At 75.2% G+C, this 82,213-nt stretch carries 70 protein-coding genes, 1 tRNA gene, 2 pseudogenes and 2 riboswitches; of the genes and pseudogenes, 37 read left to right on the top strand and 36 right to left on the bottom strand.

What is annotated here, in order from left to right; translation table 11 throughout:
• Nucleotides 1-84: 84 nt before the first annotated feature.
• The 3 genes from AC0IVP_RS12500 to AC0IVP_RS12490 all read right to left on the bottom strand — a co-directional run bounded on the left by AC0IVP_RS12500 (nucleotide 85) and on the right by AC0IVP_RS12490 (nucleotide 1,153).
• The gene (locus tag AC0IVP_RS12500; RefSeq protein ID WP_471756875.1) at nucleotides 85-408 is read right to left on the bottom strand and encodes a hypothetical protein; all 324 of its coding nucleotides are present in this window, start codon (nucleotides 406-408) and stop codon (nucleotides 85-87) included.
• Between the two features lie 65 nt (nucleotides 409-473).
• The gene (locus AC0IVP_RS12495) at nucleotides 474-728 is read right to left on the bottom strand and encodes a DUF202 domain-containing protein (RefSeq protein ID WP_471756873.1); all 255 of its coding nucleotides are present in this window, start codon (nucleotides 726-728) and stop codon (nucleotides 474-476) included.
• 71 nt (nucleotides 729-799) lie between these two features.
• Entirely contained in the window at nucleotides 800-1,153 is a 354-nt protein-coding gene (locus tag AC0IVP_RS12490; RefSeq protein ID WP_471756871.1) for a YidH family protein, read from the bottom strand.
• Nucleotides 1,154-1,304: 151 nt separating this feature from the next.
• Here AC0IVP_RS12490 and AC0IVP_RS12485 point away from each other — a divergent pair, with 151 nt between their 5' ends.
• Nucleotides 1,305-1,700, top strand: coding sequence for a cold-shock protein (locus AC0IVP_RS12485; RefSeq protein WP_056293308.1), 396 nt, complete (start codon nucleotides 1,305-1,307; stop codon nucleotides 1,698-1,700).
• 25 nt (nucleotides 1,701-1,725) lie between these two features.
• On the opposite strand, the gene AC0IVP_RS12480 is transcribed toward AC0IVP_RS12485, so the two are convergent.
• A complete protein-coding gene (locus AC0IVP_RS12480; RefSeq protein WP_056294778.1) occupies nucleotides 1,726-2,241 on the bottom strand; it encodes a DUF2771 family protein in 516 nt (171 codons plus the stop codon).
• The gene (locus AC0IVP_RS12475; RefSeq protein ID WP_471756869.1) at nucleotides 2,238-3,962 is read right to left on the bottom strand and encodes an MFS transporter; all 1,725 of its coding nucleotides are present in this window, start codon (nucleotides 3,960-3,962) and stop codon (nucleotides 2,238-2,240) included. The genes AC0IVP_RS12480 and AC0IVP_RS12475 overlap by 4 nt, the downstream gene beginning before the upstream one ends.
• 81 nt (nucleotides 3,963-4,043) lie before the next feature.
• On the opposite strand from AC0IVP_RS12475, the gene AC0IVP_RS12470 reads away from it, so the two are divergent.
• Nucleotides 4,044-4,862, top strand: coding sequence for a DUF3027 domain-containing protein (locus AC0IVP_RS12470; protein ID WP_471756867.1), 819 nt, complete (start codon nucleotides 4,044-4,046; stop codon nucleotides 4,860-4,862).
• Nucleotides 4,863-4,869: 7 nt separating this feature from the next.
• Here AC0IVP_RS12470 and AC0IVP_RS12465 read toward each other — a convergent pair whose 3' ends face one another.
• The gene (locus AC0IVP_RS12465; RefSeq protein WP_056293301.1) at nucleotides 4,870-5,079 is read right to left on the bottom strand and encodes a DUF2530 domain-containing protein; all 210 of its coding nucleotides are present in this window, start codon (nucleotides 5,077-5,079) and stop codon (nucleotides 4,870-4,872) included.
• A 119-nt stretch (nucleotides 5,080-5,198) separates the two neighbouring features.
• On the opposite strand from AC0IVP_RS12465, the gene AC0IVP_RS12460 reads away from it, so the two are divergent.
• The 5 genes from AC0IVP_RS12460 (at nucleotide 5,199) to thpR (ending at nucleotide 9,676) form a co-directional block, all read left to right on the top strand.
• A complete protein-coding gene (locus AC0IVP_RS12460; protein ID WP_082556756.1) occupies nucleotides 5,199-6,710 on the top strand; it encodes an NCS2 family permease in 1,512 nt (503 codons plus the stop codon).
• Nucleotides 6,711-6,750: 40 nt separating this feature from the next.
• Nucleotides 6,751-7,185: a MarR family winged helix-turn-helix transcriptional regulator gene (locus tag AC0IVP_RS12455; RefSeq protein WP_082556755.1), complete on the top strand. Its 435-nt coding sequence runs from the start codon at nucleotides 6,751-6,753 to the stop codon at nucleotides 7,183-7,185.
• 69 nt (nucleotides 7,186-7,254) lie between these two features.
• Nucleotides 7,255-8,595: an MFS transporter gene (locus tag AC0IVP_RS12450; protein ID WP_056293299.1), complete on the top strand. Its 1,341-nt coding sequence runs from the start codon at nucleotides 7,255-7,257 to the stop codon at nucleotides 8,593-8,595.
• A gap of 38 nt (nucleotides 8,596-8,633) precedes the next feature.
• Nucleotides 8,634-9,122, top strand: a complete 489-nt coding sequence (locus tag AC0IVP_RS12445) for a hypothetical protein (protein ID WP_471756865.1) — start codon at nucleotides 8,634-8,636, stop codon at nucleotides 9,120-9,122.
• A gap of 17 nt (nucleotides 9,123-9,139) precedes the next feature.
• Nucleotides 9,140-9,676 (top strand): RNA 2',3'-cyclic phosphodiesterase, encoded by a 537-nt coding sequence (thpR, locus tag AC0IVP_RS12440; protein ID WP_162245547.1) that lies wholly within the window; start codon nucleotides 9,140-9,142, stop codon nucleotides 9,674-9,676.
• Here thpR and AC0IVP_RS12435 read toward each other — a convergent pair.
• Nucleotides 9,664-10,632 (bottom strand): aldo/keto reductase, encoded by a 969-nt coding sequence (locus AC0IVP_RS12435; protein WP_056293293.1) that lies wholly within the window; start codon nucleotides 10,630-10,632, stop codon nucleotides 9,664-9,666. The two genes, thpR and AC0IVP_RS12435, sit on opposite strands and share 13 nt — an antisense overlap.
• A 27-nt stretch (nucleotides 10,633-10,659) precedes the next feature.
• Here AC0IVP_RS12435 and AC0IVP_RS12430 point away from each other — a divergent pair, with 27 nt between their 5' ends.
• Entirely contained in the window at nucleotides 10,660-11,463 is an 804-nt protein-coding gene (locus tag AC0IVP_RS12430) for a thioesterase family protein (protein WP_471756863.1), read from the top strand.
• A gap of 9 nt (nucleotides 11,464-11,472) precedes the next feature.
• Here AC0IVP_RS12430 and AC0IVP_RS12425 read toward each other — a convergent pair whose 3' ends face one another.
• Genes AC0IVP_RS12425 through AC0IVP_RS12415 form a run of 3 tightly spaced genes read right to left on the bottom strand, consistent with a single transcriptional unit; the run spans nucleotide 11,473 to nucleotide 15,475 of the window.
• Entirely contained in the window at nucleotides 11,473-14,121 is a 2,649-nt protein-coding gene (locus AC0IVP_RS12425) for a hypothetical protein (protein ID WP_471756861.1), read from the bottom strand.
• On the bottom strand, nucleotides 14,118-14,777 hold the full coding sequence (locus tag AC0IVP_RS12420; protein ID WP_471756859.1) for an ABC transporter ATP-binding protein: 660 nt from the start codon (nucleotides 14,775-14,777) through the stop codon (nucleotides 14,118-14,120). Before AC0IVP_RS12420 ends, AC0IVP_RS12425 begins: the two co-directional genes overlap by 4 nt.
• Complete coding sequence (locus AC0IVP_RS12415) at nucleotides 14,774-15,475, bottom strand: ABC transporter ATP-binding protein (protein ID WP_471756857.1); 702 nt, start codon at nucleotides 15,473-15,475, stop codon at nucleotides 14,774-14,776. The genes AC0IVP_RS12420 and AC0IVP_RS12415 overlap by 4 nt, the downstream gene beginning before the upstream one ends.
• A gap of 146 nt (nucleotides 15,476-15,621) precedes the next feature.
• Between AC0IVP_RS12415 and AC0IVP_RS12410 the strand changes: the two genes are divergently transcribed.
• Nucleotides 15,622-18,264, top strand: coding sequence for a putative bifunctional diguanylate cyclase/phosphodiesterase (locus AC0IVP_RS12410; RefSeq protein ID WP_471756855.1), 2,643 nt, complete (start codon nucleotides 15,622-15,624; stop codon nucleotides 18,262-18,264).
• Between the two features lie 14 nt (nucleotides 18,265-18,278).
• On the opposite strand, the gene AC0IVP_RS12405 is transcribed toward AC0IVP_RS12410, so the two are convergent.
• On the bottom strand, nucleotides 18,279-19,241 hold the full coding sequence (locus AC0IVP_RS12405; RefSeq protein WP_471756853.1) for an NAD(P)/FAD-dependent oxidoreductase: 963 nt from the start codon (nucleotides 19,239-19,241) through the stop codon (nucleotides 18,279-18,281).
• A gap of 70 nt (nucleotides 19,242-19,311) precedes the next feature.
• Between AC0IVP_RS12405 and AC0IVP_RS12400 the strand changes: the two genes are divergently transcribed.
• Together AC0IVP_RS12400 and AC0IVP_RS12395 are read left to right on the top strand one after the other, a co-directional pair.
• The gene (locus tag AC0IVP_RS12400; RefSeq protein WP_471756851.1) at nucleotides 19,312-20,112 is read left to right on the top strand and encodes a TrmH family RNA methyltransferase; all 801 of its coding nucleotides are present in this window, start codon (nucleotides 19,312-19,314) and stop codon (nucleotides 20,110-20,112) included.
• 17 nt (nucleotides 20,113-20,129) lie between these two features.
• Complete coding sequence (locus AC0IVP_RS12395) at nucleotides 20,130-20,342, top strand: hypothetical protein (protein WP_471756849.1); 213 nt, start codon at nucleotides 20,130-20,132, stop codon at nucleotides 20,340-20,342.
• A gap of 50 nt (nucleotides 20,343-20,392) precedes the next feature.
• Here AC0IVP_RS12395 and AC0IVP_RS12390 read toward each other — a convergent pair whose 3' ends face one another.
• The gene (locus tag AC0IVP_RS12390) at nucleotides 20,393-20,869 is read right to left on the bottom strand and encodes a YflT domain-containing protein (protein WP_056294764.1); all 477 of its coding nucleotides are present in this window, start codon (nucleotides 20,867-20,869) and stop codon (nucleotides 20,393-20,395) included.
• A 134-nt stretch (nucleotides 20,870-21,003) separates the two neighbouring features.
• On the bottom strand, nucleotides 21,004-21,948 hold the full coding sequence (gene sepH / locus AC0IVP_RS12385) for a septation protein SepH (protein ID WP_056293268.1): 945 nt from the start codon (nucleotides 21,946-21,948) through the stop codon (nucleotides 21,004-21,006).
• A gap of 249 nt (nucleotides 21,949-22,197) precedes the next feature.
• Between sepH and AC0IVP_RS12380 the strand changes: the two genes are divergently transcribed.
• From AC0IVP_RS12380 to AC0IVP_RS12370, 3 genes are all read left to right on the top strand, one after another.
• Nucleotides 22,198-23,982 (top strand): N-acetylglutaminylglutamine amidotransferase, encoded by a 1,785-nt coding sequence (locus AC0IVP_RS12380; RefSeq protein ID WP_056293262.1) that lies wholly within the window; start codon nucleotides 22,198-22,200, stop codon nucleotides 23,980-23,982.
• A 114-nt stretch (nucleotides 23,983-24,096) separates the two neighbouring features.
• Nucleotides 24,097-25,968 carry a S9 family peptidase gene (locus AC0IVP_RS12375; RefSeq protein ID WP_471756847.1) on the top strand — a complete coding sequence of 624 codons (1,872 nt, stop codon included), beginning with the start codon at nucleotides 24,097-24,099 and terminating at the stop codon, nucleotides 25,966-25,968.
• A 7-nt stretch (nucleotides 25,969-25,975) separates the two neighbouring features.
• The gene (locus AC0IVP_RS12370; protein WP_056293256.1) at nucleotides 25,976-27,454 is read left to right on the top strand and encodes a circularly permuted type 2 ATP-grasp protein; all 1,479 of its coding nucleotides are present in this window, start codon (nucleotides 25,976-25,978) and stop codon (nucleotides 27,452-27,454) included.
• Nucleotides 27,455-27,490: 36 nt separating this feature from the next.
• On the opposite strand, the gene serC is transcribed toward AC0IVP_RS12370, so the two are convergent.
• Nucleotides 27,491-28,606 carry a phosphoserine transaminase gene (gene serC, locus AC0IVP_RS12365; protein WP_056293253.1) on the bottom strand — a complete coding sequence of 372 codons (1,116 nt, stop codon included), beginning with the start codon at nucleotides 28,604-28,606 and terminating at the stop codon, nucleotides 27,491-27,493.
• Between the two features lie 90 nt (nucleotides 28,607-28,696).
• On the bottom strand, nucleotides 28,697-29,821 hold the full coding sequence (locus AC0IVP_RS12360; protein ID WP_056293250.1) for a citrate synthase 2: 1,125 nt from the start codon (nucleotides 29,819-29,821) through the stop codon (nucleotides 28,697-28,699).
• Nucleotides 29,822-29,984: 163 nt separating this feature from the next.
• Here AC0IVP_RS12360 and pdxH point away from each other — a divergent pair, with 163 nt between their 5' ends.
• Genes pdxH through AC0IVP_RS12340 form a run of 4 tightly spaced genes read left to right on the top strand, consistent with a single transcriptional unit; the run spans nucleotide 29,985 to nucleotide 34,505 of the window.
• The gene (gene pdxH, locus AC0IVP_RS12355; RefSeq protein ID WP_471756845.1) at nucleotides 29,985-30,635 is read left to right on the top strand and encodes a pyridoxamine 5'-phosphate oxidase; all 651 of its coding nucleotides are present in this window, start codon (nucleotides 29,985-29,987) and stop codon (nucleotides 30,633-30,635) included.
• On the top strand, nucleotides 30,632-31,939 hold the full coding sequence (locus AC0IVP_RS12350) for an MFS transporter (RefSeq protein WP_471756843.1): 1,308 nt from the start codon (nucleotides 30,632-30,634) through the stop codon (nucleotides 31,937-31,939). Before pdxH ends, AC0IVP_RS12350 begins: the two co-directional genes overlap by 4 nt.
• A gap of 24 nt (nucleotides 31,940-31,963) precedes the next feature.
• Nucleotides 31,964-33,286 carry a UDP-glucose dehydrogenase family protein gene (locus AC0IVP_RS12345; RefSeq protein ID WP_471756841.1) on the top strand — a complete coding sequence of 441 codons (1,323 nt, stop codon included), beginning with the start codon at nucleotides 31,964-31,966 and terminating at the stop codon, nucleotides 33,284-33,286.
• A 40-nt stretch (nucleotides 33,287-33,326) separates the two neighbouring features.
• Nucleotides 33,327-34,505 carry a glucose-1-phosphate adenylyltransferase family protein gene (locus tag AC0IVP_RS12340; protein WP_471756839.1) on the top strand — a complete coding sequence of 393 codons (1,179 nt, stop codon included), beginning with the start codon at nucleotides 33,327-33,329 and terminating at the stop codon, nucleotides 34,503-34,505.
• Nucleotides 34,506-34,531: 26 nt separating this feature from the next.
• Here the strand turns inward: AC0IVP_RS12340 and AC0IVP_RS12335 are convergent, their stop codons facing one another.
• The gene (locus tag AC0IVP_RS12335) at nucleotides 34,532-35,188 is read right to left on the bottom strand and encodes a UdgX family uracil-DNA binding protein (protein WP_471756837.1); all 657 of its coding nucleotides are present in this window, start codon (nucleotides 35,186-35,188) and stop codon (nucleotides 34,532-34,534) included.
• Nucleotides 35,189-35,277: 89 nt separating this feature from the next.
• Between AC0IVP_RS12335 and AC0IVP_RS12330 the strand changes: the two genes are divergently transcribed.
• From AC0IVP_RS12330 to AC0IVP_RS12315, 4 genes are read left to right on the top strand one after another with little or no spacing between them, the layout of a single operon-like run.
• Complete coding sequence (locus AC0IVP_RS12330) at nucleotides 35,278-36,183, top strand: ABC transporter ATP-binding protein (RefSeq protein WP_471756835.1); 906 nt, start codon at nucleotides 35,278-35,280, stop codon at nucleotides 36,181-36,183.
• Nucleotides 36,180-37,352: an ABC transporter permease gene (locus AC0IVP_RS12325; protein WP_471756833.1), complete on the top strand. Its 1,173-nt coding sequence runs from the start codon at nucleotides 36,180-36,182 to the stop codon at nucleotides 37,350-37,352. The genes AC0IVP_RS12330 and AC0IVP_RS12325 overlap by 4 nt, the downstream gene beginning before the upstream one ends.
• A 31-nt stretch (nucleotides 37,353-37,383) precedes the next feature.
• A complete protein-coding gene (locus AC0IVP_RS12320; protein WP_082556754.1) occupies nucleotides 37,384-38,364 on the top strand; it encodes a TIGR03557 family F420-dependent LLM class oxidoreductase in 981 nt (326 codons plus the stop codon).
• Nucleotides 38,361-39,233 (top strand): SDR family oxidoreductase, encoded by an 873-nt coding sequence (locus AC0IVP_RS12315; protein WP_471756831.1) that lies wholly within the window; start codon nucleotides 38,361-38,363, stop codon nucleotides 39,231-39,233. The genes AC0IVP_RS12320 and AC0IVP_RS12315 overlap by 4 nt, the downstream gene beginning before the upstream one ends.
• Before the next feature lie 74 nt (nucleotides 39,234-39,307).
• Here AC0IVP_RS12315 and AC0IVP_RS12310 read toward each other — a convergent pair whose 3' ends face one another.
• On the bottom strand, nucleotides 39,308-40,231 hold the full coding sequence (locus AC0IVP_RS12310) for an endonuclease domain-containing protein (protein WP_471756829.1): 924 nt from the start codon (nucleotides 40,229-40,231) through the stop codon (nucleotides 39,308-39,310).
• A gap of 167 nt (nucleotides 40,232-40,398) precedes the next feature.
• Nucleotides 40,399-41,325 carry an SMP-30/gluconolactonase/LRE family protein gene (locus AC0IVP_RS12305; protein ID WP_471756827.1) on the bottom strand — a complete coding sequence of 309 codons (927 nt, stop codon included), beginning with the start codon at nucleotides 41,323-41,325 and terminating at the stop codon, nucleotides 40,399-40,401.
• Between the two features lie 55 nt (nucleotides 41,326-41,380).
• Here AC0IVP_RS12305 and ppc point away from each other — a divergent pair, with 55 nt between their 5' ends.
• Entirely contained in the window at nucleotides 41,381-44,170 is a 2,790-nt protein-coding gene (gene ppc / locus AC0IVP_RS12300; RefSeq protein ID WP_471756825.1) for a phosphoenolpyruvate carboxylase, read from the top strand.
• Nucleotides 44,171-44,414: 244 nt separating this feature from the next.
• Nucleotides 44,415-50,474: an IPT/TIG domain-containing protein gene (locus AC0IVP_RS12295; protein ID WP_471756823.1), complete on the top strand. Its 6,060-nt coding sequence runs from the start codon at nucleotides 44,415-44,417 to the stop codon at nucleotides 50,472-50,474.
• Between the two features lie 75 nt (nucleotides 50,475-50,549).
• On the opposite strand, the gene AC0IVP_RS12290 is transcribed toward AC0IVP_RS12295, so the two are convergent.
• On the bottom strand, nucleotides 50,550-51,887 hold the full coding sequence (locus AC0IVP_RS12290) for an FAD-dependent oxidoreductase (protein WP_471756821.1): 1,338 nt from the start codon (nucleotides 51,885-51,887) through the stop codon (nucleotides 50,550-50,552).
• 100 nt (nucleotides 51,888-51,987) lie between these two features.
• On the opposite strand from AC0IVP_RS12290, the gene AC0IVP_RS12285 reads away from it, so the two are divergent.
• Together AC0IVP_RS12285 and AC0IVP_RS12280 are read left to right on the top strand one after the other, a co-directional pair.
• Nucleotides 51,988-52,299: a DUF1905 domain-containing protein gene (locus AC0IVP_RS12285; RefSeq protein ID WP_200938811.1), complete on the top strand. Its 312-nt coding sequence runs from the start codon at nucleotides 51,988-51,990 to the stop codon at nucleotides 52,297-52,299.
• 77 nt (nucleotides 52,300-52,376) lie between these two features.
• On the top strand, nucleotides 52,377-52,688 hold the full coding sequence (locus AC0IVP_RS12280; RefSeq protein WP_056293212.1) for a putative quinol monooxygenase: 312 nt from the start codon (nucleotides 52,377-52,379) through the stop codon (nucleotides 52,686-52,688).
• A gap of 21 nt (nucleotides 52,689-52,709) precedes the next feature.
• Here AC0IVP_RS12280 and AC0IVP_RS12275 read toward each other — a convergent pair whose 3' ends face one another.
• Nucleotides 52,710-53,516, bottom strand: a complete 807-nt coding sequence (locus AC0IVP_RS12275) for an Fpg/Nei family DNA glycosylase (protein ID WP_471756819.1) — start codon at nucleotides 53,514-53,516, stop codon at nucleotides 52,710-52,712.
• A 74-nt stretch (nucleotides 53,517-53,590) separates the two neighbouring features.
• Here AC0IVP_RS12275 and AC0IVP_RS12270 point away from each other — a divergent pair, with 74 nt between their 5' ends.
• Nucleotides 53,591-54,427 (top strand): SCO6745 family protein, encoded by an 837-nt coding sequence (locus AC0IVP_RS12270; RefSeq protein WP_471756817.1) that lies wholly within the window; start codon nucleotides 53,591-53,593, stop codon nucleotides 54,425-54,427.
• 6 nt (nucleotides 54,428-54,433) lie between these two features.
• On the opposite strand, the gene AC0IVP_RS12265 is transcribed toward AC0IVP_RS12270, so the two are convergent.
• Together AC0IVP_RS12265 and AC0IVP_RS12260 are read right to left on the bottom strand one after the other, a co-directional pair.
• Complete coding sequence (locus tag AC0IVP_RS12265; RefSeq protein WP_471756815.1) at nucleotides 54,434-55,792, bottom strand: cryptochrome/photolyase family protein; 1,359 nt, start codon at nucleotides 55,790-55,792, stop codon at nucleotides 54,434-54,436.
• 37 nt (nucleotides 55,793-55,829) lie between these two features.
• Nucleotides 55,830-56,162, bottom strand: a complete 333-nt coding sequence (locus AC0IVP_RS12260; RefSeq protein ID WP_056293201.1) for a GNAT family N-acetyltransferase — start codon at nucleotides 56,160-56,162, stop codon at nucleotides 55,830-55,832.
• Nucleotides 56,163-56,375: 213 nt separating this feature from the next.
• Here AC0IVP_RS12260 and AC0IVP_RS12255 point away from each other — a divergent pair.
• Together AC0IVP_RS12255 and AC0IVP_RS12250 are read left to right on the top strand one after the other, a co-directional pair.
• Nucleotides 56,376-56,448: transfer RNA gene (locus AC0IVP_RS12255), tRNA-Arg, on the top strand.
• 78 nt (nucleotides 56,449-56,526) lie between these two features.
• Nucleotides 56,527-57,156: pseudogene (locus AC0IVP_RS12250) on the top strand (NAD(P)H-binding protein); the annotation flags it as partial.
• A gap of 676 nt (nucleotides 57,157-57,832) precedes the next feature.
• On the opposite strand, the gene AC0IVP_RS12245 reads toward AC0IVP_RS12250, so the two are convergent.
• Nucleotides 57,833-58,048 (bottom strand): hypothetical protein, encoded by a 216-nt coding sequence (locus AC0IVP_RS12245; RefSeq protein ID WP_471756813.1) that lies wholly within the window; start codon nucleotides 58,046-58,048, stop codon nucleotides 57,833-57,835.
• Nucleotides 58,049-58,202: 154 nt separating this feature from the next.
• Between AC0IVP_RS12245 and AC0IVP_RS12240 the strand changes: the two genes are divergently transcribed.
• The 3 genes from AC0IVP_RS12240 (at nucleotide 58,203) to AC0IVP_RS12230 (ending at nucleotide 62,201) form a co-directional block, all read left to right on the top strand.
• Nucleotides 58,203-58,826, top strand: a complete 624-nt coding sequence (locus AC0IVP_RS12240; protein ID WP_056293186.1) for a dihydrofolate reductase family protein — start codon at nucleotides 58,203-58,205, stop codon at nucleotides 58,824-58,826.
• 115 nt (nucleotides 58,827-58,941) lie between these two features.
• A complete protein-coding gene (pta, locus tag AC0IVP_RS12235) occupies nucleotides 58,942-61,035 on the top strand; it encodes a phosphate acetyltransferase (protein WP_471756811.1) in 2,094 nt (697 codons plus the stop codon).
• Nucleotides 61,032-62,201 (top strand): acetate/propionate family kinase, encoded by a 1,170-nt coding sequence (locus AC0IVP_RS12230; RefSeq protein WP_471756809.1) that lies wholly within the window; start codon nucleotides 61,032-61,034, stop codon nucleotides 62,199-62,201. Before pta ends, AC0IVP_RS12230 begins: the two co-directional genes overlap by 4 nt.
• Nucleotides 62,202-62,213: 12 nt before the next feature.
• Here the strand turns inward: AC0IVP_RS12230 and AC0IVP_RS12225 are convergent, their stop codons facing one another.
• The 7 genes from AC0IVP_RS12225 to AC0IVP_RS12195 form a co-directional block, all read right to left on the bottom strand.
• Nucleotides 62,214-63,434 carry a hypothetical protein gene (locus tag AC0IVP_RS12225; protein ID WP_471756807.1) on the bottom strand — a complete coding sequence of 407 codons (1,221 nt, stop codon included), beginning with the start codon at nucleotides 63,432-63,434 and terminating at the stop codon, nucleotides 62,214-62,216.
• A gap of 22 nt (nucleotides 63,435-63,456) precedes the next feature.
• Nucleotides 63,457-65,232 (bottom strand): IucA/IucC family protein, encoded by a 1,776-nt coding sequence (locus AC0IVP_RS12220; RefSeq protein WP_471756805.1) that lies wholly within the window; start codon nucleotides 65,230-65,232, stop codon nucleotides 63,457-63,459.
• Nucleotides 65,229-65,768 carry a GNAT family N-acetyltransferase gene (locus AC0IVP_RS12215; RefSeq protein ID WP_471756803.1) on the bottom strand — a complete coding sequence of 180 codons (540 nt, stop codon included), beginning with the start codon at nucleotides 65,766-65,768 and terminating at the stop codon, nucleotides 65,229-65,231. The genes AC0IVP_RS12220 and AC0IVP_RS12215 overlap by 4 nt, the downstream gene beginning before the upstream one ends.
• Complete coding sequence (locus AC0IVP_RS12210) at nucleotides 65,765-67,099, bottom strand: lysine N(6)-hydroxylase/L-ornithine N(5)-oxygenase family protein (RefSeq protein ID WP_056293166.1); 1,335 nt, start codon at nucleotides 67,097-67,099, stop codon at nucleotides 65,765-65,767. The genes AC0IVP_RS12215 and AC0IVP_RS12210 overlap by 4 nt, the downstream gene beginning before the upstream one ends.
• The gene (locus AC0IVP_RS12205; RefSeq protein WP_304438018.1) at nucleotides 67,096-68,625 is read right to left on the bottom strand and encodes a pyridoxal phosphate-dependent decarboxylase family protein; all 1,530 of its coding nucleotides are present in this window, start codon (nucleotides 68,623-68,625) and stop codon (nucleotides 67,096-67,098) included. The genes AC0IVP_RS12210 and AC0IVP_RS12205 overlap by 4 nt, the downstream gene beginning before the upstream one ends.
• Before the next feature lie 361 nt (nucleotides 68,626-68,986).
• The gene (locus AC0IVP_RS12200) at nucleotides 68,987-70,351 is read right to left on the bottom strand and encodes an NtaA/DmoA family FMN-dependent monooxygenase (RefSeq protein ID WP_471756801.1); all 1,365 of its coding nucleotides are present in this window, start codon (nucleotides 70,349-70,351) and stop codon (nucleotides 68,987-68,989) included.
• Between the two features lie 10 nt (nucleotides 70,352-70,361).
• Nucleotides 70,362-71,573: an LLM class flavin-dependent oxidoreductase gene (locus AC0IVP_RS12195; RefSeq protein ID WP_471756799.1), complete on the bottom strand. Its 1,212-nt coding sequence runs from the start codon at nucleotides 71,571-71,573 to the stop codon at nucleotides 70,362-70,364.
• Between the two features lie 16 nt (nucleotides 71,574-71,589).
• A riboswitch (SAM riboswitch) is annotated at nucleotides 71,590-71,700 on the bottom strand.
• A 373-nt stretch (nucleotides 71,701-72,073) separates the two neighbouring features.
• Between AC0IVP_RS12195 and AC0IVP_RS12190 the strand changes: the two genes are divergently transcribed.
• The 4 genes from AC0IVP_RS12190 (at nucleotide 72,074) to AC0IVP_RS12175 (ending at nucleotide 76,215) form a co-directional block, all read left to right on the top strand.
• Entirely contained in the window at nucleotides 72,074-73,081 is a 1,008-nt protein-coding gene (locus AC0IVP_RS12190) for a methionine ABC transporter ATP-binding protein (RefSeq protein ID WP_056293155.1), read from the top strand.
• Complete coding sequence (locus tag AC0IVP_RS12185) at nucleotides 73,078-73,737, top strand: methionine ABC transporter permease (RefSeq protein ID WP_056293152.1); 660 nt, start codon at nucleotides 73,078-73,080, stop codon at nucleotides 73,735-73,737. Before AC0IVP_RS12190 ends, AC0IVP_RS12185 begins: the two co-directional genes overlap by 4 nt.
• Before the next feature lie 19 nt (nucleotides 73,738-73,756).
• Nucleotides 73,757-74,572 (top strand): MetQ/NlpA family ABC transporter substrate-binding protein, encoded by an 816-nt coding sequence (locus tag AC0IVP_RS12180; RefSeq protein ID WP_471756797.1) that lies wholly within the window; start codon nucleotides 73,757-73,759, stop codon nucleotides 74,570-74,572.
• Nucleotides 74,573-74,688: 116 nt separating this feature from the next.
• Nucleotides 74,689-74,801: riboswitch (SAM riboswitch) on the top strand.
• 40 nt (nucleotides 74,802-74,841) lie between these two features.
• Entirely contained in the window at nucleotides 74,842-76,215 is a 1,374-nt protein-coding gene (locus tag AC0IVP_RS12175; protein WP_471756795.1) for an aminotransferase class V-fold PLP-dependent enzyme, read from the top strand.
• Nucleotides 76,216-76,328: 113 nt separating this feature from the next.
• Here the strand turns inward: AC0IVP_RS12175 and AC0IVP_RS12170 are convergent.
• A pseudogene (locus tag AC0IVP_RS12170) lies at nucleotides 76,329-77,144 on the bottom strand (DMT family transporter); the annotation flags it as partial.
• A gap of 39 nt (nucleotides 77,145-77,183) precedes the next feature.
• On the opposite strand from AC0IVP_RS12170, the gene AC0IVP_RS12165 reads away from it, so the two are divergent.
• Nucleotides 77,184-77,678: a MarR family winged helix-turn-helix transcriptional regulator gene (locus AC0IVP_RS12165; RefSeq protein ID WP_471756793.1), complete on the top strand. Its 495-nt coding sequence runs from the start codon at nucleotides 77,184-77,186 to the stop codon at nucleotides 77,676-77,678.
• A gap of 55 nt (nucleotides 77,679-77,733) precedes the next feature.
• Here AC0IVP_RS12165 and AC0IVP_RS12160 read toward each other — a convergent pair whose 3' ends face one another.
• The 5 genes from AC0IVP_RS12160 to AC0IVP_RS12140 all read right to left on the bottom strand — a co-directional run bounded on the left by AC0IVP_RS12160 (nucleotide 77,734) and on the right by AC0IVP_RS12140 (nucleotide 82,190).
• Nucleotides 77,734-78,702, bottom strand: coding sequence for an ABC transporter substrate-binding protein (locus AC0IVP_RS12160; protein ID WP_471756791.1), 969 nt, complete (start codon nucleotides 78,700-78,702; stop codon nucleotides 77,734-77,736).
• 50 nt (nucleotides 78,703-78,752) lie between these two features.
• Complete coding sequence (locus AC0IVP_RS12155) at nucleotides 78,753-79,736, bottom strand: transporter substrate-binding domain-containing protein (protein WP_471756789.1); 984 nt, start codon at nucleotides 79,734-79,736, stop codon at nucleotides 78,753-78,755.
• A 104-nt stretch (nucleotides 79,737-79,840) separates the two neighbouring features.
• Complete coding sequence (locus AC0IVP_RS12150) at nucleotides 79,841-80,575, bottom strand: amino acid ABC transporter ATP-binding protein (RefSeq protein WP_471756787.1); 735 nt, start codon at nucleotides 80,573-80,575, stop codon at nucleotides 79,841-79,843.
• Between the two features lie 89 nt (nucleotides 80,576-80,664).
• On the bottom strand, nucleotides 80,665-81,645 hold the full coding sequence (locus tag AC0IVP_RS12145; protein ID WP_471756785.1) for an amino acid ABC transporter permease: 981 nt from the start codon (nucleotides 81,643-81,645) through the stop codon (nucleotides 80,665-80,667).
• Nucleotides 81,642-82,190 (bottom strand): GNAT family N-acetyltransferase, encoded by a 549-nt coding sequence (locus AC0IVP_RS12140; protein WP_471756783.1) that lies wholly within the window; start codon nucleotides 82,188-82,190, stop codon nucleotides 81,642-81,644. The genes AC0IVP_RS12145 and AC0IVP_RS12140 overlap by 4 nt, the downstream gene beginning before the upstream one ends.
• Nucleotides 82,191-82,213 lie beyond the last annotated feature (23 nt).

Below are 82,213 nucleotides of genomic sequence, written 5' to 3'. Positions count from 1 at the left end.
ACCCGGAGGTCCCTCCTCACATCAAGATCAGCCTCGAACAGAGACCGTGCACCAACCTGTCCGGGCAGTACACCTAGGCCGCTCTCAGGCCTTCGACGTGGTCCGGGGTGCCAGGCGGGTGATGGCCTTGGACAGCAGGCTGCCCACCAGCACCCAGACGATCGCGGCGATCAGCGCGTTGACCGTCTCGGCGATCTTCGGGTCCTCCGGGGCGAAGAGGCCGACGGTGAACGCGCCCAGGTCGTTGCGCACGCCGGCGGTGAACTCCACCAGCGGGTTGGCCGGGTTCGCCTCGAAGAGCACGAAGACCGCGTACAGCACGATCAGCCCGCCGACCACGGAGGACACCAGGCGCACCGCGGCGGCGAGGGTGGTGACGACGCGGGATGCTGCGTTGCGGGCGGCCATGCCGGAGATGGTCGCACCTCGGTGACCCACGTCGCTACCCGCCGGTAACTTGCCGGCGGCCCCGGTCAGCGGACCAGGAGCCCGGTCGCCAGGCCCGCGCAGGCGGTGAGGACGACGACCGCGGTGACCGCCCGGGCCGCGGTGCGGGCACTGCCGGGGCCGCCCTGCTCTGCCGCCGCCCGGGCCGAGCCGGCCCGTCGCGGGGCCAGCACGCCCAGGACCGCCAGCCCCAGCAGGGCGACGGCGGCGGTCGGCACCACGGCGAGCGGTTCCCGGGCCACCGCGGCCGCCCGGGCCAGCAGGCCGGCGACGAGCAGCACGCCGAGCCCGGTGCGTTGCCAGGCCAGCGCCGTGCGCGCCGGCTGGGTCTCCCCGGCCCCACGGGCGGTGCTCAGCGCAGCGCCTCCACCACGACCAGGACCAGCACCACCGCGACCAGGACGGCCAGCCCGGCGGTGACCCGGCGGCCCAGCGGGCTGACCGGGAGCGGCAGGTCCGCGGCGATCGCCGCCTCGTTGCGCGACCACCGGCGGTAGCCGGCCAGCGCGGTCAGCAGCCCGCCCAGCAGCAGCCCGACCGACACCGCGACGCTCCCTCCGGGGATCCCCAGCTCGGGCACGAACTGGGCCACGGCGATGCCGCCGGCGACCATCGCCAGCGCCGTCCGCAACCAGGCCAGCAGGGTCCGCTCGTTGGCCAGGCTGAACCGGTAGTCCGGGTGCGGGGCGGGGTCCGGCGGGGGCACGGCGCCAGGGTAGGTGCGCCCTCCGCGAACTCGGGAGCCGTCGGGGGCCGGGCGCACTAGCCTGGTGGGTCCGGTGGGCCGAGCAGAGGCCCGCCGTCGTGCCCCGGCCACCGTCGGCCGGGGCGACCCCAGAGCAGAGCGAGGGACCGTCGTGCCCAGCGGCAAGGTGAAGTGGTTCAACCCGGAGAAGGGCTTCGGCTTCCTCTCCCAGGAGGACGGCCCGGACGTGTTCGTCCACCGGGACTCCCTCCCGGCGGGCACCACGGAGCTGACCCCCGGGCAGCGCGTGGAGTACGGGATCGTCCAGGGCCGCCGGGGGGACCAGGCGCTGCAGGTGCAGGTGCTCGACCCGCTGCCCTCGGCGGCGGCCGCCACCCGCACGGCGACCCGCAAGAAGCCCGAGGAGCTGGTCCCGATCATCGAGGACCTGATCACCCTGCTGGACTCCGTCGGCGAGGGCCTGCGGCACGGTCGCTACCCCGACCGGGAGTACGCCACCAAGGTCTCCTCGGTGCTGCGCGCGGTCGCCACCGACCTGGCGGGCTGAGCCCGCACGGACGACCCCGGTCGGCTCAGCCGGTCGGGGTCGGGGTGCTGCCGTCGGTCGGTGCGGTCTCCCCGGAGCGCACGAAGCCGACCGGCCACGCGCCGGACAACCCGTTGCAGTCGCCGTCGTCGGAGTCCTCGACCACGACCAGGTAGAAGGCCGCCGGGGCGACGTCGGAGCTGTTGATGCCGGTGAAGGTGCCGGTGCCGGAGTCCACGTCGACCTCGCCGATGAGCTCGTCGAGCTGGTCGTCGAAGACCTGCACGCTCCACCCCTGCTCGGCGACGTCGCCGGCCACGGTGAGCCCGATCGTGCTGTCGGGGGAGACCTCGATGATCGGCGGCGTGCTGGTGTAGCGCTGGCCGTCGCCGTCCAGGCAGTACTGGGTGGGGGAGACCCGGACGTCCTGGCCGCCGGTCTGCACCCGCAGCGTGGGGGCGGTGTCCGAGCTGCCCGATGCGCCGCTGGCGCCGCCGGCGTTGCAGCCGGCCAGCAGGGCCGCCGCGCCCAGCACGGCTCCTGCGGTGCGTACCCGGCTCATGCCCACCCCTGCTCCTGCTGCTGTGCCCGGTCGGTCCGGTCGGTCCGCCCGCCGCGGCGGCCCCGGCGGAGCAGGCCACGGCCCCCGGGGGCACGGTCCACCCGGGGGGCGGGCGCGTTCGGGCGGCCGCCCCAGAGAACCAGGCCGACCGCCAGCGTCAGCAGGGAGGCGGCCACGGTGAACCCCAGCCAGCCGATCGTGGGCAGCCCGATCCCCAGCGCGCCGCCGAAGACCCAGGTCAGCTGCAGCAGCGTCTCCGAGCGCGCGAACGCCGAGGCGCGCAGCTCCTCCCGCACCTCGCGCTGGATGATCGCGTCGAGGGCGACCTTGCCCAGCGCGTTCGCGATCGCGGACACCCCGGCGACGACGGCGGCCATCGCGAAGCTGTAGAACACCGCTGCCGCGACCGTGATGACCGCGGCCGACCCGGCGGCGGCGAGCACCAGCCTGTCCGGGCTGACCGCGTGCAGCCGGGAGCCGATCCCGGTGCCCACGACGCTGCCCACCCCGGCGGCCGCGGCGATCACGCCCAGCGACAGCGTCGCGTCCCAGGCGTCGGCGACGGTGGCCTGCACCAGGAACGCCGAGAAGATGGTGAGGAAGCCGGCCAGCCCGCGCAGTGCGGCCGTGGCCCGCAGCGCCGTCACCACGTGCGGGCCCAGGGCGCGCCTGGAGCGCCGTCCCTGGGCGTCGATCCCGTCGGTGAGGACGTCGGCCGGCAGCCCGGGCAACGGGGCGTCCACGTGTCCGGGCAGCCGGACGGCGAGCAGCCCGGACAGCACGAACACCGCAGCGGTGGCGTAGAGCAGCCAGTCGAACCCGGCGAACCGGGCGATCCCGGCGCCGATGCCACCGAGGACCCCGGCGGTGAGCAGGCCGAAGACCGACAGTCGGGCGTTGGCCGAGGTCAGCGACATCTGCGCCGGCAGCACCCGGGGGACGACGGCCGCGCGCAGCACGTTGAGCGCCTTGGACAGCACCAGCACGCCCAGCGCCGCCGGGTAGAGCGCGAGGTCGTCGTAGTGCGCTGCCATCACGACCGCCAGCACCGCGCGCCCGACCAGGGACCCGGCCAGCGCCCACCGGCGGCCGCGCTGCAGCCGGTCCAGCAGCGGCCCGATCACCGGCGCGACGACGGCGAAGGGCGCCATGGTGACCAGCAGGTAGAGCGCCACGTTGCCGCGCTGGGCGTCGGTGGAGGCGGCGAAGAAGAGGGTGCCGGCCAGCGAGACGGCGATCATCGCGTCCCCGGCCATGTGCAGGGCGTTGACCCACAGCAGCCCGGCCAGGCCGCTCTCCCCGGCTCCGTCGGCGCGGCTGGCGGCGTTCACCCGGCGGACCGCGGCGCCGGTGAGCTGGCGGGTGCGGTGCGCGGCGACCCGGGTGACGGTGAGCTTGGCCGGGCGGGCGCCGAGGCCGCGCACCGGTTCGGCGGGCGCCCCGGAGGGCGCCGCGGCGGGTGGCAGGACGGTGGTCGGCTGCGCGGGCTCGCGCGCGGCGGCGGGCACCGGCCGCCAGGTCTCGACCCGCGGGGAGGTGTCGCCGAGCGGGGCGACGACGGTGGGGGAGTCGTCCCCGGGCGGGGTGGTCGCTGCCGTCGGCAGCGGTCGGGTGTGCACCCGGGCGACCTGCAGCGGGCTCGTCGCAGCGCCTGCCGTGGACCCGGCGTCCCCGCGCCGTCCCCAGCGCCGCCGCGCACGGGGGGCGGGGTCGGCGGACACGGCGTCCATGGTGCCCCACCGTGGCGGTGCGACCGGTCACCCCGCGGGCGCTCCGGGCCCCCCGTGGGGGACGATGGTCACGTGTCCGACGCCGTGCCCGCCCCCGAACCCGACGCCCGCCCCGTCTCCGGGGAGTCGCTGGACGTGCTGACCGCCGCCGTGGAGACCGCCCGGGCCGCCGCCGTGGAGACCGCCGGTGCCGCTGCCGAGGTCGGCGCGCACCAGGGCACCCACCGCGAGCAGGTCACCGACCCCGGGGCGCTCGGTGAGGTGCTGACCCACTCCTTCGAGGCCGAGCTGCCCGGCTACGTCGGCTGGCACTGGGCCGTCACGCTGGCCCACGTCCCCGGCGACGCCGAGGTCACCGTCGACGAGGTCGTCCTGCTCCCGGGCGACGACGCGCTGCTGGCCCCGGCCTGGGTGCCGTGGCACGAGCGGCTGCGCCCGGGCGACCTGTCGGTCGGCGACGTGCTGCCCTCCACCGAGGACGACGTCCGCCTCGTCCCCTCCTACCTCGCCGACGACGACGCCGCGGACGACCCGGCCGGTCGCGTGGTCGCCGAGGAGATCGGCCTGGGCCGCGAGCGGGTGCTCTCCGTCGAGGGCCGCACGTCCGCGCTGGCCCGCTGGGCCGACGGCGACTTCGGGCCCCGCTCGGCGATGGCCCGGCACGCGCCGGGTCCGTGCGGCACCTGCGGGTTCTGGATGCCGCTGGCGGGCTCGCTGCGCTCCGAGCTCGGCGTCTGCGCCAACGCCTACGCCCCCGCCGACGGGCACGTCGTCACCGTCGACCACGGGTGCGGTGCGCACAGCCAGGCCTCCCTCGAGGTGCAGGACGGCCCGCCGGCCGAGGTGGTCACCTCCGCCCGCTACGACACCTCGGTGTACGACTCCATCTAGGCGTCGCTCAGCGCTGGTGCTGCCAGCGCATGATGCCCAGGCCGGCGACGGCGAGCACCACGCCGCAGACGCAGGTCCAGGTCCACACCCGGTCCAGCCGGTCGCCCAGCAGCAGCACGACGACCAGGGCCACCGCCCACAGGACCCCGCCGACCTGGACGACGCGGGCGGTGTCCACCCGCAGCGGGGGCGGTGAGGGGCGGGTCGGCGCGGGCACACCGGAGACTCTAGGAGGACCCGGGGGGCGCGGCGTGTGGCACGCTGTCGCCGCTCGCCGCTCGTCGTCCGACGTGCCGGGTCGCGGTCAGCGTCCGGCGCCGCATCCGGGGGTCCACCTTGCCCGACACGTCCCGTCCCACCCCGCGCGAGACCGAGGACGCCGTCGAGGTGCCCCGCCCGGCGGGCAGCACCCGGCGCAGCCCCGGCCCGAGGGTCAAGCCGAAGAACGGCCTGGACCGGTACTTCTCCATCACCGAGCGCCGGTCGACCGTGGCCCGCGAGCTGCGTGGCGGGCTGGTCACCTTCTTCACGATGGCCTACATCGTGGTGCTCAACCCGATCATCCTGTCCGGCGTCGACGTCGACGGGAACAGCCTGCCCTTCGCCTCGGTGGCCGCCGTCACCGCGCTGGTGGCCGGGGTGCTGACCATCCTGATGGGCGTCGTGGGGCGGTACCCGTTCGCGCTGGCCGCGGGCCTGGGCATCAACGCGATCGTCGCGGTCTACGCCGCCACCCAGCTGAGCTGGCCCGAGGTGATGGGCCTGGTCGTGCTGGAGGGCCTGCTGATCACCGTGCTGGTGCTCACCGGGTTCCGGCGCGCGGTCTTCGAGGCGATCCCCGGTCAGCTGAAGACCGCGATCGCCGTGGGCATCGGGTTCTTCCTGACCATCATCGGTCTGGTGGACGCCGGCTTCGTCCGGCGGGCGCAGTCGGGCAGCGTGCCGCTGTCCTTCGGCATCGACGGGTCACTGGCCGGGTGGCCGCTGCTGACCTTCGTCGTCGGTCTGGCCCTGACCAGCGTGCTCGTCGTCCGCAGGGTGCGCGGCGGGCTGCTCATCGGCATCGTCGTGACGACGGTCTTCGCGATCGTCGTCGAGGCGATCGCGCAGGTGGGCGGGAGCAACGGTGGCACCAACCCGCGGGGCTGGGCGCTGCAGGTGCCCGCGCTGCCCGAGGACGTCGTGGCGCTGCCGGACTTCTCGATCATCGGGCACGTCTCGCTCATCGGCGGGTTCTCCCGCATCGGCGTCGTGGCCGCCCTGCTCATCGTCTTCGCGATCATGATCGCGGACTTCTTCGACACCGTCGGCACGGTCACCGCCGTCGGGGCCGAGGGCGAGATGCTCGACGAGGACCGCAACCTGCCCCGGTCCCAGCCGGTGCTGCTGGTGGACTCCCTGGCCGCCGCGGCCGGCGGCGCGGCGAGCGTCTCCTCCAACACGACCTACGTGGAGAGCACCGCGGGGGTCGCCGACGGCGCCCGCACGGGGCTGGCCAGCGTGGCCACGGGCGTGCTGTTCCTGGTCGCGGTGTTCTTCACCCCGCTGGTCCAGGTGGTGCCCTCGGAGGCCGCCGCCCCCGTGCTGGTCATCGTGGGCGCGCTGCTGATCAGCCAGATCCGGGACCTGGAGTGGGGCGACATGTCCCTGGTCATCCCGGCGTTCCTCACGATCACCCTGATGCCGTTCACGTACTCGATCACCAACGGCATCGGCGCAGGCGTGCTCAGCTACGTGCTGCTGCGGGTGGCCACCGGGCGGCGCCGCGACGTGCACCTGCTGATGTGGGTCGTCGCCGCGTTGTTCCTGGTCTACTTCGCGCTGGAGCCGCTCCAGCAGCTCTTCTGACCTGCTTTCCTTACCTCCTCTAAGTAGATAGGTTGTGCCCGTGGCTCGGACGACGCTGGACACCGCAGCGCTGGCCCACGACCTGCGGCTGGCGGTCATGCGGTTCTCCCGCCGGCTGCGGAACCAGCGGGTGGACACCTCGGTGACGCTGACCCACCTGGCGGCGCTGTCCACCCTCAAGCGGCACGGTGCGATGAGCCCGGGTGAGCTGGCCGGCCACGAGCGGGTGCAGCCCCCGTCGATGACCCGGGTCGTCGTCGCGCTCGAGGGCAAGGGACTGGTCACCCGCACGCCGCACCCCACCGACGGCCGGCAGGTCGTCATCGACCTCACCCCCGCGGCCGAGGCCCTGCTGACCGAGGAGGCCCGGGCTCGGGAGGCGTGGCTGTCCGGCCGGCTCCACGAGCTCTCGCCCGAGGACCGGGCCACCCTGCGGGAGGCCGCCCGGATCATGGACGACCTCGCCAGCGGGTGAGCCCAGGAGGAGACCCCCACGTCTGACACCGACAGCGCCCGCCCGGCCGGTGCGTTCCGCGCCCTCCGGGTGCACAACTTCCGGCTCTTCGTCTCGGCCAACCTGGTCTCGCTGACCGGGACCTGGATGCAGCGCATCGGGCAGGACTGGCTGGTGCTGCAGCTCTCGGGCGGCAGCGGGGTCGCGCTGGGCGCGATCACCGCGCTGCAGTTCGGGCCGACCCTGGTGTTCAGCTTCTACGGCGGGGTGCTCGCCGACCGGTACGACAAGCGCCGGATGCTGCTGGCCACCCAGGCGGTGATGGGCGTGCTGGCCCTGGGCCTGGCGGTCCTGGTGGCCACCGGTGGCATCGCGCTGTGGCACGTCTTCGCCCTGGCCCTGGGGCTCGGGGTGGTCAGCGCGCTGGACACCCCGGCCCGGCAGGCGTTCGTCTCGGAGATGGTGGGCCCGGCGAACCTGGCCAACGCGGTGAGCCTGAACTCCACGGTGTTCAACGGCGCCCGGCTGATCGGGCCGGCGGCCGCCGGCGGGCTGATCGCCGTCTCCGGCGGGGACACCGCACCGGCGTTCTTCGTCAACGCGGCCAGCTTCGCGGCCACCATCGTCGCGCTGTCGCTGATGCGCGACGCCGAGCTGCAGCACAGCCCGCCCGTCGCCCGGTCCCGCGGCCAGCTCCGGGAGGCCCTGGCCTACACCCGGGCGCACCCGGACCTGCAGCTGGCGATGCTGCTGGCCTTCGTCGTCGGCACGTTCGGGTTCAACAGCCAGATCACCATCGCGCTGATGGCCCGCGAGGTGTTCGGCCTGGGCGCCGGGGCGTTCGGGCTGCTGTCGACGATGTACGCCGTCGGCTCGCTGAGCGGGGCGCTGCTGTCCACCCGGCGCAGCCGCCGCCCGCTGCAGCGCTTCCTGCTGCTGGCCGCGATCGCCTTCGGGGTGCTGCTGGTGGTCGCCGGGCTGATGCCCACCTACTGGTCGTTCGCGCTGCTGCTGGTGCCCACCGGTGCGGCCGCGCTGGTGTTCAGCGTGGCCTGCAACTCCTTCGTCCAGCTCGGCGTCGAACCGCAGTTCCGCGGCCGGATCCTGGCCCTGTACTTCATGTGCTTCATGGGCGGGACGCCGATCGGTGCGCCGGCCATCGGCTGGGTCTCCGAGCACCTGGGCGCCCCGTGGGGGCTGATCTCCGGGGGCGTGGTCGTCGTGGTGGCCGCGGTGGTCGCCGGGGCGGTGCTGTCCCGTGGCCGCCACGTCCGGCTCGAGGCGCACGTCGCACCGCCCAGCGTGCACCTGCACGTCGACCCGCTGCCGGCCGCCCCGGCGCAGGCCGTCGCGGCCCGCCCGGCTGTCGCCGGCGTGGTCTCCGAGGCCGATGCGGAGGCGCCGGGCGAGCAGGTCGGACGGTCCCGGTGACGCTTGTGGCCCCCGTCACCGGGGCCTACCGTCGGCGCGTGCCCCCGCTCGCCGACGTGGTCCGCTCCTGGCCCGTGCAGCTGGGCCTCGTCGTCGCCATGGTGCTGGTCGGCGCGGCCCTGATGGACCTCGCGCTGCGCGCCTTCACCGGTCAGCTGCGCCGGCCCGTGCTGCGTCCTCCCGTGCTGCGGCTGCGGGCGCCCCGGCGGCGGCCGACCCGGGCCCGGGCCGCCGTCGGGACCGCCGTCCCCGAGCCGCGGCGCCGTCCCCTGCAGGCGGTCGCGCTGGACCTGCGGCGGCTCGGCCGGGAGATCGCCCTGGTCTCCGCCGGCACCCCGGCCGCGCACCGGGCCGGCCTGCAGGCCGCCTACGACGACGTGCTCGTCGAGGCCGCCGCCGCCCTGGAGGTCGGCCACCGGCTGCGCGGGTGCGCGCCGGGCGAGGAGCGCGAGCTGGAGCGGCTGCGCCTGGTCACCGCCCTCGTCGACGCCGGCCTCGTCCTCAGCCCCCCGGGAGCGCGCGGCTGAGCACCGGCAAGCTCTTCGTGGCGGTCAGCCCGCCGCCCCCCGTCGTCACCGCGCTGCGCGCCGCGGTGGACGACGTCCGCGACCTGCCCGGGGCGCCGCGCTGGACCGCGCCGGAGAGCTGGCACGTCACGCTGGCCTTCCTCGGCGACGTCCCGGGGTCCCGGCTGGCCGGGCTGCTGTCCGCGCTGGGCCCGGTGGTGGCCGGTGCGCCGCCGGTGACGGTGCAGCTGACCGGTGCCGGCCGGTTCGGGCGCCGTCGGCCGCGGGTGCTGTGGGCCGGGGTGGGCGGCGACGTCGATGGGCTCTCGGTCGTCGCCGACCGGCTGGCCGCGGCCGCCCGGCACGCCGGGGTGCCGGTGGACGAGCGCCCCTACGCCCCGCACCTGACGCTGGGCCGCTGGGCAGGGACCGGCGAGGCCGACCCGCAGCTGGTCGACCGCCTGGGCGGTGACCACGGGCCGGCCTGGCCGGTGACCGAGGTGGTGCTCTGGCGCTCCCCGCCGGGCCGTCCCCACGAGCGCGTCACCGGCTGGCCCTCAGCTCACCAGGCGTAGTCCTCCGGGGCCGTCCGGTGGCCCGGGAACACCTCGTCGAGCGCGGCGAGCTGGGAGTCGTCCAGGGTGATCTCGACGGCGGACAGCGAGGACTCGAACTGCTCCATCGTCCGCGGCCCGATGATCGGCGCGGTCACCGCCGGCCGGCTGAGCAGCCAGGCGATGCCGACGTCGGCGGGGGACAGGCCCCACTCGCCGCACAGGTCCTCGTAGCGCTGCAGCTGCGGGCGGACCTCCTCGATGCGGGCCTGGTTGCGCTCGCTGGTCCGGCGGTTGCCCTCCTGCTTGGCCAGGACACCGGCGAGCAGACCGCCCTGCAGCGGGCTCCACGGGATGATCCCGATGCCGTAGTGCTCGGCGGCCGGGACCACCTCGCGCTCGATGTCGCGGACCAGCAGGTTGTAGATCGACTGCTCGCTGACCAGGCCGGTGAAGTGCCGGTTGCGGGCGGCCTCCTGGGCGGCGGCGAGCTGCCAGCCGGCGTGGTTGGAGGACCCGACGTAGAGCACCTTGCCCTGCGCGACGAGGGTCTCGCAGGCCTGCCAGATCTCCTCCCACGGCGTCCTCAGGTCCACGTGGTGGAACTGGTAGAGGTCGATCCAGTCGGTCTGCATGCGCCGCAGGGACGCGTCGCAGGCCCGGACGAGGTTGCGGGCGGACAGGAACGTGTCGTTGGGCCAGTCGGTCATCGAGCCGTAGACCTTGGTGGCCAGCACGGTCTTCTCCCGGCGCTGCCCGCCCTGGGCGAACCAGGTGCCCAGGATCTCCTCGGTGCGGCCCTTGCCGGCGGCGAAGCCGTAGACGTTGGCGGTGTCGAAGAAGTTGACGCCCTCCGCGTGGGCGCGGTCCATGATCGCGTGCGAGTCGTCCTCGGGGGTCTCGGGTCCGAAGTTCATCGTCCCCAGGCAGAGCCGGGAGACCGAGAGACCACTGCGGCCCAGGTGTGTCTGATCCATGACGACCAGCCTGGCACCCTGTGGCCCGTGTCGCAGAGCTTCGAGACCGCCACCGCGCTGACCCCCGCCGAGGGCGGCTTCACCGCCACGCTGGACGCCGGCTGGGACGTCGGGGGCGGGGTGCTCAACGGCGGCTACCTGCTCTCCGTCGTCGCCCGGGCTGCCGTCGAGTCCTCCCCGCACGAGCACCCGGTCGCGCTGTCGGCCAGCTACCTGCGGGCCGCTGCGGCCGGTCCGGCGCAGCTGTCGGTCACCCCGGGACCCGGCGGCAGGACGCTGCAGCACGCCACCGTCGTGCTGTCCGACGCCGGTGGCCCGGCCGTCTCGGTCCAGGCGACGACGGCGACGCTCGTGCCCGGCGACTCGTCGTACTCGGTGCCACCGCCCGCGGCGACCCCGGTCGAGGACTGCTCCTCCATCGCCGAGCACGCCCACCTGGCACCGCCCGGTGTCCAGGTGCCCGGGCTCTCGCAGCGGGTGGAGACCCGGCTGGACCCGGTGACGGCCGGGTGGGCGCTGGGGGAGCCGTCCGGGGAGCCGGTCATCCGCGCGTGGCTGCGCTTCGCCGACGGCCGCGAGCCCGACCCGCTGGGCCTGGTCGCGTTCGCCGACGCCCTGCCGCCCACCTCCTGGGCGACCGGCCGCTTCGGCTGGGCTCCCACGGTGCAGCTGCAGGTGCTGGTCCGCGCGCTGCCCGCGCCGGGCTGGTGCCTGGTCGAGGCCCGGGCCAGCGAGATCGCCGGCGGCTGGCTGGACGAGGACTACCGGATCTGGGACTCCACCGGCCGGCTGGTCGCCCAGTCCCGGCAGCTGGCCCGGGCCCCCCGCTAGACATCACAGCTAGGCGTCCTCGCGCAGGACGGTGGCGGGGTCGGCGCGGTCGGCGGCACGCTGGGCGTAGAGCGCGGCCAGCACCGCCGCGGCCGGCGTGAGGACGACGGTCGCGGCCAGCGCCGTCCACGGCACGTCCAGCAGCGGGGTGGGCGGCCGCAGCAGGTCGACGTCGAGCCGGCGGTACACCAGCGCCACGGCGCCGGCGGCCAGGACCCCGCCCACCACGGTGCCGGCCACGGCGACCCCGCCCAGCTCGACGACCAGCGAGGCCAGGTGCGTCCGCCGGGTGAGCCCGAGCCGGCGGGCCATCACGTAGCCCGACACGCGCACCCGGCTGCGGGCCTGCAGGTACAGCAGCAGCCCGCCCAGGGCGATGACGCCGACGAAGACGGCCAGTGCGGACAGGTAGCCGAACGTCCAGGTGATGCCCAGGAAGTCGGCCGTGGTCTGCACGTCGGCCGGCACGATCGTGCGGTTGCGCTGGCTGCCGGCGGCGGTGAGGGCCTCCTGCGCGGCGGCGGTCTCACCGTCGGTCCACAGCTCGGCGGTGCGGTCGGCCCCGGCGGTGCGGTCGACCTCGGGCAGCCGGTCGGCGTCCACGAGTACCACGGGGGCCGCGGTGCGCCGTCCGGGCAGCACGTCGGCGGTGCCGACCACCTGGGCGGGCACGGGCAGGCTGCCCAGTCGCAGGTCCGCGGGGCCGGCGGGCAGCCCGGCGGCGACCACGGGGAGCCGCCCGTCCACGTCGGGGCCCTCCAGCCGGGCCAGCAGGTCGGGCAGCGGCTCGTCGGCGAAGGAGTCCACCCAGGCGGCGGTGCCGGCGAGGTCGTCGGGGTCGACGGCGAGCACCTGGACGTCGGTGCGCCCGCCCTCGGGGTCGGTGACGCTCGCGCTGCCGTACCGCACGACGTACGCGCCGGCGGCGGTGACGGCCGGGGTGGGGTCGAACCGCGAGACGCTGAGCACCGCGGCGCCGGCGCCGATCTGGACGCCGACCTTCGCCTCCAGCGTGGCCCGCGAGCCGGCGGTCAGGGTCGCTGTGTACCCCAGCACGGCCACCGGCAGCGTGACGGCGACCAGCAGGGTCGCGGTGGCCGCGCGGGCGGCGGCCAGCCGGTTGACCGCCAGGAAGACCGTGGGGCGCCGGCGTGCGGCCCACCGCCTCAGCCGGGGGAGCAGGGCGGTGAGCAGCCGGGCCGTCAGCACGGCCGCGCCGGCGACGCCCAGCAGCGGGAACGCCACGAGCAGTCCGTCGACCTGGGCGACGCCGCGCTCGCTGACGACGGCGTCCCGGCCCTGCAGGAGCGCCCAGCACCAGCCCGCGGCCAGCAGCAGGCCCACCTCCCAGGGCACCCGGGCGGGCCGGTGGGGGGCGCTGCCCGGGGCCCGCTCCGCGGTGCCGCGGGCCCGCAGCCCGGCGACGGCGGCGGCCGCGGCGAGCCCGGCGACGAACGCCGCGGCCCCGGCCCCGAGCGCGGCGGTGGTGGCGGCGGGGTCGAGGTCGTCCGCGGGGCCGAGTGCGGCGACGAGCAGCCGGGCGGCGCCCCAGCCCAGCGCGGCACCGGCGAGCGCGGGCAGCCCCAGCTCGAGCGCGGCCTTGCCGGCCAGCGGTACCGGGCCGACCCCGCGCGCGGCCAGCAGCCGCACCTCGGTGGCCCGCCGGTCGGCCCAGGAGCTGCCCGCGGCGGCGACCAGGACCAGGGCGAGCAGCGCCCCCGCGACGGCGACCGGGACGACCGGCCCGCGGAGCCCGGACTCGACGAGCTCGGCCCGGGCGACCGCCTCGGCCAGCCGGGTGCCGGGGACGGCCAGGTCGGCCGGGGCACCGGTCGCTGCCAGGGCGGCGGCCTGGGCGCGGGCCTGGTCCCGGAGCAGGGCGGTGGCGTCGCTGACCGTGGTGTCGGCTGCGTCGACCGGCACCTGGCGGAGCAGCTCCGTGGCCGCGGTCCCGGGGGAGACGGCGTCCACCACGGCGGCGTCGGAGGCCAGGAGCAGGGCCGGCGGCGGGGTGTCCGCGCTGGCGTCGTTGGCGAACAGCGGGCGGTAGTCGCACCAGGTGGGGCCCGGGTCGTAGGCGAAGAGGTCGGTGTAGACGCCGACGACCGGCACGGTCGCGCCCCCCAGCCCGAGCGTGTCGCCCGGTGCGAGGCCGGCCGGCTCGGCCCAGCTGGCCGGGACGGCCACCCCTGCCGTCCCGGTCGCCGGGCCCTGCTCCCAGCGGACGTGGTCCAGGGCCCCGGTGCGGAAGAGGACCCGGGCCGGCAGCGACGTCCTCCCCCCGCCGGGGGTGGTGACCGGTCCCGGGGCCGTGATCGCGACGGCGACGGCCGCGTCCGCGCCCACGTCCGCCCAGCCGTCGGCCAGCGCCCGGTCGGTGCCGGCGCCGACCGGCTCGACACCGGTCGGGTCGCCGTTCTGGTCCAGCAGCCGGACGACGACGCCGGTCTGGCCCCAACCGGCCTCCGCGCAGCCGGCCGCCAGCTGCTGCTGCAGGGCCGCCGACCTCGCGGAGGACAGGAAGAGCGGCCACGAGGCGAGCGCGCACGCCAGCACGGCCGTCGTCACCAGCACGGCGAGGACGGCGGCCGGCTGCCGCAGCCCCAGCAGCGGCGCCCGGGTCCACGGGGCCAGCCGCCACAGCGCCGGTCGGCTCACGAGGGCAGCCCGCCGGTGAGGCGCCCGTCGCGCAGCGTCAGCACCCGGTCGGCGCGCGCCCACGCGGTCTCGTCGTGGGTCGCCAGCAGCACCGCTGAGCCCTCCCGGGCGGCGGCCTCGACGGCGTCCAGGAGCTGGTCGGCGTGCCCGCGGTCCTGGTGCGCGGTCGGCTCGTCGGCCAGCAGCACGGCGGGCCGGAGCAGCAGGGCCCGGGCGACGGCGGCCCGCTGCTGCTCGCCCAGCGAGCTCTGCTGCGGGTAGCGCCCGGCCAGGTGGGCCAGGCCGAAGTCGGCGAGCAGCAGCCCGGCCCGCGCGGTCTCGTCCTGGCCGCGCAACCGCGCGGGCAGCAGCACGTTGTCGGCGATGCTCAGGTCGGCGACGAGCCCGAGGGCCTGGGGCACGAGGGCCAGCTCGGGCCACCCCAGGTCGGCGGGACGGCGGCCGGCGAGCGGACCGCCCAGGGTCAGGCTGCCCTCGTCGGGGGTCTCCCATCCGCACAGCAGCGCCAGCAGGGTGGACTTCCCCGACCCCGACGGGCCGACCAGGGCGACGAGCTCCCCGGCGGCGACGGTGAGGTCCACCCCGGCCAGCGCGGTCACCGTCTCGACGCCGCGGTGGAACCGCTTGGTCAGCCCGCGGGCGGCGAACCCGCTCACACCAGCCGCCCGTGGTCCAGGGCCAGCACCCCGTCGGCCACCGCCCGCACCCGCGGGTCGTGGCTGGAGACGACGAAGCCCACCCCACCCGCGGCCAGGTCGGTCATCGCGGCCAGCACCCGCTCGGCCGCCGCGGTGTCCAGCTCCGCGGTCGGCTCGTCGGCGACGACGAGGGCGGGGGAGCCCACCACCCCGCAGGCGACGGCGAGGCGCTGCTGCTCCCCACCCGACAGCCGGCCCGGGGTGTGGTCTGCCCGGTCGGCCAGCCCCAGCCGGTCCAGCAGCGCGAGCACCTCCTCGTCGGTGGTCGCGGTGCCGCGCAGCCGGGCCGCCAGCCGGACCTGGCCGACCGCGTCCAGGTAGGGGAGCAGGTTCTCCCCGGGGCGCTGGAAGAGGTAGGACACCTGCTGGCGACGCAGCAGCCGGCGGCCGCGGGCGCCCCGGTCGTCGACCCGACGTCCGCCGACCTCGACGTGCCCGGAGTCGGGGGTGTCCAGGCAGGCCAGCAGGCGCAGCAGGGTGGACTTGCCCGACCCGGACGGCCCGACGACGACGGTCACCCGGCCCCGGGGGAGGGACACCGAGACCCCGTCCAGCGCGGTGATCGACCCGGTCGCCGTGTGGTGGGTCTTGACCACCTCGTGGCAGCTCGCGGCCGCCCCGGGGCGCCCAGGGCCGGCCGCGGGTGCCTCGTCCATCGTCGGCAGCCTAGGGCCGCCCGCCCTGGGGCAGGCCCACCCGCGCGGGTGAGGAGCCCGCCGCTGGACCACAGCCGGGCCGGGCGGCGGCCGATGGTCACCCGACTCCAGCCCGCGGGTCGCCGCCGCCGATCGCTGGAGCGACCGTGTCCCTCCCGTCCCGTCACACCGCCGTCCGGGCGGTGTTCGTGCTGCTCGCGGTCCTCGCGGTCGGCCGCGTGCTGCTGCCCGGCGGTCAGCTGGCCCCCCTCGGCTACCTGACCGTGGTCGTCGGGGCGGCCGTGCTGGCCTGGACGGCGGTGCTGCGTGGGTGGCGGGCCGGGGTGTGGACCGCCGCGGGGGTGACCCTGTCCGCGGTGGGCGACGTGGTCTGGCAGGTCCGCGCCTGGGCCGGGCTGCCCGAGGTCGACGTGTCGGTCGCCGACGCCGCCTACCTGGCCTCCTACGTGGCCGTGGGCATCGGCCTGCGCAAGCTGCTGGGCCGGGTGCCCGGGGGGTCGCCGTTCGACCGGTTCGTCGACACCGCCGCGGTCTTCCTGGTCGTGGTCTACCTGGAGTGGGTGCTGGTGCTCGCCGACACCCTGGGCGACGACAGCCTGCCCCCGCTGGTCCGCACCGTCTGGGCCGCCTACCCGGTGCTCGACGCCTGGCTGCTGGCCCTCGTCGTCCGGGCGTGGTTCGTGCGGGCGGCGCTGCGTGCGGAGGCCGTCTGGGTGGCGGCCGGGGCGGTGACCTGGTTCCTCGCCGACCTCGGCTACCTGGTGGTCGCCGGGCAGAGCCTGCTGCTGGACACCGGGTGGTCGCTGGGCTCCCTGGCGCTGGCGGCTTCGCTGTGGGCGGCGCTGGGCGCGCGGCCGGCCCCGGCCCGGCCGTCGGCCCGGCCCGAGCGCCCGGTCTCCCGTGCCCAGATCGCCCTGGCGCTCTTCCCGCTCGCCCTGCCCGGTCTGGTCGAGCTGGTCTCCTGGAGCCGGGGCGTCGACGTGAACCCCACCGCCGGTCTGGTCGTCACCGTGGCGGTGCTGGTGCTGGCCTTCGCCCGGGCCGCCCGGCTGGCCCACCAGCAGGGCGAGCTGCGCCAGGCCCTGGAGCGGCGCGCCCGGCGGGCCGCCGCCCTGGCCGCCGACTCGGCCGACGCCCTGGTCGTCGTCGACGCGCTGGGCGTGCCGCTGACCGGGGTCGACGAACGGCCCCCGTCGGTGTTGTGGGCCGGGGTCGGGTCCGCCGACCCGGTCGGGCGGCAGGAGCTGCTGGACCGGGCCCGGGCACACCCGGGGCGGGTCTGCCAGGCCGAGCTCCGCACCACCGAGGCCGACACCTGGGTGGAGGTCCGCGTCGTCGACCGCACCTCGGCCGCCGACGTCGGTGGCCTGGTGGTCACCCTGCAGGACGTCAGCACCCGGCGCCGCGCCCAGGATGAGCTGGCCCACCAGGCCTTCCACGACGGGCTCACCGGCCTGGCCAACCGGGCCCTGTTCGACGACCGGGTCGGGCACGCCCTGACCCGCACCGGGCGGACCGGTGCCGACCCGGCGGTCCTCTCCCTGGACCTGGACGGGTTCAAGAGCGTCAACGACACCCACGGCCACCCGGCGGGGGACGAGCTGCTGCGCCAGGTCGCCGGCCGGCTCACTGCGCACGTGCGCCCCGCGGACACGGTGGCCCGGCTCGGCGGGGACGAGTTCGCCGTCCTGCTGGAACAGCAGCCCGGTGGCGACCCGGAGGACCCCCACGCGGTCGCCGAGCGCATCCGGCGCGAGCTCTGCCGGCCCTACGAGATCGCCGGCCGGCGGGTCCGGGTCGGGGCCAGCGCGGGGCTCGTCGTGGCCGACCCGGACGCGGCCTGCACCGCGGCGACCCTGCTGCGCGACGCGGACACGGCGCTCTACCGGGCCAAGGCCGCCGGCAAGGGGCGGGTGGTCCGCTTCGAGGTGGGCATGCGCGCCGAGCTGCTGCAGCACACCCGGCTGGTCGCCGACCTGCCCGAGGCCCTCGCGGCGGGCCAGTTCCGGCTGGTCTACCAGCCCGTCGTCCACCTGGACAGCGGGACGCTGGAGGGCTTCGAGGCGCTGTTGCGCTGGGCGCACCCCGAGCTGGGCGAGGTGTCCCCGGCCACCTTCGTGCCCATCGCGGAGGAGAACGGGGCGATCGAGACCATCGGCCGGTGGGTGCTCCGGGAGGCCTGCGCGGCCGCCGCGGGGTGGCGGGGCGCCGGACCGGGACCGGCACCGACGGTGGCGGTCAACCTGTCGGTGCGCCAGCTGCGCTCCCCGCACCTGGTGGACGACGTCGCCGCCGCCCTGGCCGACAGCGGCCTGGACCCCGCCGCGCTGTGCCTGGAGCTGACCGAGACCGCCCTGGTCGACGACACCGAGCAGGCCGCCCTCGCCCTCGGGCGGCTGCGGCGGCTGGGCGTCCGGCTGGCCGTCGACGACTTCGGGACGGGCTACTCCTCGCTGACCCACCTCCGGCAGTTCCCGGTCGACGTGCTCAAGATCGACCGCTCGTTCGTCTCCGGCATCGGGCCCGACGGGCCGGCCCCGCGGATCGTCGAGGGCCTGCTCGGGCTGGCCCGGGTGATGGGTCTGGACGTCGTCGCCGAGGGGGTGGAGACCGTGCAGCAGCGCGACCACCTGCGCTCGGAGGGCTGCCGGTGGGCGCAGGGCTGGCTCTTCTCCGCCGCCCTCGAGCGCGCCGACGCCGACGCCCGGGTCGCCGGTGCGGCCGGGACCGTCGTCCCCGCAGCCCGCACGGCGCCACGGGCCCCCGTGGTCGCCGGCTGGACCCCGTAGCCGCGGGGTCCGGCTCAGCCCAGTCGGGCGGCCAGCTCCCGGCCCAGCTCGTGGCCCGACGTCCAGGCGCTCTCCACCTTGGAGGGCGCCGACCAGCCGTCCCCGCACAACCCGATGCCGTCGGCCAGCGAGAACGCCTGCTCCCGCGGCGACGTCGGCTTGGCGAAGGTCCAGCGGTGCACGTGGGTCCAGTCCGGCGGGGCGTCCAGTCCCAGCAGCCGGGTGACGGTCTCGGCGACCTCGGGCCCGGCCAGCGCCGGCTCCTCGAGGTGCCGGGCGGCGAACTCCGGGGTGGTGTGCGCGACGAGCACCGCGGCGCCGTCCCCGCGGCGGTCGCCGTCGTCGGCCAGCCACTCCACCGCCGGGTCGTCGTGCACGAAGGCGCCGTGCAGGTCGGCGTCCCAGCGGCGGGTGGACCAGCCCAAGGCGACGGCCAGCGTCGGCTGCCACCCCCGCGGGTCCAGCACGGTCTCCGGCGCCGAGCCGGGCTCCAGCAGCCGGCGGGCCTGCGGGTCGGGCAGGGCGAGGACGACGGCGTCGGCCCGCTCGCCGTCCACGGTCGGGCCGCCGTCCAGGCGCACCTGCTCGACGGTCCGCTGCTGCACCAGGTCCAGCCCCCGGGCCAGGTCGACGACCAGGGAACGGAGACCACCGGCCGCGCCGTAGCGCACCGGGCCGGTCTTGGTGTCGGTGACACCGTCCGGCCCGACCACGGAGAACGTGTCGGTCCACTCCCGGGCCAGGCCGCGGGCGACCCAGTCCTCGACGACGGGTGCGAAGGGGCTGTCCTGCCCGACGGTGAAGTACGAGGCGCCCAGGTCCACCACGCGCCCGTGCAGCGTGCGCCCGGCCATCCGTCCCCCGGGGGCACGTCCGCGGTCCAGGACCCGCACGGGCAGGCCGGCGTCGGACAGTGCTCGGGCGCAGGCGACCCCGGCGATGCCGGAGCCGATGACGGTGGTGCCGGAGGAGCTCACCGCCTGATCCTGCTGGGTGGGCGGCCCGCCCGCAGTGCGGCGGTGGGGGGACCGGGCATGATCGGTCGTCGTGCCCGAGCTGATCACCGACCCGCGGGACCCCCGGGTCGCCGACTTCCACGACCTGCACGCCGGTGACCGGCGCCCCGGGACCGAACGGGGCACCGGTCCGGTCGTCGTCGAGGGCGTCACCGCGGTCGAGCGGCTGCTGACCACCGGACTGCGCCTGCGGGCGGTCTACGGCGTGCCCGGACGGGTCGCCGCCCTCGACCTGCCGGCCGACGTGCCCGCCTACGAGGCGGACAAGTGGGTGGTGTCGGAGACCGTGGGCTTCCGGCTCACCCGCGGGGTGCTGGCCTCGGCCGAGCGTCCGGCGACCCCCGACCTGGACGAGCTGCTGGCCGGTCCGGACCCGACGGCGCCCCGGCGGATCGCCGTGCTGGAGGGTCTCAACGACCACGAGAACATCGGCTCGATCGGCCGGTCCGCGGTCGCGCTGGGCATCGACGCGCTGCTGCTGGACCCCACCTGCGCCGACCCGTACTACCGGCGGTCGGTGCGGGTCTCGATGGGCCACCTGCTGACCCTGCCGGTCCGGGTGCTGGGCGACTGGCCGGGGGACCTGGAGCGGGTGCGGTCCGCCGGGTACACCACCGTGGCCATGACGCCGGCCGCGGACGCCGTGGACCTGGCCTCGATCGACGTCACCGCGCACCCGCGGACGGCGCTGCTGCTGGGTGCCGAGGGGCCCGGTCTGAGCGCCGCGGCGCAGGCCGCGGTCGACGTGCGCGCGCGGATCCCGATGCGGTCGGGCGTCGACTCCCTCGGGGTGGCGGCCGCGGCCGCCGTCGCCTTCTCGACGCTGCGCTGACCGACTACCGTCCGGCCATGACGACCCTTTGGATCGTGGTGGGCGTGTTCGTGGTGGCCGCCCTGGTGGCGATGCTGGTGCACGACCGCCGGGCCGGGGCCCGTGGTGCGGCCCGGCACGGCGGGGCGTCCGACGGCGTCCGTGGCACCGCCGTCACGGGCGACCCGGAGGCCTACCGCAGCAGCCCGGGGTCGCACCCGAACGGCTGGGGCGGCGGCAGCGGGAACTGACCCACCCGACCACCGCCGGGCCCCGGGGGCCCCGCGGTGGTCGACGGGGGTCAGCCGCGCAGCGAGAGCCGGGCGAGGTGGGCGCGCGCCTGCTCGGCGAACTGCGGGTTGCACAGCACCTCGTAGCGGCCGGCGACGATCTGCCGGCCGCTGGTCGCGAAGTCGCGGCGACCCCGGGTGGCGGCGAAGCCGGCCAGGCCGAACAGCGCACCGAAGACCAGCCCGATCACGAGGCCGGTGAGCACCGAGCTGACCCAGGAGCTGCCGTCGGGGGCGAAGATGCCCAGCAGCAGCCCGACGAAGAGACCGAACCAGGCACCCGACGCGGCACCGGCCATCGCGGCGCGGGCGAAGGTCAGCCGCCCGACGACCTGCTCGACCGAGCGGAGGTCACTGCCGACGATCTGCACGTTCTCCACCGGGAACTGCTCGTCGGAGAGGAAGTCGACGGCCCGCTGGGCCTGGGTGTAGTCGTCGTAGACGCCGACCTGCACCCCGCCGATGGGCATCGAGACCGATGCGGACATGGGGTTCTCCGTTCCGTGTGCGGACGGAGCGGCGCCGGGGGAGGCACCGGGGACCCCGTCGGGCACGTGGGTACCCCCGTGCGCAGGTCGGACACGTCGTCCGCGTCACGGTGGGGGTCCGGGGAGAGGGGACCTCAGCGGTGCCGACGGACCCCGAAGACGATGTCCTCCCAGGCCGGGATGGCCGCGCGGGGGTCCTCGTTCTCGCCTTCCATCCGCTCGAAGACCACGGTGTCGTGCTCGGGACCGCCGTCGCCGGACAGCAGCACGTCGACCGGGCTGCCGTCGGTGGGGACGACGTTGCGGACCTCGTCGTCGATCTCCTGCGCGGTGCGGGTGTCGACGTCGTCGGCCCGGTCCCCGGCGAGGTCGTCGACGTCGTCCTCGTCGTCCAGGACGGCGGCCCGGACGACGTTGATCGACCGGCGCGGCGTCGGCGTCGGCACCGGTGCGGGCAGACCGGCCGGGACGTCGGGGACGACGCGCACCAGGCGGGTGCCCTCGGCGAAGTCCATCGTGGTCGCGTCGACCGGGGTGACGGTGCGGGTGACCGTGTCGTAGCTCCACTTGGTGGTGCCCGACTTGTGCCCGGCGCGCCAGGCGGCCCGGACCTGCCAGGTGCCGTCCTCGGTGCGGTGGGCGTCCCAGCGGACGGCGTCCAGGTCCGCGCCCAGCAGTCGCAGCCGGTCGGACATGAACTGCTCCAGCGCCACGCTGGGGGTGCCCTCGGAGAGCCGGACCCGGGCGTTCTGGGCCTGCTCGGCCACCCGCTCCCGCTCCTGCAGGACCGGGTGGGCGAAGCGCATGATCCGCTCGACCGACGTGCCGGAGGCGTGCGCGACCTGCTCGGGGGTCTCACCGGCCCGGATCCGGGCCTGGATGACCCGCGGCGGGAGGACGTTCCCGCGGTCGAGCTCGATCTGGCCCATCCGCTGGGCGTCGCCGCGGACGGCGGCCTTGAGCCGGTCGTCGATGGGGACGTGGAACCGCTCGCCGTTGTCGATGGAGTCCGGGACGTCGGCCGCGAGGACCAGGCTCCGGCCGTCGTCGGAGAGCGCCACGAGGCGCAGGGTGCGCATTCTGGCGACCTCCAGGGGAGCCGGTGGGAGCCCCGGACGTGGGACCTCGACCGAGGCTAACCGCGCCCGGGGACGGCCCGGGGCAGACACGCCCGGTCGGCCCTGTCCGGTCCGGCGTCACAGCGCACGGTCACCGGTCGACCGCCGGGAGCGACGACCAGGGCGGGGGCGTGACATGCCGTGGCAACACGGAGCGGGCAGGCTGACGGTTCGACGCCGCCGGCCCGGGCCGGCGGGGAGGAGGCGCTCGTGTGCGGCATCTCGGCCGAGGTCCGGTTCGACGGAGGCGTCGCCGACGTGGCGGCGGTGGCCGCCATGTGCGACCAGCTGGCGCCCCGTGGGCCCGACGGGTCCGGCGTCTGGCAGTCCGGTCCGGTCGCGCTGGGCCACCGGCGACTGAAGATCATCGACCTCACCGACGCCGGCGCGCAGCCGATGGTGGACATCGAGCTGGGCCTGACCGTCGTCTTCAACGGGATCGTCTACAACTACCGCGAGCTGCGCGAGGAGCTGCACGCCGCGGGCTACCGGTTCGCCTCGACCAGCGACACCGAGGTGGTGCTGAAGGCCTACCACCGGTGGGGCGCGGCCTGTGTCGAGCGGTTCCTCGGCATGTTCGCCTTCGTGGTGGTGGAGCGCGGCTCGGGGCGGGTCGTCGTGGCCCGGGACCGGCTGGGCATCAAGCCGGTCTACCTCAGCCGTGGGCCCGGCCGGGTGCGGATCGCCTCCAGCCTGCCGGCGCTGGTCCGCGCGGGCGGGGTGGACACCTCGATCGACCCGGTCGCGCTGCACCACTACATGTCCTTCCACTCCGTGGTGCCCGCCCCGCGGACGATCCTGGCCGGCGTCGGCAAGCTGCCCCCGGCCACCGTGCGCACCTACGAGGCCGACGGCCGGGAGTCCGACTGGACCTACTGGGCGCCCACCCACGAGCGACGCGCGGACCTCGCCGACCTGGACCCCGTGCAGTGGCAGGACCTGGTGCTGGAGCAGCTGCGGGTCGCCGTCCGCCGGCGGATGGTGTCCGACGTGCCGGTCGGGGTGCTGCTGTCCGGCGGGCTGGACTCCAGCCTGATCGTCGGGCTGCTGGCCGAGGAGGGCCAGCGCGACCTGGCCACCTTCTCCATCGGCTTCGAGGCCGTCGGTGGCCGCGAGGGTGACGAGTTCGCCTACTCCGACGTGGTCGCCGAGACCTTCGGCACCGACCACCACCGGCTGCTGGTGCCCTCCAGCGACGTGCACGCCGGGCTGGACGGCGCGATCGCGGCGATGAGCGAGCCGATGGTCAGCCACGACTGCGTCGCCTTCTACCTGCTCTCCCAGCAGGTCAGCCAGCACGTGAAGGTCGTGCAGAGCGGGCAGGGCGCCGACGAGGTGCTGGCCGGCTACGACTGGTACCCGCCGCTGGACGGCGTCCCCCGCGACCGCGCCGTCGACGCGTACGCCTCGGTGTTCGTCGACCGCCCGCACGCCGAGCTGGCCGGGATCCTGGCCGACCGCTGGCTGGTCACCGACGACGTCAGCCGGGCCTTCGTGGCCGACCACTTCGCCCGCCCGGGCGCGGACACCACCCTGGACCGCGCGCTGCGCCTGGACTCCACGGTCATGCTCGTCGACGACCCGGTCAAGCGGGTGGACAACATGACGATGGCCTGGGGGTTGGAGGCCCGGGTGCCGTTCCTGGACCACGAGTTCGTCGAGCTCGCCGCCGCCGTCCCGCCGGAGCTGAAGCTGGCCCACGGCGGCAAGGGCGTCCTCAAGGACGCCGCCCGCAAGGTCGTCCCCGCCCACGTCATCGACCGGCCCAAGGGCTACTTCCCGGTGCCGGCGATCATCCACCTGGAGGGCGAGTACCTGGCCTCGGTCCGGGACGCGCTGCACGCCCCCGAGGCCCGCGAGCGCGGCCTGTTCCGCACCGACCACACCGAGCGCCTGCTGGCCGACCCCAACGGCGCCCGCACGACGCTGGGCAGCAACCAGCTGTGGCAGGTGGGGTTGCTGGAGCTCTGGCTGCAGCGGCACGGCATCCGCTGAGCGTGTCGCCGGTGACCCGGGTCACCGGTACGGAGAAGGTGGCGGACCGCGGAACAGCGGGGCGCCCCACCGCGCTGCAACCGGACTGACGCCCACGACCCCCGAGGAGGTGGCATGACCCGCCCCGACACCGGCCTGCGCCCTGCCGGCTCCGACCCGCACGGCCTCACCACCGACGTCCGCCTCGCGGTCACCGAGATCGCCGCGGCCGCCGGCGCCTGGTGCCCCGCGCTGGCACCCGACGGCGACCGGGTCGCCTTCGTCAGCGACCGCTCCGGCCGGCCCCGCCTCGAGGTCGCCACGCTGGACCAGCAGACCCCGCCGCTGGTGCTGTCGGGCCCCGAGCAGGAGGTCGTCTCTGTCGCCTGGTCCCCGGACGGGGAGTGGCTGGCCTACCTGGTGAGCCCCGGCGGCTCGATCTGCGCCCAGCTGTGGGTGGTCCGCCCCAACGGCTCCGACGCCCGGCTGGTCGCCGGTGAGGACCCCCGCGTCACCGTGTTCGCCGGGGGCTGGACCGGCCGACCCGGCCACTACGTGTGCACGATCGCCGACGGGCCCGGTGCCGACGTCGTGCTGGTCGACGTCGTCTCCGGGGCGCACCGCACGCTGGCCACCGGCGGGTTCCTCGCCGTCACCGCGGTGTCCCCGGACGAGGGCACCGTGCTGGCCCGGCGCGGCCCGCGCGGGCACCGGCACGTCGTGGTCATCGACGTCGCCACCGGCGAGCAGCGCCGCGTCGTCCCGCTCCGGCACGCCGGCGGGCAGGCCAGCGAGGACGGCCGTTTCGGCCCGGAGGGCCGGTCGGTCTGGCTGCGCGCGGCGCTGCCCGGGCCGCCCGGGGAGGACCGCACGGCGTTGCTGCAGGTCGACCTGTCCGCGGACGCCGTGCCGGGGGAGGCGCGGGTGCTGGTCCGCCGTCCCGACGCCGACCTCGACGGCTACGCCGTGCGGGCCGACGGCACCGTGCTCTGCCTGTGGAACGCCGAGGGCTGCACCGAGCTGGAACTGCGCCGGGTCTCCGACGGGTCCCTGGTCCGGGCGGTGCCGCTGCCGCTGCCGGTCATGCCGGGCTGGTCGCTGGCCGCCGACGGCACCTCGCTGGTCGCCGAGCTGACCGGCCCGGGCGCCCCCCGCGCGCTGCACCTGGTCTCCCTGGACGAGCGGGCCACCGCCCCGAGGCCGCTCCCGTCCAGCCCGCGGCTGCCCAACCCGGACCTGCTGGTCACCCCGGTCCGGCACCGCTACCGCGCCACCGACGGCCTGGCGCTGGAGGGCTGGCTCTACACCCCGCCCGACGTGCACGGACCCAACCGCACGGTGGTCAGCTTCCACGGCGGCCCCGAGGGCCAGGAGCGCCCGGCCTGGTCCCCGGTGGCCCAGGCGCTGGTCGCCGCCGGGCTGACCGTCTTCGCCCCCAACGTGCGCGGGTCCGGGGGGCGGGGCGGGGCGTTCATGGCCGCCGACGACGTCGACGCCCGCGAGGCCTCCTTCGCCGACGTCCCCGCCACCGTCGAGCACCTGGTCCGGGCCGGCATCGCCGTCCCCGGGGCCGTGGGTGCGCACGGGTGGTCCTACGGGGGCTACCTGAGCCTGGTCGCGCTGACCCGGTGGCCGGAGCTCTTCGCCGCCGGGGTGTCCCTGGCCGGGATGAGCGACCTGCGCAGCTTCTTCGCCGGCACCGAGCCGTGGATGGCCGCGGCGTCGGTGACCGAGTACGGCGACCCGGTGGCCGACCGGGAGATGCTCGCCACGATCAGCCCGATGACCTCGCTGGAGCGCTTGCGTTCCCCGGTCCTGCTGGCGCACGGTGACCGGGACACCAACGTGCCCGTCGCGGAGTCCGTGCAGGCCCACCAGGCGCTGACGGCCCTCGGCGCCCCCGCCGAGCTGCTGCTGCTGCTCGGTGAGGGCCACACCGTCGTGGGCCGGGAGAACCTGGTGACGCTGACCGAGCGGATCACCGCCTGGTTCGACCGCTGGCTGTGAGGGACACATGACCGAGGCGACCGGCGTCTTCGAGCGCTACCCGGGATCGGCCGTCGACGAGGCGGTCGGCCCCGACGGCACGCTGCACGAGGGGTACGCCCCGGTCGCCCCGGCCCTGGAGGAGCTCGGCGGCGTCGGACTGGCCTCGGTGGTCGGCGAGATGGGCCGCGAGCGCCGGGCCCGCGGCGTCGTCTTCGGCACCTTCGTCGACGGCGAGCTGCAGGAGCTGCCGTTCCCGATGGACCCGTTGCCCCGGGTGGTGACCGGCACGGACTGGGCGCACCTGAGCCGTGGCGTCGAGCAGCGCACCCGCGCGCTCAACGCCTTCCTCGCCGACGCCTACCGCCCGGTCGGGCGCCGGCGCGGTGACACCCGGGACACCCGCCCCGAGGCGGTGCAGGCCGGCGTCGTCCCCGAGTGGCTGGTCACCCGCAGCCCCGGCTACCGCGCCGCGGCCGCCTCCCTGGCCGTCCCCGGCCAGCAGCGGGTCACCGTCGCGGGGCTGGACCTGCTGCACGGCCGCGACGGGTGGGTCGTGCTGGAGGACAACCTGCGGGTGCCCTCCGGGCTGGGCTACGCCATCGTCAACCGGGACTCCAGCCGCACCGCGTTGCCCCAGCTGTTCGACGGGATGTCGCTGCCCGAGCCGCACGAGGCCGTCGCCGTGCTGCACGCCGCGCTCGCCGATGCGGCCCCGCCCGCCTGCACCGGCACCCCGCAGGTCGCGCTGCTCACCGACGGCCCGGTGAACACCGCCTGGTTCGAGCACCGGCTGCTCGCCGAGGCCATGGGCGTCCCCATCGCCACCCCCGACACCCTGTGGGCCACCCCGGCCGGCGGTGTGGCCGTGGAGGTCGACGGCGAGCGGGTGCCGGTCGACGTGCTCTACCGGCGCTTCGACGAGGACGAGCTCGCCGCCCACCTCAACCCCACGGGCACCCCGCTGGACGTGCTGCTCGGCGAGGCCGTGCGGGCCGGACGGCTGGCCCTGGCCAACGTGCCCGGCAACGGCGTCGCCGACGACAAGGCCACCTACTGCCACGTCCCGGCGATGATCCGGTTCTACCTGGGGGAGGAGCCGGTGCTGGACACCGTGCCCACCTGGGTGCTGGCCGACCCCGGTGACCACGCCGCGGTCCGCGACCGGCTGCACGAGCTGGTCGTCAAGCCCGTCGACGGGTACGGCGGGCAGGGAGTCGTCTTCGGCCCCACCTGCTCCGCGGCCGAGCTCGCCGCGCTGGCTGCCGAGGTGGCGGCGACCCCGCACCGGTTCGTCGCCCAGGAGCCGGTGGACTTCTCGACGGTGCCCACCCTGGTGGAGGGCGTCGTCGTCCCCCGGCGGGCGGACCTGCGGGTCTTCGCCGTGGCCGGGTCCACGACCCGCGTGGTGCCGGCGCCGCTGACCCGGGTGGCCCTCGAGGAGGGCTCCCTGCTGGTCAACTCCAGCCGCGGCGGCGGCAGCAAGGACACCTGGCTGCTGCCGTGAGCGGGGTGTGGGGGCGCCGGTGCGCCCCCACACCCGCTACAGCGCCGCGACGACGTGGTCGATGCAGGCCGTCAGCGCGCTGACGTCGTCGGGGTCCACGGCGGGGAAGCAGCCCACCCGCAGCTGGTTGCGGCCCAGCTTGCGGTAGGGCTCGGTGTCCACGACGCCGTGCGCGCGCAGCGTCGCGGCGATCTGCGAGGCGTCCACGGACTCGTCGAAGTCGATGGTGGCCACCACGTAGGAGCGCTCGGCCTCCTCCTGCACGAACGGCGTCGCGAACTCCGAGGCCTGCGCCCAGTCGTAGAGCCGCGACGAGGAGTCCCGGGTGCGGGCGACCGCACCGGAGAGCCCGCCGAGGGAGTTCAGCCAGTCGACCTGCTCGGCCAGCAGGAAGAGCGTGGCCACCGCGGGGGTGTTGTAGGTCTGGTCCTTGGTGGAGTTGTCCACGGCGATCGAGAGGTCCAGGAAGCCCGGGATCCAGCGGTCGGAGGCCTTGATCTCGGCGACCCGCTCGAGCGCCTTGGGGCTCATCAGGGCCAGCCACAGGCCGCCGTCGGAACCGAAGCACTTCTGCGGGGCGAAGTAGTAGGCGTCGGTCTCCAGCACGTCGACGGGCAGGCCGCCGGCGCCGGAGGTGGCGTCGACCAGGACGAGGGCGTCCTCGTCGGCGCCCTCGGGGCGACGGACCGGGGCCATCACGCCGGTGGAGGTCTCGTTGTGCGCCCACCCGTAGACGTCGACGCCGGCCACCGCGGTGGGCAGGGCCAGCGAGCCGGGGGCGGCCTTGGTGACCACCGGGTCGGCCAGGAACGGGGCGTCGGCCACGCCGGAGGCGAACTTGGCGGAGAACTCGCCGTAGGTGCCGAAGGCAGCCCGGTCGCGCACCAGGCCGATGGTCGCGGCGTCCCAGAACGCCGTGGTGCCGCCGTTGCCCAGCACCACCTCGTAGCCCTCGGGCAGGTCGAAGAGCTGGGCCAGTCCCTCGCGGACCCGCTTCACCAGGCCCTTGACCGGGGCCTGCCGGTGCGAGGTGCCCATCAGGTCGACCCCGGAGGAGGCCAGCGCCGCCAGCGCCTCGGGACGCACCTTGGAGGGACCGCAGCCGAAGCGGCCGTCGGCGGGGAGCAGCTCGGTCGGGATGGTGATGCTCATCTGGGGTCCTCGGGTGGTGGGGGCGGGCGGGACGACGGCCCGGTCGCAGGGTGTGCGCCGGGCCGTCGGTGGTGCAGGGAGCGGTCCGCCTCAGGCGGGCTCGCTGATCTCCTTGGTCTTGACCGTGTCCCAGCCCTCGACGTCCTCGGGCTTGCGCGGGTCGGGGCCGATGTAGCGGGCGGACGGGCGGACGAGCCGGCCGGTCTGCTTCTGCTCCAGGATGTGCGCGCTCCATCCCGCGGTGCGGGCGCAGGTGAACATCGAGGTGAACATGTGGCTGGGCACCTCGGCGAAGTCCAGCACGATCGCGGCCCAGAACTCGACGTTGGTCTCGACCGGACGGTCGGGACGACGCTCGCGGAGTTCCTTCAGCGCAGCGTTCTCCAGGGCGAGAGCGGCGTCGAAGCGGGGGGCGGCGAGCTCCTTGGCGGCGCGGCGCAGCACGCGGGCGCGGGGGTCCTCGGCGCGGTAGACCCGGTGGCCGAAGCCCATCAACCGCTCCTTGCGGTCGAGCAGGTCCTTGACGTACTTCTCCGCGTCGCCGGTGCCCTCGACCTCGTCGAGCATGTGCAGCACGCGGGAGGGGGCTCCGCCGTGCAGCGGGCCGCTCATCGCGCCGATCGCGCCGGACAGCGACGCCGCGACGTCCGCGCCGGTGGAGGCGATGACCCGGGCGGTGAAGGTGGAGGCGTTCATGCCGTGCTCGGCGGCCGAGGTCCAGTAGGCGTCGACCGCGGCGACGTGCCGGGGGTCGGGCTCGCCGCGCCAGCGCACCATGAAGCGCTCGACGATCGTCGAGGCCTCGTCGACGCGCCGCTGCGGCACGGCCGGGACCCCGATGCCGCGGGCGGACTGCGCCACGTAGGACAGCGCCATGACCGCGGCGCGGGCCAGCTCGTCGCGGGCCTCGGTGTCGGTGATGTCCAGCAGCGGGCGGTAGCCCCAGATCGGGGTCAGCATCGCCAGCGCCGCCTGCACGTCGACCCGTACGTCGCCGGTGTGCACCGGGATCGGGAAGGGCTCGGCGGGCGGGAGGCCCTGGCCGAAGCGGCCGTCGACCAGGAGGCCGAAGACGTCGCCGAACGTCACCTTGCCGACGAGGTCCTCGATGTCGACGCCGCGGTAGCGGAGCGACCCGCCGTCCTTGTCCGGCTCGGCGATGGTGGTCTCGAAGGCGATGACGCCCTCGAGGCCGGGTACGAAGTCGTCCGCCATCCTGCATGCTCCTCTGCGCGCGGGACCCGCGCGCTGTCTACGAGCGCACGGCTGTCGAGAACATAGGCCGTCACCGGGGGACCGGCTCACCCGGACCGTCCCGCCCAGCGGGAGGTGCGACGACGGTCACAGTGCCCGGGTGGGGTGGTTGCGGGGTGGGACGATGGCCGTCGTGCCCGACCTGACGACCATGCGCCGCGACTACGACGAGGGCTCCTTCTCCGAGGACACCCTCGCGCCCACCTGGCTCGAGCAGTTCCAGCGCTGGTTCGACGACGCCGTGGCCGCCGAGCTGGTCGAGCCCAACGCGATGGTGCTGGCCACCGCCGACCCCGACGGCGCCCCCGACGCCCGGGTCGTGCTGCTCAAGGGCCTGGACGCCGAGGGCTTCGTGTTCGTCACCAACGCGGCTTCGGCGAAGGGCGCCCAGCTGGCCCTGGACGACCGGGTGGCCCTGGTCTTCCCCTGGCACGCACTCCAGCGCCAGGTCCGGGTCACCGGCACCGCGCAGCGCCTGGACGACGCCGGCTCCGACGCGCTGTGGGACCCCCGGCCGCGGGGTGCCCAGCTGGCGGCCGCGGCCACCGTGCAGTCCTCCACCGTGGACTCCCGGGAGGAGCTGGTCCGGTCCTTCCGCGAGCTCGGCGAGCAGACCGAGGGGAAGCTGCCCCGGCCGGCCAGCTGGGGCGGCTACCGGGTGACGCCGCAGACGGTGGAGTTCTGGCAGGGCGGGCACGACCGGCTGCACGACCGGCTCCGCTTCGAGCGGGACGACGCCGAGGGCGGCTGGGTGGTCCGGCGGCTCGCCCCGTGACGTCACCCGTCGACGGGCCGGCCCCCGAGGAGACCCCGGCGCGCAAGCGCCGGGGGTTCGCCATCGACACCACACCCCTGCGCAACCCGGCCTACCGGCGGCTGTTCGGCGGCATCACCGTCACCATGCTCGGCCAGCAGATGACGCTGGTCGCCGTCCCGTACCAGGTCTACGACCTGACCGGCTCCTCGTTCATGGTGGGCGTGACGTCGATCGTGGCGCTGGTCCCGCTGGTCGTCTTCGGCCTGCTCGGGGGCGCCATCGCCGACGCCATGGACCGCCGCCGGCTGATGCTCGTCACCTCGGTCGGCTCGGCGGCCGCCAGCGCCCTGCTGGCCGTGCAGGCCGGTCTCGGGCTGGACTCGCTGGCGGTGCTGTGGACGCTGACCGCGTTCGTCTCGGCGTTCAGCGCGGTCAACCAGCCCACCCGCAGCGCCGCCATCCCGGCCATCGTGGGCGCCGAGGCGGTGCCCGCGGCCAACGCGCTGGCGATGACGGTCCGCCAGATCGGCGTCATCGCCGGCCCGCTGCTGGCCGGGCTGCTGATCGGGCTGGGCGACCTCTTCCTGGCCTACGTCGTCGACGCGGTCGGGTTCGCCGTCGCGGTGCTGCTGGTCCGCGGGCTGCCCCCGCTGCCCCCGCTGGGGGTCGTGGGGAAGCTGCGCCTGTCGGCCGCCGTGCGCGGCGTGGGGGAGGGGTTCGCGTTCCTGCGCACCCAGCCGGTGCTGCTGATGACGTTCGTCGTCGACGTCATCGCGATGCTCTTCGCGTGGCCGCAGGCGGTCTTCCCGCAGCTGTCCCAGACCACCTACAGCGACAACGCCAACTCCCTGGGCTGGCTGTTCGCCGGCATCTCCATCGGCTCGCTGGTCATGGGCCTGACCTCGGGCTGGGTCAGCCGGGTCGACCGGCAGGGCGCCGTCGTGCTGGGTGCCATCGCGGTCTGGGGCGTGGCGATCGTCGGGTTCGGGTTCGCCGGGTCGCTGTGGGTGGCCGTGCTCTGCCTGGCCGTCGCGGGTGCCGGGGACATGGTGTCGGCGGTGCTGCGCTCCTCGATGCTGCAGCTGGCCGCCCCGGACGACATGCGCGGGCGCATGCAGGGCGTCTTCATCGTCGTCGTGGCCGGCGGGCCGCGGCTGGGCGACCTGCGGGCCGGAGCGGTCGCCAGCGGGTTCGGCGTCACCGCGGCGATGGTGTCCGGGGGTGTGCTGATCGTGGTGGCGATGGTGGTGGTCGCCGTCGCGGTGCCGTCGTTCTGGCTCTTCCGGGCCTCGAAGGCCGCGGAGGCGTCCCGGGCCGGTTGACCCGCCCGCTGGGAGGATGCCGCCATGAGGATCTCGGTGATCGGGTGCGGCTACCTGGGCGCGGTGCACGCGGCGTCGATGGCCCAGCTGGGGCACGACGTGGTCGGCATCGAGGTCGACGTCGCCAAGGCGGAGTCGCTGGCCGCGGGGCGGGCGCCGTTCCACGAGCCGGGGTTCGACGAGCTGCTGCGGGAGACGCTGGCCACCGGCCGGTTGCGGTTCTCCTCGGAGATGGCCGACGCGGCTGGGGCCGCGGTGCACTTCCTGTGTGTGGGGACGCCGCAGAAGCGGGGGGAGTACGCGGCGGACCTGCGGTACGTGGAGGCGGCGACGGAGTCGTTGTCGGCGGTGTTGGCTGCCGGTGAGCTGGTGGTGGGGAAGTCCACGGTGCCGGTGGGGACGGCGGCGCGGCTGGCGGAGTTGGTGGCGGGGAAGGTGCCGGGGGCGTTGTTGGCGTGGAACCCGGACTTCTTGCGGGAGGGGTTCGCGGTGGCCGACACGTTGCACCCGGACCGGTTGGTCTACGGGCTGCCGGTGGACCCGGTGGAGGCGGTGGGTGCGCGGGGTCTGCTGGATGAGGTGTATGCCTCGATCGTGGCTGCGGGGACGCCGCAGGTGGTGACGGACTACGCGACGGCGGAGATGGTGAAGACCGCGGCGAACTCGTTCCTGGCCACGAAGATCTCCTTCATCAACGCGATGGCCGAGTTGTGCGAGGCGACCGGTGCCGATGTGAAGCAGCTGGCCGATGCGATCGGGCACGACGACCGGATCGGGCGCAAGTTCCTCAACGCAGGCCTGGGGTTCGGTGGTGGGTGTCTGCCCAAGGACATCCGGGCGTTCATGGCGAGGGCGGGGGAGTTGGGTGCGGATCAGGCGCTGACGTTCTTGCGTGAGGTGGATGCCATCAACATGCGGCGGCGGATCCGGATGGTGGAGCTGGCGCGGGAGGTGTGTGAGGGGTCGTTGCTGGGGAAGCGGGTCGCGGTGTTGGGGGCTGCGTTCAAGCCGGACTCCGATGACATCCGGGACTCCCCGGCGTTGAACGTGGCCGCGCAGTTGCAGTTGCAGGGGGCCACGGTGCGGGTGACGGACCCGGCGGCGGGGGACAACATCCGGCGGTCCTGGCCCCAGCTGGACGTGGTGGACTCCGCCGAGGAGGCCGCCGAGCGTGCCGATGCGGTGCTGCTGCTCACCGAGTGGAAGCAGTTCTGCGAGCTGGACCCGGTGGCCTTCGGGGAGATCGTGGCCAGGAAGCGGGTGCTGGACGGTCGGCAGGCCCTGGACCGTGACGTGTGGGAGGCGGCGGGCTGGTCCTACCGGGCCCTGGGGCGACGCGCCGGTTGATTGCTGCTTGCAACCGAGGGGGCGCGGGGTAGTCACCGGCATGGCCCTCTCCAAGATCCTCGTGCTCGTGCTGGCCGGCGGTGCCGGTGGCCGCCTGGAGCTGCTGACCGAGAACCGGGCCAAGCCCGCCGTCCCCTTCGCCGGGGTGTACCGGCTCATCGACTTCCCGCTGTCCAACTGCCAGCACGCTGGGATCGCCGACGTCTGGGTGGCCGTGCAGTTCCACCCGGCGTCGCTGTCGGAGCACCTGGCCAACGGCCGGCCGTGGGACCTGGACCGCACGTCGGGCGGGCTCATGACGCTGCCGCCCTTCCGCGGCACCGACCGCGGCGGGTGGGCCACCGGCACCGCCGACGTCCTCTGGCGGCAGGCCGACCTGGTGCGTGAGGCCCGCCCGGACGCCCTGGTCGTGGTCAGCTCCGACGCGGTCTACAAGCTGGACTACCGGGCCGTCGCCGAGGAGCACCTGGGGTCCGGCGCCGAGGTCACCATGGTCACCACCGAGGTCGCCGCGGACGACGCCGCCCGCTACGGGATCGTGCAGACCGAGGGCGAGAAGGTGACCGACTACGTCTACAAGCCCGACGAGCCGGCCACCACGACGGCGACCAACGAGGTCTTCGTGTTCTCCCCGCAGCAGACGCTGGACCGGCTGGAAGCCCTCGCCGCCGACTGCGGGGACGACGGCCTGGAGGACCTGGGCAGCCACCTGCTGCCCGCCCAGACCCGCGACGGCCTGGCCCGCGCGCACCGGCTGGAGGGCTACTGGCGCGACGTCGGCACCGTGCCGGCGTACTGGCAGGCCAACATGGACTTCCTGGCCGAGCACCCGCCGATCGACCTGGACGACCCGGCCTGGCGGCTGAGCACCCGCGGGGGCCGGCACAGCGCGGCCCGGCTGCTGCCCGGCGCCGAGGTCGAGGGCTCGCTGGTCTCCGGCGGCACCCGGGTCGCCGGCCGGGTCACCGGCTCCGTGCTGTCCCCGGGCGTGGTCGTCGAGGCCGGCGCGCAGGTCACCGACTCGGTGCTGCTCCCGGGGGTCCGGGTCCGCGCCGGGGCGCGGGTGCACCGGGCGGTGCTCGACGACGGCGTCGACGTCGGCGAACGCTCCTCGGTGGGTGGGGACGGCGACGTCGCCCTCGTCGGCCGCCGGGTCCGCATCGAGGCCGGCACCGAGCTGCCCGCCGGCGTCCGGCACCCCGACCCCGAGCAGGACTGACCCGCCGGGGTCAGGCCAGCACGGGGTCAGGCCAGCGCGGTGGCCACCACGCGCAGGTCGGCGACCATCGCGTCGAAGGCGGCCGCCCGGTCCTCCTCCGGAGTGCGCAGCACGGCCGAGGGGTGCGTGGTGGCCAGCACCCAGGTCTGGGCGGGGGCGCCGTCCTCGTCGTCCTCGCCGGGCGTGGTGCCCGGCGGGGTCCAGGGCAGCAGCTGCCCGCGCTCCCGGGTGATCCGGAACGAGGGCGAGATCAGTGCCTTGGCGGCCACGGCGCCCAGGCAGACGACGACCTCGGGCTGCAGGACGGCGAACTCGGCGGCCAGCCAGGGGCGGCAGGCGTGCAGGTGCTCTGCGCCCGGGGACTGGTGGATGCGCCGCTTGCCGGTCGGCTTGAACCGGAAGTGCTTGACGGCGTTGGTGACGTAGGCGTCCCGGCGGTCGATCCGGGCGGCCTCGAGGGCGCGGTCCAGCAGCTTGCCGCTGGGGCCCACGAACGGCTCGCCGGCCCGGTCCTCGGAGTCGCCGGGCTGCTCGCCGACGAAGACGATGCGGGCGGTCTCGGGCCCCTCGCCGAAGACGGTCTGGGTGGCCGGCTCCCACAGCTCGCAAGCGTGGCAGCCCGCGGCGGCCTCGCGCAGCTGGGACAGGCCGGCGTCGTGCGGCACGGGTGCGGTCTCGCTCATCACCCGATGACACACCGGTGGCGCCCGCACCGCAGGACGAGCGCACCGATACGGTCGCGTCACGGAACAGCGGCGGCGAGAGGGAGCACGTGCTCGAGTTCGACGGACTGGTCAAGGCCTACGGCGAGAACCGGGTGCTGGACGGGGTCGGCTTCACCGTCGCGCCCGGCCAGATGTTCGGCTTCTGCGGGTCCAACGGCGCCGGGAAGACCACCACGATGCGGATCGCGATGGGACTGGCCCGCGCCGACGCGGGCCAGGTCCGCTGGCAGGGCACCCCGCTGGACGAGGCGGCCCGCCGCCGCATCGGCTACATGCCGGAGGAGCGCGGCCTCTACCCGAAGATGAAGGTCGTCGAGCAGCTCGTCTACTTCGCCCGGTTGCACGGCCTCACCGCCGGGGACGCCGCGGCCGCCGCGCAGCACTGGACCGAGCGGCTGGGTCTGGCCGACAAGCGCGACCAGCGCGTGGAGAAGCTGTCGCTGGGCAACCAGCAGCGCGTCCAGCTGGCCGCCGCCCTGGTCAGCCGGCCCGAGGTGCTCATCCTGGACGAGCCGTTCTCCGGCCTGGACCCGGTCGGCGTGGACTCCCTGGCCGACGCGCTGCTCGAGCAGTGCCGCCGCGGCGTGCCGGTCGTGTTCTCCAGCCACCAGCTGGACCTGGTCGAGCGGTTGTGCGACGCCGTCGGCATCCTGGCCCGCGGGCGCATCGTGGCCAGCGGGACCGTCGACGAGCTCCGCGCGGCCGAGGCCGGCCGTCAGCTGCGGGTCGTCGTCCACGACGCCCCGAACGGCTGGGCCGGCACCGTCCCCGGGGTGCGCGTGGTGAGCGAGTCCCGCGGGGACACCGTGCTGGAGCTCGCCCCGGGCACCGACGACCAGGCGGTCCTCGCCGCGGCGCTGCGCGCCGGCCCGGTCCGGCACTTCGCCTGGCGCGAACCCACGCTCGTCGAGCTGTTCCGTGAGGCCGTCTCGACCCAGGAGGTGGCGGCGTGAGCGCGTTCGGTCAGGTCCGGCTGGTCGCCGGCCGGGAGATGTCCACCCGGGTCAAGGACAAGGGCTTCATCGTCAGCTCGGTCGTCATCGTGCTGCTGGTGCTGGGCCTGATGGTCTTCCAGCTCGTCTCCGGCTCCTCCACCCAGACGACCACCGTGGGCACCGTGGCCGGTGGCGCCCAGGTCGAGCAGGCGCTCGTGCGGGCCGGGGAGCAGGTCGGCACCGAGGTGACCGTCGTCGAGCTGGCCGACGAGGACGCCGCCCGGCAGGCCGTCGAGGACGGTGACGTCGAGGCCGTGCTCGTCGACGGCGCCGGCGACGCCCCGCGGGTGGTCGTCGAGTCCAGCGCGGACGAGGCGGCCGCGGCGATCGCCGAGACCGCCGTCGGGGCGCTCTCGGTCGCCCGCCAGCTCGGTGAGCAGGGCGTCGACCTGGTCGCCGCGCCCGCCATCTCCTACTCCGTGCTCGACCCCGACGACGACGGGGACACCACCGCCGTCCTGGTCGCGCTGCTGGGCGTGGTCGTGCTCTACGGCTTGCTGATCCTCTTCGGGCAGTTCGTCGCCCAGGGGGTGGTCGAGGAGAAGTCCTCCCGGGTCGTGGAGATCCTGCTGTCGACCATGAAGCCGTGGCAGCTGTTGACCGGCAAGATCATCGGCCTCGGGCTGCTGGGCCTGGCCCAGCTGGTGACCATCGCCGTCATCGGGGTGGTCGGCTCGCTGGCGCTGGACGTGGTGTCGGTGCCCTCGGCCGTCGTCCCGACCGTGGTGTCCGTCGTGGCCTGGTTCGTGCTGGGCTACACGTTCTACGCCGCGGTGTTCGCCGTCGCCGCCTCGCTGGTGAGCCGCCAGGAGGACCTAGGCAGCGTGCTGACCCCGACCACGCTGCTGCTGGTCGTCGGGTTCATCGTCTCCCTGCAGGCCGCCCAGGACCCGGGCAGCACGCTGGCCACGGTCACCTCGTTCGTGCCGGGGCTGTCCCCGCTGGTCATGCCGGTGCGGATGGCCGCGGGGGAGGCGGCCGTCTGGGAGGTCGCCGTCGCCGTCCTGCTCATGCTGGTCGCGATCGCCGTCGTCGTCCGGATCGGTGGGCGGGTCTACTCCGGGGCGCTGCTGCGCACCGGCGGCAAGACCAAGCTGCGCGAGGCGCTGGCGGCCGATCGGGGTTGACCGTCCCCCGCGGCGGGGTAGCGCTGCGGGCATGAGCATGCAGCTGGGCTACACGATGATGACCGAGCAGGCGGGTCCGAAGGACCTCGTCTCGCACGTCGTCGGCGCCGAGGAGGTCGGCTTCGACTTCGCGGTGTGCAGCGACCACTTCTCGCCGTGGCTGGACTCCATGGGCCACGCCCCGAACGCCTGGGTCACCCTCGGCGCGGCCGCCCACGCCACCAGCCGGATCGACCTGATGACGTACGTGACCTCGCCGATCCTGCGGTACCGGCCGGTCGTCGTCGCGCAGCAGGCGGCCACGCTGCAGCTGCTGGCCGACGGCCGGTTCACCCTGGGCCTGGGGTCGGGGGAGAACCTCAACGAGCACGTCGCCGGGGAGGGCTGGCCGGCCGTCGCCGTGCGGCAGGAGATGTTCACCGAGGCGGTGCAGCTGATCAAGGAGCTGCTCGCCGGGGACGGCTACACCACCTTCCACGGCGAGCACTTCCACGCCGACGGCGCCAAGATCTGGGACCTCCCCGAGGGCGGCGTGCCGATCGGCATCGCCGTGTCGGGGAAGAAGAGCTGCGAGCTGGCCGGGGAGTACGCCGACGTCATGATCGGCACCGAGCCCAGGCCCGAGCTCGGCGAGATGTTCGACGCCGCCGGCGGCGCGGGCAAGAACCGGGTCGGCCAGATGCCGATCAGCTACGACACCGACCAGGCCGCCGCGGTCACCCGCGCGCACGAGCTCTTCCGCTGGTTCGGGCTGGGCTGGAAGGTCAACGCCGACCTCCCCGGGACGGCGGGCTTCGAGGCCGCCAGCCAGTTCGTCCGGGAGTCCGACGTCGCGGAGTCCATCCCCTGCGGCAGCGACGTGGGCGCGGTGATCGAGGCGGCGCAGGCCTACGCCGACGCCGGCTACACCCACCTGGCCCTGGTGCAGATCGGCGGTGACCAGCAACAGCCCTACCTGGAGTGGACCCGGCGAGAGCTGATGCCGGCCTGGCGGGAGGCGTTCGGCGCATGAGCCTCGTCGACCCCCGCACCAAGCACACCGCCGACATCCCGGCCCTGCAGGTCGAGCACCCCGGCCGGACGGCGGAGCTCACCCCGCAGCCCGACCACGGCGAGGACTCCTACCGCGGCTCCGGCCGGCTCGCCGGCCGTCGGGCGCTGATCACCGGCGCCGACTCCGGCATCGGCCGGGCCGTGGCGATCGCCTACGCCCGGGAGGGCGCCGACGTGGCGATCTCCTACCTCTCCGAGCACGACGACGCCGAGGAGACCGCCCGGCTGGTCCGCGACGCCGGCCGGACGGCGGTGCTGCTGCCCGGCGACATCTCCGACGAGACCGTCGCCAAGGGCCTGGTCGCGCAGACAGTCGAGGGCCTGGGCGGCATCGACCTGCTGGTGCACAACGCGGCGTTCCAGAACGTGGTGTCCGATGTGCTGGAGTTCTCCACCGAGGAGATCGACCGCACCTTCCGGACCAACGTCTACGCGTTCTTCTGGCTGCTGCAGGCCGCCAAGCCCGAGCTGGAGCCCGGCTCCTCGGTGATCGTGACCAGCTCGGTGCAGGCCTTCACGCCGTCCCCGGCGCTGGCCGCCTACGCCGCCACCAAGGCCGCGCTGGTCAACCTGACGACGTCGATGGCCGACGAGTTCGCCCAGGTCGGGGTGCGGGTCAACTGCGTGGCCCCCGGCCCGGTGTGGACGCCCCTCATCCCGGCGACCATGCCCGAGGACCAGGTCGAGGGCTTCGGCAAGGCAGCGCCGCTCCAGCGGGCCGCCCAGCCCGCCGAGCTGGCCGGCGCCTACGTCTACCTGGCCAGCGAGGACGCCAGCTTCACCAGCGGCGAGGTCATCGGCGTGACGGGCGGCTCCCCGATCAACTGACCGCCCTGGCATGGGATCCCCCGCATATCGGTGGACGCATCTGCCGTATGCGAGGGATCCCATGCCGAGACGGCTCAGGCGGACTGCGATCGGGTCATCCGTTGGCGGTGCACGGCGAGCACCGTGCGACGGACGCCAGCGGGGTCCCGGACGACGTCGGCGTAGGTGAAGCGGAGGACGAGCCAGCCGCGGGTGGCCAGGAGCCGGTCACGCTCCAGGTCGCGCGCCCGGTCCACCTGTGAGGTGTGGTGGTCCTTGCCGTCCAGCTCGACTGCAAGCATCGCCTCCTCCCAGCACCGGTCCAGGTAGAAGTGCCGGCCCGCGACATCGACCCGCTTCTGCCCCGTGCTCCTGGGGAGGTCGGGGTGGTCGAACACCGTGAGGACGCCCAGGGCCTCCAGCTCGCTGCGCACGCCGTCGCGCAGCAGGGCGATGGTGGTCGACAGCTCACGCCGACCCGCGACGTTGGGCCGTTGGGCGAACGCCGTCCCCAACAGGGTCGGGGTGGTGAGTCCCGTGCGGACGACCTCGATCGCGGCCGGACGTCGATCGGGACGGGGCAGGAGCGGCCAGGCATCCACGAGGGACCGGGCCGGTTCGGTGACCAGCACCCCCCGCACCTCCTGGCACTGGGGAGCCGTGGTGGCGAAGTCCAGGCGACGGTGGACCACCAGCGCCGGGGCCCCGTGGAGCCGTCGCCCGTGGTCGATCGTGGCTCTCAGGGGCAGCGGCAAGGGGCGTCTCAGGTGCCAGTTGAGCGCGGTCGTGTGACTGAGCGCCGCCCCCGGCCCCAGGTGTCGCAGGGCCGCCCGCGCCCGGACGTCGTCCGTCGGGGCCGTCTCGGGTGCGAGGTAGGTGTGCGGCAGGTGCCTGACCAGCCACCGCAGCCGCAGCGCGGCGTCGACGACCTCGCGGGGGACGACCGCCAGCAGTTCACTGCGGGTGACGATGCCCCCGCTTCGTTCCAGGGCCGCACGGATGACCGGTCTCCACTCCATGCGCCGCATCGTGGCCAGGCGAGCCCCGCAGCGCCGACGCCCCTGTGGACGAGCGCCGTTCTCCACAGCCGTGGGGGTCGAACGAGCCACCACCCGCTCCGGCATGGGATCCCCTGCATACGGGTGGCGAGCCCACCGGTATGCGAGGGATCCCATGCCAGGGCGGGTCAGCGCACCTCGCGGAGGACGTCGGTCGGGCCGCGGTAGACACCCGCGGCACGGCCGGTGACGCCGGGGCGGGCGGTGAAGAGCCGCCCGGCGTCGGGCTGGGCGGCGCGGTCGGCGTCAGTGAGGCCCTGGGTCGAGGTGCTGATGACCAGCAGGTCCCGGGCGGGGCCGGCGAAGGCGCAGCTCGAGGTGTTCGCCGCGGGCACGGTCACGACGGCGACCTGCTCGCCGGCGGGGGTGTACCGGCGGACCTGCCCGCCGCCCCAGACGGCGACCCAGAGGTGGTCCTCGTCGTCGACGGTCAGCCCGTCGGGGGCGCCGGCGTCGTCGTCGGACAGGTCGATCACGACCCGGCCCTCGCCGAACTCCCCGGTCGCGACGTCGTAGGGGTACGCGGTCACCGTGGCGGCCCCGGAGTCGGCGAGGAAGACGGTGCGGCCGTCGTCGGTCCACTCGATGCCGTTGCTGATCGTCAGGTCGCGCAGCACGGTGTGCACGCTGCCGTCGAGGTCCACCCGGTACAGCGAGCCCGCGCCGGGGGACTCGTCGAAGGCCATCGTGCCGGCGAGGAACCGGCCGGCCGGGTCGACGGCGCCGTCGTTCATCCGCGTGTTCGCGGCCGGGCCCTCGGCAGCCAGCTCGACCAGCACGGTGGCCCCGCCGGCGGGGGACAGGTGGGTGAACCCACCGTCGGCGCCCAGCACCCAGCCACCGTCGGCAGCCGGGACGACGACGCCCACGGCGTCCCCGCCGCGGTGCACGCCGACCTCGGCGAGTGCACCCTCGGCGGACACCGTCGCGCGCCGGATCTGCCCGCGGGTGATGTCCACCCACAGCAGCTCCTGCCGGTCGGCGTCCCACGTGGGGCCCTCGCCGTGCACGGCCGGGTCGAGCGTCGTCACGGGGTCGGCGGGGAGCGTCAGCACCCGCTCATCCTCCCCGGGACACGTGCGCGTCACACCCACCAGGCAGGATGCGCCCGTGTCTGAAGCCACCGTGGACGTCGCCGACCTCCGTCCCGCCGCAGGTGAGGACGACGACCGGGCCGGTGACGCCCCGCTCCGGGAGGACATCCGGCTGCTGGGCCGGGTGCTCGGGGAGGTGGTCCGCGAGCAGGCCGGCCAGGAGGTCTTCGACGTCGTCGAGGCCGCCCGGGTCGAGGCCTTCCGGATCCGCCGCTCCGAGGTCGACCGCAGCGGGCTGGCCGAGACCCTCGCCGGGCTGGACGCGCGCAGCGCCAACCACGTGATCCGCGCGTTCAGCCACTTCTCCCTGCTGGCCAACCTGGCCGAGGACGTGCACCACGAGCGCCGTCGCCGGCACCACCGCCGGGAGGGGTCCCCGCCGCAGAAGGGCACGCTGGCGGCCAGCTTCGAGCTGCTGGACGCCGCCGACCTGGACCCGGCGGTCGTCGCGCACGAGCTGGAGGGCGCCCTCGTCGTCCCGGTCGTCACCGCGCACCCCACCGAGGTCCGGCGGCGCACGGTGTCCCAGGTGCAGCGCCAGGTGACCGAGCTGATGCGCACCCGCGGGACCGCGCCGGACGAGCAGGCCTGGTCGGCGCACCTGTGGCGCGAGGTCCTCACGCTGTGGCAGACGGCGCTGCTGCGGCTGTCCCGGCTGCGGCTGGAGGACGAGATCGACGAGGCGCTGCGCTACTACGACCTGTCGCTGTTCGCCGTCGTCCCGGCGATCAACGCCGACCTGCGCGCCGCGCTGCGCCAGCGCTGGCCCGACGCGGACCTGCTGCCCACCCCGATGCTGCGCCCGGGGTCCTGGATCGGCGGGGACCGGGACGGCAACCCGTTCGTGACGGCGGCCGCGGTGCGCCGGGCGACCACCCGGGCCGCGGAGACGGCGCTGGGCCACCACCTGGCCGAGCTGGTCTGCCTGGCCGACGAGCTCTCCATGTCCGAGCGGCTGGTCTCCCCGACACCGGAGCTGGAGGCGCTGGCCGACGCCTCCCGGGACGACTCGCCGTTCCGCGCCGACGAGCCCTACCGCCGCGCCCTGCGAGGGGTCTACCGGCGGCTGGCCGCCACCTCCGTGCGGGTGCTCGGCCACGTGCCCGGCCCGCTCCCGGACGTCGAGCTGGAGCCCTACGACGAGCCCGGCCAGCTGATCGTTGACCTGGACGTGGTGGCCGCCTCGCTGCGCACCCACGGCGCCGGCGCGCTGGCCGACGACCGGCTGCGGCGGCTGCGCGACGCCGTCGAGGTCTTCGGGTTCCACCTGTCCGGGCTGGACATGCGGCAGAACAGCTCGGTGCACGAGGAGGTGCTGGCCGAGCTGCTGGCCTGGGCCGGCGTCTGCCCGGACTACACCGCGCTGGACGAGGCCGGCCGGCGCGAGGTGCTGCTGGGTGAGCTGCGGCTGCGCCGCCCGCTGGTGCGCGCGGACGCCGAGCTGTCGGAGCTGGCCCGCGGCGAGCTGGACCTGCTGGTGGCCGCGGCCGAGCAGGTCCGGCTGCTGGGTCCGCGGGCCATCCCGAACTACGTGATCAGCATGTGCGAGTCGGTGTCCGACGTGCTGGAGGTCGCCGTCCTGCTCAAGGAGGTCGGCCTGGTCACCCTGGACGAGGCCGGCCTGCCCGCCTCGCCGATCATGATCGCCCCGCTGTTCGAGACCATCGGGGACCTGCAGGGCGGCGGGGAGACCCTGGCCGCGATGCTGGCCGAGCCGCTCTACCGGTCGATGGTGGACGGCCGCGGTGGCACCCAGGAGGTCATGCTCGGGTACTCCGACTCCAACAAGGACGGCGGCTACCTGGCCGCCAACTGGGCGCTGTACCGGGCCGAGCTGGCCCTGGTCGAGGTCGCGGCGCAGGCCGGCGTCCGGCTGCGGCTGTTCCACGGCCGCGGCGGCACCGTGGGCCGGGGCGGTGGCCCCAGCTACGAGGCGGTCCGGGCGCAGCCCCCGGGGTCGGTGGCCGGGCAGCTGCGGATCACCGAGCAGGGCGAGGTCATCGCGGCCAAGTACGCCGAGCCCGACCTCGCCCGCCGCAACCTGGAGGCCTTGGTCGCGGCGACCCTGGAGTCCACGCTGCTCTCGCTGGAGGGCCTGGACGGCGACGCCGAGGAGGTCTACGCGCTCTTCGACGACCTGGCCGCGCGGGCCCAGGCCGCCTACGGGGCGCTGGTGCACGAGACGCCGGGCTTCGTGGAGTGGTTCCGGGCGGCGACGCCGGTGCGCGAGCTGGCCGAGCTGAACATCGGCTCCCGGCCGCCCTCGCGCAAGGCCGGGGACAAGATCAGCGACCTGCGGGCGATCCCGTGGGTGTTCAGCTGGTCCCAGGCCCGGATCATGCTGCCGGGCTGGTTCGGCACCGGGACGGCGCTGGAGTCCTGGGTGGACGGCGACCCGGTGCGGTTGGCCAGGCTGCAGGAGCTGCACACCCGCTGGCCGTTCCTGCGCACGGTGCTGTCCAACATGGGCATGGTGCTGGCCAAGACCGACCTGGAGCTGGCCGCCCGCTACGCCTCGCTGGTGCCCGACGAGGAGCTGCGGCACCGGGTCTTCGACGTGATCACCGCCGAGCACGAGCGGACCTGCCGGATGCTGCTGGCGATCACCGGCGACGACCACCTGCTGGCCGACAACCCCTCGCTGGCCCGCTCGATCCGCAACCGGTTCCCCTACCTGGAGCCCCTGCACCACCTGCAGGTGGAGATGCTGCGTCGTCGTCGCGAGGGCGACGACGACGAGCTGGTCAAGCGCTGCATCCAGCTGACCATCAACGGCGTGGCCACCGCCCTGCGCAACTCGGGCTGACCCCTCCCGCAGCCCGTCCCGAGAGCCCCGTGTCGCACGCCGACACGGGGCTCTCGCGCGTCCGGGACCGGCCCGGCCGGGTGCTGTGACCGATCGGTCACGGGTTCACCACATCGGATGCTCCCGCCCCCCGTTCGGAGTCCGTGTCGTTCCATCGACAAGTCGACACAGCTGACCCTCGTACCGAAACGGGACGAGTCGTATCCGTGCCGGCGGTGTGCCGGACGGGACGGCAGGACGACGGGTGGACCCTGTGACCTGGAAGAAGTGGTCGCGTGCTGGCGCGGCCGTGCTGGTCGGAGTGCTGGTGGCGCTGGGCACCGCGACGCCTGCACAGGCGGCGCCGGGCCAGGCGCGGGCCCAGGCGCTGGACCTCGCCCTCGCCGCGAGCGTCACGCTCCCGGGGCTCCCCCCGGCCATCCCGGCGACCGTGGTCCCGGTGCTGGCCGCCGACGTGGACCTGGTCCGGTCCAGCGCACCTCCCAGCGGCTCCGCGGCACTCGTCGACCTCCGGGCCGGCCTGGGCGCGGGCCTGCTGGGGGTCACCGCGACGAACGGACTGCTGACGGCGTCCACCACCTCGACCCAGGCCGGCTCCTCCGGGACGTCGCGGGTCGAGGGTCTGGCGCTGTCGGTCCTGGGGCGCCCGATCACGGCGTCCGTGCTCGGCGCCACCGCGGCCTGCCCCGCGGGCGGAGCGCCCACGGCGGACACCGACGTGGTCGGGCTCAACGTCCTGGGGACCGCGGTCTCCGCCACCGCCGGAGCCGTCGTCGACGTGCCGGTCACCGTCGTCGGCATCCCCGCCGCCCGCCTCGTCGCCACCGTCACCCCGGCCACCGAGACCACGACCGCCGCCTCGGCCACCGCCACCGCACTGACGATCTCGCTGCGGCTGGACGTCCTCGGGCTCGCCTCGGTGCAGGCCGGCACGATCACCCTGGGCACGGCGGCCTGCGAGACCCCGGCGGCCGTCACGCCCACGGCCACCGGGCTCACCCCCGCGCAGGGGCCCGACGAGGGCGGCACGACGGTCACCGTCACCGGCTCCGGGTTCTCCCCGGGCCTGACGTCGGTGACCATCGGCGGGACCGTCGTCCCCGCCGCGCAGGTCACGGTGCTCAGCCCGACGTCGCTGCGGTTCACCACCCCCGCGGGTCCGGCCGGCCCCACCACGGTCAGCGTCACCAACACCCCGGGCGGCACGTCCACCCCCGGACTGCCCTACCGGTGGCTGGCCGTGCCCTCGCTGTCCGGGCTGACCCCCTCCGTCGGGCCGGTCGCCGGTGGCACCACGGTCACGCTCACCGGCACCGACCTCGTCCCCGGGGCCACCACGGTCAGCATCGGCGGCGACACGGTCGCTGCCGCGGACGTGACCGTGTCCTCCCCGACCCAGGCGTCCTTCGTGACGCCGGGCGACCCCGCCGGCCTCGTGCAGGTCCGGGTGTCCACGCCGGACGGGACGTCGGGCCCCCTGGGCTTCACCTACGTGCCGCCCGCCGTGCCGGCCGCCCCGGCCGTCACGGGCCTGCGCCCCGCGTCGGGCCCCTCCGTCGGCGGGACCCCGGTGACGGTGACCGGCTCGGGCTTCGTGGCCGGCGCGACCACGGTGTCGATCGGCTCGGACACCGTGGCCGCCGCGGGCGTGACGGTGCTGTCGCCCACGGAGCTCACCTTCGTGACCCCGGGTGACCCGCCGGGCCTGGTGGGGGTCGCGGTGACCACGACGGCGGGCTCGTCGGGCCCGGTGGGCTTCACCTACCTGGCGCCGGTGCGCCCGACCGTCGTCGGCCTCGCGCCTGCGTCGGGGCCGGAGGCCGGCGGCACCGCGGTGACCGTGACGGGCACCGGTTTCGTGGCCGGGCTGACCACGGTCACGATCGGCGCGGACACCGTCGCCGCGGCCGACGTGGCCGTCGCCTCGCCCACGGAGCTGTCGTTCACGACCCCCGGCGACCCGGCCGGCACCGTCGACGTGACGGTCACGGTGCCCGCGGGGACGTCGTCCCCGGCGGGCTTCACCTACCTCGCGCCGGTGGTCCTCCCGCCGGCCCTCACGGCGATCAGCCCGGCGTCGGGTCCGACCGTCGGCGGCACCCCGGTGACGGTGACGGGCACGGGGTTCGTGCCCGGTGCGACCACGGTGTCGATCGGCTCGGACACGGTGCCCGCAGGCGCGGTGACGGTGCTGTCGCCCACCGAGCTCACGTTCACGACCCCGGGTGACCCGGCGGGCCTGGTGGAGGTCTCGGTGACGACGGCGACGGGCACGTCGGGGCCGGTGGGCTTCACCTACGTGGCCCCGGTGCCCCCGGCGGTCGCCGGCATCGCGCCGGCGTCCGGTCCGGTCGCCGGCGGCACCCCGGTGACCCTGACCGGCAGCGGGTTCGTCGCCGGCGGCACCACGGTCACCATCGGGGCGGACACCGTCCCGGCGGCGGACGTCTCCGTCACCTCGCCGACGGAGCTGTCCTTCGTGACGCCCGGCGACCCGGCGGGTCTGGTCGGGGTCGCGGTGACCACGGCGACCGGGACCTCGGGCGAGGTGGGCTTCACCTACCTCGCGCCGGTGGTCCCGACGGTCTCCGGACTCACCCCGGCCTCCGGTCCGGCGGCCGGTGGCACCCCGGTGACGGTCACCGGTTCCGGCTTCGTCGACGGCGCCACCTCGGTCGTGATCGGCACCGACACGGTGGCGCCGGCCGACGTGACCGTGGTGTCCGCGACGGAGCTGTCGTTCCTGACCCCCGGCGACCCCGCGGGCCTGGTGCAGGTGACGGTCACCGCACCGGCCGGGACGTCGCCGCCGGCCGGCTTCACCTACCTCGCACCCGTCGCGCCGACGGTGGCGGCGCTCGCGCCGGCGTCCGGCCCCGCGGCCGGGGGCACCACGGTGACCGTCACGGGCACCGGCTTCGTGGACGGCGCGACGACGGTGTCGATCGGTGCGGACACGGTGGCCGCCGTCGACGTCACGGTGGTGTCGCCGACCGAGCTGTCCTTCCCGACCCCCGGTGACCCGGCGGGTGTGGTCGCGGTGACCGTCACGACCCCGGCCGGGGTCTCGGACCCCGCCGGGTTCACCTACCTCGCGCCGGTCGCGGTGGCGCCGACGGTGACCGACGTCAGCCCGGCGTCGGGCCCGGTGGCCGGTGGCACCGCGGTGACGCTGACCGGGACCGGTTTCGTGGACGGCGCGACGACGGTGTCGATCGGTGCGGACACGGTGCCGGCCGGCTCCGTGACCGTGGTGTCCCCGACCGAGCTGTCCTTCCCCACCCCGGGCGGCCCGGCCGGACTGGTGCAGGTGTCGGTGACGACGCCGGCCGGGACGTCGGGTGCGGTGGGCTTCACCTACGAGGCCGTCGCCGTCCCCGGAGCTCCGGCGGTGACGGGCATCGACCCGGCCTCGGGGCCGGTGACCGGTGGCACGCCGGTGACGCTGACGGGTTCCGGCTTCGAGGCCGGTGCGACCACGGTGTCCATCGGCGCGGACACCGTGCCCGCGGGCTCGGTGACGGTGCTGTCCCCGACGGAGCTGGCCTTCCTGACGCCCGGCGACCCGGCCGGGGTCGCCGCGGTGGCGGTGACGACGCCGGCCGGGACCTCGGGGCCGGTGGGCTTCACCTACCTGGCACCGCTCCCTGTGGCCCCGACCGCGACCGGCATCAGCCCGTCGTCCGGGCCGGCTGCCGGTGGTACGACGGTGACGCTGGCGGGCTCCGGCTTCGAGGCCGGTGCGACGACGGTGTCGATCGGCGCGGACACGGTGCCCGCGGGTCAGGTGACGGTGTCGTCCCCGACGGAGCTGACGTTCCTGACGCCGGGTGACCCGGCGGGGGTGGTCCCGGTGACGGTCACGACGTCCGGGGGGACCTCCGGGGCGGTGGGCTTCACCTACCTGGCGCCGGCCCCGCTGGCGCCCACCGCGACCGGCATCGACCCGGGGTCGGGTCCGGTCGCCGGTGGCACGACGGTGACGCTGACCGGGTCCGGCTTCGTGTCCGGCGCGACGAGCGTGGTCGTCGGCACCGACACGGTGGCCGCGGCCGACGTGACCGTGACGTCGGCGACCGAGCTGTCCTTCCTCACGCCGGGTGACCCGGCGGGCCTGGTCCCGGTGACGGTCACGACGCCCGGGGGGACGTCGGGCCCGGTGGGCTTCACCTACCTGGCGCCGGCCCCCGTGGCGCCGACGGTGACCGGCCTGCTCCCCTCGTCGGGGCCGGCAGCCGGCGGGACCCCGGTGACGCTGACCGGCTCGGGGTTCGTGAGCGGGGCGACGACCGTCGTCATCGGCGCCGACACGGTGGCCGCGGCCGACGTGACCGTGACGTCGGCGACCGAGCTGTCCTTCCTGACGCCGGGTGACCCGGCGGGCCTGGTCGAGGTCACCGTGACCACGACGGCGGGGACCTCGGGGCCGGCGGGCTTCACCTACCTGGCGCCCGTGCCCGCCGCCCCGGTGGTGACCGGCATCGACCCGGCATCCGGGCCGGTGGCCGGTGGCACGCCGGTGACCCTGACCGGTACCGGGTTCGTGGCCGGTGCCACGACCGTGACCATCGGGTCGGACACGCTGCCCGCCGGCGTCGTCACCGTCTCCTCGTCCACGGCGCTGTCCTTCCTGGCGCCCGGGGACCCGGCGGGGCTGGTCGAGGTCCGGGCCACCACCCCGGCGGGGACGTCGGGGCCGGTGGGCTTCACCTACGTGGCGGCGGCGCTCCCGACGGTCACCGGCCTCGACCCGGCCTCCGGCCCGGTGGCCGGCGGCACCGTGGTGACGCTGACCGGCACCGGCTTCCTGGCCGGCGCCACCACGGTCACGGTCGGCCCGGACACCGTGGCCGCCGGGGCCGTGACGGTCGTGTCCGCGACCGAGCTCCGGTTCACCACCCCCGGTGGCCCGGCCGGTCCGGTCGACGTGTCGGTGTCCACCGCCGGGGGGACGTCGGGCCCGGTGGCCTTCACGTACCTCGCCCCGGTGGTGGTCCTGCCGGCGGTGACCGGCCTCAGCCCGGCATCGGGTCCGGTGGCCGGTGGCACGCTGGTCACGCTCACCGGTACGGGGTTCGTGGCCGGTGCCACGAGCGTGCTCATCGGCACGGACACGGTCGCCGTCGCCGACGTGACCGTGGTGTCCCCGACGGAGCTGACGTTCGTGACGCCGGGTGACCCGGCCGGGCTGGTGCAGGTCCGGCTGACCACCCCGGCGGGCACCTCGGCCGCCGCGGGCTTCACCTACGTGGCTCCCGCGCTGCCGTCGGTGACGGGCATCAGCCCGGCGTCCGGCCCGGCGACCGGCGGCACCGCGGTGACGCTGACCGGGACCGGTTTCGTGGCCGGGGCGACGACGGTGTCGATCGGCTCGGACACGGTGCCCGCGGCCGACGTGACCGTGGTGTCCCCGACGGAGCTCACCTTCCTGACCCCGGGTGACCCGGCGGGCGTGGCGCCGGTGACGGTCACGACGCCGGGGGGCACGTCCGGGCCGGTGGGCTTCGGCTACACGGCCGTCGCCGTCCCGGGCGCCCCGGTCCTCACCGGGATCAGCCCGGCCTCCGGCCCCGCGGCCGGGGGCACCGCGGTGACGCTGACCGGGTCCGGGTTCGTCGCCGGCGCCACCACGGTGACCGTCGGACCGACCACGGTGGCCGCCGGGGACGTCACGGTGGTCTCGCCCACCGAGCTGGTGTTCACCACCCCCGGTGGTCCGGCCGGGGTCGTCACCGTGACGGTGACGACGCCGGGTGGCACGTCGGGCCCGACGGGCTTCACCTACGTGGCCCCCGTCGTCCCGACGGCCACCTCGCTGACGCCGGCCACCGGGCCGGTGGGCGGGGGCACCACGGTCACCGTGGTCGGCACCGGTTTCGTGCCGGGCGCGACGACGGTGACGATCGGCGGGGTCGGCGTCCCGGTGACGGTCGTGTCGCCGACCGAGCTGACCGTCGTGACGCCTCCGGGCGCGCTGGGCACGGTCGACGTGGTGGTCACGACGCCGGGCGGCGTGACGGCGCCGTTGCCGTTCACCTACGGGGCGCAGGAGCCGGGCGCTCCCGGCGGCCCGGGTGCGGGGGGACCCGGTGCGGGCGGCCCCGGCTCGGGTGACCCCGGCTCGGGTGGTCCGGGGGTCAGCGGCACGACCACCACGGTCACGGTCTCCGGTCCGACCCGGGGCGGTGGGGGCCTGGCCTCCACCGGGTCCGAGCTGGGGGTGCCCGCCGGGCTGGGGGCGCTGGCGTTGCTGACCGGCCTGGGCCTGGTGCTCGCCGGGCGTCGCCGGCACGGCCGGGGGTGACCGCCCGCCGGGCGTGACCCGGCAGCCCGAGGACCGCGCCGTCCGACCCCACCGGGTCGGGCGGCGCGGCGGCGTTCAGCGCGGGGGGTGCGCCGCGGCCAGCAGGGCCGCGCGGTCGTGCATCGTGGTGCGGGCCCGGCCACGGGTCGCACCGAGGGCGACCTCGGCGTCGTCGATGGCCCGCCAGTGGTCCAGCAGCACCGGGTGCAGGCCGCGGTCCAGCAGGGCGGCGACCAGGTCGGGGCCGGTGCCGCGGGGGAGGCATCCGGCGTCGGCGAGCAGGGCGTGCACGGTCTCCCGCGCGTCGTGCTTGTTGGTGCCCACGACCCCGGTCGGCCCACGCTTGATCCACCCGGCCACGTACTCGCCGGGGCTCAGGACGCCGTCCCGCAGCACCCGGCCGGCCTCGTTGGCCACCACGCCGGTGCGGTCGTCGACCGGCAGTCCCGGCAGCCCGCGGCCCTGGTAGCCGATCGAGCGCACCACCAGGTCGGCCGGGACGACGTCGACCTCCCGGGTGCCGGTGAGCCGGTCCGCCGCGTCGACCTCGGTCCGCTCGACGACGACGCCGGTGACCCGGTCGGAGCCCTCGATCCGCACCGGCCGGGCGAAGAACCGCAGCCGGACGCTGGCCTTGCCCGGTTCCGGGGCGTGGTCGGCCCACTCGCGGAGCACGGCCAGGTTCCGGGCCACCGCCCGCACCTGGGACTCCTCGTCCAGCCCGACCGGGTCGACCAGGGCCACGGCGGCCTCCAGGTGGCCCAGCTCGCGCAGCTCCTGGGTGGTGAAGGTGGCCTGTGCCGGTCCTCGGCGGCCCAGCACGGTCACCCGCTCGACCGGGGCGGCGGCGAGGGCGTCGAGCACGTGCTGGGGCATGTCGGTGCCGGCCAGCTCGCCGGGGGAGCGGGCCAGCACCCGGGCGACGTCCAGGGCCACGTTGCCCACCCCGACCACGACGACGTCGCGGGCCCCGGCCAGTGCCGTCTCCACCAGCGCCCGGTCGGCGTCGGGGTGGCCGCAGTACCAGGCGACGACGTCGGTCGCGGCCAGGCTGCCGGGCAGGTCCTCCCCGTCGATCCCCAGCCGACGGTCCCCGGAGGCGCCGTGGGTCCAGACGACCGCGTCCACGTGGGCGCGCAGGTCGGCGACCGACAGGTCCACCCCGACGTCGACGTTGCCGACGAACCGGACGCAGGGGTGGTCCAGGGTGCGGCGCAGGGTCTCCGACAGCGCCCGCATCTTGGTGTGGTCGGGGGCGATGCCGTGCCGGACCAGCCCGAACGGGGTCGGCAGCCGGTCCAGCAGGTCCACCGCCACGGGCACCTCGCTCTGGTCGGCGAGCGCCTCCGCGGCGTAGACCCCGGCGGGGCCCGCGCCGACCACCGCCACCCGCAGCTGCCGCTCGGCGTCCATGGGCGCATCCTGCGCCCCCGCGGGCCCGCGCACCAGGTCTGCGCACCAGCTCTGGGCCGCAGGCCTGGGCACCGGGCGCGGGGACGGGCAGGCTGGGGGAGTGCGCGACACGGTGGTCGGCGAGTTCGAGGTGACCGGGCCGGTGGTGGAGTGGCGCGGGCCGGCCCCGCACCACTTCGTGACCGTGGACGGCGACCTGGCCGAGCAGGTCCGCGAGTGGGCACGCGAGGTCAGCTACGGCTGGGGCATGGTCCCGGTCCGGCTGCGGCTGGGGGCGACCACCGGCACGACGGCGCTGTGGCCGCGGGAGGGCGGGTACGTCGTCCCGCTGCGGCTGGCGGTGCGCCGGGCCGAGCAGGTGGAGCTCGGGGACGTGGTGACGGTGCACGTCGAGGTGCTGCGGCCGGGGTGACCGTCCAGGCGTGGGCCCCCTCCCGGGTGGGCAGTCCAGTCCCGACCCCAGCCGCACCCACCACCCGGAGGACGCCCGTGTCCATCACCGTCATCGCCACCATCACGCCGAAGCCGGACCGCTTCGACGCCGTCCGGCAGGCCTTCGAGCAGGCCGTCCCCGCCGTGCACGAGGAGCCGGGCTGCGAGCTCTACGCCCTGTACACCGGCAAGGGGGTGCTCGTGATGGTGGAGCGCTGGTCCGACGGCCAGGCGCTGGAGGCCCACGGCGCCGGCGAGACGTTCAACGCGCTGTCCCGCGGCGTGCAGGACGACCTGGCCGAGCCACTGGACGTGCAGATCCTCGAGCCGGTCGCCGTCGGCGACCCCGCCAAGGGCCAGATCCCCTGAGTCCCGTGCCGGGCCGACGGGTCAGACGGCCTGGCAGGTCGGGCACCAGAACAGGTTCCGGCCGACCATGACCTCGGTGCGGACCGGGGTGCCGCAGAGGCGGCAGGGCATCCCGGTCCGCCGGTAGACGTAGTGCGCGTCGGTGCGCGTCGCCGCCCCCCGGCGCTCGACGCGGTCCTCGGGCCGGGTGGTGACGATCCGCCCGGCCCGCACCCCGGCCCTCATCAGGGTCACCAGGTCGGCCCACATCGCCGTCCAGGTGTCGTGGGCCAGGGCCTTGCCGGGGCGGAACGGGGAGACCCCGTGCCGGAAGAGCAGCTCGGCCCGGTAGACGTTGCCGATGCCGGCGATCACCGCCTGGTCCATCAGCATCGCGCCGATGGTCACCCGGCTGCGGGAGATCCGGGCGAAGGCCTTCTCCGGGTCCGAGCGGCGCAGCGGGTCCGGGCCGAGCCGGTCCAGGATCAGCTGGACCTCGCCGTCGGTGATCAGGTCGCAGGCCGTGGCGCCGCGCAGGTCGGTCCAGACGCCCTCGCCGTCGTGGCCCGGGCCCTCCCAGCGCATCCGCAGCGCCCCCCGGGGCTCGGGCGGCAGGCCGGTGCCCGACGTGTACTTGCCGTACAGGCCCAGGTGCACGTGGACGACGTCCGGGCCGAAGGCGGCGAACAGGTGCTTGCCCCAGCTGGTGACCTCGTCGAGCACCCGGCCGTCGATGAGCTCGGCCTGGCTGGTGAACCGGCCCTGCGGGCTGGTCACGTGCACCTCGCGGCCGGCGAACGCCTCGTGCTGCTCGCGGGCCAGACGGAACAGGGTGTGGCCCTCAGGCACGCGCACTCACACCCACCAGTCTCCGGGTTGTCCCCGGCCGCGCGCGACCGCGGGCGGTGGGCCACCATCGGCGCGTGACCGTCACCCCCGCCCTCGCCCGCCGCGCCTGGGGCACGCTGGAGACCCTGCACGTCACCGGCTTCTTCGCCCCCCAGGTGCAGGCGGCCTACGACCGGTTCGGGGTGACCGCGACCCGGGCCGGCTACTTCGCCGCCCGCGGCTCCGCCTTCGGCCCGTGCGGCCCGGAGCTGGTGACGGCCACCTTCTACGTGTTCTCCCCGGCGCTGGTGGCCGGCGCCGTCCCGGCCGTGTGGGAGGCCGGCACCCCGCAGCAGTGGGCCGCGGCCCGTCGCGAGGGCGTCGCCGCGTTGCTGCACGACACGCTGGGCAGGCCCGACGTCGCCGAGGCGGTCGACCTGGCCCGGGAGGCCGTCGCCGGGCTGTCGCTGGCCGGGCGACCGCTCTACGGCGCGTGGTCGGCGGTCGAGTGGCCCGAGGACCCGCTGCTGCAGCTGTGGCACGCCGGGCTGCTGCTGCGCGAGCACCGCGGTGACGGCCACGTCACCGCTCTGCAGTCCGCCGGGCTCGACCCGGTCGAGGCGTTGGTCACCGGCGGGCTGGCGTCGGACTCCACCGAGTTCGTCCGGACGACGCGCGGCTGGACCGATGCCGAGTGGACCGCCGGCGTCGAGCGCCTGCGCGCCCGCGGCCTGGTCGACGACACCGGCCTCACCGACGCCGGCCGGGCGCTGCGGGACGACGTGGAGACCGTCACCGACTTCCTCGCCGTCGACGGCTGGGCGCACCTGGGCGCGCAGCGCACCGGACGGCTGGTCGAGCTGGTCACCCCGCTGCGCCAGCGGGTGCTGGACGCCGGGGTGCTGCCGGCCTGGATCCGCTCCCGCGGCTGAGGTGCCTCAGCGACCCTTGGCCGCCTGGTACCGGTCCAGGGCGACCTGCCGCTCGTGCGCGTGGTCGACGATCGGCTCGGGGTAGCCGTGCGGGACGCCGCCGGGCGCGGTCCACGGCTCGTGCACGTGCTTGCGGTCCAGGTCGCGCAGCTCGGGCACCCAGCGCTTGACGTAGACGCCGTCCGGGTCGAACTTCTTGCCCTGCGTCATCGGGTTGAACACCCGGTAGTAGGGCGAGGCGTCGGTACCGGTGCCGGCGACCCACTGCCAGCCGTGGTTGTTGCTGGCCAGGTCGCCGTCGACCAGGTGCTGCATGAAGTACCGCGCCCCGCGGGTCCACTCCTGGTGCAGGTCCTTGACCAGGAAGCTGCCCACGATCATCCGCAGCCGGTTGTGCATCCAGCCCTGGGCCAGCAGCTGACGCATCCCGGCGTCGACGATCGGGAAGCCGGTGCGGCCCTGAGCCCAGGCCTCGAAGTCCTCCTCGGCGCCCTCGCCGGTGGAGTAGCTGATGCCGGCCAGCTCGGGGTTGTAGTACTCCCGGGCGGTCTCGGGCCGGTGCCACAGCACGTCGGCGTAGAACTCCCGCCAGCACAGCTCGGAGACGTAGGTGTCCACGCCGGCCCCGCGCAGACCCGACCCGGCGATGTCGTGCAGCAGCGTGCGCGGGTGCACCGTGCCGAAGTGCAGGTGCGCCGACATCCGGCTGGTGGCGTCCAGGTCGGGGCGGTCGCGCTGCCCGTCGTAGTCCTCCAGGCGCTCGTCCCGGAACTCCCGCCAGCGCTCGGCGGCGGCGGCCTCGCCGGGCTCCAGCACCTCGGTGTCGCCCAGGTCGGGGGCCTCGGGCAGGTCCTGCGAGTCCGCCTCGACCCAGTCCACGCTGCGCGGGCGGGGCGCCGGGTCGGGCCAGCCGTGCTCCAGCCACCGGCGCTTGAAGGGGGTGAAGACCTTCAGCGGGTCGCCGTCGTCCTTGGTGATGGTGCCGGGGGCGATGGCGTAGGCGGAGCCGGTGCGCACCAGGTCGACGTCGCCCAGGGCCTTCTCCACGGCGGCGTCGCGACGCCGTCCGTAAGGGCCGGTGTCCCCGGCGACGTGCACGCTGGTCGCGCCGACCTCCCGGGCCACCGCCGGGACGACGTCCTGCGGCCGGCCGTGCCGGACCACCAGCCGCCCGTCGGTGGCCTCGTGCAGCTGCGCGAGGCAGCCGGCCAGGAAGTGTCGCCGCGGGTCACCGGACTTCTCCCAGATCGCCGGGTCCAGCACGAAGAGCGGCAGCACGCCGTCCCCGGCGTCCCGGGCGGCCAGCAGGGCCGGGTTGTCGGCCAGGCGGAGGTCGCGGCGGAACCACATCACAGCAGGGGGCACCGGACGACCGTAAGGGGCGCTTGGCACGGTCGCCCGCTCAGCTGGCGGCGAGCTCCAGGCCGAAGTGCGGTCGGTCGGCCTCGGCGACGAGGTCGACGTCGGTGGGGTGCTCGTGCAGGTAGTGCCGGACGAACGAGCAGTAGGGGAGCACCGTGAGGTGCTGCTCGCGGGCGCTGGTGAGCACGGCCTCCACGAGGGTGGTGCCGATGCCGCGACCGGCGACGGAGGGGTCGACCTCGGTGTGCGGCAACGTCATGACGTCACCGTCGACGTGGTAGCTGGCCAGGCCGACGACGCGGTCGTCGACCGAGACCTCGAAGCGTCCCCGGGTGGGGACGTCCTCGACCCGGACCTGCTGCGTGCTGCTCATCTCGCTCTTCCGACCTCCCATCCCGGCGCCGTTGCCGGGCACGTACGCAGAGCCACGTCTCGGCCCCGGAGAGAAAAGGTAACCGTTTGGTCCGGTTCTCGCCCCTGTCTCTCTGACGATCTTCCTCGTCCGGGTGTTCCCGCCCCGGCGCGACGCGCCCACCCGCGGTCGGGCGCCCACGGACCGCGCCGCTAACCTCGTCGGGCACCCCGAGCCCCCATAGCTCAGGGGATAGAGCATCGGTTTCCTAAACCGTGTGTCGCAGGTTCGAATCCTGCTGGGGGCACCCGCGCCCGCGCCGGCCGCTGCTGAGTGACTGGTCTCCTCCGGTTTGCGCAGCTCACCCCGATGGCATCCACCAGGGGTGACTCGTTGTCTGGTGACAGGTTCCTCCGGCTACATCGGGTCCCGGCTGGTCGTGCAGCTCGACCGCGCCGGCCACGACGTGGTCGCCACCGCGCGCGACGTCGGCAAGCTGGCCGACTTCGACTGGTCCGACGCCGTCGACGAGGTGGCCCTGGACGTCTCCGACGCCGACTCCTGCCGCCAGGCGTTCGCCCGGGCCGGGGACGTCGAGGTGGCCTACTTCCTGGTGCACTCGATCGGGGAGGGCGACTTCGCCGCCCAGGACCTGGACAGCGCCCGGCAGTTCGCCGCCGCGGCCCGGGACGCCGGGGTCTCCCGGATCGTCTACCTGGGCGGCTTCGTGCCCCAGCAGGAGGAGCTGTCCGAGCACCTGGAGAGTCGGGCCGACGTCGGCGACGCCCTCGGGGAGGCCGGCGTCGAGCTGGTCTGGCTGCGCGCGGCGATCGTGCTGGGCGGCGGGTCGACGTCCTACGAGCTGGTGCGGCACATCGCCGACCGGGTGCCGGTCGTCCCGTTCCCCACCTGGATGCAGCACCCGGTCTCGCCGATCGCGGTCACCGACGTCCTGCACTACCTGGTGGCGGCGGCGGACCGGGACCTGCTCCCCGCCGGCGCCTACGAGGTGTCCAACGGGGAGAGCCCCACCTACGCCGAGCTGGTGAAGGCCTACGCGGCCGAGGCCGGGCTGCGCCGGGTGTGGCTGCCCTTCCCGCCGGTCCCGCCCAAGCTGGTCGCCACGGTGGCCTCCTGGCTGACGCCGCTGCCGCACGAGCTGGCCGCCGACCTGATCATGAGCCTGCCCAACAGCATGGGGTCCACCGACGACCGCATCCGCGGCATCGTGCCCGACCCCGAGGGCGGCCTGGTCAGTTCCCGGGAGGCCCTGCGCCGGGCGCACCAGGGCAGCCGGACCGCCGGCGTGGGCAGCAGCGAGGACCCCACGCACCGGGTGCGCACCGACCCCGACTGGTCGGCCTGACCCGGAGTCCCTACAGCGTGGTGTCGGCGTGGTCGCCGAGCTGCCGCCACCGGGCCGCGTCCGGGGAGCCCTGGGCCGCGACCGGCGGGAGGTACCGGTCCACGGCGGTCGCCGGCCCCAGGTCCAGCCCGGCGGTCCGGGCGGACCAGCACGCTGACGTGCACGTGGTCCAGCCGGACCACCTCCACGTCCGGGTCGACCGGCGTCGGCAGCGGCACCGCCGTGCCCAGCAGCAGCTCGTCCAGACCGGTGCGGGGCCACGTGGGGGAGGACACGGGGCGCAGCGTGGGGACGCCCTCCGACACCCGCCCGGGACGCCGCGGGCTCAGGCCGCCTGCGCCTCGCGGACGACGAACCGGTGCCCGCGGGCGGCCGCCCGGCGCGCGCACTGGTCCAGGGCCAGGCGGGCGCCCGGGGGCCAGGACTCCAGCCGGGCGGCGTCGAGCTCGACGTCGCCGCGGAAGACGGCCAGCTGCAGCTGGCGCAGCGCGGCGGCGATCTCGGGTCCGCGCGGGGCGGTGGGCCTGGTCGCGTCGTCCATGCACCCAGTCTCGGGACGCCGGGCCGCGCGCACATCGGTCCCGGGGACGACCCGGCGGTCCGACCTGGGGTGGACCCGATGAGTCCCGGCCGGCCGGCGGGTCCTGTCCTCGACCCGTCATCGCACACCGTCGCCGCACACCAGGGAGCACGCCGTGGGGATCGTCCAGCTCGAGCTCTTCGCCACCCTCGACCTCGTCGCGCAGGGCCCCGGCGGTCCGCAGGAGGACACCGACGGCGGGTTCCCGTTCGGCGGCTGGCAGGCGCCGCTGGTCGACGAGGTGTCCGGGGCGCAGGTCGCCGCCGCCTACGAGGGCACCGACGCGCTGCTGCTGGGCCGGCGCACGCACGGGGTCTTCTCCGCGTACTGGCCGCACCAGGACGGCGACTTCGCCCGGCTGTTCAACCGGGTCCCCAAGTACGTCGCCTCCCGGGGCGCCCCGGACCTGTCCTGGGCCGGGTCGCGGCAGCTGGGCCCGGACCTGCCGGCCGCGGTCCGCGAGCTGCGCGAGCGGCACGAGAAGACGGTGGTCGTGGGCAGCCTGGACCTGGTGCAGACCCTGCTCCGGGAGCGGCTGGTCGACCGGCTGGACCTGTGGCTGCACCCGATCACCCTGGGCACCGGCAAGACCGTGTTCGCCGGCGGCGCGGTGCCCGCGGTCCTCGAGCTGCTCGCGCCCCCGGCCGCCGGCCCCGGCGGCACCGTGCACCTGCGCTACGGCCTGACCGACGCCGTCCCCGGCACCGGGGACATGACCGCCCCCGACCACGGGCTGTGACCTCCCCCTGCCGGCAGGCCGGGGAGCAGGGCGGTCGGTAGCGTCGCCAGCGACACCGCCCCCGCTCGCCGGTGCTCCCGCGCACCGAGAGCACAGCCCCGAGGGAGAGCCCGCCGTGGCCCGCAGCGTCTACGTGGCCTCCGTGGAGGGGCACTCCGGCAAGTCGATCGTCGCCCTGGGCCTGCTCACCACCCTCACCCGCGAGGTGGAGCGGGTCGGGGTGTTCCGGCCGATCGCCCGCGGTGCCACCGACCCGGTGCTGGCGACCCTGCTGGAGCGGGCCACCGCCGACGTCGCGCACGACGACGCCATCGGCGTCACCTACGACGACGTGCACAGCGACGGCGATGCCGCCCTGGCCCGCATCGTCGAGCGGTACGCGGCGGTCCAGGCGCGCTGCGACGCCGTCGTCGTGGTCGGCTCGGACTTCACCGACGTCAGCTCGCCCACCGAGCTGTCCTTCAACGCCCGGATCGCGGCCAACCTGGGCACCCCGGTCGTGCTGGTCCTGGGCGGGCGGGACCCGGCCGGGGCCGAGCACCTGGGCCAGGCCCCGGCCCGCTCGCCCGAGCACCTGGCCGCCGTCGCCGAGCCGGCGCTGCGCGAGCTGGCTGCCGAGCACGCCGACGTCGTCGCGGTCGTGCTCAACCGGGCCGACCCGGACCGGCTCGCCGAGGGGGTCGCCGCGGTCAGCGCCGTCACCCCGCGCCCGGTGTGGGCGATCCCGGAGGAGCCGTTCCTCATCGCGCCGACGTTCGCCGCGGTCGCCGCAGCCGTGGACGGCGAGCTGGTCGCCGGGGACCCGGAGCTGATGGGCCGGGAGGCGATGGGCGTCGTCGTCGCCGCGATGTCGATGGTCAACGTGCTGCCCCGGCTCACCGAGGGCTCCGTGGTCGTCGTCCCCGGCGACCGGCCCGACGTCGTGCTGGCCGTGATGACCGCGCACGCCGCCGGCACCTACCCCTCGCCCACCGGCATCCTGCTCAACGGCGGCATCGACCTGCCCGAGCCCGTCGTCCAGCTCATCGCCGGGCTGGGCTCCTCGCTGCCCATCGTGCGCACCGACCTGGGCACCTTCGACACCACCGCCCGGGTCATCCACACCCGCGGGCTCATCGCCGCTGACTCCCCGCGCAAGACCGAGACCTCCATCGCGCTCTTCGACGAGGCCGTGGACACCCGCCGGCTGCTGGAGAGCCTGGACGTCGGCCGCTCCACCGTCGTCACGCCGCTGATGTTCGAGCACCTGCTCACCGAGCGCAGCCGCGCCGCGGCCCAGCACGTCGTCCTGCCCGAGGGGGACGACGACCGGGTGCTGCGCGCGGCGGCGATCGTGCTGTCCCGCCGGATCGCCCGGCTGACCCTGCTCGGGGACGAGGCCAAGGTGCGCGCCCGGGCCTCCGAGCTGGGCCTGGACCTGGCCGGTGCCGAGGTGGTCAGCCCGTTCGACGAGGGGCTGCGGACCCGGTTCGCGGAGGAGTACGCCCGGCTGCGGGCGCACCGCGGGATGACCGTGGAGGCAGCGCTCGACGTGGTCCCCGACGTGTCGTACTTCGGCACGATGATGGTGCAGCTCGGCCTGGTCGGCGGGATGGTGTCCGGCGCCGCGCACACCACCGCGCACACCATCCGGCCCGCCTTCGAGGTCATCCGCACCAGGCCCGGGGTGTCGGTGGTGTCCAGCGTCTTCCTGATGGCGCTGGCCGACCGGGTGCTGGTCTACGGCGACTGTGCGGTCAACCCGCTCCCGGACGCCGCCCAGCTGGCCGACATCGCGATCTCCTCCGCGGCCACCGCGGCCCGCTTCGGCATCGAGCCGCGGGTGGCGATGCTGTCCTACTCGACCGGCACCTCGGGCACCGGCGCCGACGTGGACAAGGTGCGGGAGGCCACCGCGCTGGTCCGCGAGCGGGCGCCGGAGCTCGTCGTGGACGGCCCGATGCAGTACGACGCCGCCGCCGACCCGGCGATCGGGGCCTCGAAGCTGCCCGGCTCCGCGGTCGCCGGGCAGGCCACCGTGTTCGTCTTCCCGGACCTCAACACCGGCAACAACACCTACAAGGCGGTGCAGCGCTCGGCGGGGGCCGTGGCCATCGGACCGGTGCTGCAGGGCCTCAACAAGCCGGTCAACGACCTCTCCCGGGGAGCCACCGTGCGCGACATCGTCAACACCATCGCGATCACCGCCATCCAGGCGGCCGGCGAGTGAGCACCGTGCTGGTCCTCAACAGCGGGTCCTCCTCGCTGAAGTACCGCCTGCTCGACGACGCCGAGACCGTGCTGGCGGCCGGCCTGGTCGAGCGGATCGGCACCGAGGGCGGCTCGCTGCGCCACCGAGGCCCGGCCGGCGAGGTCACCGTCACCGCCCCGCTGCCCGACCACACCGCCGCGCTGGCGCTGATGATGGCGACCTGCGCCGAGCACGGCCCGGAGCTGGCCCCGGACGTCGTCGGGCACCGGGTGGTGCACGGGGGTGCCCGGTTCAGCGCCCCCGTCGTCGTGGACGCCGAGGTGGAGGCCGCCATCGAGGCGCTGTCCACCCTTGCCCCGCTGCACAACCCGCCGGGTCTGCTCGGCATCCGGGCGGCCCGCGCGGCGTTCCCCGACGTCCCGCAGGTCGCCGTCTTCGACACCGCCTTCCACGCCACGATGCCGCCCGAGGCCTCGACCTACGCCGTGGACGCCGAGCTCGCCGCCCGGTACGGGGTCCGCCGCTACGGCTTCCACGGCACCTCGCACGAGTACGTCTCCCGGGTCACCGCGGACCACCTGGGCCGCCCGGACGCCAAGCTGGTGGTTCTGCACCTGGGCAACGGCGCCTCGGCCTGCGCGGTCGACGCCGGCCGGTCGATCGCCACCTCGATGGGGCTGACCCCGCTGGAGGGCCTCGTCATGGGCACCCGCGGGGGAGACCTGGACCCCGGCGCGCTGTTGCACCTGCTCCGCCAGGGCCTGGACGTCGACGGGCTGGACACCCTGCTCAACCGACGCAGCGGCCTGGCCGGGCTGACCGGCACCGGGGACCTGCGCGACGTGCTGGCCGCCGCCGCGGCCGGTGACGCGCAGGCCGAGCTCGCGCTGGACGTGTACGCGCACCGGGTCCGCGGCTACGTCGGGGCCTACCTCGCCCACCTCGGTGGGCTGGACGGGCTGGTCTTCACCGCCGGGGTGGGGGAGAACAGCCCCGAGGTCCGGGCCCGGGTGGTCGCCGGGCTGGGGCACCTCGGGCTGGCCGTCGACCCCGCCCGCAACGGGGCCGCCGACCGCGGGGTCCGGGTGGTCAGCCCGGACGGCGCTGGGGTGCCGGTCCTCGTCGTCCCCACGGACGAGGAGCTGCAGATCGCCCGGCACGCGCTGGCCACCGTCGGGGGCTGAGCCACCGACGGGTCAGTCCGCGCCGACCTCCCGGCTGCGCGCCACCCAGGCGCTGAACACCGGCAGCCCGTGCCACGGCCCGCCGGTCTCATCGACGGCCACCGCGACGACGGCGTGCGGGTGGCCGAACCGGAGCGTCACCTCGCGCAGCAGGCCCTCCTGGTGCCAGGGCATGCCGGCGGCGCGTACCCCGATGGCGGTGATCGCGGCTGCGCGGAACCCCTCGCGGGTGAAGGACCCGACGGCGGCCTGGACCGCCTCGGCTTCCAGTGGTGGCGGGTCCGGCTGGTCCCGCAGCAGGTCGGCGAGGGCGACGACGGCCGCGGGGACGCCGGGCCACTGCAGCTCCAGCAGGTCGTGACGGCTCTCCGCCCGCCAGGCCGGCAGGAACGCCTGGTGCTGGACGGCGTGGGTCTCCGGCACCGGCAGCTGGGCGACCCGTTCGGTGACCCCGATGACCGGACCGTCCGCCAGCGGCAGCCCGAAGGCATCGACCCGGTCGAGGGAGTCCGGGTCGCGGGCCAGGGTGACGGCCAGCTCGTGGGCGTCGGCCAGCACGTCGGCCGGGGCCACGTCCGGTGCCGCGGCCAGGGACACCACGAGCAGGCCGGTCGTCGAGGGGTGTGCGACCAGGGCGGCGACCCCGCTGCGGCGTGCGCGGACCACGGCGTGGTCGCTGTCCCAGGCTGCGGTCAGCACCTGGGTGCGGTCCCGGGCCAGTGGTGCGTCCGGGCCCAGCTCGGCGGCCGGCGCGGGCCGCAACGGCTCCCGCCAGCGGACGTCGGTGGCCAGCGCGGTGGCGATCAGCAGCAGCGTCGCCGGGGTGACCTCCAGCGGGAACCTGGGGATCTGGCCGCCGGTGGCCTCGTCGGCCCAGGCGTCCACCTGCGCCTGGGTGGGGACGACCGGGGTGTGCGGGGCGCCGGCCGGGAGTCCCTCGGCCCACCGTCGCAGGGCTGGCGTCTGCACCTCGGGGGCGGTCCACGCCGCGGCCGCGACGGCCACCGCCGGGTGCGGGTCGGCCAGCAGCCAGGCGGCCAGCGCCCCGGCCTCCGCCGCCGGCATGCCCAGTGCGGCCTCCAGCTCGGCGGCCGCCGGGCTGCCCGGTGGCGCCGCCGGGGCGGCCAGGGCCACCAGCAGCCAGGCGCCCAGCGGGGAGTCGATCGCGTGCCCGCCGGTGTGCCCGGCGTGCAGCTGGGCGGCGTACCGGGTGACGGCCTGCGGCAGGGTCATGGCCTGACCCTGCCGCACCGGCTCAGCGGCCGTGCAGCGGGTTGGCCAGCTCGCCGACCAGCTGCAGCGCCGCGGACGGATCGGTCAGGTCGACCATCTGCCGGTTGTCCCGCAGCTGCAGCCGGTTCAGGCAGGACAGCGGGAACGTCGGCGCGGCCAGGTCCACCCGTCGTCCGGCCAGCTCCGGGGTGGCCTCGGCGTGCGCGCGCAGGCACTGCGCCACCTCTGCCCAGAACAGGTCCTGGGGCAGCACCCCGTCGGTGTGCAGCAGCGCCGAGAGGAACCGGAAGAAGCAGTCGAACACGTCGGTCTGCACCGACAGCGCGACGTGGGAGGTCGGCACGGTCACCCGGATCCGCTCCACCTCGGCCGGCAGCGGGACGTCGGTGTTCATCAGCACGACCTCTTCACCGACGTCCTTCATCACCGCCCGCACCGGCACGCCGTCCTCCAGGACCAACACCAGGTTCTCCCCGTGCGGCATGAACGCCAGGTCGTGCGCGGTCAGGCAGTGCACGACCGGCACGAGGTAGGCGTCCAGGTAGCGGCGCAGCCACTCCCGGGCCGGCAGCCCGGAACGCTCCACCAGCGCGGAGACGAAGGGGCGGCCCGCGTCGTCGACGTGCAGCAGCGCGGCCATGGTGGCCAGCTGCTGGCCCGGGCGCAGCGCCGGCACCGGGCTGTCCCGCCACAGCGCGGCCAGCATCTTGCGGTAGGGCGAGCCGGCGACGGTGGCCTGCTCCACCCACCGGGACCGGAACCCGACGGCGGCCCGCTCCCGCAGGATGCTGAACCCGCAGCGGGACAGCACCGGGTCGGAGGTGACCAGGTCGTGCACCCAGTCGTTGATCGCCGGGGTCACCGCCATGTACTCGGTGGACAGCCCGCGTAGGAAGCCCATGTTGAGCACCGACAGCGCGGTCTTCACGTAGTGCCGGTCAGGTCGGCTGCGGTTGAACAACGTGCGGATCGACTGCTGGGCCTGTAGCTCGTCGTCCCCCTCACCCAGGTGCACCAGCTCCCGGGTGGCCAGCTCCTGGGCGAAGGTGACGGCGACCCGGTTCTCCCACTGCCAGGGGTGCACCGGGATCCAGCGGTACGCGGCCGGCTCCAGGCCGAGCCCGGTGAGGACGGCGGTGAACCGGTCCCGGGTGGCCTGGTCCAGCTCGCCGGCGAGCAGGGCCTCCTCGGTGAGGTCGGCCGAGGCGGCGAAGGTGGACCGGTCCTGCCGGGCGGCCAGCCACACGAGCGCGACCGGCGCCGCGGCCTCGGGGGCGTAGGCCGGGTACTCCGCAGCGGAGAAGCCCAGCCGGCCGTTGTTGGCCACGAAGCACGGGTGCCCCTCGGTCATCGCGGCCTCGACGGTCTGCAGGTCGGCATCCACCAGCTCGGCGGCGCTCGGTCCCCCGCGGGCGGCCTTGAACGCCCGGGAGGCCAGGGTGGAGGAGACCTCCTCCAGGTAGACCGGCAGCACCGCGTCGGTGAGGTCCAGGGCGCCGCGCAGGTCGATCACGAACTGCAGCGCGTCCAGCTCGGCGACCTGCTCCCCGCGCAGCCGGACGACGGTGTCGGGCTCGACGACCCAGTGGTCCAGGGCCAGCACCCGGGCCGCGAAGTGGTACTCGGTGCCCCCGTCGTCACTGGTCACCCGCCAACGGTCACCCCCCAGGGGGTGCGGCACGAGCAGCCGCTCGTGGCTGAACTCGGCCAGCGCCTTCGCCACGACGTGCCGGGTCGCCGCAGCCCACGCCGCCGGCGTCAGGTGCGCGGTGGTGGACGGCGTCAGGGTGGTGGTCACGCCGTCATCTCCGAGGAGCGCAGCGAGGCCAGGAACTGCTCACGGGTGCAGGTGGACACCAGTGCCCGCTTGGTCGGCAGCTCGACCTCACCGACCACCACGAAGCCGGCCCGGGCGTTGAGCCGGTGCACCGCGGTGTTCGCCGCGTCGGGTTCGACGACGACCCGGTGCACGACCGGGTCGTCGAACAGCCAGGCCAGCACGGTGCGCATGACGGCGAGGGTGAAGCCGGGGACGGGCACGGTGGTCGGGCCGACGAGCAGGTGCATGCCGATGTCGCCGGGCTCGACCTCGAACACCTGGCTCACCGGGTCTGCGGCGGGGTCGTAGCGCTCGGTGAGGAACACCGGCTCGCCCTCCACCCGTCCCAGGAACGCGTCGTGGTGCGGGGAGGCGTCGATCTCGGCGTACGCGGCGACGACGTCGGCCTGGCTTGCGCCCTGCATCTGCCAGAACCGCGCCCGGGGCGCGGTGACCCAGGAGTGCAGCAGTGGGCCGTCCGCGGCCGGGTCGACGGGGGTCAGCTGGAAGCTCATGCGGGCACCTCTCGGGTGGCCGGCGCCGGGACGCCGAAGGTCTGGAAGGCGATGGAGCGCTCCACCGGGTAGGGCTCCCGGCCGGTCAGCGCGGCCAGGATCGCGGAGTTCCGGTGCGCGCCCATGCCCAGGTCGGGGGCGGTGAAGCCGTGCGTGTGGCTCTCCGCGTTCTGCACGAACACGGTCCGGTCGTGGTCCACCGACCAGTCGCGGCGGACGTCGAACCGGCCCCGGTCGTCCCAGCGGAACCGGTCGGCGACGGGGGTCAGGAAGTCCGGCACGCGGTGCCGGTACCCGGTGGCCAGCACCAGCGCGTCGGTGCGGGTGCTGAACGCCTCGCCGGTCTGGGTGTTGCGCAGGCCCAGGGTGAGGCCCTCGGCGTCCCGGGCTGCGGTCTCCAGCTCGGTGGCCGTCAGCAGCCGGGTGGGCGGCGGGCCGTCCAGGTCGAGCTCGTACAGCAACTCGTACACCTCATCGACGACGTCGCCGTCGATGCCCTTGTACAGCTGGGCCTGGCTGGCCAGCAGGGCGTCCCGGTCGGCCGCGGGGAGACCGTGGAAGTGGTCGATGTGGTCGGGGGAGGTGATCTCCAGGGTCAGCTTCGTGTACTCCAGCGGGAAGAACCGTGGGGAGCGGGTGACCCAGTCGACCCGGTAGCCGCCGTCCCGGGCGCCGGGCAGCAGGTCCCGGTAGACCTCGGCCGCGGACTGGCCGCTGCCCAGCACGGTGATCGTGCCGCCGTCGGCCGCGGCGGCGCGCAGCCGGTCGCGGGCGGGCAGGTAGCCGCTGGTGTGCACCACCGGCGGGCCACCGTCCACGGCGTCCAGCGGGAGGTCCGCGCAGGCCGGTGGCACGTGCGGTGGTGTGCCGGTGCCCAGCACCAGGGCCCGGGCGACGTCGGTGTGCCGGTCGCCGGTGACGGTGTCGATGGAGTGCACCACCCAGTGCGCGCCGTCGTGGGTGACGGTGTGCACGTGCCGGGAGAACCGGATCGAGGCGGCGAGCTCACCGGCCGCCCAGCGGCAGTACCGGTCGAACTCCGCACGCAGCGGGGCGAACTCCTCGCGGATGTAGAAGCGGTACAGCCGGCCGGTCTGCTTGAGCCAGGCGAGGAAGGACAAGCGGGACGTCGGGTCGGCCAGGCTGACCAGGTCGGCCAGGAAGGGCACCTGCAGGGTGGCCCGCTCCAGCAGCATCCCGGGGTGCCAGGAGAAGTCGTCGTGCTGCTCGAGGACCAGCACGTCCAGGTCGGGCAGTGGCTCGGCGAGCGCAGCCAGGCCCAGGTTGAACGGTCCCAGCCCGATGCCGACGACGTCGTGCACCCGGGTCACCGGGCCACCCCCGCCGGCACCCGTTGCGCCAGCCAGTCCTCGGCGTGCCCGGTGACCAGGCCCAGCACGGTGACCAGCTGGTCCAGCGTCGCCGTCGGGTTGAGCAGCGTGGTCTTCAGGTGGGCACGGCCGTGCACCGTCGTCCCGCCCAGCACCGCCTGCCCGGACGCCGCCACCGCCCGCCGGACGTGCCGGTTGAGCTCGTCGACGGCGTCATCGTCCAGGTGCCCGTCCAGCCCGCCCGCGGGGACGTACCGGAAGACCAGCGTCGACAGTTCGGGCCGGACGACGACCTCGATCCGGGGGTCGGCGTCCAGCAGCGGCCACGTCTCGGCGGCCAGGTCCACGACCCGGTCGACCAGCTCGCCGATGCCGTCGGCACCCAGCACCCTCAGCGTCGTCCAGAGCTTGAGTGCGTCGAAGCGCCGGGTGGTCTGCAGGCTCTTGTCGACCTGGTTGGGCTCGGGTGCCTCCTCCGGGTTGAGGTAGTCGGCGTGGTGCGTGACGTGCCGCAGGGTGTCGGCGTCGCGCACCAGCAGCACGCTGCAGGCCACCGGCTGGAAGAACGTCTTGTGCGGGTCGACGGTCACCGAGTCGGCGCGTTCGACCCCGGCCAGCAGGTGCCGGCGGGTGGGGGAGACGAGCAGACCACCGCCGTAGGCGGCGTCCACGTGCATCCAGGCGCCGTGGTCGGCGCACAGGTCGGCGATGGCCGCCAGTGGGTCGATGCTGCCGAAGTCCGTGGTGCCGGCGGTGCCGACGACGGCCATCGGGGTCAGCCCGGAGGCGCGGGCGCCGTCGAGCGCGGCGGCCAGCGCGTCGGGCCGCATCCGCATCCGCGCGTCGCAGGGCACCGCCACGACGGCGTCCTCGCCGAGGCCCAACAGGGCGGCCGAGGTCTGCACGCTGAAGTGGCCGACCTCGGAGGTGAACACCCGCAGGCCCGAGAGTAGCTCGGGCAGCCGGGCGTCGGGGCGGTGCCGCCGCTGCCGGGTGCAGGCTTCGTCCCGGGCCAGCAGCAGGGCCTGCAGGTTGGACTGCGTCCCGCCGCTGGTGAACACACCGTCGGCGTCGGGGCCCAGACCCGCGCGGTCGGCCAGCCAGCCGACCAGTCGCTGCTCGATCAGCGTGGCGCCGGCGGACTGGTCCCAGGTGTCCAGCGAGCTGTTCACCGCGCTGGCCAGCGCCTCGGCGGCCAGCGCCGGCAGCACGACCGGGCAGTTCAGGTGCGCCAGGTAGGTCGGCTCGTGGAACCAGACGGCGTCGTGGAGCCAGAGCCGGGACAGCTCGTCGAGGGCGGCGGTGGTGTCGGTGAGCGGGGTGTCCAGGTCGACGGCGGCGACCTGCGGGGCCAGCGCGGCGGGGCGGACACCGGTCTGCGGTGCGTCGACGGCGGCCAGCCGTCCGGCGACGAGTCCGACGGCCTGGGACATGGTGGCGCGGTAGGCCTCGCGGGTGTCGGCGGTCAGCAGCTGGTCCACCGACGTCCGGCCGGGGCTGGGCAGGGTGGCGCGGGGTGTGGTCACGGGGGTCGTCCTCGAGGGCTCGGGCCCGACCCCGTCAAGGGGCCGGACGGCGGCGCTGCGGGGGGCAGCTCGGAGTCGCTCACTAAGGTGAGGCTCACCTAAGTCGGCTGACGCCGGCTCGTCAACCGGACTCCACAGTCCGGTGGCCCTGCCACCGGGCGGCTCCGCGCTGCCTGCTCAGGGCGGGGAGCTGCCCCGTCCCGGCCCTCCTCGCGACTGTGGCCGCCCCCCCACCCGCACCCGCGCCCGCGGTCAGGACGGCGGTGGGCTGGGCGTGTTCGGTGGCCCCGGTCGTGGCCCCGGTCCGACGTCCCGGCCGTCCCCGCGGGTGGGCAGGAACCAGTGCGCCTCCACGGTCGGCTCAGGAGGCCGCGGCCGCTGCCCCACCGGGCTGTCGCAGCGGCAGCCCGAGGTGCTCGCGCAGCGTCGTCCCCTCGTAGTCGGTGCGGAACACCCCGCGCTCCTGCAGCAGCGGCACGACCTGCTCGACGAAGGGCGCCAGGCCGCCGGGGGTGATGTGCGGGGCCAGCACGAAGCCGTCGCTGGCGTCGGCCTGCACGAACTCGTCGATGGTCGCCGCGACCGTGGCCGGGGTGCCGATGAAGGACTGCCGGCCGGTCACCTCGACGATCAGCTCGCGGCTGGTCAGCCCCTCGGCCTCGGCCTTGGCCCGCCACTCGTGCGCGGTGGCCACCGGGTCGCGGTGCATCCGCACGCTGGCCCGGCCCCGGGCGATGGTGTTCTCCCCGACCACCGGGTCGACCGAGGGCAGCGGACCGTCGGGATCGTGGTCGGAGAGGTCCCGGTTCCACAGCTGCTCGAGGAACGCCACCGCCGTCGCGGGGGAGACCTGCGCCATCCGGACCTCGTGCGCCAGCTCGGCCGCCTCGTCCTCGGTGTCACCGAGGACGAAGGTGGCCGCGGGCATGATCAGCAGCTCCTCGCGGGTGCGGCCGAACCGGGGCAGCCGCCCCTTCACGTCCGCGTAGAAGGCCTGGCCGGCCTCCAGCGTGCTGTGCCGGGAGAAGATGACGTCGGCCGCGGCGGCGGCGAAGTCCCGGCCCTCGTCGGAGTCGCCGGCCTGGAAGACCACCGGGCGGCCCTGCGGGCTCCGGGGGACGTCGAACTGGCCGGCGATGTCGAAGAAGGCGTCCCGGTGCGCGAAGGCCCCGGGGTGCGGGTCGGCCAGGAACGTGCCGCTGTCCTTGTCCGCGACCACCTCGTCGCCCCGCCAGGAGTCGAAGAGCTCCAGCGCGGTCTGCAGGAAGGACCTCGCGCGGTCGTACCGGTCGGCCTGGGCCAGGAAGCCGCCGCGCCGGAAGTTCTCGCCGGTGAACGCGTCCCAGGAGGTCACCACGTTCCAGGCGGCGCGGCCGTCGGAGAGGTGGTCGAGGGTGGCGAACTGCCGGGCCACCTCGTAGGGCTCGTTGAACGTGGAGTTGATCGTGCCGGTCAGCCCGATCCGCTCGGTGACGGCGGCCAGCGCGGCCAGCACGGTGAAGGTGTCGGGCCGGCCGACGACGTCCAGGTCGTAGATGCGGTCGTTCTGCTCGCGCAGTCGCAGGCCCTCGGCCAGGAAGACGAAGTCGAGCTTGCCGGCCTCGGCGATCTGCGCGAACTCGCGGAACGAGTCGAACTCGATGTGGCTGCCCGAGGCGGGGTCGCTCCACACGGTGGTGTTGTTGACGCCGGGGAAGTGCGCGGCGAGGTGGATCTGCTTGGGCATCGCGGGCTCCTCAGGCGTTCGTGGGCTGGGCGGCGTAGCGGTTGGCCGGGCGGCCCAGGCCGAGCAGCCCGCGCAGGGTGTCGGCTTCGTACCCGTTGCGGAACAGGCCACGGCGCTGCAGCTCGGGCACCAGGCCGCGGGTGATCTGCTCCAGGTCGTGCGGGAGCGTCGCCGGGCGCAGCCGGAAGCCGGTCAGCCCGGCCTGCTGCCACTCACCGAGCAGGTCGGCCAGCTGGGACGGCGTCCCGGTGAACACGTGGGCGTCGCTGGTGAACGCGACGCCGGCCCACTCGTCCAGCCGCTGCAACCTCTCCCGGGCGGTGGCCTCGTCCTCGTCGAGCGCCACGACGAGGTCACCGAACACGTGCACGGTCTCCTCGGCGCGACCGGCGTCGGCCTGCTCGCTGCGCACCGCGGCCACCAGCCGGGCGGCGTCGGCGGCGTCGGTCGGGGTGACGAAGCCCAGGTCCGCGGAGCGGCCGATCAAGCGCCACGGCACCTCGGCGTGCCCGAGCGCGGCGACGACCGGCTGGCCCTGCGGCGGGCGCGGGGTGATCGAGGGCCCCCGCACCGAGAACGAACGGCCCTCGAAGTCGACGTGGTGCAGCTTGTCGACGTCGACGAACCGGCCGGTGGCGGCGTCCCGGATCTCGGCGTCGTCCTCCCAGCTGTCCCAGAGCCGGCGGAGCACCTCGACGTACTCGGCGGCCTCGTCGAACTGGTCGGCGACGAACCGCTGGACCTCCGGGTCGTCGTGGCGGTCCCGGCTGACGGCCGGCACCTCGCGGCGGCCGAAGTGCCCGGCGGTGTCGGCGCGGACCGCGACCTGCACCCGGACCCCGGCCCGCCCGGTGGACACGTGGTCCAGCGTGGCGACGGCCTTGGACAGGTGGAAGGGCTCGGTGTGCGTGGTGACCGCCGTCGGGAGGAAGCCCAGGTGCCGGGTGGTCGGGGCGACCCGGGCGGCCAGCAGCACCGCGTCCAGGCGGCCGCGGACCCGGTCGGTGCGGTCGTCGGGGGCGAAGGGGTCCTCGGAATGCAGCTGCAGGGCGTCCTCGATGGTCACCGCGTCGAGCAGGCCACGTTCGGCCTCGGCGGCCAGGTCCACCCAGTACCGGGCGGTGAGCAGCTCGCGGGGGCGGGCGCCGGGCTCCCGCCAGGCGGCCGGGTGCCAGCCGGCGCCCTCCAGCGCGGCGACGAGGTGCAGGGGCGTGTGGGTCATGGCTCTCCTCGTGCTGTGTCCCCGCTTGCGGAGGTGGACGCCTCCGCCGGGTCATCACCTGGGGCACCCCGCCGGGACGGGGGGTTGCCGGTCAGCAAGCCAGGGCTCGATGCTGACGCTCTCGACCGGCCACGACGCTAGCCAACGCCGCCGACCGTTGTCCACTTCCCTCATCGGTCTAGTAGGGATTGACGGTGCGATCGTCGGCCGAATGGGCGAGGGGCCTTCCATCCGGAGGCGTCGGTGGGGTGAGAACCCCCTCACACAAACCCCACCGGGTTTGTAGGGATAGCGCACGGCCGTGCACCATGGCGGGGTGCCCCGGCTCCTCCTGACGCGCGACCTCGCCGTCGACCACGCCGGCACCGCCAGCTGGCTCTGTCGCTGACCCCGTCGGCCCTCCCGTGGCCGTCCGCACCTCCGCTCCACCCCCGCGCCGCCGGGTCGGCCGTGCCCGTGTGCCGTCCCGCGGGCCCCCACAGCCAGGAGACCCCCTCCCCGTGATCGAACTGTCGAACGTCCGCAAGGTCTTCCCGGCCGCCCGCGGCGGCCAGGAGGTCGTCGCGCTCGACGGCGTCGACCTCGCCGTCCCCGCCGGTGACTTCGCCGGCGTCGTCGGTCCTTCCGGGTCGGGCAAGAGCACGCTGATCCGGCTGGTCAACCTGCTGGAGCGGCCCACCTCGGGCTCGGTGACCGTCGACGGCCGGGTGCTCACCGACCTGTCCGCCGAGGAGGTCCGGAAGGCCCGCAGCTCGATCGGCATGGTCTTCCAGCACTTCGAGCTGATGGACTCCCGGACCGCGGCGGAGAACGTCGAGCACCCGCTGGAGCTGGCCGGTGTCGGCCGCGCGGAGCGGCGGCGCCGCTCGGGGGAGCTGCTGGACCTGGTCGGCCTGGCCGAGCGGGCCACGGCCCGGCCCGCGCAGCTGTCCGGCGGGCAGAAGCAGCGGGTGGCCATCGCCCGCGCGCTGGCCGCCCGGCCCACGGTGCTGCTCTGCGACGAGGCCACCTCCGCACTGGACCAGGCCAGCACCACCGGCGTGCTGCAGCTGCTGCGCCGGGTGCGCGACGAGCTGGGCCTCACCGTCCTGCTCATCACCCACGAGATGTCCGTGGTCAAGGCGGTCTGCGACTCCGCGGTGCTGCTGGAGGCCGGCCGGGTCGTCGACGGCGGCCGCCTCGACGAGGTGCTGTCGCGCGGGGACTCCCCACTGGCCGAGGCCCTGCTGCCGGCCCCGCTGGCCGACGACCGGGACACCGGGACCCTGGTGCGGGTCACCGTCACCGACGCGGCCCCCGAGACCCGGGTCCTGCAGGCGCTGGTCGGCGGGCTCGGCCTGGACGTCGAGGTCGCCGGCGGCTCGGTGGAGACCGTCGCCGGCGGCCGGCACGGCCGGCTGCTGCTGCGGGTCACCGGCGCCGACCAGAGCGGCCTGGACGGCGCCCTGGAACGGCTGCGCGGTGCCGGGTCCCGGGTCGAGCGCGTCGTGGCCGGGGCGGCCCGATGAGCGACTGGTCCCGGATCTGGCCGCAGCTGGCCGACGCCACCGGCGAGACCCTCTACATGGTCGCCGTCTCCGCGGTGGTCACCGTGCTGCTGGGCATCCCGCTCGGCGTGCTGCTCACCGTCACCGGACCCCGCGCGCTGGCCCCGCACCCGGTGCTGCACCGGGTCCTCGGCCTGGTCGTCAACCTGGGGCGCTCGCTGCCGTTCATCATCCTGCTGGTGCTGGTCGCCCCGCTGACCCGTGGCCTGGTCGGCACCACCATCGGCTCCACCGCCGCGATCGTCCCGCTGACCATCGGCGCCGTCCCGTTCCTGGCCCGGCTGGTCGAGACCAGCCTGCGCGAGGTCGCGCACGGCAAGGTCGAGGCGGCCCTGGCGATGGGCGCCCGCCGCCGGGACGTCGTCCGCACCGTGCTGCTGCCCGAAGCGCTGCCCTCGCTGGTCGCCGGCGTCACCGTCACCGTCGTCGCGCTGATCAGCTACTCGGCCATGGCCGGCGCCATCGGCGGCGGCGGCCTGGGCGACTTCGCCATCCGGTTCGGCTACCAGCAGTTCCGCACCGACATCACCCTGCTCACCGTCGCCCTGCTGCTCGTCGTCGTCCAGGCGCTGCAGTTCGGCGGCGACACCTGGGCGCGCCGACTGGCGCGTCGCTGACCACCCCATGGAGAACCTCGTGCGTCGCCTCGCCCTGACCCTGTCCGCCCTCACCACCACCGCGGTCCTCGCTGCCTGCGGCGGTGGGGACGCCGAGCTGTCCGGCGCCGACGAGCCGCTGCGCGTCGGTGCCTCGCCGGTCCCGCACGCGGAGATCCTGCGCTTCGTGGAGGAGAACCTGGCCGAGGACGCCGGGCTGGACCTCGACGTCGTCGAGTTCACCGACTACGTGCAGCCCAACGTCGCGCTGGACGACGGCTCGTTGGACGCCAACTTCTTCCAGACCGTGCCCTACCTGGAGGAGCAGGAGTCGACCGCGGGCTACGACTTCACCGCCCTGGAGCCGGTGCACGTCGAGCCGCTGGGCATCTACTCGCAGTCGCTGACCGACCTGTCGCAGCTGGAGCAGGGCGCGACCGTGGCGATCCCGAACGACCCCACCAACGCCGCCCGCGCGCTGCGGCTGCTGGAGGCCAACGACCTGGTCGTGCTGGCCGACACCGGTGACGCCGCCCCCACCTCGCTGGACGTGGAGAGCAGCCCGCTGGACCTGGAGATCTCCGAGGTCGAGGCGGCCCAGGTGCCCCGCTCGCTGGCCGACGTCGACATCGCGGTGATCAACGGCAACTACGCCATCGACGCCGACCTGTCCCCGGCGCAGGACGCCCTCGCGCTGGAGGAGGCCGAGGGCAACCCCAACGCCAACCTGGTGGTCGTGCGCGCCGGTGACGAGTCCGACGAGCGGATCCAGACCCTGGAGGAGCTGCTGCACTCCGACGAGGTGCGCCAGTTCATCCTCGACGAGTACGACGGCGCGGTCATCCCCGCGTTCTGACCCGCACGGCCCCGGGCCGGGCAGCTCCTCGCGGGGCTGTCCGGCCCGTGCCGTCTGTTCTCCACCACGTCGATCGGGATTGACGGGTAGCCCGGGGGTCTGCCAGGCTGGGACCAGGTCACGAGTACCAGCGCGAAGCCCCGGCTCGCTGGTCGGCAACCCTTCCACCGCGATGGGGTGCTCCGGGTGACGACCCGGCGGCTGCGCAGCGCAGCCGCAAGCGCCGGTCCCGCCTCGCGTGCGGGCCCTGACCCACCAGGAGTCCGAGCATGTCCACGACCCTCGCCTGCCGTCCCGTCCCCGCCCTGCTGCCCGCCGTCGGCGCCGACACCCGCGTGCCGCTGGTCACCGGCGGCACCGCGCAGTACGCCAACCTCGACGTCGCCGCGAGTGCCCCGGCACTGGCCGCGGTCGCCGCCCGAGTGGCCGAGGCGCTGCCGCTCTACGCCAGCGTGCACCGCGGCGCCGGCCACCTCTCCCAGGTCTCCACGGCCCTGTACGAGTCGGCGCGGGACACCGTCGCGGCCTTCGTCGGCGCCCGCCCGGACGACGTCTGCGTGCTGACCCGCAACACCACCGACGGCCTGGGACTGCTCGCCGGCTGCCTGCCCGCCGGTGGCGCGGTGCTGGTGCTGGACTGCGAGCACCACGCCGACCTGCTGCCGTGGCAGCAGCGCGAGCGGTCCGGCGGCGGCGCCTGCACCGTGCTGCCCACCCGGCCCACCGTGGCCGACACCCTGCGGGCGCTGGGCGAGGCGCTGGCCGCCCGGTCCTACGCCCTGGTCGCCGTCACCGGCGCCTCCAACGTCACCGGGGAGTCGCTGCCGTTGGCAGACGTCGTCGCGCTGGCGCACGCCGCGGGTGCCCGGGTGGTCGTCGACGGCGCCCAGTCCGTCCCGCACCGCCGGTTCTCCCTCGCCGACTCCGGTGCGGACTGGGTTGCCTTCTCCGGGCACAAGGCCTACGCACCCTTCGGCGTCGGCGCCCTGGTCGGGCGGCGGGACTGGCTGGACACCGGCCGCCCGCACCTGGCCGGTGGGGGAGCCGTCACCGAGGTCACGGTCGAGTCGGCCGGCTGGGTGGCCGCCCCGCACCGGCACGAGGGCGGGTCGCCCAACGTCCTGGGCGCCGTCGCCCTCGCCGCCGCCTGCGACGCGCTCGCCGCGCTGGCCCCCGGCGAGCTCGAGGAGCACGAGCGGGCCCTCCGCGAGCAGCTCGTCGAGGGGCTGGACGCCGTGGACGGCGTGCGGCTGCTGCGCATCTGGTCGGACTCGGTGGAGCCCACCGGCGTCGTCGGCTTCACCGTCGCGGGCGCCGACCCGGGCCTGGTCGCGGCGTACCTGTCCGCCGAGCACGGCATCGGCGTGCGGGACGGGCGGTTCTGCGCGCACCCGCTGCTGGCCCGGCTCGGCGTCCCCGAGGGGGCGCTGCGGGCCAGTGTCGGGGTGGGCACCACCGGTGACGACGTCGCCCGGCTGGTGACCGCCGTCGCCCGGTTCGTCGCCGACGGGCCGGCGGTGGACTACGCCGTGGTCGAGGGCCGCTGGCAGCCCGTGAGCGACCCGCGCCCGGTCGCCGGGCTGGCCGGCGCGGACCTGACCGCCGTCGCCCGCGGCGCCGGGTGCGGCGGCCCGGCGGTCTGACCGGGGGACGACGGGTGAGGGGGCGTGCGGCCGGTCCGCGCGTCCCCTCGCACCGGCGGGCGTGTCCGACGGCGCAGCGCCCGGGTCACCGCCGGCTGGCCGAGGGCGATGCCGCCGACGACGAGCGCCGCGCCCACGACCTGCCGGCCGGTCAGTGACTCGCCACCCAGCAGGCAGCCCAGCGCGACCCCGGTGAGCGGGTTGAGCAGGCCGATCAGGCCGACGGTGCCGGTGCTCAGGTGGCGCAACCCCGCGAACCAGCAGACGAACGCCAGCGCGGTGGCCACCGTCGTGACCCAGGCGAAGCCGAGCACCGCCGGCAGGTCCAGGGCCGGCAGCCGCTCACCGCAGAGCCCGGCCGCCAGTGCGAGCCCCGCGCCGCCGGCCAGCAGCTGCCAGGACGTCGTCGCCGACAGGTCCTCCGTGGCGCCCCAACGCCGGGCCAGCACGAAGCCCACCGAGGACGACGTCATGGCCGCCACCGCGGCCAGCACCCCGCGGGGGTCGACGCCGGTCGCGTCCCCCAGCAGCAGCAGTGCGACACCGGCGATGCCGACGACCCCGCCCACCAGGTGGGCCCGCCGCGGCTGCTGGCCCAGCAGTGCCCAACCCAGCAGCACGAGCACCAGGGGCGAGGTGGCCATGACCGTCGAGGCGACCGCGCTGGGCAGCAGCTGGGCGGAGACGTAGACCAGGGCGAAGAAGACCCCCACGGTCAGCGTGCCCAGCACGGCCGACCGCCACCACCAGGCGCCCCGGGGGAGCCGGCGGACCAGGACCAGGAGCAGCAGGCCTGCCGGCAGTGCCCGCAGCGCGCCACCGGTGAGCGGGACGCCGGCGGGCAGCAGTTGGTGGGTGACCACGTAGGTGGCTCCCCAGGCGATCGGGGCGACGGCGGTGACCAGGGACCACCGCAGGGTGTCTTCCACGGAAGAGACTTTGTCTTCCTGGGAAGCTACTGTCAACCCGTGGACCGGGTGGCACAGATCCAGCAGGAGTGGGCGCGCGAGCGCCCCGACCTCGACGTCTCCCCGCAGGGGGTGATCGGCCGCCTGCACCGGCTCGCCGGCCACCTCACCGAGCAGCTGGTCGTCGTCTACCGGCGGCACGGGTTGGGCGAGGGCGAGTTCGACGTCCTCGCCACGCTGCGCCGCAGTGGACCGCCCTACGCCCGGGCCCCCGGTGAGCTCGCCGCGCACACCATGGTGACCACCGGTGCCATGAGCAAGCGGCTGGACCGCCTGGAGCGCGACGGGCTCGTCGCCCGCAGTCGGGACGACGCCGACGGGCGCGGACGGGTGGTCCACCTGACCGATGCCGGGCGCCGGGTGATCGACGAGGCCTTCGCCGACCACGTGGCCAACGAGGCGCGGCTGCTGGCCGACCTCACCCCGCAGCAGGCCGTCGCCCTGGAGGAGCTGCTCACGGCCTGGCTCGCTCGGGTGGAGCCGCCGGCCCGGTGAACGGGTGCGCCACAAGGCCCGGGACCGCGATGGTCCCGGGCCCCTGCCCCGGTGCCTACGACGCGACGGTGGGGTTCACCTCCGGGGCGTCGACGGCCTCGTCGGACAGGCCCCAGCGGGCCAGGGTCTGGGCGTAGCTGCCGTCGTCGAAGGCGTGCTGCAGCGACGCCTGCACCGCCTCCACCAGGCCGCTGCCCTTCAGGGTCGTCGCGGCCACGTAGGTGGTGTTCGGCCACCCGGCGTTGACCGTGCCGACGACCTCCAGGTCACCGACCGACGCCTGGTAGACCGCGTTGGGGTTGGGCCCGAGGTAGGTGTCCAGCCGACCGGACTGGATGGCCAGCAGGGCGTCCGCGGCGCTGACGTAGTAGTCCAGCGTCGCCGGCTCCTGCCCGTCGGCCTCCAGCTGGGCGTTCCAGTCCAGCAGGATCCGCTCCTGGTTGGTGCCCGACCCCACCCCGACGCGCTGGCCCGAGATCCCCGCAGCGTCGGTGATGTCCAGTCCACTGTCCGGAGCTGCGATGAAGGCCATGATCCCCTGCCGGTAGGTGGCGAAGTCGAAGAGCTGCAGCCGCTCGGCGTTGACCCCCACGTTGGAGAACACCGCCTCCAGGGCGCCGGACTGCACGGCCAGCGGCCAGCCCTCCCACGTCGTGTTGACCACCTCGAGCTCCAGGCCCAGGCCGTCGGCGACCAACTGCGCGATGTCCACCTCGCTGCCCACCACCGTGCTGTTGTCGTCGGCCAGGAAGCCCAGTGGCGGGTCCCCGGCGCCGGTGACGCCGACGGTCAGCACGCCGTCCTCGGCGACGGAGTCCGGCAGCAGGGCGACCGCCTCGGCGGCCTCGTCACTGCGCACCCGGTCGGCCTGCCCGGGGGAGGTGTCGACCACCAGGGCCGCGCTCTCCCCGGCCTCGACGGTGTCGGCCCGCTGGTCGGCCTCGATCTCGGCCGAGCTGGTGCAGGCCGCCAGCAGGATCACGGTCGCCAGCGGGACGGCGGAGACCAGGTGGGACAGCTTCACGGGGGTTCCTCTCGGACGGGGCGGGCGCGGGGCGCGAGGGCGGGCGGGCATCAGGAACCCAGCCCGGGCGGGTTGACCCGGGAGGCGTCGACGGCCTCGGCGCCCAGCCCCCAGCGGGCCAGCACCTCGGCGTAGCTGCCGTCGGCGATGGCGTGGTCGATGGCCGCGGCGAACGCCTCGGCGTACCCGTTGCCCTTCACCGTGGTGACGGCGATGTCCGCGGTCGCAGGCCAGCCGCCGTTCGTCGTCCCGGCGATGGCGAAGTCCTGCGGGGAGGTCGCGGCGCTGTAGGCCGCGGTCGGGTTGGGCCCGACGTAGGCGTCCAGTCGGCCCGACTGCAGCGCGAGGACGGCGTCGTTGTAGCTCTGGTGGTAGTCGATCGTCACCGGTTCCAGGCCCGCGGCGACGTTCTCCGCGTCCCAGCTGAGCAGGACCTGCTCCTGGTTGGTGCCCGAGGAGACCCCCACGGTCAGCCCGGCGACGTCGGGCGCCGCCGAGATCGACAACCCGGAGTCCGCACCGACCAGCCAGCCGAGCTGGTCGACCCGGTAGGTGGCGAAGTCGTAGAGCTGCTTGCGCTCCTCGGTCACCGTCACGTTGGACACGACGGCGTCCACCTCGCCGGACTGCACGGCCAGCGGCCAGTTCGACCAGTCGTCGACCACCAGCTCCAGCTCCAGGCCCAGGGCGTCGGCGAACAGGGTGGCCAGGTCGGTCTCGCTGCCGATCACGGTGGTGTTGTCGTCGGCGTAGAACGCCAGCGGCACCGCGCCCTGGGTCACCGAGACGCGCAGCACGCCGTCGGGGAAGGCGCCCGGCGGGAGCAGCGCCACCGCCTCGTCGCTGACCGTGGTGTGCACGCGGTCCTGGTCGGGGGAGGTGTCGACGCTGACGGCCTGCGGGTCCGCCGTCCCCTCGCGGGCTTCGGCTTCGATGTCGGCGGAGCTGCTGCACGCCGCCAGGGCCAGGAGTGCGGCGGCGGCCAGGACGGAGACGGTGCGGCGGCGGCCACGGTGTCGGGGGCGTGCAGTCACGGTCGTTCTCTCTTCTGTGCGGGGCGGTGGTCCGGTCGCGGGCGCGCCGGACCGACGGACGGCGCGAGGTGCGCCGTCCGGGGTCAGGGGGTGGAGCGGCTGGGTCAGAGCACCCTGGCCAGGAAGGCGCGGGTCCGCTCGTGCTGTGGGTCGTCGAGGACCTGCTCGGGGGTGCCCTGCTCGACGACGCGCCCCTCGTCCATGAAGACGATCTGGTCGGCGGCCTGCCGGGCGAAGCCGATCTCGTGGGTGACGACGATCATCGTGGTGCCGGTCCGGGCCAGGTCCTCGATCACCTGGAGCACCTCACCCACCAGCTCGGGGTCCAGTGCGGAGGTCGGCTCGTCGAAGAGCAGGACCGCCGGGCGCATGGCCAGCGCGCGGGCGATCGCCACCCGCTGCTGCTGCCCGCCCGACAGCTGCCGCGGGTGTGCGTCGGCCTTGTCGGCCAGACCCACCCGGGCCAGCAGCTCGCGGGCCTCGGCCTCCACCTCCCGGCGCGGCCGGCCCTGCGCCGACACCGGTGCCTCGACGACGTTCTGCAGCGCCGTCAGGTGCGGGAAGAGGTTGAAGGACTGGAAGACGAAGCCGAACCGGGTGCGCTGGCGCAGCAGCTCGGCCTCCTTGAGCTCGTACAGCTTCTCACCCTTGCGGCGGTAGCCGACCAGCTCGCCGTCCAGCGCCACGAACCCGCGGTCGACGGTCTCCAGGTGGTTGATCGAGCGCAGCAGCGTCGACTTCCCCGACCCCGACGGCCCCAGGACGACGGTCACGCTGCCCGGCTCGACCACCAGGTCCACCCCGTGCAGCACCTCGTGCGCCCCGAACGACTTGTGCACGCCGTGCACCTCGACACGGCCCGCCGTGGGCACCTCGACACGGCCCGCCGTGGGCGCCTCGACACGGCCCGCCGTGCCCTGCACCGCGGTCACCGGAGCACCGGGTCCTGGCCGGAGGTGGACCGCACGCGCGAGAGGCCGGCGGTCAGGTTGCCGCGCAGCCGTTGTAGCGGCGTCGGTGGCAGCGTCCGGACCGCGCCCTTCGCGTAGTGCCGCTCCACGTAGTACTGCAGCACCGTCACCACCGTGGTCAGCACGACGTACCAGACGGCGGCGACCACCAGCATCGGGAGCACCCGCTGGGTCCGGCCGTAGATGACGCTGACGGTGTAGAACAGCTCGCCCAGCGCCAGCACGTAGACGATCGAGGTGCCCTTGAACAGGCCGATGACCTCGTTGACCGCGGTGGGCACGATGGTCCGCATCGCCTGCGGCAGCACGATCTTCGTGGACTGCCGGCGACGCGGGATGCCGAGGCTGGCCGCGGCCTCGTGCTGGCCCTGGTCGACCGAGAGGATGCCGGCCCGGACGATCTCGGCGGAGTAGGCGGCCTGGTGCAGACCCAGCCCCAGGATCGCGGCACCGAACTTGTCGATCAGCGACAGCGTCTCGATGCTGGCGAAGGAGGGCCCGAACGGGATGCCCAGGTCGATGGTCTGGTACAGGTAGGCGAGGTTGTACCAGAGCAGGAGCTGCAGGATCAGCGGCACCGAGCGGAACACCCAGGTGTAGCCCCAGCTCACCGCCCGCAGCAGCGGCGAGCGGCTCAGCCGCATCAGCGCCAGCACCGTCCCCAGCGCGAAGCCGAGCACCGCGGTGATCAGCGTGAGCTGCACCGTGGTCAGCACGCCGCGGACGATCGACTCCTCGCCCAGGTACGCCCAGACCACGCCCCACTCCCAGCGCGGGTTGGTGACCAACGAGTTCACCACCATCGCCAGCAGCACGGCCACCACCGCGGTGGCCACCCACCGGCCGGGATGCCGGGCCCTGACCACGGTGAACGCGTCGTACGGGGTGCCGGCCGGGACGTCGGCCGCGACCTCCGGCCGGGTCTGCAGGGCGGTCATCGGGGTGCTCCAGGTGTGTGGTCGGGGAGGTGCTTGGTGAAGCCGTAGACGCGCTCGGCGACCGGGAGCGCACGCAGCGACTCCAGGTCGGTGGGGCGGGGGACGGCGGGGTCGAAGAGCGGGGTGTAGTCGGCGGCGAGGTAGAGGTCGCGGGCCTCGGGTTGGCGCGGGCCGGTGGTGAGGAAGACCCGCCGCGCGCCGCGCGCGGCGGCGAGCACCTCCAGCTCGGTGAGCACCCGGCGGGCCAGCCCGCGGCGGCGGTGGCCGGCTGCCGTCCACATCCGCTTGACCTCGACGGTGTCCTCGTCCGGGTGCGGCATGAAGGCGCCACCGGCGACGGCGGCGTCGTCCTCCAGCAGCAGCACGAACGCACCGTGCGGGGCGGTGAACAGGTGGGTGGGGTAGCGGGTCAGCTCCTGGGCGGCACCGCCGAACAGGTCGCCGTACCGGGCGTCGTACTCGACGGTCAGCGCGGCGAAGAGCGGCGCGGCGCGCTCGTCGTCGGGGTGCACGACGACGGCCTGCAGCAGGGAGGGCGGGGGCATGCGGGTGCTCCTGGGGGATCGGC

The sequence above is a fragment of the Klenkia sp. AC732 genome, from assembly GCF_979256525.1.
Note: the sequence above shows the minus strand (reverse complement) of the source record. Positions and strands in the feature narration are given on the sequence as shown.

Coding starts and splice junctions, on each gene's coding strand:
- AC0IVP_RS12480 (WP_056294778.1), bottom strand. CDS start 2,241: ATGAGCCGGGTACGCACCGCAGGAGCCGTGCTGGGCGCGGCGGCCCTG.
- AC0IVP_RS12375 (WP_471756847.1), top strand. CDS start 24,097: ATGACCCGCCCCGACACCGGCCTGCGCCCTGCCGGCTCCGACCCGCAC.
- AC0IVP_RS12145 (WP_471756785.1), bottom strand. CDS start 81,645: ATGACCGCCCTGCAGACCCGGCCGGAGGTCGCGGCCGACGTCCCGGCC.
- AC0IVP_RS12395 (WP_471756849.1), top strand. CDS start 20,130: ATGACGACCCTTTGGATCGTGGTGGGCGTGTTCGTGGTGGCCGCCCTG.
- AC0IVP_RS12390 (WP_056294764.1), bottom strand. CDS start 20,869: ATGTCCGCATCGGTCTCGATGCCCATCGGCGGGGTGCAGGTCGGCGTC.
- AC0IVP_RS12215 (WP_471756803.1), bottom strand. CDS start 65,768: ATGAGCTTCCAGCTGACCCCCGTCGACCCGGCCGCGGACGGCCCACTG.
- AC0IVP_RS12320 (WP_082556754.1), top strand. CDS start 37,384: ATGAGCATGCAGCTGGGCTACACGATGATGACCGAGCAGGCGGGTCCG.
- sepH (WP_056293268.1), bottom strand. CDS start 21,948: ATGCGCACCCTGCGCCTCGTGGCGCTCTCCGACGACGGCCGGAGCCTG.
- pdxH (WP_471756845.1), top strand. CDS start 29,985: ATGGCCGTCGTGCCCGACCTGACGACCATGCGCCGCGACTACGACGAG.
- AC0IVP_RS12200 (WP_471756801.1), bottom strand. CDS start 70,351: ATGCCCAAGCAGATCCACCTCGCCGCGCACTTCCCCGGCGTCAACAAC.
- AC0IVP_RS12315 (WP_471756831.1), top strand. CDS start 38,361: ATGAGCCTCGTCGACCCCCGCACCAAGCACACCGCCGACATCCCGGCC.
- AC0IVP_RS12370 (WP_056293256.1), top strand. CDS start 25,976: ATGACCGAGGCGACCGGCGTCTTCGAGCGCTACCCGGGATCGGCCGTC.
- AC0IVP_RS12245 (WP_471756813.1), bottom strand. CDS start 58,048: ATGGACGACGCGACCAGGCCCACCGCCCCGCGCGGACCCGAGATCGCC.
- AC0IVP_RS12225 (WP_471756807.1), bottom strand. CDS start 63,434: ATGACCCTGCCGCAGGCCGTCACCCGGTACGCCGCCCAGCTGCACGCC.
- AC0IVP_RS12175 (WP_471756795.1), top strand. CDS start 74,842: ATGTCCACGACCCTCGCCTGCCGTCCCGTCCCCGCCCTGCTGCCCGCC.
- AC0IVP_RS12340 (WP_471756839.1), top strand. CDS start 33,327: ATGGCCCTCTCCAAGATCCTCGTGCTCGTGCTGGCCGGCGGTGCCGGT.
- AC0IVP_RS12195 (WP_471756799.1), bottom strand. CDS start 71,573: ATGACCCACACGCCCCTGCACCTCGTCGCCGCGCTGGAGGGCGCCGGC.
- AC0IVP_RS12360 (WP_056293250.1), bottom strand. CDS start 29,821: ATGGCGGACGACTTCGTACCCGGCCTCGAGGGCGTCATCGCCTTCGAG.
- AC0IVP_RS12290 (WP_471756821.1), bottom strand. CDS start 51,887: ATGGACGCCGAGCGGCAGCTGCGGGTGGCGGTGGTCGGCGCGGGCCCC.
- serC (WP_056293253.1), bottom strand. CDS start 28,606: ATGAGCATCACCATCCCGACCGAGCTGCTCCCCGCCGACGGCCGCTTC.
- AC0IVP_RS12345 (WP_471756841.1), top strand. CDS start 31,964: ATGAGGATCTCGGTGATCGGGTGCGGCTACCTGGGCGCGGTGCACGCG.
- AC0IVP_RS12185 (WP_056293152.1), top strand. CDS start 73,078: ATGAGCGACTGGTCCCGGATCTGGCCGCAGCTGGCCGACGCCACCGGC.
- AC0IVP_RS12140 (WP_471756783.1), bottom strand. CDS start 82,190: ATGCCCCCGCCCTCCCTGCTGCAGGCCGTCGTCGTGCACCCCGACGAC.
- AC0IVP_RS12500 (WP_471756875.1), bottom strand. CDS start 408: ATGGCCGCCCGCAACGCAGCATCCCGCGTCGTCACCACCCTCGCCGCC.
- AC0IVP_RS12260 (WP_056293201.1), bottom strand. CDS start 56,162: ATGAGCAGCACGCAGCAGGTCCGGGTCGAGGACGTCCCCACCCGGGGA.
- AC0IVP_RS12310 (WP_471756829.1), bottom strand. CDS start 40,231: ATGGAGTGGAGACCGGTCATCCGTGCGGCCCTGGAACGAAGCGGGGGC.
- AC0IVP_RS12335 (WP_471756837.1), bottom strand. CDS start 35,188: ATGAGCGAGACCGCACCCGTGCCGCACGACGCCGGCCTGTCCCAGCTG.
- AC0IVP_RS12415 (WP_471756857.1), bottom strand. CDS start 15,475: ATGGACGAGGCACCCGCGGCCGGCCCTGGGCGCCCCGGGGCGGCCGCG.
- AC0IVP_RS12435 (WP_056293293.1), bottom strand. CDS start 10,632: ATGGATCAGACACACCTGGGCCGCAGTGGTCTCTCGGTCTCCCGGCTC.